92 protein-coding genes, 3 tRNA genes and 2 pseudogenes (1 of these 97 running past the window's edge) are annotated in these 115343 nt (G+C 67.6%); 50 read left to right on the top strand and 47 right to left on the bottom strand.

What is annotated here, in order from left to right; all coding sequences use genetic code 11:
• The 5 genes from FHX72_RS00470 to FHX72_RS00450 all read right to left on the bottom strand — a co-directional run.
• Positions 1 to 1487 carry the 5' portion of an SIR2 family protein gene (locus FHX72_RS00470; protein ID WP_183622396.1) on the bottom strand. The gene continues 52 nt to the left of window position 1, outside the view, so 1487 of the gene's 1539 nt are visible here — the first part of the coding sequence; the start codon lies at positions 1485 to 1487; the stop codon falls past the left edge of the window.
• A gap of 134 nt (positions 1488 to 1621) precedes the next feature.
• Complete coding sequence (gene mobF / locus FHX72_RS00465) at positions 1622 to 5188, bottom strand: MobF family relaxase (protein WP_183622394.1); 3567 nt, start codon at positions 5186 to 5188, stop codon at positions 1622 to 1624.
• A 241-nt stretch (positions 5189 to 5429) separates the two neighbouring features.
• Positions 5430 to 6416, bottom strand: coding sequence for a COX15/CtaA family protein (locus tag FHX72_RS00460; protein ID WP_183622393.1), 987 nt, complete (start codon positions 6414 to 6416; stop codon positions 5430 to 5432).
• Between the two features lie 35 nt (positions 6417 to 6451).
• The gene (locus FHX72_RS00455) at positions 6452 to 7231 is read right to left on the bottom strand and encodes a Bax inhibitor-1/YccA family membrane protein (RefSeq protein ID WP_183622391.1); all 780 of its coding nucleotides are present in this window, start codon (positions 7229 to 7231) and stop codon (positions 6452 to 6454) included.
• Positions 7194 to 7829, bottom strand: a complete 636-nt coding sequence (locus tag FHX72_RS00450; protein ID WP_183622390.1) for an NAD(P)-dependent oxidoreductase — start codon at positions 7827 to 7829, stop codon at positions 7194 to 7196. Before FHX72_RS00450 ends, FHX72_RS00455 begins: the two co-directional genes overlap by 38 nt.
• A gap of 101 nt (positions 7830 to 7930) precedes the next feature.
• On the opposite strand from FHX72_RS00450, the gene FHX72_RS00445 reads away from it, so the two are divergent.
• From FHX72_RS00445 to FHX72_RS00330, 24 genes and pseudogenes are all read left to right on the top strand, one after another.
• The gene (locus FHX72_RS00445; RefSeq protein WP_183622388.1) at positions 7931 to 8368 is read left to right on the top strand and encodes a MarR family winged helix-turn-helix transcriptional regulator; all 438 of its coding nucleotides are present in this window, start codon (positions 7931 to 7933) and stop codon (positions 8366 to 8368) included.
• Between the two features lie 77 nt (positions 8369 to 8445).
• Positions 8446 to 9354, top strand: coding sequence for a helix-turn-helix transcriptional regulator (locus FHX72_RS00440; protein WP_338109982.1), 909 nt, complete (start codon positions 8446 to 8448; stop codon positions 9352 to 9354).
• A gap of 232 nt (positions 9355 to 9586) precedes the next feature.
• Complete coding sequence (locus tag FHX72_RS00435; protein WP_183622386.1) at positions 9587 to 10555, top strand: bifunctional DNA primase/polymerase; 969 nt, start codon at positions 9587 to 9589, stop codon at positions 10553 to 10555.
• Positions 10555 to 11241: a DUF2637 domain-containing protein gene (locus FHX72_RS00430; RefSeq protein ID WP_183622384.1), complete on the top strand. Its 687-nt coding sequence runs from the start codon at positions 10555 to 10557 to the stop codon at positions 11239 to 11241. Before FHX72_RS00435 ends, FHX72_RS00430 begins: the two co-directional genes overlap by 1 nt.
• A complete protein-coding gene (locus FHX72_RS00425) occupies positions 11238 to 11699 on the top strand; it encodes a hypothetical protein (protein ID WP_183622382.1) in 462 nt (153 codons plus the stop codon). Before FHX72_RS00430 ends, FHX72_RS00425 begins: the two co-directional genes overlap by 4 nt.
• 91 nt (positions 11700 to 11790) lie before the next feature.
• Positions 11791 to 12639, top strand: a complete 849-nt coding sequence (locus FHX72_RS00420; RefSeq protein WP_183622380.1) for a hypothetical protein — start codon at positions 11791 to 11793, stop codon at positions 12637 to 12639.
• Positions 12636 to 13616: a ParB N-terminal domain-containing protein gene (locus tag FHX72_RS00415; RefSeq protein WP_183622378.1), complete on the top strand. Its 981-nt coding sequence runs from the start codon at positions 12636 to 12638 to the stop codon at positions 13614 to 13616. The genes FHX72_RS00420 and FHX72_RS00415 overlap by 4 nt, the downstream gene beginning before the upstream one ends.
• 36 nt (positions 13617 to 13652) lie before the next feature.
• Positions 13653 to 14378 (top strand): hypothetical protein, encoded by a 726-nt coding sequence (locus tag FHX72_RS00410; RefSeq protein ID WP_183622376.1) that lies wholly within the window; start codon positions 13653 to 13655, stop codon positions 14376 to 14378.
• 10 nt (positions 14379 to 14388) lie between these two features.
• On the top strand, positions 14389 to 16029 hold the full coding sequence (locus FHX72_RS00405; RefSeq protein WP_183622374.1) for a M23 family metallopeptidase: 1641 nt from the start codon (positions 14389 to 14391) through the stop codon (positions 16027 to 16029).
• A gap of 10 nt (positions 16030 to 16039) precedes the next feature.
• A complete protein-coding gene (locus FHX72_RS00400) occupies positions 16040 to 16306 on the top strand; it encodes a DUF6112 family protein (RefSeq protein WP_183622372.1) in 267 nt (88 codons plus the stop codon).
• Positions 16307 to 16415: 109 nt separating this feature from the next.
• Positions 16416 to 16685 (top strand): DUF6112 family protein, encoded by a 270-nt coding sequence (locus tag FHX72_RS00395; RefSeq protein WP_017883434.1) that lies wholly within the window; start codon positions 16416 to 16418, stop codon positions 16683 to 16685.
• Between the two features lie 40 nt (positions 16686 to 16725).
• Positions 16726 to 18087 (top strand): conjugal transfer protein TrbL, encoded by a 1362-nt coding sequence (locus FHX72_RS00390; protein WP_183622370.1) that lies wholly within the window; start codon positions 16726 to 16728, stop codon positions 18085 to 18087.
• 21 nt (positions 18088 to 18108) lie between these two features.
• Positions 18109 to 19563, top strand: coding sequence for an SCO6880 family protein (locus FHX72_RS00385; RefSeq protein WP_244963952.1), 1455 nt, complete (start codon positions 18109 to 18111; stop codon positions 19561 to 19563).
• Between the two features lie 52 nt (positions 19564 to 19615).
• The gene (locus FHX72_RS00380; protein WP_183622366.1) at positions 19616 to 20419 is read left to right on the top strand and encodes a hypothetical protein; all 804 of its coding nucleotides are present in this window, start codon (positions 19616 to 19618) and stop codon (positions 20417 to 20419) included.
• Complete coding sequence (locus FHX72_RS00375; RefSeq protein ID WP_183622364.1) at positions 20416 to 21918, top strand: TraC family protein; 1503 nt, start codon at positions 20416 to 20418, stop codon at positions 21916 to 21918. Before FHX72_RS00380 ends, FHX72_RS00375 begins: the two co-directional genes overlap by 4 nt.
• 34 nt (positions 21919 to 21952) lie before the next feature.
• Complete coding sequence (locus FHX72_RS00370; RefSeq protein WP_183622362.1) at positions 21953 to 22186, top strand: hypothetical protein; 234 nt, start codon at positions 21953 to 21955, stop codon at positions 22184 to 22186.
• Between the two features lie 88 nt (positions 22187 to 22274).
• On the top strand, positions 22275 to 22745 hold the full coding sequence (locus tag FHX72_RS00365; RefSeq protein WP_244963951.1) for a hypothetical protein: 471 nt from the start codon (positions 22275 to 22277) through the stop codon (positions 22743 to 22745).
• Complete coding sequence (locus FHX72_RS00360; protein ID WP_183622360.1) at positions 22742 to 24532, top strand: TraM recognition domain-containing protein; 1791 nt, start codon at positions 22742 to 22744, stop codon at positions 24530 to 24532. The genes FHX72_RS00365 and FHX72_RS00360 overlap by 4 nt, the downstream gene beginning before the upstream one ends.
• Positions 24533 to 24759: 227 nt before the next feature.
• Positions 24760 to 25308, top strand: coding sequence for a hypothetical protein (locus FHX72_RS00355; RefSeq protein WP_183622359.1), 549 nt, complete (start codon positions 24760 to 24762; stop codon positions 25306 to 25308).
• 59 nt (positions 25309 to 25367) lie between these two features.
• Entirely contained in the window at positions 25368 to 30377 is a 5010-nt protein-coding gene (locus FHX72_RS00350) for a helicase (protein WP_338110065.1), read from the top strand.
• 61 nt (positions 30378 to 30438) lie between these two features.
• A complete protein-coding gene (locus FHX72_RS00345; protein WP_183622356.1) occupies positions 30439 to 30897 on the top strand; it encodes a single-stranded DNA-binding protein in 459 nt (152 codons plus the stop codon).
• 13 nt (positions 30898 to 30910) lie between these two features.
• A complete protein-coding gene (locus FHX72_RS00340) occupies positions 30911 to 31510 on the top strand; it encodes a hypothetical protein (protein WP_183622354.1) in 600 nt (199 codons plus the stop codon).
• A gap of 206 nt (positions 31511 to 31716) precedes the next feature.
• Entirely contained in the window at positions 31717 to 32133 is a 417-nt protein-coding gene (locus FHX72_RS00335; RefSeq protein ID WP_183622352.1) for a sulfate permease, read from the top strand.
• Positions 32134 to 32258: 125 nt separating this feature from the next.
• Positions 32259 to 33305, top strand: a pseudogene (locus FHX72_RS00330) (recombinase family protein); the annotation flags it as partial.
• On the opposite strand, the gene FHX72_RS18655 reads toward FHX72_RS00330, so the two are convergent.
• The 16 genes from FHX72_RS18655 to ileS form a co-directional block, all read right to left on the bottom strand.
• A complete protein-coding gene (locus FHX72_RS18655) occupies positions 33225 to 33626 on the bottom strand; it encodes a hypothetical protein (protein ID WP_244963950.1) in 402 nt (133 codons plus the stop codon). The pseudogene FHX72_RS00330 and the gene FHX72_RS18655 sit on opposite strands and share 81 nt — an antisense overlap.
• Before the next feature lie 238 nt (positions 33627 to 33864).
• Positions 33865 to 33937, bottom strand: a tRNA-Ala gene (locus FHX72_RS00325).
• A 76-nt stretch (positions 33938 to 34013) separates the two neighbouring features.
• On the bottom strand, positions 34014 to 34799 hold the full coding sequence (locus FHX72_RS00320; protein WP_235812747.1) for a sulfite exporter TauE/SafE family protein: 786 nt from the start codon (positions 34797 to 34799) through the stop codon (positions 34014 to 34016).
• Between the two features lie 5 nt (positions 34800 to 34804).
• Positions 34805 to 35209 (bottom strand): ribosome silencing factor, encoded by a 405-nt coding sequence (rsfS, locus tag FHX72_RS00315; RefSeq protein WP_183622350.1) that lies wholly within the window; start codon positions 35207 to 35209, stop codon positions 34805 to 34807.
• A gap of 70 nt (positions 35210 to 35279) precedes the next feature.
• On the bottom strand, positions 35280 to 36134 hold the full coding sequence (locus tag FHX72_RS00310) for a hypothetical protein (RefSeq protein ID WP_183622342.1): 855 nt from the start codon (positions 36132 to 36134) through the stop codon (positions 35280 to 35282).
• Positions 36131 to 36760, bottom strand: a complete 630-nt coding sequence (nadD, locus tag FHX72_RS00305; RefSeq protein WP_068481298.1) for a nicotinate-nucleotide adenylyltransferase — start codon at positions 36758 to 36760, stop codon at positions 36131 to 36133. Before nadD ends, FHX72_RS00310 begins: the two co-directional genes overlap by 4 nt.
• Before the next feature lie 21 nt (positions 36761 to 36781).
• A complete protein-coding gene (locus FHX72_RS00300) occupies positions 36782 to 37036 on the bottom strand; it encodes a hypothetical protein (protein WP_156475762.1) in 255 nt (84 codons plus the stop codon).
• 28 nt (positions 37037 to 37064) lie between these two features.
• Positions 37065 to 38573, bottom strand: coding sequence for a GTPase ObgE (gene obgE / locus FHX72_RS00295; protein WP_068481305.1), 1509 nt, complete (start codon positions 38571 to 38573; stop codon positions 37065 to 37067).
• Positions 38574 to 38678: 105 nt separating this feature from the next.
• A complete protein-coding gene (gene rpmA, locus FHX72_RS00290) occupies positions 38679 to 38933 on the bottom strand; it encodes a 50S ribosomal protein L27 (RefSeq protein ID WP_068481308.1) in 255 nt (84 codons plus the stop codon).
• An 18-nt stretch (positions 38934 to 38951) separates the two neighbouring features.
• Complete coding sequence (rplU, locus tag FHX72_RS00285) at positions 38952 to 39260, bottom strand: 50S ribosomal protein L21 (RefSeq protein ID WP_068481311.1); 309 nt, start codon at positions 39258 to 39260, stop codon at positions 38952 to 38954.
• Between the two features lie 223 nt (positions 39261 to 39483).
• Positions 39484 to 42216, bottom strand: coding sequence for an Rne/Rng family ribonuclease (locus FHX72_RS00280; RefSeq protein ID WP_244963949.1), 2733 nt, complete (start codon positions 42214 to 42216; stop codon positions 39484 to 39486).
• Positions 42217 to 42563: 347 nt separating this feature from the next.
• Positions 42564 to 43829 carry a M20 metallopeptidase family protein gene (locus FHX72_RS00275; protein ID WP_183622340.1) on the bottom strand — a complete coding sequence of 422 codons (1266 nt, stop codon included), beginning with the start codon at positions 43827 to 43829 and terminating at the stop codon, positions 42564 to 42566.
• Positions 43830 to 43938: 109 nt separating this feature from the next.
• Entirely contained in the window at positions 43939 to 44361 is a 423-nt protein-coding gene (gene ndk / locus FHX72_RS00270) for a nucleoside-diphosphate kinase (RefSeq protein ID WP_068481316.1), read from the bottom strand.
• Positions 44362 to 44441: 80 nt separating this feature from the next.
• On the bottom strand, positions 44442 to 44891 hold the full coding sequence (locus tag FHX72_RS00265) for a DUF4233 domain-containing protein (protein ID WP_183622339.1): 450 nt from the start codon (positions 44889 to 44891) through the stop codon (positions 44442 to 44444).
• Positions 44888 to 46459, bottom strand: a complete 1572-nt coding sequence (locus tag FHX72_RS00260) for a bifunctional folylpolyglutamate synthase/dihydrofolate synthase (RefSeq protein WP_338109981.1) — start codon at positions 46457 to 46459, stop codon at positions 44888 to 44890. The genes FHX72_RS00265 and FHX72_RS00260 overlap by 4 nt, the downstream gene beginning before the upstream one ends.
• Positions 46456 to 49794, bottom strand: coding sequence for an isoleucine--tRNA ligase (gene ileS / locus FHX72_RS00255; protein ID WP_183622338.1), 3339 nt, complete (start codon positions 49792 to 49794; stop codon positions 46456 to 46458). Before ileS ends, FHX72_RS00260 begins: the two co-directional genes overlap by 4 nt.
• 393 nt (positions 49795 to 50187) lie before the next feature.
• Between ileS and FHX72_RS00250 the strand changes: the two genes are divergently transcribed.
• Positions 50188 to 50673 carry a hypothetical protein gene (locus FHX72_RS00250; protein ID WP_183622337.1) on the top strand — a complete coding sequence of 162 codons (486 nt, stop codon included), beginning with the start codon at positions 50188 to 50190 and terminating at the stop codon, positions 50671 to 50673.
• A gap of 27 nt (positions 50674 to 50700) precedes the next feature.
• Here FHX72_RS00250 and FHX72_RS00245 read toward each other — a convergent pair whose 3' ends face one another.
• Both FHX72_RS00245 and FHX72_RS00240 read right to left on the bottom strand, forming a co-directional pair.
• Positions 50701 to 52251: an HNH endonuclease signature motif containing protein gene (locus tag FHX72_RS00245; RefSeq protein WP_183622336.1), complete on the bottom strand. Its 1551-nt coding sequence runs from the start codon at positions 52249 to 52251 to the stop codon at positions 50701 to 50703.
• 251 nt (positions 52252 to 52502) lie between these two features.
• Complete coding sequence (locus tag FHX72_RS00240) at positions 52503 to 53162, bottom strand: helix-turn-helix domain-containing protein (protein WP_183622335.1); 660 nt, start codon at positions 53160 to 53162, stop codon at positions 52503 to 52505.
• A 49-nt stretch (positions 53163 to 53211) separates the two neighbouring features.
• Here FHX72_RS00240 and FHX72_RS00235 point away from each other — a divergent pair, with 49 nt between their 5' ends.
• Genes FHX72_RS00235 through nikE form a run of 4 tightly spaced genes read left to right on the top strand, consistent with a single transcriptional unit; the run spans position 53212 to position 58445 of the window.
• Positions 53212 to 54861, top strand: coding sequence for an ABC transporter substrate-binding protein (locus FHX72_RS00235; protein ID WP_183624053.1), 1650 nt, complete (start codon positions 53212 to 53214; stop codon positions 54859 to 54861).
• 37 nt (positions 54862 to 54898) lie between these two features.
• Positions 54899 to 55930, top strand: coding sequence for an ABC transporter permease (locus tag FHX72_RS00230; protein ID WP_338109980.1), 1032 nt, complete (start codon positions 54899 to 54901; stop codon positions 55928 to 55930).
• Positions 55927 to 56811, top strand: a complete 885-nt coding sequence (locus FHX72_RS00225) for an ABC transporter permease (protein ID WP_183622334.1) — start codon at positions 55927 to 55929, stop codon at positions 56809 to 56811. Before FHX72_RS00230 ends, FHX72_RS00225 begins: the two co-directional genes overlap by 4 nt.
• The gene (nikE, locus tag FHX72_RS00220; protein ID WP_338109978.1) at positions 56808 to 58445 is read left to right on the top strand and encodes a nickel ABC transporter ATP-binding protein NikE; all 1638 of its coding nucleotides are present in this window, start codon (positions 56808 to 56810) and stop codon (positions 58443 to 58445) included. The genes FHX72_RS00225 and nikE overlap by 4 nt, the downstream gene beginning before the upstream one ends.
• Before the next feature lie 64 nt (positions 58446 to 58509).
• On the opposite strand, the gene FHX72_RS00215 is transcribed toward nikE, so the two are convergent.
• From FHX72_RS00215 to FHX72_RS00200, 4 genes are all read right to left on the bottom strand, one after another.
• Complete coding sequence (locus tag FHX72_RS00215; RefSeq protein ID WP_183622332.1) at positions 58510 to 59349, bottom strand: DUF4097 family beta strand repeat-containing protein; 840 nt, start codon at positions 59347 to 59349, stop codon at positions 58510 to 58512.
• Positions 59346 to 60074: a LuxR C-terminal-related transcriptional regulator gene (locus FHX72_RS00210; protein ID WP_068481351.1), complete on the bottom strand. Its 729-nt coding sequence runs from the start codon at positions 60072 to 60074 to the stop codon at positions 59346 to 59348. The genes FHX72_RS00215 and FHX72_RS00210 overlap by 4 nt, the downstream gene beginning before the upstream one ends.
• Positions 60062 to 61291 (bottom strand): sensor histidine kinase, encoded by a 1230-nt coding sequence (locus FHX72_RS00205; RefSeq protein ID WP_183622330.1) that lies wholly within the window; start codon positions 61289 to 61291, stop codon positions 60062 to 60064. Before FHX72_RS00205 ends, FHX72_RS00210 begins: the two co-directional genes overlap by 13 nt.
• A 95-nt stretch (positions 61292 to 61386) precedes the next feature.
• A complete protein-coding gene (locus FHX72_RS00200) occupies positions 61387 to 62838 on the bottom strand; it encodes a helix-turn-helix transcriptional regulator (RefSeq protein ID WP_282858313.1) in 1452 nt (483 codons plus the stop codon).
• A gap of 231 nt (positions 62839 to 63069) precedes the next feature.
• Here FHX72_RS00200 and FHX72_RS00195 point away from each other — a divergent pair, with 231 nt between their 5' ends.
• The 5 genes from FHX72_RS00195 to FHX72_RS00175 all read left to right on the top strand — a co-directional run bounded on the left by FHX72_RS00195 (position 63070) and on the right by FHX72_RS00175 (position 70933).
• Positions 63070 to 64944 (top strand): phosphoenolpyruvate carboxykinase (GTP), encoded by a 1875-nt coding sequence (locus FHX72_RS00195; RefSeq protein ID WP_183622326.1) that lies wholly within the window; start codon positions 63070 to 63072, stop codon positions 64942 to 64944.
• 279 nt (positions 64945 to 65223) lie between these two features.
• On the top strand, positions 65224 to 67851 hold the full coding sequence (valS, locus tag FHX72_RS00190) for a valine--tRNA ligase (protein WP_183622324.1): 2628 nt from the start codon (positions 65224 to 65226) through the stop codon (positions 67849 to 67851).
• 67 nt (positions 67852 to 67918) lie between these two features.
• Positions 67919 to 68446, top strand: a complete 528-nt coding sequence (locus tag FHX72_RS00185; RefSeq protein ID WP_104286076.1) for a hypothetical protein — start codon at positions 67919 to 67921, stop codon at positions 68444 to 68446.
• A 2-nt stretch (positions 68447 to 68448) separates the two neighbouring features.
• The gene (locus FHX72_RS00180) at positions 68449 to 68784 is read left to right on the top strand and encodes a hypothetical protein (protein ID WP_183622322.1); all 336 of its coding nucleotides are present in this window, start codon (positions 68449 to 68451) and stop codon (positions 68782 to 68784) included.
• A 70-nt stretch (positions 68785 to 68854) separates the two neighbouring features.
• The gene (locus tag FHX72_RS00175; protein ID WP_183622320.1) at positions 68855 to 70933 is read left to right on the top strand and encodes a M3 family metallopeptidase; all 2079 of its coding nucleotides are present in this window, start codon (positions 68855 to 68857) and stop codon (positions 70931 to 70933) included.
• A gap of 344 nt (positions 70934 to 71277) precedes the next feature.
• Here the strand turns inward: FHX72_RS00175 and FHX72_RS00170 are convergent, their stop codons facing one another.
• Entirely contained in the window at positions 71278 to 72945 is a 1668-nt protein-coding gene (locus FHX72_RS00170) for an HtaA domain-containing protein (RefSeq protein WP_183622318.1), read from the bottom strand.
• Between the two features lie 260 nt (positions 72946 to 73205).
• On the opposite strand from FHX72_RS00170, the gene FHX72_RS00165 reads away from it, so the two are divergent.
• Positions 73206 to 77144 carry a Pls/PosA family non-ribosomal peptide synthetase gene (locus FHX72_RS00165; protein ID WP_183622316.1) on the top strand — a complete coding sequence of 1313 codons (3939 nt, stop codon included), beginning with the start codon at positions 73206 to 73208 and terminating at the stop codon, positions 77142 to 77144.
• Positions 77141 to 78508: a M1 family metallopeptidase gene (locus tag FHX72_RS00160; protein WP_183622314.1), complete on the top strand. Its 1368-nt coding sequence runs from the start codon at positions 77141 to 77143 to the stop codon at positions 78506 to 78508. Before FHX72_RS00165 ends, FHX72_RS00160 begins: the two co-directional genes overlap by 4 nt.
• Here the strand turns inward: FHX72_RS00160 and FHX72_RS00155 are convergent.
• The 6 genes from FHX72_RS00155 to FHX72_RS00130 form a co-directional block, all read right to left on the bottom strand.
• Positions 78505 to 79386: a 4'-phosphopantetheinyl transferase family protein gene (locus FHX72_RS00155; protein ID WP_183622312.1), complete on the bottom strand. Its 882-nt coding sequence runs from the start codon at positions 79384 to 79386 to the stop codon at positions 78505 to 78507. The two genes, FHX72_RS00160 and FHX72_RS00155, sit on opposite strands and share 4 nt — an antisense overlap.
• A gap of 186 nt (positions 79387 to 79572) precedes the next feature.
• Positions 79573 to 80850: an ATP-dependent Clp protease ATP-binding subunit ClpX gene (gene clpX / locus FHX72_RS00150; protein ID WP_068482792.1), complete on the bottom strand. Its 1278-nt coding sequence runs from the start codon at positions 80848 to 80850 to the stop codon at positions 79573 to 79575.
• Positions 80851 to 80975: 125 nt separating this feature from the next.
• Positions 80976 to 81647 carry an ATP-dependent Clp protease proteolytic subunit gene (locus tag FHX72_RS00145; protein WP_068482795.1) on the bottom strand — a complete coding sequence of 224 codons (672 nt, stop codon included), beginning with the start codon at positions 81645 to 81647 and terminating at the stop codon, positions 80976 to 80978.
• 14 nt (positions 81648 to 81661) lie between these two features.
• Entirely contained in the window at positions 81662 to 82276 is a 615-nt protein-coding gene (locus FHX72_RS00140) for an ATP-dependent Clp protease proteolytic subunit (protein ID WP_068482799.1), read from the bottom strand.
• A 160-nt stretch (positions 82277 to 82436) separates the two neighbouring features.
• Positions 82437 to 83816 (bottom strand): trigger factor, encoded by a 1380-nt coding sequence (tig, locus tag FHX72_RS00135; protein WP_068482802.1) that lies wholly within the window; start codon positions 83814 to 83816, stop codon positions 82437 to 82439.
• Between the two features lie 274 nt (positions 83817 to 84090).
• The gene (locus FHX72_RS00130; RefSeq protein WP_183622311.1) at positions 84091 to 84339 is read right to left on the bottom strand and encodes a hypothetical protein; all 249 of its coding nucleotides are present in this window, start codon (positions 84337 to 84339) and stop codon (positions 84091 to 84093) included.
• Here FHX72_RS00130 and FHX72_RS00125 point away from each other — a divergent pair.
• Positions 84323 to 84841, top strand: a complete 519-nt coding sequence (locus FHX72_RS00125) for a response regulator (RefSeq protein ID WP_183622309.1) — start codon at positions 84323 to 84325, stop codon at positions 84839 to 84841. The two genes, FHX72_RS00130 and FHX72_RS00125, sit on opposite strands and share 17 nt — an antisense overlap.
• A gap of 11 nt (positions 84842 to 84852) precedes the next feature.
• Here FHX72_RS00125 and FHX72_RS00120 read toward each other — a convergent pair whose 3' ends face one another.
• Positions 84853 to 86274, bottom strand: coding sequence for a sodium/calcium exchanger protein (locus FHX72_RS00120; RefSeq protein ID WP_183622307.1), 1422 nt, complete (start codon positions 86272 to 86274; stop codon positions 84853 to 84855).
• A gap of 117 nt (positions 86275 to 86391) precedes the next feature.
• Between FHX72_RS00120 and FHX72_RS00115 the strand changes: the two genes are divergently transcribed.
• The 3 genes from FHX72_RS00115 to FHX72_RS00105 all read left to right on the top strand — a co-directional run bounded on the left by FHX72_RS00115 (position 86392) and on the right by FHX72_RS00105 (position 90347).
• A complete protein-coding gene (locus FHX72_RS00115; protein ID WP_183622305.1) occupies positions 86392 to 87603 on the top strand; it encodes a M24 family metallopeptidase in 1212 nt (403 codons plus the stop codon).
• On the top strand, positions 87600 to 88844 hold the full coding sequence (locus tag FHX72_RS00110; RefSeq protein WP_183622303.1) for a M20 family metallopeptidase: 1245 nt from the start codon (positions 87600 to 87602) through the stop codon (positions 88842 to 88844). The genes FHX72_RS00115 and FHX72_RS00110 overlap by 4 nt, the downstream gene beginning before the upstream one ends.
• A 63-nt stretch (positions 88845 to 88907) precedes the next feature.
• A complete protein-coding gene (locus FHX72_RS00105; RefSeq protein WP_082775502.1) occupies positions 88908 to 90347 on the top strand; it encodes an MFS transporter in 1440 nt (479 codons plus the stop codon).
• Between the two features lie 75 nt (positions 90348 to 90422).
• On the opposite strand, the gene FHX72_RS00100 is transcribed toward FHX72_RS00105, so the two are convergent.
• Both FHX72_RS00100 and FHX72_RS00095 read right to left on the bottom strand, forming a co-directional pair.
• Entirely contained in the window at positions 90423 to 90908 is a 486-nt protein-coding gene (locus tag FHX72_RS00100; protein ID WP_183622301.1) for an SRPBCC family protein, read from the bottom strand.
• 16 nt (positions 90909 to 90924) lie between these two features.
• Positions 90925 to 91302, bottom strand: a complete 378-nt coding sequence (locus tag FHX72_RS00095; RefSeq protein ID WP_183622299.1) for an ArsR/SmtB family transcription factor — start codon at positions 91300 to 91302, stop codon at positions 90925 to 90927.
• A 90-nt stretch (positions 91303 to 91392) separates the two neighbouring features.
• Between FHX72_RS00095 and FHX72_RS00090 the strand changes: the two genes are divergently transcribed.
• The 3 genes from FHX72_RS00090 to FHX72_RS00080 are packed head-to-tail and all read left to right on the top strand — an operon-like array spanning position 91393 to position 97031.
• A complete protein-coding gene (locus FHX72_RS00090; protein ID WP_183622297.1) occupies positions 91393 to 92514 on the top strand; it encodes a winged helix DNA-binding domain-containing protein in 1122 nt (373 codons plus the stop codon).
• Positions 92515 to 92558: 44 nt separating this feature from the next.
• Positions 92559 to 95624: an SNF2-related protein gene (locus tag FHX72_RS18650; protein ID WP_183622295.1), complete on the top strand. Its 3066-nt coding sequence runs from the start codon at positions 92559 to 92561 to the stop codon at positions 95622 to 95624.
• Between the two features lie 24 nt (positions 95625 to 95648).
• Positions 95649 to 97031, top strand: a complete 1383-nt coding sequence (locus FHX72_RS00080) for a class I SAM-dependent methyltransferase (RefSeq protein ID WP_183622293.1) — start codon at positions 95649 to 95651, stop codon at positions 97029 to 97031.
• A 46-nt stretch (positions 97032 to 97077) separates the two neighbouring features.
• Here the strand turns inward: FHX72_RS00080 and FHX72_RS00075 are convergent.
• Positions 97078 to 97151: transfer RNA gene (locus tag FHX72_RS00075), tRNA-Gly, on the bottom strand.
• A 142-nt stretch (positions 97152 to 97293) separates the two neighbouring features.
• Here FHX72_RS00075 and FHX72_RS00070 point away from each other — a divergent pair.
• Together FHX72_RS00070 and FHX72_RS00065 are read left to right on the top strand one after the other, a co-directional pair.
• Positions 97294 to 97370, top strand: a tRNA-Pro gene (locus FHX72_RS00070).
• Between the two features lie 314 nt (positions 97371 to 97684).
• On the top strand, positions 97685 to 99235 hold the full coding sequence (locus tag FHX72_RS00065; RefSeq protein WP_183622291.1) for a Mur ligase family protein: 1551 nt from the start codon (positions 97685 to 97687) through the stop codon (positions 99233 to 99235).
• Positions 99236 to 99296: 61 nt separating this feature from the next.
• Here FHX72_RS00065 and FHX72_RS00060 read toward each other — a convergent pair whose 3' ends face one another.
• From FHX72_RS00060 to FHX72_RS18465, 4 genes and pseudogenes are all read right to left on the bottom strand, one after another.
• Positions 99297 to 100094 carry an ATP-binding cassette domain-containing protein gene (locus FHX72_RS00060; protein WP_183622289.1) on the bottom strand — a complete coding sequence of 266 codons (798 nt, stop codon included), beginning with the start codon at positions 100092 to 100094 and terminating at the stop codon, positions 99297 to 99299.
• Between the two features lie 85 nt (positions 100095 to 100179).
• Positions 100180 to 100341: an iron chelate uptake ABC transporter family permease subunit gene (locus FHX72_RS19535; protein ID WP_338110063.1), complete on the bottom strand. Its 162-nt coding sequence runs from the start codon at positions 100339 to 100341 to the stop codon at positions 100180 to 100182.
• Positions 100305 to 100823 (bottom strand): iron chelate uptake ABC transporter family permease subunit, encoded by a 519-nt coding sequence (locus tag FHX72_RS18470; protein WP_338109976.1) that lies wholly within the window; start codon positions 100821 to 100823, stop codon positions 100305 to 100307. The genes FHX72_RS19535 and FHX72_RS18470 overlap by 37 nt, the downstream gene beginning before the upstream one ends.
• Positions 100820 to 101116, bottom strand: a pseudogene (locus tag FHX72_RS18465) (iron chelate uptake ABC transporter family permease subunit); the annotation flags it as partial. The gene FHX72_RS18470 and the pseudogene FHX72_RS18465, both read right to left, overlap by 4 nt.
• A 26-nt stretch (positions 101117 to 101142) precedes the next feature.
• Between FHX72_RS18465 and FHX72_RS00050 the strand changes: the two are divergent.
• Positions 101143 to 101781, top strand: coding sequence for an ABC transporter substrate-binding protein (locus FHX72_RS00050; protein ID WP_183623898.1), 639 nt, complete (start codon positions 101143 to 101145; stop codon positions 101779 to 101781).
• Between the two features lie 53 nt (positions 101782 to 101834).
• Positions 101835 to 103628: a siderophore-interacting protein gene (locus tag FHX72_RS00045; protein WP_183622288.1), complete on the top strand. Its 1794-nt coding sequence runs from the start codon at positions 101835 to 101837 to the stop codon at positions 103626 to 103628.
• A gap of 6 nt (positions 103629 to 103634) precedes the next feature.
• Here the strand turns inward: FHX72_RS00045 and FHX72_RS00040 are convergent, their stop codons facing one another.
• Together FHX72_RS00040 and FHX72_RS00035 are read right to left on the bottom strand one after the other, a co-directional pair.
• On the bottom strand, positions 103635 to 105059 hold the full coding sequence (locus tag FHX72_RS00040) for a DUF2252 domain-containing protein (protein WP_183622286.1): 1425 nt from the start codon (positions 105057 to 105059) through the stop codon (positions 103635 to 103637).
• Between the two features lie 106 nt (positions 105060 to 105165).
• Entirely contained in the window at positions 105166 to 105615 is a 450-nt protein-coding gene (locus FHX72_RS00035) for a GNAT family N-acetyltransferase (protein ID WP_183622284.1), read from the bottom strand.
• Positions 105616 to 105726: 111 nt separating this feature from the next.
• Here FHX72_RS00035 and FHX72_RS00030 point away from each other — a divergent pair, with 111 nt between their 5' ends.
• Positions 105727 to 106389, top strand: a complete 663-nt coding sequence (locus FHX72_RS00030; protein ID WP_068492991.1) for a DUF6891 domain-containing protein — start codon at positions 105727 to 105729, stop codon at positions 106387 to 106389.
• A gap of 139 nt (positions 106390 to 106528) precedes the next feature.
• On the top strand, positions 106529 to 112102 hold the full coding sequence (locus FHX72_RS00025; RefSeq protein WP_183622283.1) for a proline-rich domain-containing protein: 5574 nt from the start codon (positions 106529 to 106531) through the stop codon (positions 112100 to 112102).
• Between the two features lie 46 nt (positions 112103 to 112148).
• On the opposite strand, the gene FHX72_RS00020 is transcribed toward FHX72_RS00025, so the two are convergent.
• From FHX72_RS00020 to FHX72_RS00010, 3 genes are read right to left on the bottom strand one after another with little or no spacing between them, the layout of a single operon-like run.
• Positions 112149 to 113111: an Fpg/Nei family DNA glycosylase gene (locus tag FHX72_RS00020; protein ID WP_068482869.1), complete on the bottom strand. Its 963-nt coding sequence runs from the start codon at positions 113109 to 113111 to the stop codon at positions 112149 to 112151.
• Complete coding sequence (locus tag FHX72_RS00015; RefSeq protein ID WP_068492983.1) at positions 113104 to 113649, bottom strand: ribose-5-phosphate isomerase; 546 nt, start codon at positions 113647 to 113649, stop codon at positions 113104 to 113106. The genes FHX72_RS00020 and FHX72_RS00015 overlap by 8 nt, the downstream gene beginning before the upstream one ends.
• Positions 113649 to 114257 carry a mycothiol-dependent nitroreductase Rv2466c family protein gene (locus FHX72_RS00010; RefSeq protein WP_068482875.1) on the bottom strand — a complete coding sequence of 203 codons (609 nt, stop codon included), beginning with the start codon at positions 114255 to 114257 and terminating at the stop codon, positions 113649 to 113651. Before FHX72_RS00010 ends, FHX72_RS00015 begins: the two co-directional genes overlap by 1 nt.
• 82 nt (positions 114258 to 114339) lie before the next feature.
• On the opposite strand from FHX72_RS00010, the gene FHX72_RS00005 reads away from it, so the two are divergent.
• On the top strand, positions 114340 to 115343 hold a 1004-nt coding region (locus FHX72_RS00005; protein ID WP_244963947.1), incomplete at its 3' end, for a M1 family metallopeptidase.

Raw genomic sequence — 115343 nt, 5'->3', positions numbered from 1 at the left:
GCCAACTTGGCGTACTGCGTGAGGTAGTAGGACTGCTGACGATAGCTTCGGTTGTTGTTCAGGTACTCTCGCAAGCCCTCACCGTCGCGGGTCTCGTCGAGCAACGACCAAGGGTGGCCAAGAATCCAGTCCTCTCCTTGACGGTCGAGCACGTCTTGAAAGGTCACACCGGGCGGGAGAGAGCGTTTTCCAAGGTTCTTGGTCTCTCGGGAGATATAGGAATGAATTTTGGATGGGACCTCAACCTGCGGCAACAAGTCCCCCGCCTCATCGAGGAATCCACCTTGCCGGAGATGCTTCCAGTAAGGCACGTACCAGTTGCTGGCGAAGGAACTCCCGAACGCCTCAGTGATCACCTGGTCACTAGGAAGCCCGCGGTCTGGCGAACCGAGCACATCATCAACGAGGTCCCAGCGAGATAGGCCAATGATCCCTTTGACTGTCATCTTGGCGCCAACACCGAACACCACGTCAAGTTGATCCGAGGTCGACTCAATGTCGGAAACCTGCACGAGTCGACCGTCAGGATCGTTGCTTTTTACCAGTTCGTAAATCTGATTCTTGAGCTGACGTAGAACACGAGCCGGAAGAGCCCTCTCCTTGATTCCTAGCGCTCGAAAGACGTCGATGAAGTCAGGGACGACGATCTCAAAGGCCTCGATTTGGCCACCTTCGATCTGCACGGTTCGAGAACGAACCTCTGGGGAAGCTTCCGAGTCCCAGTCGACGAAAAGAAGGCGCTCCTTAAGCTTGCTCGCGTTGGTGCCGCGCATCGCCTTCACCAGCGAACGAAGTATCTCCAGTACGTTGTTGTCACTCAGGCTGTAACCAAGGAAAACGATCGGGTGCTCGACGAAAAAGGTCATCAGCTTGGCGGCGAGGTACGCATCTCGCTCTTGGAAGTCGTCGTAGTCCTCCCCCGTCAGAACGAGTGAGCGCGGCTGTTGCGACGATCCGTGAATCATGTAGATCTCTGCGATACCTTGTGGGTCGGCAAACAGCAACTCATCTTGGCCAGTGAAGACGGTGTAGTCAGGGTAAACAACGGACATCAGCCTGTCGAAATTCGTCGTTATCACTCCCTCGACATTTGCACTCTGCAGGAGCGCGAACTCGGAAGCATACTCGGCCGTCGGCTTGAATCCTTCAATCGCTTCTTCGAAATACCTTGCTACTTCGATCTTTAAGGCTGATGAGGGATCAGTAACCTCAGTGCCATATCTGTCTCTCGAATCTGAGAATCGCTTATCAGACCACCACACAGAGTAAAACTCGTTGGCTAGCAGTGAGGCGGTCTTGGGAAGATCGCCTGAAGCGAGGCCACGGTAGTATTCATACGGGTGGCTAGTAAATGCAGCAAAGTGCCTGAGGAGACCTTCCCAATCGGGCAGGTCAGCGTACCGTCTTGAAATCCCCGAGCCGATAAACAGGTACGGCGCAGCCATCGTCTTCAGATGAGAGCTGAGGAAGTCGTACGCGGTACCCATGCTACATAGGGTATCCTCCGGCACCCTCCCGCGTTGTCGGTTCCGTGGTGCCCCGCCCCGTTCCGCCTGCCACAACGTCGTCGCCGAGTGATTCTCCGCGTGGCGTGTCGTTGCGCGCCTGGTGAGGCCGATGGTCAGAGTCCACGTCGTGGTGTGCTGCGGACGGTCGACTGGTTTGCTCTCTCATCATCGTGTTGAACACTCATCTTGATCTGCCGCAATGCGAGCTGTCCGACTCGGTACTCGGCCGCTTGGTCAGGGCTTCGGACGACATGCGGGTCGCCAAGCGGTGCCGGGCCGGTGATCTCGTAGCGGTCACGGTACAGCGCAACCGTGGCGGCGTGCGCCTCCCACCGCTCTCGCTCCTCGGGTCGTGGACTCGGCTGCCCGAGCCGCGCCACCCAAGCGGCTCTCGCTTCCTGGGCATCGTGCAGGAGTCGGCGCGCGGCGGTCTCGATGAGCGTCTGCCGCTCTGTGAGCGCGGTCCGCATGTCGTCTGCGATTGGCTCGGCAGGTGTCGGGATGAGTCCGGCGACTCGTGCCCTGCCTCGTTTACCTGGCCGGAGTTTCTGGGTGGCTTGGTCGAGCATGTCGGCCAGCTGCGCGGCGGGGTCGGCTTGTTCGTCGCCGGGCGTGAGCCTCGGTGCGAGAGCGGTGAGTGCCGCCGCTGCGAGATGGCCGGCTGCCTCGTGACGTGCGAGTGCGCTCTCCAACTGCTCGTAGTAGGGGCTGGTGAACAGGTCGTCGGCCACGTTCTCGGGGAACGGCGCGATGTCGAGTAGTGCGGCCCAGCGGTCGGTCTGTGCTTCGCGGGCGAGTACGTCGTACTCGGCCAGTAGCGTGGACAGGGAGGCGTGACGGTCTACCTCGAGCGTGAGGGTTTCGGTAGCCGAGAGGTCGGCGTCGGTTCGGGCGAGTACCTTGGCGAGCCGGTCGATCAGGGTCAGCGGCTCGGGTTGGTCGAGATGCCGCTCAACCTCGTGCGGGTCGGGCACGATCACGTAGGCGTGGTTGCGGTGCTTGCCGCGTGTCATCGCCACGTAGAACAACTCCCGTGACGAAGCTTCGGGGTCGACGAGAGCGTGCGCGGTGTCCACGCTGGCTCCTTGGGCGCGGTGGACAGTGGAGGCATAGCCGAGTTCGAGTTCCTCGCGCACGTACTTCGCAGGCAGCACGAGAGCCTTACCGTGGGGCTTGTCGCCGCGCCCCAACCGGCGCACGGCCAACGAGCCGTCGTCGTAGCGGTGCGTGACTTGCCAGCGGTCGCCGTTCTTGACCCATGTCCTGCCGGTGGTGAGGCGGCGGTCGTTGAGCCGGGTGACGACGAGATCACCGACGCCTGCGGTGGTGCCGTCGTGCAGACGCAGCCCGTCTGCCTCGACGCGCCCGGCTTCGATCAGATCGGCGCGGGCGCGCGCGTTGAGCTGGGCGACCATCTCTCCGGTGCCCGCGATCATCAACGTGCGCAGGCCCTCGTCGCGGTCGGTGCGCCATACCTCGTAGATCGCATCGAGCATCGTCTCTGCGTCGCCGTCGATCAGTCTGCCGCGCTCCTGGTACCCGTCGAGCGCGTCAGTGCTTCCGTGCCGCAGTCCTAGGCTGGCGGACTTCTCCCACTCGTTAGCGAAGCGGCGCACATCGGTGAGTTCGGGCACCTGATCGCGGTCGCGCACGAGCATCCCGAACGCCCCGCCCGTCTCCACCGCCGAGAGTTGCGCCCAATCCCCGATCAGGACGACCTTGGCTCCGACCTCAGCGGCGTGCTCGGTGATGCGATCGAGCGCGAGAGTTCCGGCGAGGGAGGACTCGTCCACGAGAATGAGCTGCCCGGCTTCGAGGTTCCAGCGTCCATGATGGTGTTCGTAGAGGAACTTCGCGGTGTTCTCCGCCCGCACGCCGAGCGAGTCGCCGAGCACTTCGGCGGCAGCCGCCGACGGCGCGAGGCCGATCACCGAGTCGCGGCCATGCGCCGCCGTCCACGCCCGGTGCAGGGCACGCAGAGCGGTGGTCTTGCCCGAACCTGCGGGGCCGACCAGCAGATCGAGAGTCAGCCCGGAACGGGCGATGCGGGTGATAGCGACGGCCTGGTCGGGGTCGAGCCGGACGCCCCTGATCTTGCGGGAAGTGTGGCGCGCGACGAGCCGTGCCGTCAGTGCTGGCCCGCCGGTCTGCTGGCTATGCGCGAGTAGGCGCTGCTCGGCGTCGAGAATGTCTTGGCTGGAGTACGCGATCTGATCGACAGGCTGGAACCTGTTGCCCTCGCCCTCGATGTAATGAGCAGGTATGGCGCGGTCGTAGTCCGGGGTGAGCCGGAGCGATTCGGCCTCGGCGTGCGCGACGATCTGGTCGAGCACGCGGATACGGTCGTCGATGGTTGCGAACCGGACGCCCATGATCTGCCGCATGGTCTCGGCGTGCAGGTTCCATCGCCCCCAGGTCGCGCGCCGGTTCGCTACCTCCATCAGCACCACGGTGGCGAGATCCTCGATCTGCTCCAGCCCCAGATCGTCTGCACGCAGCCGGGCTTCGGTCGCACCCCGGTCGAGCAGGTGCTGCGCCCAGGTGGTTGCGTCCTCGCCGAGCACGACCTCGGCACGCGCCCGCCAGTCGGCGGTCAGTTCGGCCAGCGAGTGCAGTACCTTCTCGGGCCGGGTCTCCAAGGTCGCCTGCTGCCGAAGAATCGCAATCGTCGCGGCAGAGGGTTGCCGCCCATGCTCGGCCACGTACTGCTCGATCAGCCGGTTCTTGACCTGCTCGATACCCTCCGCGCCGTCGCTACCCCCGGTAGTGCGGCGGGAGAACTCAGCGATCAGCGCCGCCGGTACGCCCTCGATCTCCCAGCCGGTGTTGCGGTCCTTGCCTCGGTCGACCGCCGTCCAGGTCACGCCGAGCAGCCGCGCGGTGTGGTCGGTGAGAAAGGCGTTGTACGACGCCGAGAGCGCGACCGTCGCCTTGTGCAGGCGGCGCGAGTCCAGCGACCTCCAACGCCCGTCCTCGCCCTGCACCTTGTTCGAGACCACAACGTGCGTGTGCAGCTGCGGGTCTGCTGCCCTGCTGTCGTAGTGGTCGAACGCTGTGGCGATCACGCCTACGATCGGCATCTGCGCAATACCTCCCGCACCGACGCGGGTTGCGGCGACGCGATCCTCCAGCAACGCGATCGTGTCGCGCATCGCTGCGTGATGTGCCCGCGCGATCAGCGCTTGCGTACCCGCATCGGCGACACCCCAGATCGCGCTGACCGACTTGGGCGGCGAGAACGTGAGATCGAACCCTGCAACGGCAGTACGGGGTTTCTTCGCAAGCTCTTCCTCACGGATGCGCTGCACAGTCTCTTCCCGTGCCTCCCCGCGCAAGCCGGGATCGAGGCGTGCAAGGCGGGCTGCAATCCGCTCGCGCGGAGGTTGCAGCGCGGGGAACTTCTTGCCGAGCTTCTCGCCGGTGATCGGGTGGACGCCCTCGCCCAGCAGTCGGGCCAGGTGTTCCTCGGTCACCGTGTCACCTTCGGCCAACGTCGGCGAGCGGCCGTCGTTGAGGCTCATCAGGCCAGTGCCGACCCAGGTGCCGGGCGGGCAGCCGGAGTCGGTGTAGTACTGGGTCAGCGGGCTGCTCATCTCCCGGTCGCCGTCACCGACGACGACCGATTTCAGCAGGTACTCGTAGCCCTTGCCGGACGACATGACCCGGATCGTCATCACCATGACGGCCCCTCCCCGAGACCGTCACGGGAGGGGCGATCTCGGAGGTCAGGTGCGCGCGCAGCCCGCGGCTCGCACTCTTAGTGCCAACCGTGTGGGTAAGTGGCAGGCTCTGGGACGGCCTCGACAAGACAAGCCAGAGCAGCCGGTAATGCAGTGCTCGGCCCGGCTGCTAGCCGGGTGCCATCTGACGCTACGCAGCATGCCGGTGTCGGGGTGAGTGACACCTTTCTCTCGGCAGCGTTCAGCCCACCGCTCCATTGACCGGATGACACATCGCTTGCTCGGAACCCGAGAGATGACTGGATCGGGTGTCGAAGTAGACGCGGATCGCGCCGATCCATACGAACGCAGAGCCGAGCAGATGCAGGACGACGGCCACCTCGGGCAGGGCTGTGACAACCTGGACGATCCCAACAAGCCCTTGCGCGAGAAACACCGCAAGGAACAGCGTGATCCGACGCAGCATCGTGGGGTTCGCGGCCGTGCAGACCTTGATCCATAGCGTCACGGCGGTACCGCCCACGAGGACGGCAATGATCCCGTGGAGGAAGGTAACTGCGGTCCAGTCAAACGGCATCCGCGCGACGTCGGACGAGTCGCCAGCGTGCGGCCCTGTGCCGGTGACCAGCGTCCCAGCGATCAACAGGACTGCCGTCGACACCAGCAACACGGCCCCGATGCGGTGCACGCTCGCGTCGGGGTTGTCCGTAGTCGGAGGGGCATCGAGCTGGCCGGCCTTGTGCCATGCGACGGTGGCAGCGGCCAGCAACAGGGTCGCGGCGAGGAAGTGCGCCGCGACGATGTAGGGGCTCAATCGGGCCAATACGGTGATACCGCCGACGAGGGCGTTGAGGAGGATGATCCAGAATTGTGCCCATGCCCACCGGGTCACCTGCGGCACCGGCTGTCGCTGAAGGCGAGCGACGACGATGAGCCAGCCGACAACAACGCACAGCAAGCCGGTCAGGAGTCGGTTGCCGAACTCGATGACACCGTGGATGCCCATCTCCGCGGTCGGCGCGAACCCCTCGCCCGTGCAACTCGGCCAAGTCGGACAGCCGAGCCCGGACCCAGTAACGCGGACGATCCCACCGGTCACGATGATGAGGACGCTCGCTGCCACTGCGACGAGCGCCGCCCAGCGCAGCGCAGGCCGGTTGAAACGGACGCGCTTCTCCAGCCAGGTGAACGGTGTGCGCGCCTTGCGCCGAGCATCAGAGGAACTCATGGGTGGGGCCTTTCGAGCTGACAGAAGCCGGATCACTAGTGGTTGCGGGAGCGTGAGAGCGCTTGAGACGTATCGATAGGGTGCCAGAAGATCAGACCCATGATGTCAAGCCCCGAACGCCAGGCACGAGTCGAGGGCGCTTTGTCTCGGGCAACCTCCTCGGTACGTTCGAGCGCTCTGGCGAGTGCGTATGCAATCGAGGGCACCACGAGTACCGCGAGGACTAGACCGACCGGGACACCGAGTACCGAGACCGATCCTTGCCCCCAGGCGGTCTGTTCGGGGATGAAGTCCATCCCCATGAGCGTGAGGTTGTGCACCGCGAACACCAGATACCCGGTCACCGCGAGCAATAGCACGCGCGGACCTTGCCTGAGTCGTCGGAAGCGCTTGCTTGCGGCCAAGGGCAGGAACGCGGCAACCACGGACAGCAGCGCGAACACGATCTGCAACACGATCCCCGGCAGCACACCCTCGAAGTAGGTCGCGATCCCGCCGAGAAATAAGCCTTCTGCGGCGACAGCGAAGACTGCAAGCGAAGGTCTGATGCTCGAACCACGACGAAGCAGTCCGATCACGCCAATGCCTACGCCGAGGCCGACTATCCACGGCAACACTCTGACATCGTGAGGGTCGCCAGTGGCACTCGCGGGAGCTGCCGTCCAAAGGATTCCTGCGATGGCCGCGATATGGAGAATCACGAACAGCAGCAGCGTCACCCACAGCGCACGAGCCACTGTTACCGGGTTCGATATCTCAGGAATCGGGGCGGTATTGCTAGTTCGCGACATAGACATACTGTCGACCGAGGTCATCGCGCTCGACGATATCCAGCAACGCCGTGGCCATATCGGGTGCAGTAATCGACCAGCCGCGTGGGAGCGCCCCGTCGGTGTCTAGGCGGTAGGGACCTTTCGCTGCCGCCAGTCGGATGCGTGGGGCTCGGATCGCTGTCCACTGCGCCTGGCTCTCCCAGAGCACGATATCCATGCGCCGCATATCGTCATAGGTCGCGCCGATGAACTTCTGCAGCAACGGCAGCACCACCCACAGCTTGAACAAGCTCTGATGCGCCCAGTGCTCGGCTACCTCTGACGAGATCACGACGATCCGTCGAACGCCGTGCTTGTCCATCGCGGCGATCAAGTTCTGAGTGCCATCGGAGTACAGCTTTGTGGGCTGCTTCGAAGCGCCGATCCCCACTGTGCTCACCACCGCATCCACTCCGTCAAGCAGTGGCTCGACTGAAGCTGCATCCAAAATGTCGCCCTGAGCTTTCGTGAGCAACGGGTGCTCGATGGTGAGCTTCGCTAGATTGCGGGCGATGGCGACCACTTCGTGCCCACGCGCAAGCGCCTGTTCCACTACATGTCCGCCGACCATTCCCGTGGCACCTGGTATCAGAATCTTCAACGCTGTCCCGCTCCCTCGTCCATCTAGTACACTTACGGGATGTTCCCGAGTAGATGTATTCCTGATTCGGGAACAGTATAGCAACCGAGGAGGAGCATAGGATGAAAGAGGACCTGGTGGGACAGGCTCGGGGGGCGTTACAGCGCCAGCTGGTACATGCGATCCTCGGGAACGAGCTGGTCGCCAGACAGCACGGACTGCGGGTCACGGACCTTCAGACTCTCCACCTGATGGTGCTACGCGATGACGTGCGGACGCCGCGTCAGATCAGTGACACCACGGGCATGCCAACCAGCACGGTCACGAAGCTGCTCGACCGGCTCGAACAGGCAGGGTATGTTCGTCGCGCCCCCGACCCGACGGATCGCCGTAAGACACGAATCGAACTTGTAGCGGAGACGATCGCCCCTCTTCGGACCTTGTATGGGAACACCGACGCGGAGTTTGATGCACTCAGCAGACAGTTCACCTCCGACGAGTTGTCAGTTGTCGTCCGCTACTTGGAAGCGGTCAGCGACTTCTATGTACTGCATCGTTGATCAACGCCCTACGGTCTCTTCGTTCGCTCGTCCTGAGCGGTCGATTGAGCCATTGTCGGCTTTGATGAGGCGTCTTGGTGAGCGGCGAGCAGAGGGGCTACGTTCCGCTTCTGGCGCGGACTCAAACCGTGCATCACCCGGTAGGGCCGGTGTCGTATGACTGCGTGAAAGTTGTCGTCGTCCGGGAAGGCTCCGCGTTTATCTTCAGCGAGTTCGGTCAGCAAGCCGTCAGACCCGGTGACGTGATCCTGCTTGGCACGAACGTGCTGGCAGGGTCGGCGCCTGAAGGCCAGGTCACGGTCACGACCGTCTATCTCGACACCGACTACGTCCTCGACCAGGTGCGCTGGCAGTACGCCGCGTTTCTCCAAGACCGGCTCGACGCCCAGAAGTTCGCCGACACCCTCTACACCGAGCCCGCACAGATCCTGCGTCTCGGCGAGGATCGAGCTGGGATGCTGATGCCGTGGCTGGACGAGCTTGTCGCGCTCAGCATCGATGGGAACTTCGTGGACCACTACCTGCGTATCCAAGCGCTGTGGTTCCAGATCGCCTACGTGATCGCTCCGTTCGTCAAGGTCTCACCAGTTCGCATTTCACCGTCGCAGCGCGCTCATATCCGACCCACACTGCCCAGGAATCGCCGCTTCACGCCGCTTCGAGCCGAGGTTCGTAGAGCGGCTGCTCTGCTGCGGGACCACCCGGCACGGCGTTGGACGCTGGAGAAGCTTGCCGCCGAGGTTCACATGTCGCCATCGCGGCTGTCCAGCGTGTTCGTGGAGGCATACGGCAAGACCCCACTGGCGTTCCTGACGATGATCCGCGCCGAGCACCTCGCCAAGCTCTTGCGGGAGACTGATCTGACTGTCACGGCTGCGATGCAGCGGGTTGGCTGGCACTCCCGCTCGCACGCAACTCGACTGTTCCGCGAGTACGTCGGCGTCACCCCCGGCCATTACCGCAGGATGGGCGTGCAAATCGTCTGAGCGCTGTGCCGGATCTGCCAATTCTGCGCCGCTTCTTTCAGATCATCTACCTCCAACCGTCTCAGGCATGAATCGGGCTGGTAGGCCGGTAAGGACTCGTCGGGTTCTTCGAGAAGCTTGATGGTCACTGTCTCGTCTCCTTGTCCGTCTCCTCTTCCTGACCCTCCCGACGTACCTCACGGTCGTACGGCTACTCGTTGATGAGTGGCCTCGGGCGGAAGGAGGTCAGACGATGGCTGAGGTACGCGACGCGGATGCGTCGCAGGATGTGATCGCACGCCGAGCCTCAGCGGTCGCTGTGATCTTCTCCCGGCTCGGCGAAGGCGTGCCGCTGCCTCTCGCCGCGCGCGAGCTGGCACGGCTCGGTGTGCCTGTGTTCCCGTGCGCGCCGGGCGGGAAGCGTCCGATTCCCGAGCGCGGTTTTCGCGAGGCAACCACCGACATCAGTCAGGTGGAGGCATGGTGGGGGCAGCGGCCTCGCGCGAACCTCGCTATCCCGACCGGTGCAGCTTCAGGTGTGGTCGTCGTCGATGTTGACGTGCACAAGGTCGACGGGTACGCCGCGCTCGAACGTGCGGCCCACTCGGGGCTGCTGCCGGAACCGTTGGCAGTGGTGACGACGCCGACTGGCGGCAAGCATCTGCACTTCCCCGCAGATACGGAGCATGAGCAGCGGTCGTGGCAGGTGGGCCGGGCGGGTATCGACTTTCGGGGCGACGGCGGCTACATCATCGTGCCTCCCTCGCAGCGCATGATCGACGGTCGCCGGATGCAGTACCGGGTCGAGAGTGTGACCGCGCGCCCAGTCGCGCGGCTGGACGCGCAGCGGCTACGCGACTTCCTCGATCCTCGCCCGAAGTACACCACTACGCCCGCGCCGCCGGGTGGCTGGCCGCTGGATGTTGCCCGGCTTGCCTCTCAGGTGGCGAACAGGCCCGGGGGCGAACGCAACCTCGGGCTGTTCAAAGCCGCGTGCCGCATGGCCGAGCACGGCCACTCGCCCCGCGAAGCGCTCGATGTGCTTGGCCTGGCTGCGAGCCAGTCTGGGCTGGGCGAGCGCGAGATCACCCGAACGGTCGGTTCGGCGTATCGCCACGTCAGTACCTACGGGCCGCGTCGTCGTGCCCCAGTACGCCAGACGGATGCGCTGCTTGTCCGTAGCGAGACGGTGGCGGCCTCGGCGAGTGGGCGGGGGCTGTGATGAGCGCACGACGACCTGCGTGGGGTTGGGCGGTGGTGACTGCTGCGACTGGCACGGTCTTGATCGGCATCGGTGCGTTCTGGCTCTCGTTCATGGCGCTGGCCGACCTCGCGGCCCGGTCGGGTATCGCTTCGGAGCAGGCGTGGATCTGGCCGCTGCTGGTCGACGGGCTGATCGTGGTCTCGACGATCGCGGTCGTCGCACTCGATGTTCGCCGGGGCGCGTGGTATCCGTGGGCGCTGCTGATCTGTGGGGCGCTGGTGTCGGTGGCTGCGAACGCGCTGCACGCGGTCGTTGCTGCTGATGCCAGCGTGCCCGCGATGCTCGCCGCGACGGTCGCGGCGGTGCCGCCGCTGGTGCTGCTTGCCAGCACGCACCTCACCGTCGTCCTCACACGCTCGACCACCACGCCGCCGGATGGCCCCGCTCAGGCACCGCGCGAGCTACCAGCCGTAGCCGAGGCAGACCCAGCATCAGCAGCCGAGACCGAAGCCGAACCGGATGCCGAGCCAGAGGCCGAGCTGGTGCTTGGTCGGCGTGAGCGTGCCGCGCGGCTTCGGGAGGCCGGCTGGTCGAACAAGGCGATCGCTGACGAGTTGCATGTGCATCCCTCGACCGTGGGCCGTTGGTTTACCCCGCCGGTCGAGGAACCGGAGACCACAACAGGAATGGAGACAACATCATGAGCATCGACCCGCGAGAGCAGGCGCGAGCGTACGAGGACGCGCGCGTCGAGGATGTGCCCGAACCGGAGATGCCGGAAGACCGCAGCGAGGTTCGGCAGGTGCCCGAGGCGGTCGCCGCTGCTGACGTGACCAAGCGCAAGGACGCCACGGTCAAGACCACCGGAGCTGACGAGATCACCGATGCAGCTGACGCGGCGGAGGTCGAGCAGAAGCTCGAGGAACACCGGGCGCGCGGCATCGAGTGGGTGCGGCCCACCGATCTGATCGCCCGCAATACGGCGTCACTGGCCGGGCGGGGCATCGACCTGGAGGTCGAGATGTCGCGCAAGGCCCGTGCACCGTTGGCGGACGGGCTGAGGAACCTCGGCGACCGGGCCAAGCAGCTGTCCCCGCTGTCGGCGTTCGAGCACGGTGTCCGGCACCACGCTCCGACGAGGGCTGCGGTCGGGAAGTCGTGAAGCGGTGATCAGCGATGACTCGACAACGAACGCCCGACCACCCCCTACGAAGAGGCCCACTGCGTGCACCTTGCCGCCAGGAGGTGCCATCATGACAACCCGCACGACCTTCCGTGAACCGGAAGACTTCACTCGCAGCGAGGGCTTGCGTGCCCTGCTGAACCGGCTGCACGAGAGCGGCCCCGGCGCGTGGCAATCCGATCCGGTCGCCGCTGACCTGATGGTCTACGCCGCCGATAAGTACGGAGCGCTGGCTCGCAAGCACGGCCTCGACCCCTGGGAGGCGGCATCAGCCGCGTTCGATGTGATGCGCACCAAGGCCGCGCGTACCGCGAACGACCCGTGGGGCGTGGTGACCCACGCGGTGCGCATCACCTGCATCGCTGAGGAACGCGGGCAGGGTCTGTTGTGTTCGGTGCATCAGGCCCGACGCCCGCACATCTCTGCGTTCCATGACGCGGAGAGGCTGTCGGATCGGGAGAACCCGCTTACGGACTATCACTCCGCATTCCACGTCACCGATCCCGAACCGACCGGCGCCGACGAACCGGCCAGTACGACGACGAGCTGCTCGGCAGGCTCGGCGGTGGAGGACGCGATCGCGCTGTTCACGCTGCTGGGCTGGCCCCCACACGTCGCCCGCGCCGGGGTCGAGCACATCTGCCAGGCTCTGGCCGGTGCGGGTAGCCGCCAGAGCGCCTATGAAGCGCTGCGCCGCGACAAGCACGCTCGCGCCCTGCTGGACGTGAACGGCACCGCCTGGACAGCGCTGTTGAAGGCGCTGCTCGGGCATCCCAGCCCGGCCTATGCCGCGACCACTGCTGGGCGCGGCATCCTGCTCAGGTTGCTGATTGGCGAGAGTCTGCGCGCGCTGCTGCGCGACGACGATCTCGTACTGATGATCTCCCTCGCGGCCCCCAAACATGGGGGTCGGTCATGAGCAGGCACACCGGGCACATCGAACTCGACCGCACCGTCGCCTCGATCATCGTCGGCAACCGGCACCGCACCGATCTGGGCGACCTGACCGAGCTGGCCGAGTCCATCGCCCGCGACGGACTCCTGCAACCGTTGACGGTCACCATCGACGGGGTGCTGGTGTGCGGCGCTCGGCGGCTGGCCGCGATCAAGCTGCTCGGCTGGCGCACGGTGAGCGTGTGGGTGCGCTCGGGCGTCTCGGGCAGGCTGGGACACCTGCTGGCCGAGCAAGACGACAACCTTCTGCACAAAGACCTCACCCCGAGCGAGAAGTCTGCGCTGTACAGCGAACTGAAGACCCTCATGGCCGAGGACGCCGCGCGCAGGCAGGCAGCAACAAGGTTCAGTGCGGAGAACCAGCCCGGAAACGACGGCGTGGGAAAGTTTCCCGCACCGTCCGAAGCTGCGGGCCGAGCCAGCGAGCAAGCCGCCGCAATGATCCCCGGCGGTGCGTCGTACAAGACGCTCGACAAGATCGACTACCTGCGGCAAGTCACCGACGACCCCAATCTGCCCGCGACAGTGCGCGCCGAGGCGGCAGCGGAGGTCGAACGCATCAACGCCGGTGCTCCGGTGCATCCCGGCTTCGAGCGCATTCGTGCCGCTGTCGCCGAAGTGACCAGCGAGGACGCCGATCTGGAGGCCGCGGCGCGTGAGGCCGTCGCCCGCGCTCAGGCGGCGCAAGCCAAGCCCGTGCCGGTCATCTCCGCGAGTGAGACCGAGCCTGCGCGGTGGCCGGTGCGCGCGTTCGTCGCCACCTGGACGGAGCTTGCCGACTGGTGGATGCACTACGACGCCGAGATGCTGGCCAGCGATCTCACCGACGAGCAGATCGGCTCGTTCCTGGCGACCGCTGATGGCACCAGTACGTTCGCCGACGAGCTACGCGCCGCCCGGCAGTCGCTGGACAACCCGCGTAGGCACCTACGAGCGCTCTGACCCTCATCGGGTGCGTGGGCGGCGCACCTGGGGGTTATGAAGACGACTCCCGATGATCCCGCCCGCACCCGCCGCCGATTGATCTCCCTCTTCTGCGCCGGGGTCGCGTTCCTCGTCCTGGCTGCGATCGGCGTCTACGGGCTGGTGACCGGCCCGAACGACACCGGTCCGTCACCTGATAGGCCACCGGTTCCGACTCGCTCCACTCCCGATCAGCCGACTCCGCGCCTGCCCCACATCGCCCCGTCGACCGACCCCGAAGAGTTCGCACGCTCGGCCGCGCATGCGCTATTCACCTGGGATGCCACCAGCGGGTTCCTACCGCTGGATCACACCGCCGTGCTGCTCGACGTGGGCGACCCGACCGGGAATGAGCAAGCGGGCCTGGCCTCCGACGTCACCTCCTACCTGCCGGACCGTGACGCCTGGGTCGATCTGCGCCAGTACAGCACGAGCCAGCACCTGGCCATCACCGACGCCTATGTACCTGAGCAGTGGGCCGGGGCAGTCGAGCAAGCCCGGCCCGGCCAGCTCCCGGTCGGGGCGACCGCCATCACGATCGAGGGCACCCGGCACCGCGAAGGAATCTGGAACGACGAACCGGTGACTTCTGAGCACCAGGTGGTGTTCACGATCTTCCTCGCCTGCCCACCCGACACCCCGCCGACGGGCAGCCAGAGCGAGACCGGCGCAGCCGATGCGGGTGAGGTGCCGTCCTGCTATCTGCTGCGCCTGTCGATGCTCGACCAGCCGCTGCGCTGACACGGAGGCCATGAAAATGAAGAAAGCAGTCATCGCTCTCGCCCTGCTGCTCCTGCTCGGCCCGTTCGTCGGTCTGCTAGCGATCGGCGTGCTGATGAATCCCGCCGCGAACGCCGCGTGCACCATCGACGGCACCGGCGTCACCATCGGGAACATCCCCGACTCGCTGACGGCCACCACCGCAAACGGCGAGACCATCACGCTCAACCGGCAACAGCTCACGCACGCGGCAACCATCATCGAGATCGGTTCTGGTATCGACGGGGTCGGGCGCGACGGTATCCAGATCGCACTCATGGCAGCACTGACCGAATCCACCCTGCGGATGCTGTCGAACACCTCCGCCTATCCCGAGAGCGCCGACTACCCGAACGACGGCGATGGCGGCGACCACGACAGCCTGGGCCTGTTCCAGATGCGCCCGCAGTCCGGGTGGGGCAGCGTCGCCGAACTCATGGACGCCACCTATCAAGCTCGGGCGTTCTACGGGGGACCGGACGGCCCGAACTACCCGAGTCCGCGTGGCCTGCTCGACATTCCCGGCTGGCAGCAGATGGGCAAGGGCGAGGCAGCTCAGGCGGTCGAAGTCAGTGCCTACCCCGACAGGTACAACAACTACGAGCCGGTCGCACTCACCATCCTGAGCACGCTCACGGGAGCGGGTGGACCGATCAACCCAGCACCGCTCCTCCCCACTGTCGTAGTGGCTGAGGTCGCGGAGTCATCGCGCGTGGTGTTCCCACTGCCGGAGGGCACCTGGGTTCCCACGTCACCGTTCGGATCGCGCATCCACCCAATCACCGGGGAGCAGAGCTTCCATACGGGTTCTGACTTCGCCGCGCCGGACGGTACCCCGATCCTCGCCGCCGCCTCTGGCACGGTCACCGTCGCCGAGTTTTCCGGCGGGTACGGCGGCCTGGTCGTGATCGAGCACCGTATCGGCGGGCGCACCGTGGCGACCGCGTACGCGCACAGCTGGAAGCACGGCATCCACGTCTCGCTGGGCGATCAAGTACGTGCCGGGCAGCACATCGCCGACGTCGGTTCCTCGGGCATGAGCACGGGGCCGCATCTGCATTTCGAGGTTCGTGACGGCGGCACCAACGGAGAGTTCATCGACCCTGCCGCATGGCTGAACCAGCACAACGCCGCCGACCTCCCTGAAGCCTCAGTCGGGTCTCCGACCGGATGTGAGAGCAGCACTGGCACTGTCGGTGACCCGGCACCGTTCGACAGCGATGACCCGAACCGGATGGTCGACGACCCGACCTCGACCGGGCAGATCGCCGCCCGGATGCTGCACCTGTACGAGCAGACCATCGCCTCGTTCCCCGACACCGGGTGGGGCTGCTACTCACCCCGGCCCGGCACCCAATCGGAGCATCCCTTGGGCCGTGCGTGTGATCTGACGTTCGGCAACGCGATCGGCCAGTACCCAACCGCTGAGCAGCTCGCCTACGGCTGGCAGGTCACCGAGTGGATGCAGACCCACGCCGAAGCGCTCGGCGTCGAGTACCTGATCTGGCAAGGCAAAATCTGGTCGCTCTCGCGCGATTCCGAGGGTTGGCGTCCATACAACGGCGGCGGGATGCACGACCCCGGCAATGTGACGGGTGGGCACTACGACCACCTCCACGTCACGGTGAAGTAGCGGGTGCGTCATGAACGTGTTTCCCGACTTCGACGGACTGGCAGGCATCGGCGATCTACGGGAGGTCGTCGGGGCGCTGCTGATGTTCGCTCTCGTGATCGCGGTGCTGATGCTGATCGTCTCGGCGATCATCTGGGCGGTCTCATCGAGCACCGGCAACTATGCCGCCGCCTCCAAGGGCCGCGTCGGGGTGCTGGTCTCCCTCGGCGGCGCAGTCCTGGCCGGGGCCGGTGTCGCGTGGATGAACTGGCTGATCGGCATCGGCCAACAACTCTGACCCCTACGGCTTCTGAGCGCCCGCCCTCTGGGGCGGGCGCTCTCGTACGTGTGGCGGCGGGGTGCACCTGACGGCAGAACCACCCAACGCTTCAAGAAGGAGAACTGCCGTGATCGACATCGACCCCAACTCCAGCGGCTTGCCGGGAATCGAACAGCTGCGCATCATCGTCGGCGCAGTCATGACCGTGGGCCTGATCCTCAGCGTTCTGGCGCTGATCGTCTCCGCGATCATCTGGGCCTACGGCTCCAACTCATCCAACCCGCATCTGGCCGGTCGCGGCAAGATCGGCGTTCTGATCTCATGCGGTGCAGCCGTCGTCTGTGGCGCGTCCGTCACGCTCATCAACTTCTTCTGGGGCGTCGGCCAAGCCGTCTGAACCCACCCATCAACAACTCCGAACTACAAGGAGGCTCGTGATGGGCGTGTGCGATATCCCCGTCATTTCCAGCGTCTGCGATGTCGCCGGTGAAGCTGCCGCGACGCTAATCTCGGCCCCGTTCGACTGGCTTGCCAGCGCGATGGGCGAAGCCGCCGCCTGGCTGTTCGAGGCCGTCTGGACTGTCTTCGACACCACCACGATGGTCGACGTCACCAGCGGCGAGTACGTGGGCGTCTACAACCTGATCTTCGGGATCGCCGTGTTCGTCATGCTGCTGTTCTTCTGCCTGCAACTGATCACCGGCATGATCCGCCGAGAACCCGCCGCCCTCTCCCGCGCCGCCCTCGGCTTGGCCAAGAGCGTGCTCGGGTCGTTCGTGGTCATCACGCTGGTGACGCTGCTGCTGGAGATCACCGACCAACTCGCAGTCGGGATCATCCAAGCCGCCGGGGAAACCACCGAGACGATGGGCGACAAGATCGCCATTCTCGTCGCCGGACTGACCGCACTGAACGTCGGCGCTCCCGGAGTCGGAGCGATCCTGACGATCTTCCTCGCATCCTTGGCCATCGCCGCCGCAGCGATCGTGTGGCTGTCCCTGCTCATCCGCAAGGCGCTGCTGCTGGTCGCGGTGGTCTTGGCCCCGTTCGCGTTCTCTGGTGCCTCCTGGGATGCCACGCGCGGGTGGATTTCCAAGTGGGCGATGTTCGTCATCGCGCTCGTGTTGTCCAAGCTGGTGCTCGTCGTGATTCTGCTGGTCGCGGTGACCCAGGTGTCGGCCCCCATCGACGCCGACCTGTCGAACATCGCCGACCCGCTGGCCGGGGTGGTGCTGATGGCGCTGGCCGGGTTCGCGCCGTACATGACCTACCGGTTCCTGTCGTTCATCGGCTTCGACCTTTACAACTCGATGGGCACCGAGCAGGAGGCCAAGAGCGCCCTCAACCGGCCCGTGCCGACGCCGGGCAAGCCGCAGGGCGGCGAGCCGAAGAAGGTGCTCGACGAAGGCAGCAAGAGCAGCGACAAGAAAGCCAGCGGCGGAAGCGGTGGTGCCGGTGGTGGCCCCAAGTCAAATCCCACGCCCCCGCCGTCCTCAGCGGGCAGCGCTGGCGCTGGTGGGTCCGCCGGGACCGCGGGTGCCGGGGGTGGTGCAGCGGCGGCAGGGCCGATCGCCGCAGGAGTAGTGGCCGGTGCCGCAGTGGTCAAGGCAGCCGCGACCGCCGGACCAAAAGCGGGCCAGGCGCTCGCCGGTCAAGCCGATCAAGCCGCGTCCGGTGCCGAGCAGTCGGGGCAGGCTCCGGTCACGCCCCACGCACCGCCTCCCTCCGGGCCGTTGCCGAAGACCCCGAACAGCTCCCCGCCACCACCGTCTCCCCAGCCCAAGCCGACGAAGGAATGACCTGCGATGCCGAACACTGAAATGGCCCACGAACGCGGCGGCGAGCTGGTGCCCGTGAAATTCTCCCGCCTCACCAGGCGCGGCATCTTGCTCGGCCTGTCGCTGTCTCAGCTGATCACCCTCGGTGTCGGCGGGGCGAGCCTGGTGGCCGCGTTCTACGGCGGCGGCGGTGTCCTGTTCCTCATCACCGCGCCGATTTGGATTATCGCTGCCGCGATCACTTGGATTCCGGTCGCGGGCCGCCCGCTGGTCGAGTGGCTGCCGGTGGCGTGCTGGTGGCTGTGGCGCACCACCGGCGGGCAACTGGCCTACCGGCGCAGGATCGTCACCCCACGCCCGGCGGGCACACTCGCGCTGCCAGGCGACATGGCCCGGTTGCGCGAGTACGTCGATCCCGAGACCGGGGCTGGGATGGTGCACGATCCCACCGCCGGCACTCTCACTGTCGTCACCGAGATCACCCATCCCGCGTTCGTGCTGCTCGACCCCGGTGAGCAAGAACGACGCGTGACCGCGTGGGGCAGGGTGCTGGCGACCGTGTGCCGTTCGGGGCGCATCGCCACCTTGCAAGTGCTGGAACGCACACTGCCGGACTCCGGGCAGGGTCTGGCCGAGTGGTGGGCCGCGCACGGCACCGCTGACGGCTCGTGGGCGGCGACGACCTATCAGGAACTCATCGAACGGGCCGGGCCTGCCGGGGAACGCCACGCAACCACCCTCAGTCTGAGCCTGGATATGCGTGCTGCCGCCCGTCAGATTCGCACCGCAGGCGGCGGCGTCAAGGGCGCAGCAAACGTGCTGCGACAGGAGATGGGCACGCTGTCGGCGGCGCTGCGCTCGGCAGACCTGACGAGCACGAGCTGGCTCAGCACCGGACAGATCGCAGTCATCCTGCGCTCGGCGTATGACCCAGCTATCGCCGCCACGCTGGAACGCCACGGTGACCTCGGGCACGACCTCGCCACTGCCGGGCCGGTCGCGGTTACCGAGTCGTGGGGGCATCTGCGCAGCGACTCGGCCTATCACTGCGTCGTCTGGATCTCGGAGTGGCCGCGCTCGATGGTGCATCCAGGGTTCCTCTCTCCCGTGCTGCTCAGTAGCGGCATCCATCGGGCGTTCTCGCTGATCTGCACCCCGCTGCGCACCGATCAGGCTGCCCGCGACATTCGCCGCAAGAAGACCGAGTACATCTCCGACGCAGCCCAGCGTGCCCGCATCGGGCAGATCGAAGACGCCTCGCAGACCGCCGAGTACCACGACGTGCTCCAGCAGGAGGCTGACCTGACCGCCGGGCACGGAGTGCTCCGCTACACCGGGCTGATCTCCGTGTCTGCCGACTCGCTCGAGGAACTGGAAGCGGCAGTCGCCGCGATCGAGCAAGCCGCCATTCAAGCCTCGTGCGAGACCCGCGTGCTGGTCGGCCAGCAGGCGCAGGCCTTCACCGCCGCCGCGCTACCGCTGTGCCGCAAGGTCTGAGCCGCCAAGCGCACCTCGAAACCATCACCACTGATCCACCTGGAGGCCCGACATGCCCACGTTCAACGACCCGACCGCCGACGCCGAGGAAGCCCGCCAAGCGCTGCGCGGTCTCGCACACGCCACCATCCGTATCGACGACCCCGACAACCTCTACGGCATCGTCGGGGAACTCCTCGGCGCGACCCGCTCCCTGGAGCAGTCGCTCATCCAACTCGGCGGAGCCAGCCTCACCCACCAAGGCCGCGCCGCCCACGATGACGGTGACCGTGATCTCGGGGCTGCCGACGCCTGGGCCGCTGCCGACGCACTCCAGCAGGCCGCAAGGCACGTCAGCGCCGCCGAGAGCGTCCTCGATCAGGCATCCGGGCACCTGGGCCGCATCGCCTGGCAACCCCCGCAGCGGCAATGGGTGACGGTCGTCTTCTTGCAGGGCGACGAGGCCGGGCAGGTGCTCGACCTCATCAACCGCGACGGCACCGACGCCGCAATCAAGCATCTGCGCGGCTACGACTACGGCGACGAGACCACCAGCGCCGCGCTCGCCAACGGGCACCACTACGACGAACCGCCCACCAATATGCACTCGCAACGAGTCGATGACGGCGACTACGCCCTGATCTACAATCACGCCCTCGGGCACACCGGGCTGTACCGCGCCCACACACCACCGCCCGACAGCAGCACGCCGGAGAGCGACGGTCCGCAGAACGTAGGGCCTGCGCAGGACGCGGCGACCGCCGAGGCCGCGCGGCGGGCGCTCGATGAGCGCCGCGACCGGGTGCGCGGCGACGGGTCATGGTTCACCCCTGACCGCATCGCGGACATCAAGCGCAACCGGGGGCTGGAGCGATGAACCGCAGCGATGGTGAGAAGCTGCATGCCTCGGTGCTGGTCGCCCCCGCGAAAGAACAGCGACGCTACCGCAAACAGCGACGCCAAGCCGCGAACCAGCTGCACCACGAGCAGCGGCAGCAGCGGATGGACGAGGCCAAGGCCCGTGCCGAAGCGGAGAAAGCCGAGCGCGCCGCACGCCAGTATCTGCCCGCAGCAGGTGAACCCGGCCCGTCGATGCTGCGCACACCGGGCCGTTTCCATCTGCCCCGGCATCAGGACACCTCCGCCACCCTGTCGGGTGCGTACCCGTTCGTCGCAGAGGGCGGGCTCGGGTCCAGCGGAGTATTCGTTGGCCAAGACCTCTACAGCGGCGGCTCGTTCGTGTACGACCCGTGGGTGCTGTATGCCAACGGCGTCATCACCGCACCCAACGTCGTCCTGGCCGGAATCGTCGGCTCAGGCAAGTCTTCACTCGCCAAGTCCTTGTACACCCGCAGCCTGCCGTTCGGCAGGCGCGTGTACGTGCCGGGCGATCCGAAAGGCGAACATACCGCTGTCGCGGAGGCCGTCGGCGGACGCGCGATCGCGCTCGGGCACGGCATGGCCAACAGACTCAACCCCTTGGACGAGGGCTATCGACCCTCCCACTTCACTGATGTCGAGTGGGAGAGCACCGTGGCCGCTCGTCGCCGCGACCTCATCGGCGCTTTGGCCGAGGTGGTGCTCACTCGCACGCTGACCCCGCTGGAACACACCGCGATCGACACCGCGCTGACCGCGACCGTGCGGGAGAATACGGTGCCGATTCTGCCGATGGTCGTCGACCGCATCCTCGCCCCCACCGACGACAATGACGGACGACTGGCCGAGGACGGCCGCATTGTCGGCCATGCTTTGCGGCGGCTGGTCGCAGGCGACCTAGCGGGGTTATTCGATGGTCCCTCGACGGTGCAGTTCGATCCGACGCTGCCGATGATGAGCCTCGATCTGTCGCGGGTGACGGAGAACAGCACGCTCATCAGCGCACTCATGACGTGCTGCTCGGCGTGGATGGAATCGGCGCTGCTCGACCCGGCAGGCGGGCAACGGTGGGTGATCTACGACGAGGCGTGGCGTCTGATGTCGCAGCCATCGTTGCTGAGACGAATGGACGCGCACTGGCGTCTCGCCAGGCACTACGGCATCGCCAACGCCCTCATCTTCCACAAGCTGACCGATCTGGAGAACGTCGGCGACTCCGGCAGCGCCATGCGCTCGCTCGCCAACAGCCTGCTAGCGAACGCCGAGACGCGCATCATCTACCGGCAAGAATCCGACCAATTGGGCGTCACCGCGAAGGCGCTCGGGCTGACGACCACCGAACGCAAACTGTTGCCCTCGCTCGGGGTCGGGCAGGGCTTGTGGCGCATCAAGGAACGCAGCTTCGTCGTGCAACAGCAGTTGCACCCTGCCGAGTTGGAACTGTTCGACACGAGCGCCAGGGCATCGGGCCTCACTCCCGGCGGAAACACACCGTGACCCACACGGGAAACAGGCGAAGCACCTGGTGGGCATGAAACACAACACATCATCTACTGCCACTCGCACAACACCCTACGAGATCGAGGGGCGCGCGTTCCTGCCCGGCGAGACTATCGGCGTCGCCATCCTGCTCCGCAACACCGAGGCCAACCGTTACGGCGAGGCTCAGGTGCTCATCAAGACTGCCGAACTTCCCAGCGGCTGTGAGGGCGTCGTGCTGTTCGGGTACGACTCCGGAACGCTTTACTACGAAGACCCCCGCTGACGCGGTAATGCCTGGCCGGGAGGCTGCGGGCGCACCTGACAGCATGAGAAAGCCACCTACCCACGTTCCTGTTCCCGCGCCGGTGTCGATGCCGGTAATCCGCCTGGCCGTGCACGACGACGGCACGATGAGCGCCAGCATCGACGGTGAACCGCTCGCCCCGCCGGTCGCCGAGGGAGTGTGGCGGCGCGGCTCGTTCGCGCAGATTGTCGATCAGGTCACCGCCGAGCGGATGATCCCGGCACGGGTCGAGGTCACCGAGGCCGATGGTTCGGTGTTCACCGACATCATCACCGCCACCGCCCGCAAGAACACCCCAGCCCCTGACCTGCCGGATCCCGAACCGGCGGATGCGCCCCGGCTGCGGGAAGTGACCGGGGAGGGCTTTGTACCCGGCGAGGACATTGCGGTGTGCCGCATCATCCGGCACACCGACGCCGCTGCGACCGGCACCGCCCGCGCGCTCATCGACCTGGACCACGACCACCTCAACCGTGGCGACGAAGTGGTGCTGGTGGGCCGAGTCTCGGGGACGCTCGTCGTGCGGAGCCTGTCATGAGCGCTCCGGCACCCGGCAGGCAGACCGGCTCATTCGGTGACGAGCTGACCAACGCCGCCATGATCGGCCTGATCGGGGTGTTCGCGCTCGCGCTCCTGCTGCGCGGGGCCGGGTCGGTGGCCGCGTTCCTCACCGGGACTGCTCAGCCGGCGGCTGGCCCCGCTGCTGGGGTCGGCGTGCTGTTCAACCCCGGCGACCCGGCAACCGCGCTCGAGGCCGAGGGCCTGAACGTCGTGGCTTACTGGATTGTCGCGGTCGTCCTGTTCGCGCTGCTGGCGGCGGCGATCACCTGGGGCTGGACGCTGCTGCGCCGTCAGTCGCGGAAGACCGCGACCGACCCGCACCGGCTCGTCGGCATCGCCACGAAACACGACGTCGCCGGGGCCGCCTCGACCAAGGCACTGCTGGGGAGGGCAGCGAACCTGCGCCCCTCACTGACACAGCCGGCACCTGCCGATGTGGGCTACCGGCTCGGCACCGCGCACGGGCGTGACGTGTGGGCCAGCGTCGAGGACTCGATTCTGCTGATCGGGCCACCGCGCTCGGGCAAGGGCCTGCACATCGTCATCCCGTCGATCTTGGACGCGCCCGGCGCGGTCGTGGTGACCTCGACCCGCCCGGACAACCTCACCGCGAGCCTGCGAGCGAGGCAGCGCATCGGCCCGACAGCGGTGTTTGACCCGCAGCATCTGGCCAAGGGCATCCCCGCCGGGCTGCGCTGGTCACCGATCAGGGGATGCGAAGACCCTCTGACGGCGATGATTCGCGCAACCGGCCTCGCCTCAGCGACCGGCCTGAGCTCCGGCGGCGTCGAGGGCGGCGGGTTCTGGGAGGGCAAGACACGCTCCGCCCTCCAAGCGCTCTTGCACGCAGCCGCGATCGACCACAGGCCGCCCGCCGAACTGTTCCGCTGGACGCTCGACCCGACCGCCGCCGCCGACGCGGTGGCGATCTTGACAAATAGCCCGCTCGCGGCGGGCGGATGGGCCGAGTCCTTGGAGGCGATGATCGATTCCGACCCGCGCACCCGCGATTCGATCTGGCAAGGCGTCTCCCTGTCACTCAGCGCGCTAGCTGACCCGCGCGTACTCGATGCGGTCACGCCCGGCGCGGGCGAGGACTTCGACCCGGAGAAGTTCATCTCCTCGCGCGGCACCCTCTACCTACTCGCCACCGGCGCAGGAGCCGGAGCCAGCGCCGCGCTCGTGGCGGCGTTCGTCGAAGACCTCGTAGAAGCCGCCCGACGGGTGGCGGCACGCTCACCCGGCGCGCGCCTCGACCCACCCCTGTTGCTGGCCTTGGATGAGATCGCCAACCTCAGCCCGCTGCCGAGCCTGCCGACTCTCATGGCCGAGGGCGGCGGCACGGGCATCACAACAATGCCGGTGCTCCAGAGCCTCGCGCAGGCACGTGACCGCTGGAGCGAGAACCAAGCCAACGCCATCTGGGATGCGGCGATCACCAAGATCATCCTCGGCGGCGCATCCAACAGCCGCGATCTGCAAGACCTCTCCGCGCTGATCGGCGAACGCGACGAGTTCACCGACAGCATGACCCTCGGCGATCACGGCACCCGCTCGAATCAACGCTCGATCCGGCGCGTGCCGATCATGCCGCCCGACCGCATCCGCACCCTCCCGTTCGGCACCGCCGTCACCATGCTGCGCTCGGCCCCGCCGATCATCACCGACCTACGCGCGTGGCCGAAACGACCCGACGGTAACCAGCTCAAGGCCGATCGCGCCGAGATCGAGGCGATGCTGGAACGAGGCAGCAATGGCACCTGAGCCGCACCTATCTCACCGACCGCTGACCTACGACCGACAGTTTCAGCCACGGGCAGCGACGACAACGGCCCGAGTGTGGTGGAGGTGATAGCTCATGGCCAGACGCAGGAGCCGCACAGCGCCGCCCGGTCAGCTGGAGTTCGACCTGTGGGGGCTAGCCGAGCACACCGCCGACAAGCAGATCAGCGAAGCAGCCGAGAACACGCTCGACGTGGAGGGAGCAGAACGTGAACAAGTACGGGGCACAGGCGATGCAGCACTGGAAGACCCACGCACCAGAACGGTACAAGCTGATCGAGAACCCGACCCAGTTCTTCACCGAACTGGGACTGGAGGCACAGGGCCAGATCACCGAACTGGCACGGCAGATCGAGACGAACCCGGCGTTGACGCTGGCGAAGATGGCCTCTTCGGAGCAGACTTACTTGCAGGACGTGGCACGCCGGATGACGGCGCTACGGATAGCGGAGGACGTCGTGATGCAGCAACTCGCCTGGCTCACCGACCCGAGCCTGCCGCTGGACGAGGCCCGTCAGGAGTGGAACCAGACCACGCCGAACGACGAGAACCTGATCATGTGGGCCGAGCGAATACAGGACGCCCCCGATCTGATGCCCTCGACGATCGACCTGGAGCAGAAAGCCAAAGACTGGGCCGTGCCACTCTGGTTCTTGGAGGGCATGGTCGAAGCGGGGATCCCGAGGCGGTATCTGGAAGAGCACCAGAGCCTGCTGGCAGAGGCAGCGACGATCCGCTTCCTGCGCGAAGTCCACTAACCCCCACTGCTGACGACACCGACCCGGAGCCACGGTCTGCCGCGCCGGTCTTGCGGTTCGTGCCCGCCACGCACGACGATCTGGCCCCCTCGGGCGCGAAAGCCCGCTTCCACGCGAACGTGGCCGCCATCGAAGCCGCGCGGCTGCTCGCGGCTCAGGAACGCCCGGCGACCGCCGACGAGCAGCAGACGCTTGCGCGCTGGTCGAGCTGGGGCGCGGTGCCCGAGGTTTTCGACGAATCCAAGCAGGACTGGAACACAGAGCGCGAGCAGCTGCGGAGCCTGCTCACCCCAGAAGAGTGGGATGCCGCCGCGCGCACGACGATCAACGCGCACTACACCGACCCGTTGATCGTGCGGCAGATGTGGCGGGCCATGACCATGCTCGGCTTCGACGGCGGCAGGGTGCTGGAGCCTGGTTCCGGGCTGGGCACGTTCCTTGGCATGGCCCCGGACACGGCGCACATGACCGGCGTCGAGCTTGACCCGGTGACCGCAACCATCAGTAGGGCGCTGTATTCGCACGCCGAGGTTCGCGGCGAGTCGTTCGCGGACACCCGTCTGCCCGAGGGATCGTTCGACGCGGTGATCGGGAACGTGCCGTTCTCGGATGTGACCTTGCACGACCCAGTGCACAACCCGACCCGACAGTCGATGCACAACCACTTCATCCTCAAATCCCTCCGGCTCGTCAGGCCGGGCGGGATGGTCGCCGTACTCACGTCGCAATACACGATGGACGCGCAGAACCCCGGCGCGCGCCGCGAGATGGCGATGCTCGCCGACCTCGTGGGCGCGATCCGGCTCCCCGCCGGAGCGCACCGGCGCACGGCGGGCACAGACGTGGTGACCGATCTGCTCATCCTGCGCCGCCGCGAGGAAGGCCAGCCGACCGCCGATGACGGCTTGTGGGAGACGGTCACCCCGATCAACATGGACGGGCAGACGGCCAAGATCAACGCCTACTTCGACACCCACCCCGAGCATGTCCTCGGCACTCTGGGGATCGGGCACGGCATGTACGGCCCGGCGCTCACCGTCGCCGGCGACCTCGACCGGCTGGAAGCAGACCTGGCTGACGTGCTCGATCAGGTCACGTTCAGTGCTCGCCGCACCGGGCTGACGTTCACCGCGCCTACGGCGGAGCACCAGGCGCGGCAGGCCGCCCGTGTGCCGTCGCCGCCGCAGTTGTGGGATGGCAGCATCGTCACCACCGACACCGGGTTCGGCACCGTCGCCGCCGGTGCCGTCGAACCGCTGGAGGTGCCGAAGTCGGCTGGCCTGGAGCTACGCGCCCTGCTGGGGCTGCGCGACGGCGCGCACCGGCTGCTCGAACTGGAGGCCGCAACCGTCGATGACACCGACGAGATCAACGCGGCACGCGAGGCTCTGCACCGCGACTACCGCAAGTACGTCGGCCGGTACGGGCCACTGAACCGCTACACGCTGCGCCGCACCGGACGCACCAACGATGCCGGGGAAGACACCTACGCCCGTAAGGTGCCGACCCCGATCCGGCTACTGAGAAGCGACCCGTTCGGGGCGCTCGTGCTCGCGCTGGAGCAGTTCGACGACACCGACCAGACCGCGACCCCAGCGGCGATCATGACGCGCCGGGTCGTCTCCCCGCGCACCGAGACCCAGGGCGTCGACACTCCCGCTGATGCGATCGCGGTGAGCCTGGATCGCACCGGTCGCATCGACTTGCCGCTGATCGCTGACATGCTCGGCATGGACGAGGCTGAGGCACGCGCCTCGCTGACCGGACTGGTGTTCACCGATCCGGTCACTGACGAACTCATCCACGCCCCGGCGTACCTCTCCGGTGATGTGCGAGTGAAACTGGAGCAGGCCACTACGCGCGCTGCCGACGATCCTGAGTTTCAGGCGAACGTGGACGCGCTGACCGAGGTCGTGCCCGAAGCGCTCGGTGTCCAGGAGATCAGCGCCCGCATGGGAGCGGTGTGGATCAGCGCCGAGGTGCACGCGCAGTTCCTGAACGAGCTGCTGCGCACCAGCGACGTGAATGTGGAAAACCCGCTGCCGGGCATGTGGGAAGTACGCGGAGGCCGCCAAGGGCTCATGTCCACCAGCGAGTGGGGCACCGAGCGTCGCCCCGCTCCCGATATCGCCCAGGCAATCATGGAACAGCGCACCCTACTCGTCTATGACGAGATCGAAGAGCTCGACGGCAAAAAGCGCCGCGTGCTCAACCCGCTGGAGACCACCGCCGCGCAGGAGAAAGCCGACGCCCTGCAAGAGCGGTTCTCCGAGTGGGTATTCGAAGACCCCGAACGCGCCCGCACCCTCGTGAACGAGTACAACCGGCGCTTCAATTCCATTGTGCTCAGGGATTACACGAACGCGGGCGAGTACCTGAGCCTGCCGGGGCTGGCGGAGAACTTCACCCCGCGCCCGCACCAGCGCTCAGCAGTCGCGCGCATGATCGCCGAACCCTCCGCCGGGCTGTTCCACGAGGTCGGAGCGGGCAAGACGGCGGAAATGATCATGGGCGTGATGGAGATGCGCCGCATGGGTCTCATCGACAAGCCGGTCCTGGTGATCCCGAACCACATGCTGGAACAGTTCAGCCGCGAGTGGCTGCAGATCTATCCACAGGCCCGGATTCTCGCCGCGTCCAGCAAAGACCTCACCGCCGACAAGCGTCGCCTGTTCGTCGCGCGGGCGTCGGCGAACGAGTGGGATGGCGTCCTGGTGACGCAGGGAGCGTTCGAGAAGATCCCGCTGCGCGCAGAGACCCAGCAGGCGTACATCCAAGCCCAGGTTGACGAGATGCGGGAAGTGCTGGCTGCGGCCACGGGTGAGAACGCGATGAGCGTCAAGCGCATCCAGCGCAAGCTGCTCCAGCTGGAGAACAAGGTCAAAGCCCGCATCGACACCAGTCGGGATGCCGGGGTGTGCTTCGAGGACACCGGCATCGACTACGTGGTCGTCGACGAGATGCACATGTACAAGAACCTCGCCACCGACTCCAACATCGCTGACGCCGCGATCGAGGGTTCCAACCGGGCCAGCGATCTGCACATGAAGCTCGAATATCTTCGCTCCCAAGGCAGAGAGCGAGTCGTCACCGGCGCGACCGCGACACCGATCTCGAACTCGGTCACGGAGGCGTTCGTGATGCAGAAGTACTTGCGCCCGGACTTGCTGGAGACTGCCGGGATCGGGGCGTTCGATGCGTGGGCGGCGACGTTCGGGCAGACGGTCACGCAGATGGAGATGGCCCCCACTGGCAACAACACGTTCCGCATGAAGACAAGGTTTTCGAAGTTCCAGAACGTGCCCGAGATGCTGAAACTCTGGTCGATCTTCGCCGATGTGAAGACCGCCGAGGATCTGCAACTGCCGATCCCCCACATCGCTGAACGCGACGACGGACGCCGGGCACCGGCAACGGTGGCGATTCAGCCCACGGTCGAGCTGGAGCAGTTCATCGAGACCCTCGGCACGCGCGCCGAGAAGGTCGCGGCCCGAGCGGTGTCGCCGAGCGAGGACAACATGCTCACCATCTCGACCGATGGGCGCAAGGCCGCGCTCGACATTCGCATGATCGCCCCGCGCGACATCTCGGGGCCGACCAAGGTCGATCTGGCCGCCGACAGCATCCATCGGGTCTGGGAACAGACGAAAGACAACACCTACCTCGACCCGATCACCGGGCAGGAATCGCCCGTGCGCGGAGCTTTGCAGCTGGTGTTCTCCGACATCGGCACCCCGAACCCGACCCGGTGGAACGCCTACGACGAACTCCGGGCACAACTGATCGCACGCGGGATGCCTCCTGAGTCGATCCGGTACATGCACGAGGCCAAGACCGACGTGGACAAAGCCCGGCTGTTCGCTGCGGCGCGCGCCGGGTACGTCGCGGTGCTGATGGGCTCGACCGAGAAGATGGGCGTCGGCACCAACGTCCAGAACCGTGCCGTCGCCTTGTATCACCTGGACTGCCCGTGGCGCCCGTCCGACATCGCCCAGCGCGAGGGCCGCATCCTGCGACAAGGCAACCAGAATCCCGAGATCGGCATTGTCCGCTTCGTCACCGAGCGATCGTTCGACTCATACATGTGGCAGGGCGTCGAACGCAAAGCCACATTCATCGCGCAGCTCATGCGTGGCAGCCTCGACTCCCGCGAAATCGAGGAGATCGACTCCTCCGCGCTCTCGGCCGCAGAAGCCAAAGCCATCTCCTCGGGGAACCCGCTGCTGCTGGAGCACTCCACCGTGCACACCGAAGTGCAACGGCTGCGTCGCTTGGAGCGCGCCTACCATCGCAACGAGTCGATGCTCGCCCATGCCCGCGACCGAGCCAGCGATCACGCACGTCGCGCTGCCTCCGATGTCGAAGCCCTCGAAGCGGTGCTGCCTCGCTTGACCGATACCTCGGGCGAGAAGTTCCGCATCGAGCTACGCGGTCACACCTACACTTCCCGTACCGACGCCGCCCACGCGCTCGCGTCCTGGGCGCACGACTCCGACCTGAAATGGGCACCCCGCTACGCCACCCGTGACTACGGTGCCATCGGCAAGATCAGCGGCTTCGACGTCACCGTCTCAACGAGCCCGGCGCTCGGAGCTGAACCGATGGTGACCGTCAGACTCGACGGAGTGCCCCGTAGTGGATTCACTATGACCCGCCAATCGTTCCTCGACGGCGGCGTCGGGCTCATCCAGCGCATCGAGAACCGCGCCTCCGGCATCCCCGCGCTCCTGGAGCAAGCCCGCGACGACCTGACCAGTGCTGAGCAAGAACGCGACGATGCCGAGCAACGCATCGGACAGCCCTTCCGCCACACAAGGGCCCTCGCAGACGCAGAGAACGACCTCTCCCGAATCGAGACCCGGCTGGCCGCGATGCAAGAAGACATCGACCACGCTGCACCGCCCGAACCCGCACCGCAGGGCTCTCCGAGCGGGCTGACGGTGGAGACGGTGCGAGCGCACCGGGCGGCGCTCGGTGTGCGAGCCGACCCGGCCCGGACCCCGAGCACCACCGGAGCGTTCGCCACCGCTGGTGGCGAATCGCGTGACCTTTCCCCACGTGGACTCTGAGCGCACCTTCCCGTCACACCAGCCGAAGAGAGGCGGTGCGACGCGAACAGGAGGATGCGTGATGGGGATCAAGAACGGCACGATCATGGTCGGTCACATCGCCGGTGACCCGCGACTGACCCACAGCGAGAAGACCGGCACGCCGAGGTTCTATGCGCGTGTGGGCGTCGACCACTGGCGACGCGAAGATGATGGCACCTTCACCAAGACCGACCGGACGTTCCACGACCTCGCGGTGCGCTACAAGGCCGCTGAAGCAGCGATGGAGCTGTTCAAGAAGGGCGACGACTTCATCGCCACCGGACGGTTCGAGAAGTTTACAGACCCCACCACCGGGGCCGAACGCGAAGAGTTCCGCGCCGACACCCTCGCCCCGAACCCGGTCAGCACACGTCTGAGCATCGAACGCGAACCGCGCCCCGGTCCGGGACGAGGCGCGCCCGGCGTTGACCGCAGCCAGGCATTCGAACGGCCCGAGCAGTCCTCGCAGGCCCGCGAGCCTGCGACGCTTGGCCGCTGAACCGGACCAGATCATGAGCGATTACACTCGCGCATCAGCCGAAGAGCCCGACGGCCGGCCAGACCCCGATCTCGACCCCGCATCGACGCCTGAGCCGCACGGTGACCTCGGACCGGTGCTGGAGGAACCGCCCGGCCCGATCAACTGGAACCTCCTGACCGCTGATGAGGCAGAGCATGCATGGTTGGAGCTGAACCAGTGGGTGAACTGGCTGCGCAGCACCTACGGGCTGCCCACCTCGGTGATTCCTCCGATGTGGCATCGGCACCCCGAGCTGCACTGGGAACTCTCCGCACTCCACACCCACTGGCTCAACGCCTTCGATCCACAGCAGAACGGTTCGGCCCCGATCGGCTGGCATCGCGACTTCGCAGATACCCGACAGCGACTGCGCGATTGGGTCGCCGCCAGCGGCACCCGACTCGACCGGGACAGGCCCACTCGCCAGACGATCTGGCCCGGCGAGGACGAAGCCGCACCCATCGAAGACACCCCCATCGAGAACCGTGACGAGGACTTCGTAGCCTTCGTCATCGCCGACGTCGAACGCCGCCGCCAGATCGAACACGACTTCTACGCCAGCCTCAACCCTGACACCGGCGAGATCACCTGAGCCTCCGAACAGCAGTGGGATCGAGCCACACAGCTCGACCCCACGCCCATGCCCTTCCCGAGCGTCAGCTGACCCGGTAGAATCGTGGGCACAGGCGACATCACATCAGCTAGGCCGTCACCCTCCGTGGAGACGGCATGACGAGCCGGGCACCCGCCCAGGTGAGTCCATCCCATCAAGGCGTCGCCGCTTGGGAGGACTCCGTCATGCTCCGACTGATCTGGAACACCAGCACCCGCATCCGCACGTTCATGCGGATCTGGATGCCCACCAACATTCTGCTCGACGCCCTGCGTACCAGGCGAGGGCTGCGCTGGGGCATCCCGGCCATGCTGCTCTCAGTCGGCTACTTCGCCGTCGCCTACTGGTGCACCACTCTCATCGCCGATGGTGGCCCGGGCTGGCTGCACCTGATCGTGCTGCTGTGCATCATCAATGCCTTCAAGTTCCTCGTCAACGGCCCCATCACAGCCGCCAGGCTCATCAGCGTCCGTCGCCGTGAACGCAAGCACGACCACCTGGGCCGACAGGCACGGAGCGCACCTGTAGGGCATGAGGCACTACCGGACAACGAACACGGGGAGACGTATCTCGGCCGAACCCCGGGTGCGCTCCACACCTGACCACGCCCGTCTGGTCGACCTCGTGCTGCACCTCGCCGACGAACTCCACGCCCACGAAATCGATGAACGCCAGCGCTGCATCGGCACGCTGAACATCAACGACGCATCACCATCTGCTCCGGCAGATGAGCAAGGAACAGATCACGATGACACTCCTCGCCCCACACCCTGAGACCGACTCCGCCCCCTTGTTCACGGCAGTCACCTACCAGCGGGTCTCAACCAAGGAACAAGCAGCCAAGGGCGGACGCGATGAGGGATTCTCGATCCCCGCCCAACGTGAGGCCAACGCCCGCAAAGCCGAGTCTCTCGGCGCGCGGGTCGTGGCGGAGTTCGTCGACGCCGGAGAATCCGCGCGCTCTGCTGACCGGCCCGACCTGCAACGGATGCTCGAGTACATCGCGACCCATCAGGTCAGCTACTGCATCGTGCACAAGGTCGACCGCCTCGCCCGCAACCGGGTAGATGACGTCGAGATCCACCGCCGCCTCGTCGAAGCCGGGGTGACGTTGGTTTCGGCGACGGAGAACATCGATGAGACGCCATCGGGGATGCTGCTGCACGGGATCATGTCGTCCATCGCGGAGTTCTACTCCAAGAACCTCGCCACCGAGGTCACCAAGGGTCTGAACCAGAAGTTCGAGACCGGCGGTACCCCTATGCGTGCCCCCATCGGCTACCTCAACGTCCGCAAACGTGACGAACAGGGCCGCGAGTACCGCACCGTGGAGATCGACCCCGAACGCGCACCGCTCATCCGGTGGGTGTTCGAGCAGTACGCCACCGGCGATCGCACCGTCGTCGACCTGCTCGCCGAGGTCACCGCCCGCGGCCTGACCACCGTGCCCACCCCCAAGCGCCCCTCCGGGCCAATGGCACGATCAGGATTCTTCAAGATCCTGCGCAACCCCTACTACATCGGCATCGTCCGCTACAAAGGCGCCGAACAGCCCGGCACCCACGAACCACTCATCGACCTCGACACCTGGCAGCACGTCCAACGACTCCTCGACTCCCGCAAGATCGCCTCAGAACGGCGACGCTCCCACGACCACTACCTCAAGGGCACCCTGTACTGCGGATCGTGCGGGTCACGGATGCAACTGGACTACCCGGCCAACAAGCAAGGCGTCCGCTACGGCTACTACGTTTGCTCCGGGCGGGCCTCCAAACGCAAGAACTGCACCCGCCGAGCAGTGCCCATCGGCGTCGCCGAGCAACTCGTCGCCGACTGCTACCAAGACATCGCGATCACCGAGGACGAGTACACCGCGCTGGCTGCCCAGGTCGAGGCCGCGTTCGATGAACGCCTCGCCTCCCGCTCCCAGGAGATGGCCGAGCTGACCGAGAACCGTCAGCGACTCCAGAACGAGAGCGACAAGCTCCTGGCCGCGCACTTCGCCGACGCCATCGACCTCGACACCTTGAAGCGCCACCAAGACCGCATCCGCACCGGGCTCGCCGACATCGACCGCCGCCTCGCCAGCGAACACGACCACCACACCGGAGCACGCAAACAACTCAGCACGGCCCTCGGCCTGCTGGTCGACTGCGCAACGCTCTACGCCCGCACCAACGACCAGGGCAAGCGGCTGGCAAACCAAGCGCTCACCCACGGCATCGACATCAGCGAAGACGAAAGGGCGACGATCCGACTCGCTGAGCCCTTCGCCGCCCTCACACCAGAACCCGCATCAACCGACGTCAGGAGTTCTAGTACGTCTTCAATTGTGGATCTGAGGGGATTCGAACCCCTGACCCCCTGCATGCCATGCAGGTGCGCTACCAGCTGCGCCACAGACCCGCACCCGTTTCCGGGAACTCGAAAATAATAGCTCAGAAGCTGAGGCGCACCAAATCGAGGCGCCGAGCGCGTGTCGCTACTGGGCGCTTCGGCGCGGCCACGCGTCGAAGCCCATGCGCACGGCGATGACAACGAGGAACGCTGCAAAGAGGATGTTGGCCAGCGACGGCGAGATTGCCGCGGCGCTCAACCCGCCGAGGGTCGTCGTGAGACACGCAGCCCCGCCAACCGCGAGGCCGGCCCCGACGTCAACGTTCTTCCGCCGGAGGTTGCTGATCGTGCCGGAGAGTGCAGTCGGGATCATCATGAGCAGCGAGCTGCCCTTCGCGAGGAGGTCGCTCGAGCCGAAGAGCACAACGAGCATCGGGACGACAACGACGCCACCGCCGATGCCGAGCAGCCCGGACAGGATGCCCGTGCAGACCCCAAGGATGACCAGGAGCACTCCCCCGAGCACGTCGATGTGCACGGCGGCATCCCGCGAGGGGACAACAAGGAAGAGCGAGACGATGACCACGCCGATGAAGGCGATGAACGACCACTGCAGCGTCCGCTTCGAGACCTTCTCAAGCAGCCAGGAGCCGATCGGCGCCCCGACGATCGCGCCGAGGGCCAGCAGCGCCGCAAGCAACAGATCGACATTGCCCGCGCTCGCGTACGTCAGGACTCCAACGATCGCGGAAGGCAGGATCGCCAGGAGGGACGTGCCGGCTGCCAGACGAGTGTCGAGCCGCACCAGGTACACAAGCGCGGGCACGATGAGGATGCCCCCGCCAACACCGAAGAGCCCGGACAGGAACCCCGCCAGCAAGCCGGTGAGGATGAGCCACGCCCATCCTCCCAGCGACCTGCGGGGCGTCACGCTGGTCAGTTCTCTTCTGCCTGCTCTGACTCGTCTGCTTCAGCATCCGCATCAGCGAGGTCGAGCTTGACGACGGGGGCGTCGTTCCACAGGCGCTCGAGGCCGTAGAACATGCGCTCTTCCTCGTGGAAGACGTGGACCACGATGTCGTTGAAGTCGAGGAGAACCCAGCGGCCCTCGCGGCGGCCCTCACGTCGAAGCGTGCACTGGCCGATGTCGCGCATTGCGTCTTCGATCTCGTCGGCGATGGAGAGCACCATGCGCTCGTTGCGGCCGGAGGCGAGCAGGAAGATATCCGTAAGTGGCATGTTGTTCGAGACGTCGAGGCCGACGATGTCGAAGCCGAGCCTCTTGTCGGCAGCCTGCGCTGCGATGTTTGCCAGTTCGATTGCTCGCGTACTCGCGGTCATTCGGTGCCTTTCGTTGAGAGCTCAGGAGAGCCCATCGTGGTGTCCGAGAGGCGATGCGCTCGCCAGCTGATCAGAACCAACCCTGAACAATACCCAGGATCACTGCGACAACGCCAGCCACAGCGACGGCGATCCCGCTGACGACGGCCCAGATGGACAGCCGCACCCCGTTCCCGCGGCGGGGAGCGAGCGGCATTCCGGGCTCCCTCACGGCACGGCTGGCGGCAACGGGGCTGTGCTCCTCAACGATCTTCACGCGCTGCTCTTCGATGTCGTCGTCGTCGACGTCGATCTCCGGAGAGTCGAGGCCGCTCGTGAGCGTGCCGAAGTTGGACAGCTCGCGCGAGACCTGCATCTTGCCGGTCACCATGAGGTCGCCGGCTCCGCTGAGCGCGCCCGTGATGCCGGGCGAGCTCATGTCTGGCATAACGATCATGCCCGTCGGAGTCTCGTCCGTTGAGTGGCTCGCCATTACGAGACGACGGAAGTAGTCGCCGCTTGTGCCGTCTTGCTGGGCTTCCTGCTCCGCCGCGGCCGGGCTGCGATTGAACGAGTCCCCCGGCAGCTCTGGCGCATCCGCGCGGTCGTTCTCCGGCTCCGGCTCCGGCACTGTCGCGGGAGAAAGGCCCGCGATCTGGAGGGGTGCCTCCAAGGCGACGCCTGAGGCAGGTACCGAAGAGACGGGTACTTCCGCTTCTGGTGCGTCGGCCGATCCAGGTTCGTCTGCCGATCCGGGTTCGTCTGCCGATTCAGGCTCGACTTCGACTTCGGCCGCTTCGACGGGCTCGCGCACGGCTTCCGTGGTCGTGGCCTCGGAGGTCACGGAGACGGTCGGCGTGAGCGTCGGCAGCGGCGTCTCCTCGCCCTTCTCGCGGCGCCGTTCGAGTTCGCGGAGCTCGCGACGAGTCAGTGGAGCGTCACTCATATCGCATCAATCTCTTCCGCCGTGTACAGCCGGTGCTTCGACATGTACTGCACAACACCATCCGGGACGAGGTACCAGACCGGCTTCTCTTCGTAGGCACGTTCCCTGATGTCGGTCGAGGAGATCGCCAGCGCTGGAATCTGGAGCGTCGCGACCTTGTCGGCAGGGATGCCATCGGTACGCATCTCGTGGCCCGGACGGGAGACGGCCACGAACTGAGCGAGCTCGAAGAGCTCGAGCGAGTTCTTCCATCCGAGGATCTGCGCGATGGCGTCCGCCCCCGTGATGAAGTACAGATCGGCGTCTGGCCGGAGGCGCTGCACGTCACGAAGCGTGTCGATCGTGTAGGTCGGACCGTCACGGTCGACGTCGACACGACTGACCTTGAACCGAGGGTTCGAGGCCGTCGCGATGACGGTCATGAGGTAACGGTGCTCGACCGGGGTGACGTGCGCCTTGTGCGACGGCTTTCCCGTCGGCACGAACAGCACCTCGTCGAGTTCGAAATGCGCGGCCGCCTCGCTGGCCGCCACAAGGTGGCCGTGGTGGATGGGGTCGAAGGTGCCACCCATCACGCCGACGCGACGGCGCGCAGCAACGGGGGAAGTCTCGACGGTGTGAGGCATAGGGTGACGCGGCTCTCCGCGCTAGTGCTTCGAGTGCTCCGAGCCGGCTTCGATGACGCCCGCGTGGTTGAACGGCTCGTACGGCACGACCTTCGAGTCGACCGGGTGGCTGTGCCACGTGTTCCGGAACGCGTACGTGACGATGATGAGCGACACAAATGCGACGAGCGTGACAACCCCGAACATGAACGGAGGCATCACGAGTTCGTTGACGACGTGGTGCCCCTCTTCAGCTAGCACGGCGTTGGCAAGCACGGCGGGAATCAGCTCGATCATGCCGTCCATCCTACCCATGTTCGCGGGCTCACTCGTCGACCTTCCACACGCCACCCTCGCGCTCGCGCTCCAGCTCGGCACGGGCCGCAGCCTTGCCGTCCATGCGCTCGTAGTAGCCCTCACGACGCTCACGCGTCGTGGTACGGCTGTTCTCCTCGAGACGGCTGTCGGTGCCTCGAGGGGAGACGGTCAGCTCTGCGGCGCTCGTGAGCGTCGGCTCCCAGTCGAAGACGATGCCCTGCGCGCCTGGCCCGATGATGACGGCGGAGCCGGCGACGGCACCGGCCTTGAAGAGGGACTCCTCGACGCCGATCTTGTTGAGGCGGTCAGCCAGGTAGCCGATGGCTTCGTCGTTGGCGAAGTCGGTCTGGGCGACCCAGCGCTGCGGCTTCTCGCCAAGAATTCGGTACGTGTTGCCGTGCGTTCCGCCTTCGACGCGGATCTCGAAGTCCTTCTCGTCGACGGGGCGCGGACGAAGCACGATGCGCGGCTTGATCGCCAGTTCGGCGAGCTTCGCCTCACGGTCGCGGTCGATGAGCTCGCCCAGTGCGAACGAGAGCTCCTTGAGGCCCTCGTGGCTGACGGTCGAGATCTCGAAGACGCGGTAGCCGCGCTCTTCGAGCTCAGGCCGCACGAAGTCGGCAAGCTCGCGCCCGTCTGGCAGGTCGATCTTGTTGAGCGCGATGAGCTGCGGTCGCTCGAGCAGGGGCGTCTGCCCCTCGGGCACCGGGTAGTTGCCGAGCTCCTCGAGGATGACGTCAAGGTCGCTGATCGGGTCGCGACCCGGGTCGAGCGTTCCGCAATCGAGCACGTGCAGGAGCGCCGAGCAACGCTCGACGTGCCTGAGGAAGTCCAGCCCGAGGCCCTTACCCTCGCTTGCGCCCTCGATCAGACCGGGCACGTCGGCGACCGTGTAGCGGTACTGAGCCGCCTGCACGACGCCGAGGTTGGGGTGGAGCGTGGTGAAGGGGTAGTCGGCGATCTTCGGCTTGGCCGCAGACATGGCCGCGATGAGGCTGGATTTGCCGGCCGACGGGTAGCCGACGAAGGCGACATCGGCGACGATCTTGAGCTCGAGCTGCACCTGCAGCTCCTCGCCAGGTGTTCCGAGCAAGGCGAAGCCGGGGGCCTTGCGCTTCGTGTTCGCGAGCGACGCGTTGCCGAGTCCCCCCTGCCCGCCTTCGGCTGCGACGTAGCGCATGCCGGGTTCCGAGAGGTCCGCGAGCTCGAGACCGTCCGAGTCGCGGACAACGGTGCCAACCGGCACGGGAAGATCAAGCGGCTGGCCGGTGTAGCCGTTTCGCCAGTCGCCCATCCCGAAGCCGCCCTTGTCGCTCGAGCGATGCGGCTTGTGGTGGTACGACAGCAGCGTCGTCTCCTGCGGGTCGGCGAAGAACGTGATGTTCCCACCGTTGCCGCCGTCACCGCCGTCCGGGCCGGCGAGTGGCTTGAACTTCTCGCGCTTGACAGAGACGCAGCCGTTGCCACCCTCTCCAGCGCGCAGATACAGCGTCACCTGGTCGACGAAGGTGGCCATGAGGAGCTCCTGTAGAACGATAAGTCGTGAAAATACGGATGAGGGGCGGACCGTGGCCCGCCCCTCATCCTGACACCGCCCTGGAATCAGGGACTGTGTTTGCTGTTATTCGCCAGCGACGATGTTGACCACCTTGCGGCGGCCCTTTGCACCGAATTCGACGATGCCTGCCGAGAGGGCAAACAGCGTGTCGTCGCCACCGCGGCCCACGAGGGCGCCTGGGTGGAAGTGCGTGCCGCGCTGACGGACGAGGATCTCGCCCGCGCTGACGGTCTGGCCCGCGAAACGCTTCACGCCGAGGCGCTGAGCGTTCGAGTCACGGCCGTTGCGAGTCGAGCTCGCTCCCTTTTTGTGTGCCATTGAAGTCTGCTCCTCGACTTACTTGATGTCGGTGATCTTGATGCGCGTGAGCTCCTGACGGTGGCCCTGACGCTTCTTGTAACCGGTCTTGTTCTTGTACTTCTGGATGACGATCTTGGGGCCACGGAGGTCGTTCAGCACCTCTGCGGTCACCGTGACCTTAGCGAGCTTCTCTGCGTCACTCGTGATGGTCTCACCGTCGACGAGCAGCACAGCTGGAAGCGTGACATTGCCCTTCTTGTCGGCAACAACACGGTTCGTGGTGAGCACAGTGCCCACCTCTACCTTCTCCTGCCGTCCACCGGCGCGCACAACTGCGAATACCACTTCAGTACCTTTTCTCCGAGCCCGACAAGGTCGGACGCTGTGTGTTCAAACTCTGGAAGCCCTGCTCGCTGCGGCGAGCTGACTCTGCCCTGCAACCGGGCGAGGGAATGCCAGCACGAATGCAAACGTGCAACAGCGAACCACTTTACCCGGCAGGGTCGGTGCGCGCAAGCGCACCCACCCGGTGGACGCTTTCGCGCCCGGCCGCCCTCCTCTGCCTGTACTACTCGGCCGAGAGCGGCGGCGTCGTGATGCGGCGGCGGCGCGGACGCCCCGAAGCACCCTTCGGCGGCTCAGCCGTGACCGGCTGGGCTGCCTTCGGCGCAGACGTCGTCGGCGCTTCCTGAAGCTTCTCAGGAGCGGCGACGGGTGTCGTCACCTCGACCGCGGCGGGTGCCTCGGTCGTTTCGGCCGCCGCCGACCGCTGCTCACCCTCAGGGGTGACCAGCGCATCCAGCAGCGAGTCGAGTTCACGAAGCGCAGCCGGGTCGGCCTCACGCTTGGTCTGTGCCGGCTCGGCACTCTTGGCCGAGTCGAAGTCGAAGAGGTTCTCACTCGCGCGAGCCCTGCGGTCATCGCCGTCCGACTGCTGAGCCTCGTTGCGGTCGCCGGCTACCTGCTCGCCGTTCGCCGTCTCAGCCGCCTGAGCGGAGGCCGGCGCCTGGGCGTCCGTCTTCGCTCGCCTACGTCCGCGACGCGAGCGACGCGCCTCGCCTTGCTGACCGCCCTGCGCCTGCTGGCCGGCCTGATCGTCGCCGCCGCGTTCCTCTGCGGCCGCCACCTGGGCACCTGCCTGCGGCTGCGCTGCAGGAGCGAGCTCCTCGGCATGCTCACCCGGCTTCTGGCCGTTGATGGTGGATGCGGCGATCTTCGAGAGCGCACCGCGTGCCTCGTCCGTGATGCCGTGGGTGGAGGCCGCGGCCGGTGGCGCGACGGCACGGGGGGCCTGCTGCTCGCGCTGCTGACCACCGCGCCCCTTGCGACCGTTCTTGCTATTGGCGTTGCTGTCCGGCGCTCCCCCACGGTGCTTGAGCACCGGGTCGTGGAACACGATGACGCCGCGGCCCGCGCACGACTCGCACGGCTCGCTGAACGTCTCGAGCAGACCGAGACCGAGCTTCTTGCGCGTCATCTGCACAAGACCGAGGCTCGTGACCTCCGCGACCTGATGCTTCGTGCGGTCGCGGCTGAGGCACTCGATGAGGCGACGCATGACGAGGTCACGGTTCGACTCGAGCACCATGTCGATGAAGTCGACGACGATGATGCCGCCGATGTCACGGAGACGCAGCTGCCTGACGACCTCTTCTGCAGCCTCGAGGTTGTTCTTCGTGACCGTCTCCTCGAGGTTGCCGCCTGAACCGACGAACTTCCCCGTGTTGACGTCGACAACCGTCATGGCTTCCGTGCGGTCGATGACCAGCGAACCGCCGGAAGGCAGCCAGACCTTGCGGTCGAGCGCCTTCTCGATGTGCTCGGTCGCGCGGTACTCGGCGAAGACGTCGCCGCCCTGGAATGCCTCGACGCGGTCGACGAGGTCGGGAGCGACCTGGCGAAGGTAGTTCGTGATGGTCTCGAGCTCTTCGCTGCCCTGGATCACGATCTTGTGGAAGTCCTCGTTGAAGACGTCGCGGATGATCTTGATGAGCAGGTCGGGCTCAGAGTGCAGGAGCGCGGGGGCTGGGCCCGCCTCGATGCGCGAGGAGATGTCGGCCCACTGCGCGGTGAGGCGGTTGACGTCGCGCTCGAGCTGGTCCTGGGTCGCACCCTCGGCCGCCGTGCGCACGATGACGCCGACGCCTGCCGGCAGGGTCTCCTTGAGGATCTTCTTGAGGCGCGCGCGCTCCGTGTCGGGCAGCTTGCGGGAGATGCCGTTCATCGAGTTGCCAGGCACGTAAACCAGGTAGCGGCCGGGAAGCGAGACCTGGCTCGTGAGACGAGCACCCTTGTGGCCGATCGGGTCCTTCGTGACCTGGACGAGCACGCGGTCGCCCGGCTTGAGGGCGTTCTCGATGCGACGCGACTTGCCACCGACCTCGGCGGCGGCCCAGTCGACCTCGCCCGAGTAGAGCACGGCGTTGCGGCCACGCCCGATGTCGATGAAGGCGGCTTCCATGCTTGGGAGCACGTTCTGCACACGTCCGAGGTAGACGTTGCCGATGAGCGACGACTCCTGCGAGCGTGCAACGTAGTGCTCGACAAGCACCTTGTCCTCGAGCACACCGATCTGCACGCGGTCGTCCTTGGCGCGGACGAGCATCACGCGGTCGACGGCCTCGCGGCGGGCGAGGAACTCGGATTCGGTGATGACCTGGCGACGGCGTCCGCTCTCGCGGCCCTCGCGGCGGCGCTGACGCTTCGCCTCGAGGCGGGTGGAGCCCTTGATCTTCTGCGGCTCGGTGATCAGTGCTGGCTCTTCTGCCGGCTGTTCTTCGCGAGGCTGACGGCGACGGGTCGTCGACTGCGTGCGCTCGGCGGGAGCCTGGCGGCGGTCGTCGCGGGTCGACTCGCGCGAGCGATCGCCACGGTCCGATCGATCGCTGCGGTCGCTGCGGTCAACGCGCTCGCCCCGGTCTGAGCGGTCTGAGCGGTCAGTGCGCTCCTGACGGTCGTAACGATCGGACCGCTCACCGCGCTCCTGGCGCTCGTACTGCTCGTCGTCCTGACGACGCGCACGCCCGCGGTCGTCGCGCGGCGCGCGCTCGACAACGGGCGGCAGGTCTGGCTGCAGGAAGAAGAGCGTCGTCGACGAGATGACGGCGGGGATGGGCGAAGAAGCTTCCTCCGCCTGCCCTTCGCTCTCCGCCTGCGCCGGCTGCTCTACGGGAGCCTGCTCTTCGGCGCCCACTTCGGCCGCGTTCGCGGACTCCTGGCGCTGATCTGTGTCGAACTGCTCCTGGCCGCTTGGCTCGGTGTCGTTGTCGGTGTTCTGGTCTGATTCGTTTGTGGTCACCATTTCTGGTGTGCTCCTACTCCGGCGTGGCGCAAAGCGTGCGCCCACCCCTCCGGGCGATGAGGATGTCAAGCATCCTCACCGAAAATGGTCTCCGCCCGTTCGGCGGAAATGTTCTACGTGGTGTGCCGCGGTTGCGGCGATCCTGCCTACGGCGCGTGCGACGGAGCGTTGCTCTGCTCGTGGCTCGTGCCTGAAAAACTTCGGGTGCCGTGGGACTCTGCCCGCTCGACCTGATTATTATCGCACGGCCCTCGCATCCGAGTCCTGATTCGGCTGTGGGTCGCCCGTCAGTGCTATCTGCCCGACCTCAGGGCTGCATTCCCGACCTCAGGGCTGCATTCCCGACCTCAGGAAAGGGCTCGTCTGTGGTGCGCGATGCCCAGGATGCGCTCGGCCGCCGCGCAGTACCCGGCGAGGAACGCATTGGCGACGAGTCCGACCGCGTCCTCCGTGGGGAGGAATCGCGGATGGTGCAGTGTCGGCGCATACGCACCATCCGGACCGGGGAGGCCTGCCGTCTCGACGCCGGCGAAGCACATGATCGATGGCACCTCGTCGCAGTAGTACGAGAAGTCGTCGCCGCCGAGCGAGCGCATTGGCTCGGCACCGTCGACACCGAGGCGCGCCAGCCAGTCGTCGGCGTCGGACGCAAGATGGGCATCGTTGATGAGCACCGGCATGTTCTGGTGCATGTGGACAACAGCCTCGGTGCCGTAGGCCTCCGCGGTGCGCACCGCGAGGTGCTGCACCGCCGCGAACAGCAGCTCGCGGTCTTTCGGCGCCGTGGTGCGCATCGAGGCGAGCAGCCGCGCACTCGAAGGCAGCACGTTCGCCGCGCCCTCGCCCGCGCTCAGCGTGCCGACGCTGATCACGGCCGGGTTCATCGGCGAGATCGTGCGACGGACAACTTCCGGCAGGCCAAGCGCGATCTGGGCGATCGCGGCGACAGGGTCTGCTGCCTGGTGCGGGTACGCACCGTGTCCGCCGCGCCCTTGGAGCGAGATCTCGATCTCGTCCGCGGCGGCGTTGATGTAGCCGCCCCCGATCGCGACGGCGCCGCGAGGCACCCCCGGGTGCACGTGCGCGCCGATGACGTGGTGCACGTCGAAGCGCTCGAGGCCACCCTCTTGGACGATCTGGTGAGCTCCGGACGGGTAGGTCTCTTCCCTGGGCTGGAGGATCGGGACGAGCCCGACGGGCAGTTCCAGGTGGTCGGCCGCACGGATGAAGGCGACAAGCGCCGCCTGATGCACGTCGTGCCCGCACGCGTGCATGGCCCCGTTCGCGGAGGCGAACGGCACCCCCGTGAGCTCGGTCAGCGGAAGTGCATCAAGCTCGGCCCTGACCCCCACGGCCCCACCGACGCTCGGACCGAGTCGCCCGATGCGCCCCGAGTCGGCGATGCGGTGCAGAGTGACCCGGTCGCCGAGCTCTGCCTCGAGACGAGCGGCCGTGTCGTTCTCGTTCCCGGAGAGCCTGGGGTCCGAATGCAACTCCTGGCGCAGACGGACGGCGGCCGGCAACTCGGCTCGCAACGCAGAGCGCCAAGCCGCCGCCAACTCGTCGAGCCGCTCACCGTGTGTCGTCGCAGCCGACGCTCTCCCAGCCTTCATCCCGTGCCTCGCCCCAAAACCCTCGTGTCAGACCTGATCTCTTGCGTCAGGCCTGAGTCCGCGTACCGCGAAGCCTACGACTCCGCGCCTCCCCCGCCGCTCGTGACGGTCAGGCCGCGAACCAAATACCGAGCTCGCGCTCGGCGGACTCCACCGAGTCTGAGCCGTGGACGATGTTGAGCAGCACGCCAGCATCCCAGTCGCGGCCGAGGTCGCCGCGGATGGTGCCCGGCGCTGCTGTTGTTGGGTCAGTGGTGCCTGCGAGAGAGCGGAAGCCCTCAATCACGCGGTGGCCGGCGACGCGGATCGCGACGGTCGGTCCCGACTGCATGAATTCGAGGAGCCCCTCGTAGAACGGCTTGCCCTCGTGCTCTGCGTAGTGCGCGGACAGGAGCGCGCGGTCGGCGTGGACGAGGCGGATGTCGACGAGCGAGTAGCCCTTCGTCTCGATGCGGCGGAGCACTTCGCCCGTCAGCCCGCGCTGGACGCCGTCCGGCTTGACGAGTACAAGCGTCTCTTCGATGGTTGCCATGATTCCTCCATTGGTCGTGGTGTTCGGCCCGTGAGGGCCAGGTCAGTGGTGCGAGCTCAGGTCAGTGATGCGAGCTCAGGTCAGCTGCTCGGCGAGTCTTCTCTGTCGATGGGCTGCCCATCGATGCCGATCTCCCCCGCCGCGAGGCGACGGTTGTACTCGGCGATGATCGGCGCGCGCTGTCTGTCGATCTGGCCGCCCTTCCACATGAAGTACGTCCAGGATGCGAGGAACAGCGCCCCGACGACGAACATACCGGGGTGGAGGAAACCGGCGGCGACCAGCAGCACCTGCACTGCCCAGCCGAGCCAGATCCCCCACTCATGACGAAGGAACCTGATCGTGATGAGAATGAGCGCGGCGAACGCAGCGCCGAGCACAAACGCGGGGACGGGATCGAGCACGCGCATCCCGAACACGAGAAGGGTCCCGAGGAAGACGACGAAGAGCTCGAAGCCAAGGAAGATGGAGCCGATGACCTCGCGGATGCTGCGCTGGCGCGGGACTCGGTTACGGGTCCGCGGATTCACGACTCCTGCGCCCAGCCTTCGTCGCGCGACAGCGTGAGGGCCGTGCCGATGAGTGTGACGGAGCCCGTGATGAGCACCGCCGCGTTCTTCCCCTCGTCTGCGCCTTCGGCCAGGAGGTCGAGGGCGATCTCGCGGGCGCGCTCGATCGCATCCTCTGCCCGCTCGAGCACCTCGGGCTCGCCGCCCGTGACATCGCGGACGATGTCGCCGAGGGTCTCGGCGTCGATAGCGCGCACCGAGTCGGACTGGGTGACGACGAAGCGCTCAGCGATGGGCTGCAGGGCGCGGACGATGCCGGCAGCGTCCTTGTCCTCCAGCACGCCGAGCACGACGACGACCCTGGAGAAGTCGAACGACTCCGTGACCGCGCGCGCAAGCGCATCAGCGCCGTGCGGGTTGTGGGCAGCGTCGATGAGCATGGGAGGCGTGACGCCGATGCGCTCGAGACGGCCTGGCGACTTCACCTCGCCGAACGCGGCCTCGACGAGCTCGTCGCGGAGGCTGCGGTTCGCTCCGAAGAACGCCTCGACGGCGGCGAGGGCAACCGCGGCGTTGTGGGCTTGGTACTCGCCGTCGAGCGGCAGCAGGAGGTCCTCGTACTTGCCGGCGATGCCGCGCACGGTGACGAGTCGTCCGCCGACCGCGAGTTGGTTGTCGACCACCCAGAAGCCCTTCGGCTCGGCGAACACCTGCGCCTCGGAGATCTCAGCCGCCCGCTCGATCTCGGCGAGCACCTCTGGGTGCTGCTCCGCCGTGACGACGCGCGCGGCGGGCTTGATGATGCCTGCCTTCGTGCGCGCGATCTCGTCGAGGGTTCGGCCGAGCCGCTGCGTGTGATCGAGCGCGATGGGCGTGAAGACGGCGACCTCCCCGTCGGCGACGTTCGTGGAGTCCCACTCGCCGCCCATCCCGACCTCGACGACCGCGACGTCGACCGGGGCGTCCGCGAAGCACGCATAGGCGAGTACCGTGAGGGCCTCGAAGAACGTGAGGCGGGGCTCTCCCGCGGCCTCGAGCTCAGCATCCACGATCGAGAGGAACGGGGTGATGTCCTCCCAGTTCGCGACGAGCCGCTCGTCGCTGATGGGGTTCCCGTCGACCGCGATGCGCTCGTTGAGCCGCTCGAGGTGGGGGCTCGTCAGAAGTCCCGTGCGCAGGCCATGGGCGCGCAGCACCGTCTCGATGATCCTCGCAGTTGAGCTCTTGCCGTTCGTGCCGGTGAGGTGGATGACGGGGTACGCGGTGTGCACGTCGCCGAGGAGCTCGACGGCGCGGCGCGTGGCGTGCAGGCGCGGCTCGGGCGCCGCCTCCCCCACGCGTTCCATGAGCTCGTCGAAGACTCGCTCACCCTCGCTGGCCCAGTCGGTGCCCTCGAGGAGCAGGCGCTCGTCTTCCTCGCGCTCCGTCAGGACTTCGTCCTCATCGTCGGAGACGGCCGGCATGAACGTCTCGGCGATGTCCTTCGGCTCGAGCTCGAAGTCACTCGACTCGCCAGAGTTCTCCGACTCGTCCGAGTATCCGAACTGGTCCTCCCAGTCACCGGAATCCTGCTGGTCGCGTTCGCTCACGCCACTACCTCCACGTCGATCTCAAGTGCACCATACGTGTCGGCGCTCGCCTCGACGTCAGCGGGGACAGCGAGTCCGCCGGTCACCCGGAACTCGACGGCGAGCGTCTCGCCCGCGATGAGCTCCCGGTGCGCTTCGATGGCTGCGACCGACGCGTCGTCGGCGCGCAGGGTCAGGCGGATGCGGTCGGAGACCTCGAGTCCGGCCTCCTTGCGCGCATCCTGCACGGCACGAACCACGTCGCGGGCGAGCCCCTCGGCGGCCAGCTCAGCGCTCACGTTCGTGTCGAGCACGAGGATGCCACCGCTAGGCAGCAGCGTGATGGCGCGGTCGTCGCTCTCGCCGGCGGTGACGAGCTTAACCTCGTATTCGCCGGCCTCGAGCTGCAGGCCACCGGCCGTGACGACGCCGTCAACCTCGCTCCAGTCGCCAGACTTCGACGCCTTGATCGCGAGCTGCACCTGCTTGCCGAGGCGCGGACCTGCCGCCCGGGCATTGACCTGCAGGACGCGGTCGATGCCGTACTTGGCTTCAGACTCATCGACGAGCTGCTCGAACTCGACCGACTTCACGTTGAGCTCGTCCCGCAGGATGCCGGCGAAGGGCTCGAGCGCCTCGGTGTTCGGCGCGACGACGGTCAGGCTCGCGAGCGGCAGGCGCACACGACGCCCGGCCTGCTTGCGCAGCGACAGCGCGGAGCTCGTGACGCGGCGGACCGCATCCATCGAGTCGACGAGCGCTTGGTCGCTCGGGAACAGCGAGGCATCCGGCCAATCGGTGAGGTGCACGCTGCGTCCACCGGTGAGCCCACGCCAGACCGTCTCGGAGATCAGCGGGGTGAGTGGCGCCGCGACGCGCGTGAGCGTCTCGAGCACCGTGTAGAGCGTGTCGAACGCCTCCGTGCTGGTCGCGTCGTCGGTCACGCCCCGCCAGAAGCGGTCACGGGAGCGACGCACGTACCAGTTCGTAAGCACGTCGCCGAAGTCGCGCAGGCGAGAAGCTGCGGTCGTCGAGTCGAGCGCCTCGAGGTCGGCCTGCACCTCGGAGACGAGCACGCCGAGCTTCGCGAGGATGTACTGGTCGAGGACGTCGTTCGAGTCGGTGCGGAACTTCGCCTCGTACGCCCTGGACTCGTCACCTGCCTCCGACGAGCCGAGGGCTGTGTTCGCGTAGGTCGTGAAGAAGTAGTAGGTGGACCAGAGCGGCAGCAGGAACTGCCGGACGCCCTCGCGGATCGTCTCCTCGGTCACAACGAGGTTGCCGCCGCGCAGCACGGGGCTCGCCATGAGGAACCAACGCATGGCGTCGGAGCCGTCGCGGTCGAACACCTCCTGCACGTCCGGGTAGTTGCGGAGGCTCTTCGACATCTTGCGACCGTCGTTGCCGAGCACGATGCCGTGGCTCACGACACGCTTGAAGGCGGGGCGGTGGAACAGGGCCGTCGAGAGCACGTGCATGACGTAGAACCAGCCGCGCGTCTGCCCGATGTACTCGACGATGAAGTCGGCAGGCGAGTGCGAGTCGAACCACTCGGCGTTCTCGAACGGGTAGTGCACCTGCGCGTATGGCATGGAGCCGGAGTCGAACCACACGTCGAGCACGTCCGGGATGCGCCGCATGGTGGATGCGCCGGTCGGGTCATCCGGGTTCGGCCTCGTGAGCTCGTCGATGTACGGGCGGTGCAGGTCGGTCGGTCGCACGCCGAAGTCGCGCTCGATCTCGTCGAGCGAGCCGTACACGTCGACGCGGGGGTAGTTGGGGTCGTCGCTCTTCCACACGGGGATGGGGCTGCCCCAGTAGCGGTTGCGGCTGATCGACCAGTCGCGGGCACCCTCGAGCCACTTGCCGAACTGCCCGTCCTTGACGTTGTCCGGCACCCAGTCGATCTGCTGGTTGAGCTCGACGAGCTCGTCGCGGAACTGGGTGACGCGCACGAACCAGCTCGAGACGGCCTTGTAGATGAGGGGCTTGCGGCAGCGCCAGCAGTGCGGGTACGAGTGCTCGTAGCTCGCCTGCTTGAAGAGGCGCCCGTCCGCCTTGAGGAGCTGCGTGAGCGGCTTGTTGGCGTCGAAGACCTGGAGGCCCGCGACGGGCTCGACGACGGCGAGGAACTTTCCGCCCTCGTCGACGGAGAGGATTGTCGGGATGCCTGCCGCGTCGCTCAGCACCTTGTCGTCTTCACCGTAGGCGGGAGCCTGGTGCACGATGCCGGTGCCGTCGCTGGTTGTGACGTAGTCGCCGAGCAGGAACTGCCACGCGTTCTGCGTGCCGTAGGTCTCGGTGTCCGCGTAGAAGTCCCAGAGCCGGCGGTAGCGGACGCCGGCGAGCTCGGCACCCTTGACGGTGCGCGTGCTCGCAGCCGTCGCCTCTTCGGCGTTCTCGTAGCCAAGTTCCTTGGCGTGCGCGGCGACTCGGGCCGTGGCAAGCAAGAAAGAGCCAGCGCCGGCCGCGGTCCCGTCGGCCGCGCCGAGCGGGCCAGCTGGTACAACCGCGTAATCGATCTCGGGACCGACCGCGAGGGCCAGGTTCGTGGGGAGCGTCCAGGGTGTGGTCGTCCACGCGAGCGCGTTCACCCCGGCGAGGCCAAGCGCATCCGCCTGCTCCCCCTCGAGGGGGAACGTGACCGTGACCGTCTGGTCCTGACGCATCTGGTAGACGTCGTCGTCCATGCGCAGCTCGTGGTTGGAGAGCGGCGTCTCGTCGTTCCAGCAGTACGGGAGCACGCGGAAGCCCTCGTAGGCGAGGCCGTCGTCGTAGAGCTTCTTGAAGGCCCACAGCACCGACTCCATGTAGGAGATGTCGAGCGTCTTGTAATCGTTCTCGAAGTCGACCCAGCGGGCCTGGCGGGTCACGTACTCCTGCCATTCGCGCGTGTACTTGAGCACGGATTCGCGGGCGGCGTCGTTGAAGGTGTCGATGCCCATGGCCTCGATCTCGGCCTTCGACTGGATGCCGAGCTGACGCATGGCCTCGAGCTCGGCGGGCAGGCCGTGCGTGTCCCAGCCGAAGCGGCGGTGCACCTGGCGGCCGCGCATCGTGAAGTACCGGGGGAAGACGTCCTTGGCGTAGCCGGTGAGGAGGTGCCCGTAGTGCGGGAGGCCGTTCGCGAAGGGAGGGCCGTCGTAGAACACCCACTCCTCAGCGCCTTCGCGCTGGTCGATGGACGCCTGGAAGGTGCCGTCTTCGCGCCAGAAGTCGAGGACACGCTCTTCGAGCCGCGGGAACGACGGGGAGGCCGCGACGCTGTCCCTGGTCGAGCTGGCGGGGGTCGAGCTGGCTGCGGTCGAGCCGGCGGGGTCGGCGGCTGGTCCGAACGAGGCCTTCGGGTAGCTCATGCGGTGGAACTCCTGGCAGTAAGTGGATGTGCTTGGTCTGCTTCAGGGACGCCGTGCGGCGCGGTACCACCCCGATTGCGCGCTCCCCCGGTCTGCCTTCCGGTGAAGGAAGGGGCTCCGGTGGCGCCCGCCACTCGTTCCGAGCTGTGACGGGCTCACCCGCCCGGGTCTACTTGGCGTGTGCTCCTCGAGAGGTTCGCGCGCCGTTCTTCCGGGGACTCCCCGCTGATGGGCGGATCAAAGTCGTGCTGCCAACATGGTACGCGCCCAGTCGACACCTGTGAAACGGGCGGGGCGTGCTCTGCTGCCAGGTCTGGTTCATGAGAAGGCTGTGTACTCTCGCTTCGCCGATGCTCGCCTCGCTGCGAGCACCTCAGAACGAACGGACCACCAATGCTTGCCTCCCGTCTTCCCAAGCTCACAGCGATCTGCGCGTTCGCCGCGATCGCCCTCACCGGGTGCTCGGCGCTCGGTGGCGGCGGGGCCGCAACTCCGTCTCCGACTGCTGCCGCGTCCGCGGAGAGCACAACGGCTGATGGCGGTGGCACGTGTGCTGACGTGCAGGCGGAGATCGACTCGATCAACACGAGCATCCAGAGCATGGGCGACCAGGTGCCCGGCGATATCCCGGGTGCCGTCGCGACGCTCGCGACCATCGGCGCGAGCCTCACGACGCTGCAGCAGAGCGTCACCGACCCCGACCTGAAGGCCCACGTCGACACGCTCGTCACCGAGGTGACGGAACTGCAGACTACGGCCGGGGAACTCGCGAACGGCGAGGGCGGGTTCGCCGCCGCCGCGAGCATCCTGACCCAGCTCGGCGAGGTCGAGTCGGCGCTGTCGTCGCTGACCGCGTACTGCGAGCTGCAGACGAGCTAGGAGCTCCAAGCGGCCGTTCGACCAGATTCAGCACCTCGACTTGACTTCTCGGTATCGCTTGCGGGTGAGGAGTCGGTACTGCCAGCCGGGGCGAAGGACTCGCCATCGGTTGCCGCGGTCCTTCACGAGTTCGAGTTCTTCGCTGTGGGCCATGTGATGGTGCAGGCTGCAGAGGAGGACGCCGTCGTCGGTGTTGGTGAGGCCGCCGTCGACCCACCTGCTGGTGTGGTGCGCTTCGCACATACCGACCGGTTTCCAGCAGCCAGGCGTGATGCACCCCTGGTCTCGGACCGCGAGAGCGCGGCGTTGGCCGCGGCTGTAGAGCCGCTGTCGGCGTCCAAGTTTCAGGATCTCCCCATTGCTGCCGACGATCGCCGTCTGCACAAACCCATCGCAGAGGGTCTTCGCGACGAGGCTTGGAGGCACTGCAGTGCCAGTGCGCTCAAGGTGCGCCACATCGGCAGGCCGGGTCGCGTCCCCGCTCGCGCCGGCCTGGGTGGTGACGATCACGACGGTGGGCGCTTCCCCGCCCGCGCGGGGCGCATGAGCGGACTCCGCGTAGCGAGCGAAGACCTCCCCTAGAGCGTCGACGCGCTGCTGCGGCAGAGTGCGCCGGTCCGTGATTCGCTCGTCCGGATGTGCGAGATCAACCTCGGCCGCGTCCAGGCCGCCAGCTTGCCCATCATCAGCGTCCAGACCACCCGCGCCCACCCCTTTAGAGTCGCCGCGATCATCGCCGGCGGTCGTCTCTTCGAGTCCTGGGGTGCGGGTCCGCTCGCATTCAACCGTGCGGCGGGGCGAGGTGAGGGTCTCGAGCGTCTTCACGAGCAGCTCGCCCTGCTCGGGTGTGGCAACAAAGCGACCCCGCACCGTGCCGTCCGCGGCCTGCCGAACCCACAGACCGCGCTTGCGCGCGATCGCCTCCGCGCGTGGTTCCGCCCCGTCCGGATCGAGGAACGCAACCCACGCGGACGCCTGCACGCGCAGCTCCTCCGGCGTCGCCGGCACCGCGGCTTCCAGGTCGGCGCCCGCAGAATCGATGCCATCGGAATCGGCTCTGACTAGAGTCACACCTTGCGCCGACGCAACAAGCTCCGTCTCCGCAGCGTCGACGTGCGCTGGTTCAGCGCGAACTGCGGCGGCCTTCAACCCCTTCACGATCATGAACGCCTGCGCAACCGAAACGCGCGCCGTGGCGAGCGCTCCGGCAACCGCTGGACGCGCGGGCAGCAGCGGTTCTCCTGTGAGCGACCGGCCCGACCGGGTCGCTTCGGCGAGCTCTACGAGCATTCGCGCGTCTCGCATCTCCACGCCAAGCAGATGCTGCAGCAGCTCTGCGAGCGAGGAGAACCCGGCCGCTCGCGCGAGCGCGTCCGGCGCCGACGACTCCTCGTCACGTCGTAGCGCTTCCCCGGCGACCTCCACGAGCGCCGCATCCAAAGCGCGCCGACGCCCCGCGAGCTCGCTGATCACAACCGGGATCTCCGCCGCAAGTAAGCCCGCGACTTGGCCGGGTGACGCGACCAGCGCATCCACCACCGCCGACTCGGCCATAACCCGCGATCGCGACTCGGCCATCTCCGTCAAGGAACCGGCACTCGCGGCGCGGGACGCAGTCGTACGATCTGCACCGAAATTCTGGACTTCAAGGACCACGATGACCTCCCCCCCGGGATCACCAACAGCCTACCTCTTGGCGCACACTATCTCAATAGCTAGACCAGGTATTTTCTACATTCTTAGAACATAGAAACTACCGTTTAATCGTACCGACTTACCTCTGATTGAGCAGCATAGGCAAGTGCAACGTGCGGAGCCGACCCACGCCGCTAGCCGCCGTAGGCACGCAGGATCGGCGCCGTCGCCTTGTCGACGAGCTCGGCCAGGCTTCCGCGGGTTGGGCCTGCCTCGATCCAGACACTGCCCGCCGCGACGACCGCAGCGACGATCGCACCGACACAGACCGACCGCTGGAGCGCATCCAACTCCGGCTCCGTACGCGCCAGGTAGCGAACCAACGCCGCCTGCTGCGCGAGCATGCGCTTCGAGCCCGTCGCGGCGAGGTCGTCCCCCGTGCCGGTCATCTCGCGGAGGGAAGCGGCCCACGGGATGTGCTCGGGCCGGACAGTCTCGGAGATCGCGAGAAGCACCCGGCGCAGCTCGGCGAGGCCGGCTCCCCCGGCTCCCACCTCGGCCCGTCCAGCCTGCTCGCTCAGCCCCGCGTCTGCGAGATCGGCGGCGGCCGCATCCAGTACCGACGGAATGCCGGCCAGGAGCGGGTCGAGGCCGACCCACAGCACGTCGGCCTTCGCGGTGAAGTAGTTGAAGAACGAGCTCCGGGCGACGCCAGCACGACGTGCGATGTCGCTCGCGCTCGTCTGCTCGTACCCCTGCTCGAGGAACAGCTCGAGGGCCGCCTCTTCGAGAGTCTCCCGACTCGAAGCCGACGGCCGGCCCCGGCGCGCGGCCCGCTCCTCGTTTTCAGTCATCTCCGACTCATTTCTGCATGGTGTCCATAAACACGGTTACACTCTGCGGGTGCCAGTATCAGTCACCCGCCGTTCGGCGAAGCCCGTTGCGCTCCTCGCCCTCTCCGCAGCCCTCATCGTGCCACTTGCCGCGTGTTCGAGCGAGGCCACGACCTCAGACGAGCCGCAAACCCTCAGGTACGCGTCCGGAGACGCCGAACCGACCTGCCTCGACCCGCACGTCGGAGGCAACTGGCCCCAGGCGATCCTGGCCAACCAGTTCCTGGAGTCGCTGTTCTCGAAGAACGACGCGGGCGAGATCGTGCCGTGGCTCGCGACAGGCGCAGAGTCGGCAGACGACCAGCTCAGCTGGACCATCGGACTCAAGGAGGGCGTGACCTTCACCGACGGCACGCCCTTCGACGCCGAAGCCGTCGTCGCCAACGTCGAGCACATCAAGAACCCCGATACCGCATCATCGACCGCGATCCTCGCCCTCGGCAAGGTCTCCGAGGCCGTTGCCGTCGACGAGCACACGGTGCGCCTCGACCTCAGCGAGCCAGACAGCGCGCTCCTCGAATCGCTCGCACAGACCTGGCTCGCCATCGAATCGCCCGCCGGCCTCGAGCGAGGCACCGACGAGAACTGCCTCGCCCCCATCGGCACTGGTGCCTTCAAGGTCGAGGCATGGGACAAGCAGTCGCAGGTCGTGCTGACCCGCAACGAGAACCACACCACGGCTCCGGAGGACGGCGTCACGACCGAGGGGCAGCCGGGCGCCGCCGTCGACACGATCGAGTGGAAGTTCATCCCTGACGCCGCCACGCGCCTCGCCGCGCTGCAGTCGGGCCAGGCCGACATCATCGACTCGGTGCAGCCGGATGCGCTCTCGCAGTTCCAGTCGAACGGCACCGAAGAGACCCTCATCGGGGCACGCCCCGGCGTGACGGCTCGCATCGAGCTCAACACGACCCGCGCGCCGTTCGACGACTCCAAGGTGCGTGAGGCCTTCGCCGCATCGGCCGACATCGATGCGGCGGTCGAGTCGCTCTACTTCGGCACCCTCGAGCGCTCCACCTCCGTGCTGTCGAGCGCCACGCCGTTCGCGACGTCGCACCCCGACGCGTTCGGGTTCGACGCGGCGCGCGCATCCGCCCTCCTCGACGAAGCCGGATGGACGCAGCGCGACGCCGACGGCGTGCGCACCAAGAACGGCGAGCGCCTCGAGGTCGCGTTCCCCGTCTCCACGAACCAGTCGATCCCCGCCGAGATCTCCGTGCTCGAGCAGATCAAGGCGACCAGCGCCGAGGTCGGCTTCGACGTGCAGCTCGAGCTGCTCGACCTCTCGACCTGGTACGAGCGCAGCGGCACGTGGGAGTTCGACGCGATCGTCGCGCCCTACTCGAAGAACTCCGCCGATGTGCTTCGCATCGTCTACTCGACTGACAGCATCACTCCAGCGCCGAGCGGCTACCACGCCAACAACACGGGCCTCTCGCTGCCCGCGCTCGACGAGGCCCTCGAGGCGGCGGTGAAGACGACCGACGAGGCAGAGCGCGAGCGGCTCTACGGCGAGGCGCAGCAGCTCATCATCGACAGCGGCACCGTCCTCCCGCTCTACGACCAGACGGTGCAGTTCGCGCACGGCGACAATGTGCACGGCTTCCGCCTGCAGCCGAACGTCAACGTGCCGTCACTCGTGAACGTGACCATCGAGTAGACGGACGGCAGAGCACCGCACGCGAGACAATCGACGAGTGACGACGGATGCGCGGGGTCGCGCGGCACGCCTGGTGCCGCTGATTCCGCGCATCCTTCTTCGTCTCGGCGGCGTCGTCTTCGTGCTGTGGGCGGTCATCACCGTCACGTTCTTCGCGGTGCGCGCCGTGCCCGGCGACCCCGTCCTCGCGATCCTCGGCGGCCCCGGCTCGAACGCAAGCGCCGAGGCGGTCGCGCAGGCACGCGCGGAGAACGGCCTCGACCAGCCGCTGTTCATCCAGTACCGGTCTCAGCTCTGGCGAACCGCGACGGGTGACCTCGGTTTCAGCTACGCGCAGCGCGAGAGCGTGGCTGGCCTCATCGGGGAACAGCTGCCAGGCACGCTCGCGCTCGCCGGCCTCTCGCTACTGCTCGCATGGGTCATCGCGCTCGCCGTGGCCTGGTGGTCGACCGGAGGCGGACGCCTCGCGTGGGGCATCGCCTCGACGCTCGAGGTCATCGCCGCCGCCGTGCCGCACTTCTGGCTCGCCGCCGTCCTCGTGCTGGTCTTCGCCGGCATGCTCGGGCTCCCCGTCGCCGTCTCGGGGCCCGGCTTCGGCGGGCTCATCCTCCCGAGTGTCACGCTGGCCCTCCCCCTCGCCGGGTACCTCGGCCAGGTCATGCGCGAGCAGATGCTCGACGCCCTCGAGTCGCCGTTTGTGCTCGCCGCTCGGGCACGCGGCGAGGGGCGGAGCGGCATCTTCTGGCGGCATGTGCTGCGCCACGCGGCCATCCCCGCCGTTGGGCTCAGCGGCTGGGCGCTCGGCTCGCTTGTCTCCGGAGCGGTGGTGGTCGAGACGATCTTCGCGCGACCGGGCCTCGGGCGGTCGCTGCTCGACGCCGTCGGGGCCCGGGACGTGCCGTACGTCATCGGCGTGCTCATCGTCGTCGCCGCTGCCTACATGCTCGTCACGGTCATCACCGACCTCGTCGAGCCGCTCATCGACCCACGCGCGCGCGACCGGGCGGGTGACTGGGCGGGGACGCCTGGCATCGCCGCGATGCCCGGGCGCAGCGGAGCAAGCGCATGAGCCTCGAAGCGGCGGCGGTCCGGGATGCGCGCTCAGGCTCGACGACGCGGCGCGGCGCCCGCACGCAGTCCGGCTCGCGGCACCGGCTCTCTCTCGTGCTCTGGCTCGGCGTGGCCGCGTTCTACGTCATCGCCGCGGCCCTCCCCTCAGTGCTCGCGCCCGGCGACCCGCTCGCCGTGAATCCGGCAGACGCCTTCTCGGCGCCGAGCCCCGCGCATCCGTTCGGCACTGACGAATCGGGGCGCGGCGTCTACACGCGGGTGGTGCACGGTGCCGCCTCGTCGCTCACGATCGGTGCGCTGGCGACTGCCATCGGGCTGTTGCTCGGCGCCGTCTTCGGGCTCGCGGCAGGCCTCGGCCCGAAGTGGCTCGATTTCGGCACGACGAGGATCGTCGAGGTGTTCTTCGCGTTCCCCGGCATTCTGCTCGCGCTCCTGCTGATCGTGCTCGCGGGCCCTGGCGTCGTCACGACGACCATCGCCGTCGGCCTCTCGACAGCGCCGGGGTACGCCCGGCTCATCCGCTCGCAAGTGCTTCGCGTGCGGGCGAGCGGCTACGTTGAGGCCGACCTCGTGCTCGGACGGTCGCGCTGGCACACGTTTGCGCGCACGCTCGTGCCGAACGTCGCGTGGCCGCTCTTCTCGCTCGCGACGCTTGGTCTCGGGCAGGCGATCGTCTGGGCCGCCGCCCTCAGCTACCTCGGGCTCGGCGAGCCGCCGCCCAGCCCAGAGTGGGGGTCGATGCTCTCGACCGGCCGTCTCTACCTGCCGACCGGCAGCTGGTGGCTCACGATCTTCCCTGGAACGGCCATCGTCGGCGCGGCCGTCACGGCGACGCTGCTCGGCCGCATCATGCAGCAACGCACGAGGCAGGCATCGTGATCACCACTACCAACACCGGCGCAGACCCGGATGCGCGGGGCGCGCCGCCCGTCGCGGAGGTCGAGGACCTGCGGGTCTCGTTCGGCGACTTCGAGGCCGTGCGCGGGGTCACCTTCGAGGTGCGGCGCGGCGAGTGCCTCGCGCTGGTCGGCGAATCGGGATCGGGGAAGTCCGTCACGGCCAGGTCGCTGCTCGGGCTGAGCGGCGAGGGCGCGCGAATCGAGGCCAACGCGCTGCGCCTCGACGGCACCGCGTTGCCGGCGAGGAGCGGCGACAGCGCCTGGCGAGCGATCCGCGGCGCACGCATCGGGCTCGTGCACCAGGATGCGCTTGTGGCGCTCGACCCCCTCCGCCCCGTGTGGCGCGAGGTTGAGGACGCAATCAGGTTGCACAGTGACCTCGGCCGCGAGGCTCGGCGTGCCCGAGTGCTCGAGTTGCTGGCCCGTGTCGGCCTCGAGGAGCCAGCGACGATCGCGCGGCGCCGCAGCGGGCAGCTCTCAGGCGGCCAGCGCCAGCGCGTGCTCATCGCGGCCGCGCTGGCGGGCGATCCCGAGCTCCTCATCGCCGACGAGCCGACGAGCTCGGTCGACCAGGCGGTGCAGGCGCAGCTCATCACGCTCTTCGAGACGCTCAAGGCCGACGGCACGACGATCCTGTTCATCACGCACGACCTCGGCGTCGTGCAGCGCCTCGCCGACCGGGTCGCCGTCATGAGCGAGGGCCTCATCGTCGAGACGGCATCAACTGAGCAGCTCTTCCGGCAGCCGGAACACCGCGTCACGCGCGAGCTGCTGGCCGCGCAGCCGAAGTCAAGCTCCGGCTCCGGCTCCCCCGACGCCGAGGCGCCGGCGGATGCGACTCCCCCGATCCTTGAGGTGCGTGGCGTCTCCAAGGCCTTCCGCAGCGTCGGGGCCCCGCCCGTCCGGGCAGTGCAGGAGGCATCGTTCCGACTCTCCCGCGGCGAAACGCTTGGCATCGTCGGAAGCTCGGGCTCCGGAAAATCGACCCTCGCGCGCATCGCGCTTGGCCTCGAGCGGCCCGACGCCGGGTCCGTCGTGTTCCTCGGTGAACCCTGGACCCCCGCGCCGGAGAGACTCCGCCGGAAGCGGCGGCCCAAGCTCGGCTACGTTCCGCAGGACGCGCTCTCGAGCTTCGATCCGCGCCGCACGACGGGCGAGATCCTCGCCGACGCGCTCACGGCGGGGCGCTCGACCTCGGCGCGCGCCAACCGCGCCGGCATCAGCGCGGCGCTGGAGCAGGTCGGCCTCGACGCATCGATCGCGGGGCTCCGGCCGCTGCACCTCAGCGGTGGGCAACGCCAGCGCGTGGCCATCGCCAGGGCCCTCGCACCGAAGCCCGAGGTGCTGCTGTGCGACGAACCGGTGTCATCGCTCGACGTGACCGTGCAGGCGCAGGTGCTCACGCTCATCCAGCGGCTCGTCGACGAGCTTGGCCTCGCCTGCCTCTTCATCTCGCACGACCTGGCCGTCGTAGCCCAGCTCTCCGACCGTGTCGCCGTCATGAGCCACGGCGAACTCGTCGAGACGGCGCCTGTCGCCGAGCTCTTCCGCGCGCCGAATCACCCGGCCAGCCGCGCCCTCCTCGAAGCCCATAAGAGCCTCGAGGTGCGCTGAGCTGACCGGGTGCATCCCGCGAGAAGGGATCTGCCGAGCTCCTCGACCGAGCTACTCAACCGGGCTACTCAACCGTCAGCAATCCCGAGCCGACCGACACCGAGAGCGTGCTCTTCGACGAATCTGACTGGCGGACATTGACGTTCGCGGCGCCCGACTCGTTGAGGTTCGACTCGACCTTGTACTCGCCGTCCGGGAGCGAGACGCTGCCGAAGCCAGACTCCAACGAGATGTTGATGCTCGTCGGCTGGGTGCCGCCGAAGACCGCGTTGAGCGCCCCGGAGCTGGTCGAGAGGACAAGCTCGCCGGCCACGTCGGCATCGATGTTGGACGCTCCGGACCCTGTCGTGGCAGTGAGGTTGGCGGCAGACCCGTCGAAGTTGCTGGCGCCGGAGTTCGTCTCGATGACGAGGTCGCCGAAGTCGCCCTCGATGCTCGCAGCACCAGAGGTGACGGTGATCTGGGCGTCCAGGTCTTCACCTTCGAGGGTCTTCGGGAGTGTCAGCGTGAGCTCCTGCTCGCCACCGAAGGGGCCGCCGCCCCGGCCGCCGCTCACCCGCTCGACGGAGAGCTCGCCGCCCTCGGTCTCGAGCTGCCACTCGCTCGCAGACCTGAAGCCGCGCGTCTCGACGCGCAGCTCGGCTTCCGAGACGTCGCCGAACTGAATCTCCATGCCGACAGATTCGGCGTCGACACGCAGCGACGAGACTCCGGAGACGGACTGAGTGATCGTCGTCTCGTCGCGCATGACGTCGCGGAGGTTGTTGAACACGGCGCTGGTCAGCGTCCCGGCGACGACAAGACCGCCGACGATGGCGACCGAGATCGTGATCCAGCCGAAGCGCTTCGGGCTGTCACCCTGAGCGTCCGGGCGCGTGTCCGGTTCGAGAATTGGAGTGGTCATCGGAGTTCTCCGTTCGTGGCGCGGGCCGCGTGGCCCTGTCCATCGAGGTGTGTCTGTGAGTGCTGACGGGGCGCGTGCCCTTGCCCGTCGAGGTGAGCGAGGACGGCCAGCACCCTGCGGTTGCCGCCATCGCCCTGGTCGAGCTCGAGCTTCTGGAAGACAGCCGAGATGTGCTTCTCGACGCTGCCAGCGCTCACGTGGAGCGCTTCTGCGATGGCGTGGTTCGAGCGGCCCTCGGCCATGAGGCCAAGCACCTCCGACTCACGGGGTGTGAGCCGCTCGAAGCGCGCATCCCTCGTCTTACGGGCGAGGAGCTGGGCGACGACCTCCGGGTCGAGCACCGTGCCACCCGCCGCGACACTGTCGACGCCGGCGAGGAACTGCTCGACGTCGGCGACCCGGTCCTTGAGCAGGTAGCCGAGGCCGCCGCGCGAGCTCGAGATGAGCTCTGACGCGTAGCGCTCCTCGACATACTGCGAGAGCACGAGCACGGCCAGGCCTGGGTCACTTGCCCTGAGCCGGAGCGCCGCGCGGATCCCCTCGTCGGTGAACCCCGGCGGGAGGCGAACGTCGAGGATCACGAGCTCGGGGTCGGTCTCGGCGACGAGTCGGTCGAGGCGCCCGTCGTCGGCGAGGATGCCGACCATGGTGTGACCGGCGTCCTCGAGCAGGCGGGCAATGCCCTCTCTCAGGAGCGCGGAGTCTTCGCAGATCAGGATGCGCATGGCACGCTCACCTCGATCGTCGTGGGTCCTTCTGGCGGGCTGGAGATCGTGATACCGCCGCCAGCGGCTTCGATGCGGTCGGTCACTCCGTCGAGTCCGCCGCCGGGGATGAGCCGTGCGCCGCCACGTCCGTCGTCCTGGATGCGCGCCCAGAGCATCGAGCCGCGCATGCGGGCCTGCACCGAGATCTCCGAGGCCCCCGAGTGCTTCGCCGCGTTGCCGAGCGACTCGGCGACCGCGAAGTATACGGCGGCCTCCGCGTCTTTCGAGCAGCGGCCGGGCAGCTGGGCGTCGAGCACCACGGGAATGTGGGATCGGGCGGCGAGTCCGGAGAGGGCGGCATCGAGGCCGCGGTCGGTGAGCACTGCGGGCTGGAAACCGCGGGCGAGCTGACGCAACTCGGTGACGGCCTCCTTCGTCGAGGCGTGTGCCTCGTCGATGAGCTCCGCCGCGCGGGTCGGGTCTGAGCCGAGCTTCTGCTTGGCCATGCCGAGCGTCATCCCGATCGACACGAGGCGGGGCTGCACGCTGTCGTGCAGATCCCGCTCGATGCGGTCGCGCTCCGTGGCAGCGCCACGCACGGCGACGGTACGGCGGCGGCCCGCGTCCCGAACCTCCTCCTCGAGCTGCTGCTCCCGGTCACGGGAGAGGAGGCTGACGGATGCGGCGCGCTGCACGTACGCGAACGCGACGATGAGCGCGATGGCGACCAGCAGCATCCCGATGCCGATGAGGACGCCGATGAACGGGGTGACCGCGAAGTCCATGCCCCACAGGCTGAGGTCCTCCCGGTTCTGGAGCGGGGAGAAGAGCGCGAACACACCGGAGACGCCCAGTTGGAGCGCACCGAGCGTCAGCGTGCCGAGCACGGCGACGATCACGAGGTGCAGCATCGCCTTCCAGTTGGCCCCGTCGGCGAACTGGACGAGCGGCGTGAGCACAAACCGCCACCCGTCCCGGCGACGAGAGCGGCGCATCCCGGAGTCGTCGAGCGGCCGGTTGTAGAGGGCCGCGACCCGGCGCCGCTCGAAGGCCGAGATACCCCGGAAAGCGAACGCGAGACCGGCGAGGAAGAAGACGCCGACGCCGAGCACAAAGAGGAGTCCGACGCCGAGGCCGAGCAGGCCGAAGAGGAGTGAGAGCAGGAGCGGCGCGATGACGCCGCCGGCGGCGAGGTGCAGCGAGGTCAGACTCAACTGCTTGACGTTGTTCTTCATGTCCACAACGCTATGGTCGCGCGCTTCCGGGCAACACGGAGCCTCCCTCACACCTGTGCGGGGGTTTTCCCCCAGAAAGCACGCCCGCGCCCCACCTAGGCGTCTGCGGTCGCCCTGTCGGCGTCGATGTCGTGGCGCTCGAGGAACTCGAACACTTCGCGCTGGTCGACGCCTGGGAAGTCTCCGGTGGGCAGCGGCGAGAAGACGTGCGCGTGCACCCGAGCGCTCGGCCAGGCCTTCGCCGACCAGCGCTCGCTGAGGTCAGCGCCCGGCGTGCGGCAGCAGGCGCCGTCCGGGCAGGTCGAGGATGCGCGCTGCTTCGTGTCGCGCCCACGGAACCAGCGTGCCTCGTCGAACGGCACCCCGATCGTGATGGAGAACTCGCCAGCATCCGCGTGGCCTGTCTGCGTCGAGCACCAGAACGTGCCGGCCGGGGTGTCCGTGTACTGGTACGTCTCGGTCGTGCGGTTCGTGCGGGCCAGGGAGCTCACCGCCGAGAACTTACGGCACACGAACTGTCCCTCAACTGACCCCGTGACGTCCTGCGGAAGCGGGAGCCCGTCATTCTCGTAGGCCTTCGAGATCGAGCCCTTGTCGTCGACGCGCAGGAAGTGCAGTTTGATGTCGAGGTGGGAGGTGAGCAGGTTCGTCATCCGAAGGGCTGCGGCCTCGTGGGTCACGCCAAACGCGTCACGGAAGTCCTCGACGGCCATGTCGCGGCGTTCCTTCGCGTCACGGAGGAACGCGACCGACCGCGCCTCCGGCATGAGGCAGGCCGCCGCGAAGTAGTTGATCTCCAGACGCTGGCGCAGGAAGTCCGCGTAGTCCTCCGGGCGACGGTGACCGAGCACCCGGTGCGCCATGGCCTGCAGCGCCATCGCCCGCAGCCCGTGCCCGCCAGGGATGGAGGCAGGCGGCAGGTAGATGCGGCCGTTCTCGAGGTCGGTGATGGAGCGGGTCGAGCGGGGTAGGTCGTTGACGTAGATGAGCTGGAACCCGAGGTGGTCCGCCATCTTGCCAACCGAGTGGTGCATGAGTGCGCCACGGGTGTGGTCGACGCGGCTGAGCAGCTCGTCGGCGAGCTTGTCGAGGTCTGGCATGTAGTTGTCGTGGGCGCGCATCGCGAGGCGAAGCTCGGTGTTGGCACGGCGTGCTTCCTCCGGGGTCGCGCTCGCCTCGGTCTGGCGCCGCACGATCTCGCTGTGCATGCCGGCAAGGGCGCGGAGCACCTCGTCGGAGAGCGACTTGGTGGAGGGGATGCGGGGCAGTCCGAGTTCCCGGTAGACGGTTGAGGTCTGGGCTCGCTCGACCTCGATCTCGAGGCGGGAGCGGTCGTCAGGGGGCGTGTTGGCGAGCATGTCGCTGAGCTCGACGTCGAATGCGTCGGCGAGTTGCTGCAGCACGGAGAGCTTTGGTTCGCGCTTGCCGTTCTCGATGAGCGACAGCTGGCTCGCGAGGAGGCCCGTCTTCTCGCCGAGGGCTTCCAGTGTGAGCGAGCGTTCCTTGCGGAAGAAGCGGATGCGCCGCCCGAGCAGGAGGGAGTCCACTGCGCCACCTTTCCCTCTGGATGCTGACGATTTTTGCGCAGCGGGGAAAGGACCGAGTCCGCTCATGGGTGCCTCCGGGCATCTGAATTGCTGATGCGTGAAATTTTGCCATTTTTCTCGGCCAATCTCCATCCTTTGGTGCGTCGGGCGGGTCAACACTGGGTGTACGACGCCATGTACGCATGTGAGCCGGAGATAGCTGGCATGCAGAACCGTGAAAGCAGCATCGAAATGACTCGACACGCACAACCTCACCTCGACGTCCCGCAGCGGGCGGCGAACCCAGAAGTTAACGACTGGGTTCGCGAGATCGCCGCACTCACGAAGCCGAGCCGCATCGTGTGGTGTGACGGCTCGCAGGCGGAGATCGACGCACTCACCGCCGAGATGGTCGAAGCAGGCACACTCATCAAGCTCAACGAAGAGCTTCGCCCCGGTTCCTACCTCGCCCGCTCCGACGCCGGCGATGTCGCCCGTGTCGAGAGCCGCACCTACATCTGCTCGGAGAACGAGGAAGACGCAGGCCCGACGAACAACTGGCGTGCACCCGCCGAGATGAAGGCCGAGCTCAGTGGCCTCTTCGACGGCTCCATGCGCGGACGCCCCATGTACGTCGTTCCGTTCGCGATGGGGCCGCTCGGCGGCGCGATCACGCAGTACGGCGTCGAGATCACCGACTCCCCCTACGTCGTGCTTTCGATGGCGCTCATGACCCGCTCCGGCGACGGCGCCCTCGAGCACCTCACGCCAGGCCGCGACTGGGTGAAGGCCCTGCACAGCGTCGGCTTCCCACTTGAGTTCGAGGACGGCACGAGCCGTCCGGACGTCGCCTGGCCGCACAACGAGTCGAAGTACATCACCCACTTCCCTGAGACGCGCGAGATCATCTCGTTCGGCTCCGGCTACGGCGGCAACGCGCTCCTCGGCAAGAAGTGCTTTGCGCTGCGCATCGCCTCGGCGATGGGCCACGACGAGGGCTGGATGGCCGAGCACATGCTCCTCATCCAGGTCACGAGCCCCGAGGGCAAGACGTACACGCTCACGGGCGCGTTCCCGTCGGCGACCGGCAAGACGAACTTCGCGATGATGAAGCCCAAGCTCGACGGCTGGAAGGTCGAGACGCTCGGCGACGACATCGTGTGGATGCGCAAGGCCGCAGACGGGCGCCTCAACGCCATCAACCCGGAGTTCGGCTTCTTCGGAGTCGCACCGGGCACGGGCTACGACACCAACCCCGTCGCGATGGAGACCATTAAGACGAACACCATCTTCACGAACGTCGCGCTGACGGACGACGGAGACGTGTGGTGGGAGGGCATGACCGACGAGACGCCTGCACACCTCATCGACTGGCAGGGCAACGACTGGACCCCGGAATCCGGGACCAAGGCTGCGCATCCCAACGCCCGCTTCACCGTGCGCGCCTCGCAGTGCCCGACCCTGTCCCCCGCCTGGGAGGCGCCGGACGGCGTGCCTGTCGACGCCATCCTGTTCGGAGGCCGCCGCGCGAGCAACGTTCCGCTGGTCTTCGAGTCCAAGGATTGGAAGCACGGCTGCTTCCTCGGCGCGACGCTCGCGAGCGAGCAGACCGCCGCGGCTGAAGGACCCGTCGGCATCCTGCGCCGCGACCCGTTTGCCATGCAGCCGTTCGCCGGTTACCACATGGCCGACTACTGGGGCCACTGGCTGAACATCGGTGCCGACCTCGGCGACAAGGCCCCACGCATCTTCCAGGTCAACTGGTTCCGCAAGGACCAGGACGGCAAGTTCCTCTGGCCCGGCTTCGGCGAGAACGTGCGCGCCGTGAAGTGGATCGTGGACCGGCTCGAGAACCGCGCAGAGGCGCTCGAGAGCCCCATTGGCCAGCTGCCCGTGACGAGCGACATCGACATCTCGGGCCTCGAGGGCTTCGACCCGGCGGCGCTCGAGGAGATCTTCACGGTCGACCCAGCATCGTGGCTCGTCGAGGTGGGCGTGACGCGCGAGTACTTCGACAGCATCGGCGAGAAGGTGCCAGCGGCCCTCTACACCGAGCTCGACGCCGTCCACGGTGCACTGGATGCGGCTGCCACATCCACTCAGACCAAGGCCCCCATCGGGGCCTGACAGACGGCGGCGGGAGGGACTCCGACCACTCGCCGCAAGATGTGCCCCTCCGCGCGCGCGTGGCGCGGAGGGGCGCACAACTCCCAGCTGTTGGAAAGCTGGCGGCTCGAGCCCCTGTGCCCGCAGCTGAGCCCCTCGAGGATGCGCCCTTGAGGGGCTTTTCCGCACCCTCGCAGGCGACCCGCCCGGCAACCCGCGTCACCCCGGAAGCGGCTACCCTAGATGGGTTCACAACAGGCACCCCAGACTCGGTGCCGCCAACATCGACACGGAGTGTGCATGTCCAGCTCGCCCTCAGTTCCCTCTTCTTCCTCGACTCAGGGCATCCCAGACAAGCCCGTCCTCGAAGGCCTCGAAGTCAAGTGGGGTGAGCGCTGGGAGAACTCCGGCACCTACCGCTTCGACCGCGACGGCGCGACGCGTGGCGACATCTACTCGATCGACACGCCTCCCCCAACGGCTTCCGGCTCGCTCCATGTCGGCCACGTCTTCTCCTACACGCATACCGACGTCGTCGCGCGCTTCCAGCGCATGAGCGGCAAGCGCGTCTTCTACCCGATGGGCTGGGACGACAACGGCCTCCCCACCGAGCGTCGCGTGCAGAACTACTACGGCGTGCGCTGCGACCCGTCGCTGCCCTACGTCGCCGACTTCACGCCCCCGCACGAGGGTGGCGACGGCAAGAGCATCAAGGCCGCCGACCAGCTGCCCATCTCGCGCCGCAACTTCATCGAGCTGTGCGAGCAGCTCACGATCGAAGACGAGAAGGCCTTCGAGGAGCTCTGGCGCCAGCTCGGGCTGTCCGTCGACTGGACACAGAGCTACCGCACCATCGACGACTCCTCGCGCCGCAAGAGCCAGCTCGGATTCCTCCGCAACCTCGAGCGTGGCGAGGCGTACCAGGACCAGGCCCCGACACTGTGGGACATCACGTTCCGCACGGCCGTGGCCCAGGCTGAGCTCGAGGATCGCGAGCAGCCAGGCGCGTACCACCGCATCGGCTTCGCTCGCGAGGGCGGCGAGCCCATCTACATCGAGACGACCCGCCCCGAGCTGCTCCCCGCCTGCGTGGCGCTGGTCGCGCATCCGGACGACGAGCGCTACCAGCCGCTCTTCGGCACCACGGTCACGACGCCGCTGTTCGGCGTCGAGGTGCCCGTGCTCGCGCATCCGCTCGCCCAGAAGGACAAGGGAAGCGGCATCGCGATGATCTGCACGTTCGGCGACGTCACCGACGTCGTCTGGTGGCGTGAGCTGAAGCTCCCGAACCGCACCGTGCTCGGCAAGGACGGCCGCCTCATCGCCGAGGCCCCAGAGGCCATCACGAGCGAGGCCGGCAAGACCGCCTACGCGGAGCTCGCCGGCAAGACCGTGTTCAGCGCCAAGAAGGCAGTCGTCGAGCTGCTGCAGGCATCCGGCGACCTCGTCGGCGACCCAAAGCCCATCCAGCACCCCGTCAAGTTCTTCGAGAAGGGCGACCGCCCGCTCGAGATCGTCTCGACCCGCCAGTGGTACGTGAAGAACGGCGCGACCGACCCCCAGCTGAAGGCGCGCCTCATCGAGCTCGGCCGCGAGATCGCGTTCTGGCCAGACTTCATGCGCGTGCGCTACGAGAACTGGGTCGAGGGCCTCTCGGGCGACTGGCTCATCTCGCGCCAGCGCTTCTTCGGCGTTCCGATCCCCGTCTGGTACCCCATCGACGCCAACGGCGAGGTGCAGTTCGAGTCGCCCATCACCCCGGATGCGTCGCAGCTGCCGGTCGACCCGTCGTCCGACGTGCCGAACGGCTACACCGAGGCGCAGCGTGGCGAAGCTGGAGGCTTCCTCGGCGAGGTCGACGTCATGGACACCTGGATGACCTCCTCCCTCACGCCGCAGCTCGCAGGCGGCTGGGAGTCGGACGAGGAGCTCTTCGGGCTCGTCTTCCCGTACGACCTCCGCCCGCAGGGCCAGGACATCATCCGCACCTGGCTCTTCTCGACTGTGCTCCGCGCGCAGCTCGAGCACGGAGTCGCACCCTGGTCGAACGCCACGATCTCCGGCTTCATCGTCGACCCCGACCGCAAGAAGATGTCGAAGTCGAAGGGCAACGTCGTCACGCCAGCCGACATGCTCGAGGCGCACGGCTCCGACGCAGTTCGCTACTGGGCGGCGTCCAGCCGCCTCGGCACCGACGCGGCGTTCGACCCGAAGAACCCGACACAGATCAAGATCGGCCGCCGCCTCGCGATCAAGGTGCTCAACGCCTCGAAGCTGGTCCTCGGCTACGGCGACCACGTCGGCGAGGTCACCGAGCCCCTCGACCGCTCGATGCTCGCTGAGCTGAACCGCGTCGTCCGCGAGGCCACCAAGGCGTTCTCCGAGTACAACCACGCGCGCGCGCTCGAGGTCACAGAGACGTTCTTCTGGACGTTCTGTGACGACTACCTCGAGCTCGTCAAGGAGCGCGCGTACGGCGCTGGAGACGATGCGGCCGCCCAGGCCTCCGCCGTCACCGCGATGCGCTCTGCGATCGACGTGCTCCTGCGCCTGTTCGCCCCGTTCATCCCGTTCGCGACCGCCGAATCATGGTCGTGGTGGCACGACTCCGAGCTGCACACGGCAGCCTGGCCGACCGCCGCTGACCTCGCAGCCGCCGGCGACGCGGATGGCTCGCTGCTTGCGCTCACGAGCACCGCGCTCACAAGCATCCGCGGCGCGAAGACCGCAGCGAAGGCTTCCCAGAAGACGCCGGTCGCGAGCGCCGTCATCGCGGCTCCCGAGGAATCGGTGGCCTTGCTTCGCCTCGCTTCCGCGGATCTCCGCCACGTCGGCCGCATCGAGCAGCTCGATTTCGCGGTCGCCGAGACGCTCGAGGTGCGGGATATCGAACTGCTCGTTGCCCCGCAGACCGAGGCGTCGTCGTAGGCTGGGGGTTCCCCCAAGTCTGAAGTGCAGCAGCGACGTCAGTGACAGAAGAGGAGTCAGGGCCGGCATGACAGTTCCTGAGAAAGCCAAGCCCCGCAAGCGCACGCGGGACCGTGCCGCGGCGCGCCCCAGCATCGAGGTCAGGGCCATGGGCCCGACGGACTACTTCGTCTGGCAGCCGCTGTTCGCACAGCACGTGGATGCGCTCGGCGAGAGCTCGAACGACGGCCGCGCGCTCGGCGTCTGGCGTCACGTGGCGAGCAAGACGGGCAACCTCGAGGGCATGATCGCGTTTGTCGAGGGCGAGCCGCGCGGGTATGTGCTGTTCCGCGAACGGCTCGACATCCGCGGCGCTCGCACGGTGCTGAACATCGAGGCTAAATACTCGGGGGCCGACTCGAACCGGGCCGCCGTCAACGAGGAGCTCCTCGGCGCCGTGTTCGCGGCGGCCGCGAAGCGCGGCTTCGATGCCATCTCGTGGCTCGTCGACGCCGAAGACGAGGTCGGCCTGCAGCAATCGGCCCGCATGGGCAGCCGCAGCGACGAGGTGCGCTTCGAGATCACGGTCGACTCGCGCCAGCAGAGCGAGGGCTAGGCATGCAGATCGGCGAGCGGTGGCGGGCGGGTTCCGTCCCGCCCCGCTCGCTTGAGAAGTACCCGGCGTTCGTCGAGGCCTGCTCTGCGCAGGAGCGGCTCCTCGTGCCCTCTCTCGGCGACCTCTCAAAGCTGTGGTGGACCCTGACCTGGCTCGAGGGGCGTCCCGTTGCCGAACTCGAGCAGGGCCCGCGCGTGGCGTTGCGCGCTGACGGCTCGGTGCACGTGAGCGGGGCCGATGAGCCAGCCGGTGCAGGTGTGGGTGTCGCGGACGGCGACGAGCACGACGTCTTCGACGAGGACGAGGACCTCTTCCCGGAGCCAGCGCCCCGCGCGTAGCGGCACCTTTCGCTCTGCGCGGAAGGTGGATGCGCGTGCCGCGTCGGTGGTCGCGCCTAGGGTTGAACGCATGACCCAGACCGTGCAGCTCGATGCCGAGAACCCGTTCGCAACCCCCAGCGCGCTCCCCTATCAGTTGCCGCCGTTCGGAGAGGTGCGTGAGGAGCATTTCCTCCCCGCGTTCGAGGCCGGTATGGCAGAACAGCTTGCTGAGGTCGACGCGATCGTCGCGAACCCGGAGCCCGCGACCTTCTCGAACACGGTCGAGGCTCTCGAGCGCTCGGGTCAGCTCCTCGAGCGAACTGTCGCGGTCTTCTTCACGCTGAGCTCGGGCGACGCGACCCCCGGCATCGACAAGATTGAAGCGGAGATCGGGCCTCGCCTGACCGCCCACGAAGATTCCATCACGCTGAATCGTCAGCTGTTCGCGCGCATCCAGTCGGTGTTCGACGGCCGTGAGCAGGCCGGGCTCACCGACGAACAGCGGTTCCTCGTCGAGAAGCTGCATCGCAACTCGAGCCTTGCGGGTGCCGGCCTCGACGACGCGTCTTCGGCTCGCCTCCGTGAGCTGAACGGGCGCCTCTCGGAGCTCGAGGTCCAGTTCGACCAGAAGCTGCAGGCCGACAGCAACGCGCTCGCGTTGGTTGTCGACTCCGCCGAGGAGCTTGCTGGCCTCGACGAGGGCGCCATCGCTTCCGCATCCGCTGCCGCTGAGGCCCGCGGCCTGAGCGGCAAGTACTTGATCTCGCTGGTGCTCTTCACGGGGCACCCGCTGCTGTCGACGCTCACGAACCGCGAGACGCGTCGCAAGCTGTTCGAGGCCTCATCGGCGCGCGGCAGCCGCGGTGGCGACCACGACACCCGGGCTACTGCGCTCGAGATGGTGCGAGTCCGCGCCGAGCGCGCCCAACTGCTCGGCTTCGAGAACCACGCTGAGGCGGCTGCGGCCAAGTCGACGGCGGGAAGCGCAGCCGCGATTCGCGCGCGCCTTGAGCAGCTCTCGACCCCGGCTGCAGCCAACGCGCGCCGTGAGCAGGAGGTGCTGCAGGCGACGATCGACGCCGAGCAGGCTGCGATTGGCGAGCCGAGCTTCGCGCTCGAGCCGTGGGACTGGGCGTTCTACACCGAGAAGGTCCGCGCTCGTGACTACGCGGTTGACACCTCGCAGATGCGTCCGTTCTTCGAGGCGAAAGCCGTGCTCGAGAACGGCGTCTTCTACGCCGCGAACCGCCTCTTCGGGGTCACGTTCACGGGACGCCCCGAGCTGCGCGGCCACCACGCAGACGCTGTTGTGTACGAGGTGAGCAACGAGGACGGCACCGAGGTCGGCCTGTTCTCGCTTGACCTGTACACGCGCGACTCGAAGCGCGGCGGGGCGTGGATGAATTCGGTCATCCAGCAGAACCGTCTGCTCGGCGAGCCGACGGTGGTGCTCAACACGCTCAACGTCCCGAAGCCCGCCGAGGGCTCACCAACTTTGCTCACGTTCGACGAGGTGGAGACGCTGTTCCACGAGTTCGGGCACGCGCTGCACGGGCTCTTCGCCCTTGTCGGATACCCGAGCCTTGGCGGCACGAACGTTCCGCGTGACTTCGTGGAGTTCCCAAGCCAGGTCAACGAGATGTGGATGCTGTGGCCCGAGGTGCTGCGCAACTACGCGAGGCACCACGAGACCGGCGAGCAGCTGTCGGAGGAGCTTGTCGAGCGTCTCCTCGATTCGGCGTCGTTCAACGAGGGCTTCGGCACGAGCGAGTACCTCGCGGCATCGGTCATCGATCTCGAGTGGCATTCGCTGTCACCAGAAGCAGCCGCCGAGGTCACCGATGTAGAGGCGTTCGAGCAGGAGGTGCTGCGCCGCTATGGACTCGACCTTCCCGCCGTGCCACCCCGCTACACGCTCCCCTACTTCCAGCACATCTTCGCCGGCGGCTACAGCGCCGGCTACTACGGCTACATCTGGAGCGAGGTGCTCGACGCGGCAACGGTCGACTGGTTCGCGGAGCAGGCCGACCTGCGCGAAGCGGGTGAACAGTTCCGCCGGAAGATCCTCGAACCAGGCGGCTCCCGGGACGCATTAGGCCTGGTCAGCGACCTACTCGGTGGACCAGCGCCGATCGAGCCGCTGCTGAAACGACGCGGACTGCAGTAGCTGAAATGGAGGGGCTTCGGCCCCTCCATTTTGCTGTCCGAACAAGACTCTTCGGAGGTCGCGGCACGCTACGTCGAAAAGTCGCCCCAGCTCGTCATGGAACTGAACCCGGGGCGTTTTCGCATGGTGGTGGTTTCCATTGGAGCCGACGAGCAGCCCCGATGTCGACCACACGCATCGCCTCACGCATCGGGAAAGCTGAACTGCCTCCGTCGCTGACCTGAACGCCGAGCTGTTGGCCGCGCGGGCAACTTCGACCAGACGGCGGATTGTCCCGACTTATCGGGCTTCCGACCGGACAAAAATCGCCGGGCTCGCCGCCGCGATCGCAGCCTAACCGCTCACTAAATCCAGCTCTCCCCCGAGCTCAGCGGGGCTCCGTGCGTGCCGCCGCGGACTCGTCGAAGTGAGCGAATCACCGAATGCCATCTGACCATGGCAGATTCGATCGAGTCCCTGACCAGGGAAGTACAGCTCGCAGCTGAAGCCTTCGCGCCACTCGGTTGGGCGTTCTTCGGCCACTGGCCCCGCAAAGAGTCTGAGCGCATCCGAAAGCTCCTTGAAAAGGGCGAATCCGCGCGGGTAGTCGATGAGCAGATCACCGAGGTCTGGAACGGCGACCTAGACGCTATGGTGAGGGTCGCGGAGTACGCGCCCTGCTTCGTGGTGGTGGGGACCGTCAGCGTGAGGTCAGCACCAAGGGTTGCGCTTGCGGCGGCGTTCGACGTCGCGAGCTGCTGCGCCGTGTTGAGGCCGGTCGCGGCAGCACCCTTTGTCACGCTCGGGCTCGTACCCTCAGCGAGCTTGGGAGCCCAGCCGAGGTTGGCGGCCGAGATTGTGTCGGTGCCGTTGCTGAAGTCGGTGGACTGTCCGGAGACCGTCCAGCCGTACGACGCCGTGCCACCAGCACGCGTGTCGATCACGGCGACGTCGCTGATCGAGCCGTTGGCGACGAAGCTGTCGCCGGTCTGCACAGCGGTGCCGAGGTTGGCGCCGTTCGGGTCAGCCCAAGCCCACGAGAACGAACCGGTCTCTGGATCGATCGGCTCCTCGAACTCGGGGATGACCACGTCGACGTTGCCGTCGGGCGTGCCGGGAACCTCAGGAGTGACGATCTCCGCGTAGGTCGCGGAGAAGCCCTTCGCGATTTTCTTCGGGTCAGCTGCGCCGCCCGAGGAGTACCAGTAGGAGGACTGGCCGGTCTTGTTGTTGAAGTCGACCAGCGACTGCGGGAACGAGCCCCAGCTCGCGGCCGATCGGTTCTGCGGCGTGCCCGCCGTCGTAACCTCGACGCCTGCGTAGTCGGGGGTGACCGAGACGCCGGTTGCCGTGATGTCGACACCGTCGAGCGTGGCGAGGTCGATCTGCTCTGGAGCGATCGGCACCCACTGCGTCATGTCCTCCATCGAGGTTCCGTAGCCGGAGGCCGTGCCCTTGAGCGTTCCGACGCCGTTGACGACGTTCAGCACTGGGTCGGAGACCGTCCAGTACGTCAGACCATCGTAGAAGACGATCGTGAAGTCACCCTCCCACGAGATGGTGCCGGTGTCGGTCGCGGGGTTGACCGTTCCCGTGCCAGCCGCGAAGTTGACGCGGTTGTTGCTCGTCGAGCCGGCGCTCGGCGAGACGTTGCCGCCCGCCGGCGTCTGGCATTTCGTACCCCAGGTGGGAGCGATCTGCTCGCCAGCAGCGTTCAGCTTCGTGATGGTCACGTTGCCTTCCGATGCCTTGTAGAAGCCGTCCGCCTCGGTCCAGAGACGCGAGGAGCCGCTGTCTCCCGCCGCTCCCGCGACGAGGAAGTTGCAGCCGCCGAAGTAGGCGCCGCCACCGGTCTCGTCGTTGAGCTGCCACGAGAACGAGACGTTCTCGACGTTTGCGTCGCCTTCAGCGGCCGACGCCGGTGCTGCGCCCAGGCCGAGGCCCGCCGCGATGAGGCCAGCGGCGGCGAGTGTCGCGCCACCGCGAGCCAGCGCGGACGACCGGCCGGCCTTCCGTTCTTGCACTGCTGTCATGAGTTCTCCTGAGTAGAAGCCACGGCTCGCCGACACGCGCGCAGATGCGCGGCGAGTGCCGTGTACCGAAAGCCTCACGTTGGGGGCGCCACCCGGTGGAACGGGTTAGGTAACGCTAAGTAAGGCTAGGGTTACCTTACGGGAGAAAGTCAGGTTCGACAACGACTCCTCGAAATCCAGTGGGTGAAATACGGACGCGTCCCCGCGGCGCGAAGACGATCGGCAACCACCGCGTTACCTTCGGCCGGTAGCGTTGCTGCGTGCAATCCCCTCTGGACCGATCCGCGGCAGCCCCCACGCCCCGCACGCTCATCGACGTGCTCTCGGCGACGGCCACCGCGCATCCCGACGCCATCGCGATCGACGACGGCGACGCCCCGCTCAGCTACCAGGACCTGACGGCCTACGTCGCGCAGACGGCCAAGCTGCTGCAGGATGCGGGGGTACGGAGGGGCGACAAGGTCGGCGTGCGACTCGTCTCCGGCACGCGAGAGCTGTACATCGCGATCCTCTCGATCATCGCCGCCGGCGCCGCCTACGTGCCCGTCGACGTCGATGACCCAGACGAGCGGGCCGTGCTTGTCTTCGGTGAGGCCAAGGTGCGCGGCACCATCCAGGGCGACGGCGAGTTCGTGCTCGCGGCCGACGGCGACCAGCAGGCGGGCGAACCCGTCAGCCTCTTCGACGGCGGGGCCCCGCATCCCGAGAGCAGCAGCCTCGCCGAACTCGACGGACCACACCTGGACGACGATACCTGGGTGATCTTCACATCGGGATCAACTGGAGTACCGAAGGGCGTCGCGGTCTCGCACCGATCGGCCGCGGCGTTCGTCGACGCGGAGGCGAAGCTCTTTCTCCAGCAGGACCCGATCGGGCCCGGAGACCGCGTGCTCGCCGGCCTCTCCGTCGCCTTCGACGCCTCCTGCGAGGAGATGTGGCTCGCCTGGCGGTACGGCGCGTGCCTCGTGCCGGCCCCGCGATCGCTGGTCCGCTCCGGAGAAGATCTCGGCCCGTGGCTGCTCAGACACCAGATCTCCGTCGTCTCCACGGTGCCGACCCTCGCCGCGCTCTGGCCGAGCGAGACCATCGAGCAGGTCAGGCTCCTCATCTTCGGCGGCGAAGCCTGCCCGCTCGAGCTCACGCAGCGCCTCGTCGGCGAAGGCCGCGAGGTATGGAACACGTACGGACCGACCGAGGCGACCGTCGTCGCCTGCGCTGCTCTGCTCGACGGTACCCCGCCCATCCGCATCGGCCTGCCGCTCGACGGCTGGGAGCTCGCGGTGGTCGACGCCGAGGGCAAGCGCGTCGCCGAGGGCGAGTCCGGCGAGCTCATCATCGGCGGCGTGGGCCTCGCCCGCTACCTCGACCCTGCCAAGGACGCCGAGAAATACGCCCCCATGGAGAGCCTTGGCTGGGAACGCGCCTACCGCTCGGGCGACCTCGTCAAGTACGAGGCAGAGGGACTCGTGTTCCTCGGGCGCGCCGACGACCAGGTCAAGATCGGCGGCCGACGCATCGAGCTCGGCGAAGTCGAGGCGGCGCTGCAGGCCGTGACCGGCGTGACCGGGTCGGCCGTCGCGGTCCGCAAGACCTCGGCCGGCGTCTCCATCCTCGTCGGCTACATCGTGACGGGGCCAGGCTACGAACGCCAGCTCGCGCGAGCCGAGCTCGGCGAGCAGCTCCCGAAGGCGCTCGTGCCGCTCCTCGCCGAGGTCGAGTCCCTGCCGACCCGCACCTCAGGCAAGGTGGACAAGAACGCCCTCCCCTGGCCGCTACCGGGAGCCGACGAAGTCTCCGGAGACCTCGACGGCCACGTCGCCTGGCTCGCCGAGCAGTGGCAGGCCGTCCTCGGACTGCCCATCGGCAGCGAGGACGCTGACTTCTTCGACCTCGGCGGAGGCTCGCTCTCGGCCGCCCAGCTCGTCACGCGAGTCCGCTCCAGGGTGCCCGAGTTCACCGTCGCCGACGTCTACGACCACCCCCGCCTCGGCGCAATGACCGAGTCGATCACCGAAGCGCTCGACGACGAGGACGAACTACCGACCTCCTTCAGCACGCCAGGGCCCACGCCGCTGTCGGCGCGCATCCTGCAGCTCGTCGCCGGTCTCCCCCTGCACATCCTGGCCGGCGCACGCTGGGTCACCTACCTGCTCACGGCGAGCGCGCTACTGCAGCTCCTCCCCGGCTTCGACGTACTCCCGGATGCGCCGGCCTGGCTCATCATCGTCATGCTCGTCGTCTTCGTGACCCCATTCGGCAAGATGGCGATCTCGGTCGCCGCCGCGCGCATCCTCCTCTTCCGCCTGAAGCCCGGCGACTACCGGCGGGGCGGATCCACGCACATGCGCCTCTGGCTCGCCGAGCAGGTAGCCACCCAGATCGACGCCGTCGGCCTCGCGGGAGCGCCCTGGGTCGTCTACTACGCTCGCGCACTCGGCGCGAAGGTCGGCAACAACGTCGACCTGCACTCGCTCCCTCCCGTGACCGGCATGCTGCAGCTCGGCGACGGCGCCGCCATCGAGCCGGAAGTCGACCTCACGGGGTACTGGATCGACGGCGCGCTCGTCCGCATCGGCGGCATCCGCATCGGCGCCGGCGCAACCGTCGGCGCGCGCAGCACGCTCGCGCCCGGCACGAAGATCGGCCAGGGCGCAGAGATCGCGCCAGGGTCCGCGGTCTTCGGCCGGGTTCGCTCCGGCAAGAGCTGGGCGGGCTCGCCCGCCGTTCGGGTCGGCAAGGTGCGCGCCAGCGATTGGCCGGCCGAGCGCCCGCCGGAACCCTTCGGCTGGGCCGCCGTCTACGCCGTCGCCTCCGTCGCGCTCGCGCTCCTCCCGCTGTTCTCCTTCGGCGTGGGTGGAGTTGTCGTCGCAGCCGGGATGCGCGGTGCCGACTCACTCGGAGATGCTGCACTCGCCGCGTTCGCCTGGCTCGCCCCCGCAGTGCTCGCCACCGGAGTGACCTTCGCGGGGCTCGTGGTCGTCTTCGTCCGGCTCCTCTCGATCGGGCTCACCGAGGGCACGCACCCCGTGCGCTCGCGGGTCGCCTGGCAGGCCTGGTGCATCGAGCGTCTCCTCGACGCGGCCCGCACCATGCTCTTCCCCTTCTACGCGAGCCTCTTCACGCCCGTCTGGCTGCGCATGCTCGGCGCCAAGGTCGGCCGCGACGTCGAAGCCTCGACCGTGCTACTCCTCCCCTCGATGACCCAGATCGACGACGGCGCGTTCCTCGCCGACGACACGATGGTCGCCTCCTACGAACTGCACAACGGGTGGATGCGCATCGAGCGCGCCCGCATCGGCGCGCGAGCGTTCCTCGGCAACTCGGGCATGGCCGCCGCCGGCCACTCGGTCCCCCGCGACGGCCTCGTCGCCGTGCTCTCCGCCGCGCCCGCCAAGGCGAAGCCCGGCTCGTCCTGGCTCGGCTCCCCGCCCGTCCGCCTCCGCCGCGTCACGGTCGACGGCGACGAATCCCGCACCTACAACCCGCCGCAGGCGCTCCGAGTCGCGCGAGCCCTCTGGGAGCTGTGCCGCATCGTCCCCGTCATCGTGACCTGCGGCCTCGGGCTCGGCGTGCTCTTCGGGCTCGCCACCATCGAGACGACCGTCGGCGTCGGCTGGAGCATCGTCCTGTCCGGGTTCGTGCTGCTCGCGGCAGCAGCAGCATCCGCTGCCGTCTCGACCCTCGCCAAGTGGGTCATCGTGGGGCGCATCCGCGTCTCCGAGCAGCCACTGTGGTCGAGCTTCGTGTGGCGCACCGAGGTCGCCGACACATTCGTCGAGATGGTCGCGGCCCCCTGGTTCGCCCGAGGCGCCGCCGGAACGCCGGCTCTCGCGATGTGGCTCCGCTCGCTCGGCGCGAAGATCGGCAAGGGCGTCTGGTGCGATTCGTACTGGCTGCCGGAAGCCGATCTGGTCACACTCGGCGACGGAGCCACCGTCAACCGGGGCTGCGTTGTCCAGACTCACCTATTCCATGATCGAATAATGAGCATGGACACCGTCACCCTCGAAGCAGGCGCAACGCTCGGACCGCACAGCGTGATCCTCCCGGCCGCCACGATCGGCGCTCACGCCACCGTGGGGCCAGCGTCCCTGGTCATGCGCGGTGAGTCGGTTCCCGTCGGCAGCCGCTGGAGCGGCAACCCCATCGGCCCATGGCGTGCCGTCAAGCTGCGCGCCTACCAGTCGAAGGTTTCATGATCCGCGCGGCGGCACCAGAGCCACTGCCCGGCAACCCCTACACCCCGCAGAGCGGGGACGTCAGCATCAGGGTCGAACGCTACGAGCTGGCGCTCAAGTACCGGATGCAGAACAACCGACTCTCCGGCACCGCGACCCTCAGCATCCGCACGGCCGTGCCGCTCACCGCGTTCTCGCTCGACCTCGTCGGCCTCCGCGTGAGCAAAGTCACTGTTCGCGGTGACAAGCAGGCACGCTTCAAGCAGAGCGACCGCAAGCTCAAGGTCACTCTCTCGAAGCGAGTCGAAGTCGGGGACGAAATCGCACTCGAGGTCGTCTACGAGGGCGCGCCACGTCCCCGACGCTCCCGATGGGGCGTCATCGGCTGGGAGGAACTCGAAGACGGCATCATCGTCGCCTCGCAGCCAACGGGCGCCCCGACCTGGTTCCCCTGCAACGACCACCCCGGCGACAAGGCGAGCTACCGCATCCAGGTCTCAGTCAACAGCAACTACGACGTCGTCGCGACAGGCTCCCTCACCTCGAAGCGAGCCTCTGGCGGGCTGACCACGTGGGTCTACGAGGAGGCGGCGCCGACCGCCAGCTACCTCGTGACCCTCCAGATCGGGCGGTACCAGCGCGAGGACGTGCAGCTCGCCGGAGTCGCCGGCCACTTGCACTACCCGCACTCGCTCGCCCGCCGGGTCGGCACCGACCTCGCCGACCTCGCGAAGATGATGGGCACCTTCGAGCTGACGTTCGGCCCGTACCCCTTCGACACCTACGCCGTGATCGTGACCGCCGACGACCTCGAGATTCCCCTCGAAGCCCAGGGCATGGCCATCTTCGGCGCCAACCAGATCGACGGGGCGCGCGGACAGGAGCGGCTCGTCGCGCACGAGCTCGCGCACCAGTGGTTCGGCAATAGCGTCGGCGTGGCCGGCTGGCAGCACATCTGGCTCAACGAGGGCTTCGCCTGCTACGCCGAATGGATCTGGTCCGAGGCAAGCGGCGCCGAGAGCGCCGACGAGCTCGCCAGGCACTACTGGCGCTCGCTCTCTAGACTGCCGCAGGATCTCCTGCTCGGCGACCCCGGCGCCGCCGATATGTTCGACGACCGTGTGTACAAGCGCGGTGCGCTCACCCTGCACGCGCTGCGCCTCACGATCGGCGACTCCGCCTTCTTCGAGATCCTGACGAGCTGGACGCAGAAGAAGCGATCCTCCGTGGCGTCGACCGCGGAGTTCCTCGAGCATGCCGCGGCAGTCGTTCCGGCGGCTCCCCTCCATGAGCTCTTCGACGCGTGGCTGTACCAGCTTGCGCTCCCGGAGCTCCCGGCAGGTGCACCGGCGAGGGTGTCCCGGCTTCCTCGCCAGAGGCTCTAGCCGATCATCCTCAGAGCGACCGCCACGAGGAATCGGTCGTCGATGACAGTCCGGTGGATGCGGTAGGCCGCGTCATCGTCGCCGACACGCGCCAGAGCATCTCCATCGAACTCCACCTCGGCTGGGTCGACCCGGAGCCCCCGACCGTCGGCCTTGAGGACCGCCTCGACGACCGTCCAACGCTCGAGGTCCCCGGCCGGTCCGCACTCGACGTCGGACTCGACGCGGGGGCTGGGGCTTTCGCTGTTGAGTGCCGGCTTTTCGCTGTCGAGTCCCAGCGCTTCGGCGTCGATGCCGAGCGCCAAGCAGCCATCCGCGCTCGCGAGCGCGACGAAGACCGTCGGGCCGGCGTACGCGATGCTGACCAGCACAGGTACGCCCGGGAGGCTCGGCTTGCCGTGCCCACTCGAACCGCAGCGCGAGCACACGACCTCGAGCGCCACCGCCTGCATTAGGTTTCCGCCGCCCTCGGACACCTGCCCCCGCTCCCGCGCCCACTCTCGCGTCTGCTCCGGTGCCTGCTCCCACCCTTTCGTTTCGGGATGGTTTTCGCGCTTCGGGATGGGTTGCAACCCATCCCGAAGCGCGAAACCCATCCCGAGATTTGAAGGAGGCAGATCGGAACCGGGAACGTGGCGCTCTGGAACGAGAGTTGAAGGGGGGAGATCGAGACGCGGAGCGAGGCTCGCGAGTCCCGCGTGAACGAGCAGCCGACCCGCGAGGAAGGCGTCCGCTCGGGCATCGCTCATCCCACGGAGTCGTTCGCGGTCACCGGTGGAGAGCACTTCGAGCGCCAGCCGTCGCTCGCGTCCGCTCAACTCTTCGGAGTTGGCACTCAGGACGAGCGCATCGTCGATGCGCAGCTCGGTGACCTTCACGCGCGGCGCCTCCCTGGCTGGACGCGCGAGGCATGCGCTCTTAATGTCGTGCGGCGCATCTGTTCCCCACCGCCCTGCTGCCCAGCTCCCAGCGTGCGACTGCTGAACGGCGGAAGCCCCGCGTGAGCACACGCGGGGCTTCCGAACTCGTTCGACAACGTCGAGCTCTGGTCGAACTCGGGCGAGCTACGCCGACTTCTCGGCGCGCAGCTCCGGCCGCGGGATGATCGTCGGCGCGGCGTTCTTGAGCACCACGTCGCGAGTGATCTCGACGCGGCTCGCGTCGTCGAGCGACGGCACCTCGAACATGACGGGCCCGAGCGTCTCCTCGAGGATGGCGCGAAGACCACGAGCACCCGTCTGGCGCAGCACGGCGAGGTCGGCGATCTCCTCGAGCGCACCTTCGTCGAAGACAAGCTCAACACCGTCGAGCTCGAACATCTTCTGGTACTGCTTCACGAGCGCGTTGCGCGGCTGCGTGAGGATGTCGATGAGCGCGCCACGGTCGAGCGGCGAGACCGTCGTGATGACGGGAAGGCGGCCGATGAACTCCGGGATGAGACCGAACTTGTGCAGGTCTTCCGGCAGGACCTCGCTGTAGAGGTCGAGGTCGTCGTTCTTCGAGTGGATGGGGGCGCCGAAGCCGATGCCTTTCTTGCCCGAACGCGACGAGATGATCTCCTCGAGCCCCGCGAAGGCGCCCGCCACGATGAAGAGCACGTTCGTCGTGTCGATCTGGATGAACTCCTGCTGCGGGTGCTTGCGGCCACCCTGCGGCGGGACCGAGGCAACCGTGCCCTCGAGGATCTTCAGCAGCGCCTGCTGCACACCCTCGCCGGAGACGTCGCGCGTGATGGACGGGTTCTCTGCCTTGCGCGCGATCTTGTCGATCTCGTCGATGTAGATGATGCCCGTCTCAGCGCGCTTCACGTCGAAGTCGGCGGCCTGGAGGAGCTTCAGCAGGATGTTCTCGACGTCTTCACCGACGTAGCCCGCTTCCGTCAGCGCCGTCGCGTCGGCGACAGCAAACGGAACGTTGAGCCGCTTCGCGAGTGACTGGGCGAGGTAGGTCTTGCCGCATCCGGTTGGGCCGATGAGCATGATGTTGCTCTTCGAGATCTCGACCTCATCGACCCGGTCTTCTGCCGAGGTGATCTGGCCAAGCGCACGAACTCGCTTGTAGTGGTTGTAGACCGCGACGGCGAGCGCCTTCTTCGCGGGCTCCTGCCCGATGACGTACTCCTCGAGGAAGGCGAAGATCTCGCGCGGCTTCGGGAGCTCGAAGTCCTTGACCTCGCTGGTCTCGGAGTCGGCCATTCGCTCTTCGATGATCTCGTTGCACAGCTCGACGCATTCGTCGCAGATGTAGACACCAGGACCAGCGATGAGCTGCTTGACCTGCTTCTGGCTCTTGGCGCAGAACGAGCATTTCAGCAACTCGCTGCTTTCACCGATACGTGCCATGAGGACCTCCTTCGCGGTCTGCCAAGACTAACCCGAACCACCGACATTGCCCGGATGGCCGCGCCAGGGTGACTCCCCCAGCGCGGCCATCTCGGTACTTCGTGTCGCAGTCCGGTCGATTCGAACTAGTCGATGATGACCGGCTCGGCGCCCTTGCGGCTCGTGAGCACCTGGTCGATGAGGCCGTACTCGAGGGCCTCGTTGGCCGACAGGATCTTGTCGCGCTCGATGTCGCGGTTGACTTTGTCGAGCGACGTGCCGGAGTGACGCGAGAGCGCCTCCTCGAGCCACGTGCGCATCCGCAGTACTTCCTGCGCCTGGATCTCGATGTCAGACGCCTGCCCCTGGCCGGCACCGCCGGTCGAGGGCTGGTGGATGAGGACACGAGCGTTCGGCAGAGCCAGACGCTTGCCCGGCTGTCCGGCCGCGAGCAGCACGGCGGCAGCGGAAGCTGCCTGGCCGAGGCACACCGTGGAGACCTCTGGACGGATGTACTGCATCGTGTCGTAGATCGCCGTCATGGCCGTGAACGAGCCGCCTGGCGAGTTGATGTACAGCGTGATGTCGCGGTCGGGGTCCTGGCTCTCGAGCACGAGGAGCTGGGCCATGATGTCGTCAGCCGAAGCGTCGTCCACCTGCACGCCGAGGAAGATAATGCGGTCCTCGAAGAGCTTCGCGTACGGGTCCTGGCGCTTGTAGCCGTAGGCCGTGCGCTCCTCGAACGTCGGCAGAATGTACCGCGACGAGGGGCTCTGCACGCCTGCTGGCGAGCCGCCGGTCAGAAATGGGGTGTTCATATGCTCTGGCTTCCTTACTCTGCCGACTCGGACTTGGTCTCGGCGTCGCGCTTCGTGCCGCCGCCGCCCGTGACCTCGGTTGCCGACGAACGGATGTGGTCGACGAAGCCGTAGGCGAGCGCCTCATCGGCGTTGAACCAGCGGTCGCGGTCGCCGTCCTCGTTGATCTGGTCGAGGCTCTTGCCAGTGCGCTGCGCCGTGATCGACGCGAGGCGTGCCTTCATGTCGAGGATCAGCTGCGCCTGGGTCTGGATGTCGCTCGCCGTGCCACCGAAGCCGCCGTGCGGCTGGTGCAGCAGGACTCGCGCGTTCGGCGTGATGTATCGCTTGCCAGGCGCCCCTGCGGTCAGCAGCAGCTGACCCATCGAGGCCGCCATGCCGATACCCACGGTGACGATGTCGTTCGGCACGAACTCCATCGTGTCGAAGATCGCCATACCTGCGGTGATCGATCCACCTGGCGAGTTGATGTAGAGGTAGATGTCACGCTCTGGGTCCTCTGCAGCAAGCAGCAGGATCTTCGCGCAGATCTCGTTCGCGTTCTCGTCGCGCACCTCGGACCCGAGCCAGATGATGCGGTCTTTCAAAAGCCTGTCGAAGACGCTGTTCGGCAGTTGAATATCAGCCACGGTCGCTCCATTTCCCTAACGGTCGTCACCGAATCTAGTAGAGCTGCGAGGCCAGCGTTGGCCTGTTCGCCCACGGCACACGGTGCCGCGCATCCGTCGCCGCATGCACGAAGCGCCGCCGGCGTGATGCCGGCGGCGCTTCGCGAACTGGAACGAGAAGCTACTTGGCTTCTTCTTCCTTGGCCTCGTCTGCAGCGACCTCTTCGGTCTCGACGGCGTCGGCCGTCTCGGCATCGGCCGCTGCTGCCTTGTCCTTGGCGCGCTGGACGGCAACCGTGAACTCGGAGATGTCGACGGCGTCGCCGTTGGTGTCAACGACCTCAGCCTTGTCGAGGACGAAGAGGATCGCCTTCGAGCGTGCGACCTCGCCGATCATGCCCGGGAGCTGGTTGTTCTCCTGCAGCACACCGATAAACTCCTGCGGAGCCATGCCGTACTGAGCTGCCGACTGGATGAGGAACTGCGTGAGCTCGTCCTGCTCGACCTCGACGCCCTCGGCCTTGATGACCTCGTCGAGGAGCACCTGCTGGCGGAAGGACTTCTCAGCGTTGGCGCGAACCTCGACACCGTGCTCGTCGTCGGGCTGGAGGCCCTCCTGCTCGAGGTGGCGCGTGACCTCATCGTTGATGAGGGTCTCGGGGAGCGGGATCTCGACGAGCTCAAGGAGCTGCTCGACGATCTTCTCGCGTGCCGCGTCCACCTGAGCGAACGTCTTCTTGCTCTTGGCCTGCGTCTCGAGGTCAGCGCGGAGCTCCTCGATCGTGTCGAACTCGCTTGCGATCTGCGCGAACTCGTCGTCGATCTCGGGCAGCTCGCGGTCCTTGACCGACTGCACGGTCACGGTGATCTCGGCTTCCTTGCCCTCGTGCTCGCCACCGAGCAGCGTGGAACGGAAGGTCGTCTCCTCGCCAGCGGTGAGCGTGAGGAGCGCCTCGTCGGTGCCCTCGAGGAGCTGGCCGGAACCGAGCTCGTACGAGATGCCCTCTGCCTCGTCGACCTTGTCGCCGTCGACCGTCGCGATGAGGTCGAGCGTCACGAAGTCGCCGTCCTCGATCGGGCGGTCAGCCGTTACGAGCGTGCCGAAGCGCTTGCGGAGCTCTTCGAGCTCGGCGTCGACGTCAGCCGCGTCTACGGCTGCTGCCTCGACCTCGACCTTGATGCCGTCGTACGAGGGGAGCTCGATCGAGGGACGCGAGTCGACCTCGACCTCGACGACGAGGTCGCCAGCGAAGTCCGCGACGTTGGGCGTCTCGATGACGTCTGCCTTCGGGCGGCCGAGCGGCTGCACGTCGGACTCGGCGACGGCCTGGTTGAAGAACACGTCGAGGCCATCGGAGATCGCCTGGTCGAGGACGGCGGCGCGACCGACACGCTGGTCGATGATCGGCGTCGGAACCTTGCCGCGGCGGAAGCCGGGGACCTGGATCTGCTCTGCGATGGTGCGGTAGGCCGCGTCGACGTATGGCTTGAGTTCAGCCGGTTCTACGTTGATCGTCAGCTTGACGCGGGTCGGGTTGATCTGTTCGACCGAGGTCTTCACGTGGGGCATCTCCTGAGATACGTGGGGTGACTGCGCGGATTCGCGCGTGGAGCGGGGTGCGACTGCACGCCGCGCACCACCCAGATGGGCGTATCGCCGCACTGATGCGGCTGCGAACAGCCTACGGCACCCACAAACGACAGCACTCTACCGGCAATCAGGATTCTTGTGCGCGCCCGCCCGGGGAGGGGGATGCCTGCGCATGCCGACGGGCGGGTGTGCGCGCCCACGCGCATCCATCCGCCCGTCGCGGCGCATCCCCCACTTCGACCGGCTACCCGGCGTCTTCTCGCGCGCCAGCCTGGACGGCGACGGCTTCTGTCTTGGCCTTGAGGACCTGCTTCTCGCGTGTGCGGGTGCGCAGGTGCTGGACGGCGCTGATGACGATCGCCCCGACCATCAGCACGTAGATCGCGATCGTGATCGGCGGGTCGATCAGGATGCCCAGGTCGCCTTCGCTGACGGCGAGCGCACGACGCAGCTCCGTCTCTGCGAGCGGTCCGAGGATGGCCGCGATCATCATCTCCTCCGCCAACGATCGGCTCTCGGTCGCGCAGCTGGCTACGGCCAGCATCTCCGACTACCTCGTGAAGCCCTTCTCCCGGGCGAACTTCGAGGCCAGGCTCGCCAACTACCGAGACACGCGAGTGGCGTCCCCGAAGAAGCCAGCGGACAGCACACCGACGTCGCCGCTTCGGCAGCAGGACATCGACGGGATGCTGGCCCGCCGCGGCACTGGCGCACCATCGCAGCCGCGCGACCGCCCAGGAACGCAGTCGATTCAGGTACCACCGGGGCGGGGCAGGCCGCTCCCGAAGGGCCTCTCGGAGCCGACGATCAAGCTCGTCGCCTCGCAGCTGGGGGCGGAGTGGCTGTCGACCCTCGACGTCGCCGAGGTGTGCGGCCTCTCTCGCGTCACCGCCCGCCGCTACCTCGACCACCTCTGCGCTCGTGGGCTCGCTGACGTCGAGTCTGTCTACGGCAAGCGCGGGCGCCCCGAGCTGCGCTACCGCCGTTCGGCCTGACCAGGCTCGGCTCAGGTAGTCGGAGTCGGCGCTGTTCCGTCGAAGCGGATGCTCCACGCCGTCTCGTCGTACAGCTCGATCCGGATGATCGTCGGGCCCGCTTGGAACGGGCGCGTGAGTGACGTGACCTCGTTCGAGCTCTCGTACCAGCTGTCCGCACCGAACGTGTCGATCCCGATGCTCTGGTCAGGCTCGAACGCGAAGGTCGCGTCGCCGCCGTTGCCCGTGTAGAGGACTACCTCCGAGCCGGAACCCGTGTACTCGCTGTCGAACGACGGGAGGGTGTCGAGGGAGACGAGCATCACCGTCCAATCCCCCTCCGCCTCGATGTCGATGGCCCGGAACTCGTCGTCCGTCCACTCGTTGACGATGGCGAGGCCCGAGTAGTCGTCGTAGGCGGAGAGGGACGAGCCGCCCATCTGCTCGCCTTCCACGTCGACGTCGTAGATGCGCAGCCGTTCACCCTCGAACTCGACCTGCAGCAGGCCGATGTCGTCCGAGCCCCCTGGCAGGACCACGTCGAACCTCGCGTTGCCGCTCCCCGAGACGCTGGCCGTCGCGTTGAGGTCGAGCGTTCCGGTGCCGCCGGACAGCTCTGTGACGGCGCCGCGGATCGAACCGCCGGTCGAGCCGATCAGCTGAATGACCAGCGCCACGACCGTCATGACCAGCGTGATGATTCCGACTGCCCGCCGCCCGCCGCCGGCACGCATGAGGGCAATGCTCGAGATGAGCGAGACGACGATGACAACCCAGGCGATGAAGGAGATGCCGGAGATGGCGAACGTGATCGCGAGGATCGCGGCGATGAAGCCGAACCAGCCGCCGCCGCCCTTCTTCGGCGCCTTGGTGTCCGGCTTGGCCGTGGACGGGGTGCCGCCCGTCGGTGTCTGGAGCGGGTTCGGCGGGGTCCGGGCTGCGTCCCCTCCTCGCCCTGCACCGCCCCCGGGGCGGCCTCCGCCGACTGCGCCCTGCACATCGCGCACGCGCTTTCCGAGGAGAGCGTTACTGTCCGTCGCGACGCGGGTCAGCAGCTCCTGGCGGTCGAGGTCGGCGTCGAAGGGCTGGGTGAGTTCCTCGCCCGGACCGGCCCCAGGGAGCACAAAGCCGGGTGACTGCGAAGCCGCGTCGCGGTTGACCAGTGCGTCGAGCTCCTCCAGCGTGCGCCGCGGGTCTGGCAGTCCGGTCGGGGTGTCGCTGTCCTGCCACGTGCCGGGTGCGTCGTATGGGTCCTCTGCCGCCTCCTGGGCCTTGCGCTCGGCCTCGCGCTGCTCGTCCGCAAGCCGTTGCGCGTCTCCCCTGCTGTCCTGGGCCGCCCACTTCGACACGAAGTCCGGAGCCCGATAGCCGGTCGGCGCCTGGTAGTCCCGCTGCGAGTAGTCGACGGCGCCGTCGTCCTTCTCGGAGTCTTCTGGTGTCGAGTTGTCTGGCACGTGAGCTCCCTGGGCGATGAACGGGGTGGTGATCGCGCATCCATTGAACTACATGCAGTCGGGCCACCCTCCGAGCGAGTAGATTCTCGGGACCGCCGCAAGAGAGGGAGAAACCACATGTCGCAGCTCGGAGACGTCGGCCAGGAGAAGGCCGGCTTCAGCCGCAGAGAGTTCGACGTCAGGCTCGCGAACACGAGGGTGCGGATGCAGGACGCCGGCCTCGACGCGCTCCTGGTCACCGACCCGGCCAACCTCTACTACCTGACGGGCTACAACGCCTGGTCGTTCTACATGCCGCAGTTCCTCTACGTGCCGGCCGAGGGCGACCTCCTCCTTGTCATGCGGGCGATGGACGCGCACGGCACGCACCACACGACCTGGTTGCCGAGCGAACAGGTCGCCGGCTACCCGGAGAGCCTCGTGCACCGGGCGGAGGTGCACCCCATGGACTGGGCCGCGACGGAACTGCGTGAGCGTGGCCAGGCGGATCGGCGGATGGTCGTCGGCTATGAGGCGGAGGCGCACTTCTTCTCGGTCCGCTCGTTCCTGACGCTGCAGCGGCGGCTCCCGGAATGGGACCTCGTGGACAGCCGCGAGCTCGTCAACTGGGTGCGCCTCGTGAAGTCGGAGGCGGAGCTGTCGCTCATGCGAGCGGCGGCCGCCGTGAGCTCACACGCCATGGCCGTCGGCATCGAGGCGCTGCGCGGCGGCAGGCGGCAGAGCGACGTCGCCGCCGAGATCCAGGCCGCCCAGGCCGCTGGTATAGGAGACGCCGAGGGCGACTACCCCTCCATCGTGCCGATGATGCTGGCCGGTGAGGGGGCTGACACGCCTCACCTCACGTGGTCGAGCGCGCAGATCGTCGCCGGAGAGGCCGTCTCCCTCGAGCTCGCGGGCGCCCACCGCCGCTACCACGCGCCGCTCGCCCGCACCGTGAGCCTCGGCCAGCCGAGCGCCGAGCTGCAGCGAGTCGCCGCGACCACCCTCGACGGCTTCGAGGCCGCGCTCGACCTCCTCCGCCCGGGCCAGACCCCCGACGCCGCGGTCGCGGCGTGGGATGCGGTGCTCGCGAAGCAGGGTCTCAGCAAGGCCTCACGCCTCGGCTACTCGATCGGCATCGGCTACCCGCCCGACTGGGGAGAGCACACCGTGAGCATCCGCTCGGGCGAGGAGACGGTGCTGGCCCCCAACATGACCTTCCACCTCATTGCTGGCATGTGGATGACGGGGTTCGGCTTCGAGGTCTCCGAGTCGATCCGTATCACCGAGGCCGGCGTCGAGGTCCTGACGAGCGCGCCGCGCGAGCTCATCGTGAAGGGCGATGCATGAGCGGGCTGAGCGCCGTCGAGGTCGAAGTGCTGGATCGGCTCGACCTCGAGCGCATCGTCGCCGACACGGCCGAGCTCATCCGCGCCCGGGGTGAGAACCCGGGCGAGACGGAAGCGGCGACCGTCGAGGTCCTCGCATCTCTGTGCGAGAGGGCCGGGGCCCAGGTCACGCTGACCGAGGTGGCGCCGGGGCGGCACAACCTCCTGGCGCAGCTCGGGTCGGGAGACGGCCCCGCGCTCCTCTTCCTCGGCCACAGCGACGTCGTCCCGGCCGGCGCCGGCTGGCTCGGCGCCCCGTTCGAGCCGCGCCTGGTCAACGGGATGCTCATCGGGCGCGGCGCGGTCGACATGAAGGGCGGCCTCGCCGCGGTTGTCGCCGCGATGTCGGCCGTTCACGCCGAGCGACCGGAGATTCGGCTCGCCCTGCTCTGCACGGTCGACGAGGAGGACACCGCGACGGGCGCGCTCCGCTACATCGCCGACGCGCCGACCGCGCGCGAGCTGCGCGCCGAAGGCGACCCCGCGCCGTACTCGGCCTGCATCGTCGCGGAGCCGACGGGCCTCGACACCGTGGTCGCCTGCCGCGGCGCGACCAACTTGATCATCACGCTCCGCGGGGCGGCGGCACACGCCGGCAACCCGGCGGACGGCGCAAACGCGATCACCGCGGCAGCCATTGCCGTGCAGGCAATCGAGGACGACGCGAGGCGCATCGCCCAACTCTCCGCTGCTGTCCCCGGACTCATCGGCACCGGAAGCTGGAACGTCGGCATGATCGCAGGAGGCCACGGCACTTCGATCGTCGCCGAAGAGTGCACGCTCTACGTGGACCGCCGGGTGCTGCCCGACGAAGAACCGGAAGAGATCCTCGACGAGGTGCTCGCTCGCATCCGCTCGGCCATCGCCGGGAGCGAGATGCTCAACGGCGACCGCGTCACCGTCACCGGCCACCTCGACATGGCCATGCCCGGATTCCTTACCCCGCCGGACTCGGCAGTGCCCGCCGCCGCCGTGCGCGCCGTCGAAGACGCGGGCGGCACCTCGAACATCGGCGGGTGGAGCGCAGCGTGCGAGGGCGGCTTCATCGCACGCCACCACGAAGTGCCCGTCGTGATCCTCGGTCCCGGCGATATCAAGACGCAGGCGCACCAGCCGGAGGAGCGCGTCCAGGTCGCCGACCTCCTGCTCGCCGCGCGCGCATACGCGTTGATAGCGCTTAGACTCCAGGAGGTATCCCGGTAATACCCAGGTGCGCGCGTTGCACTGGGCCATTACCCGTGTGGAACTTTCAGCAAGGAGCGCCCAATGTCCTCTGATCAGTCCAGCAATGGTGGAACAGCTGCCACTCTGCCGCCGCTGACCCGCGAGATCGACCTCACGCCCATCCAACGCAAGACCGCACGGAAGTCGGTCGCCGGTTCCGCGATCGGCAACGCGATCGAGTGGTTCGACTACGGCATCTACGGCTACCTCGCGATCTACATCTCGGAGCTGTTCTTCACGTTCGATAAGAACTCTGACAGCGCGCTGCCCCTCATCTTCACGTTCGCGACCTTCGCCGTCTCCTTCCTTGTCCGCCCCCTCGGGGGCGTCGTCCTCGGGCCGCTGGGAGACCGCATCGGACGTCAGAAGGTGCTGGTCTTCACGATCATCATGATCAGCCTCTCGACGGCCGCGATCGGATTGCTGCCCTCGTTCGACTCGATCGGCTTCGCTGCCCCGCTCCTGCTCATCCTGCTCCGCATGCTGCAGGGCTTCTCTGCGGGCGGCGAGTATGCGGGCGCCGCCATCTTCATGTCGGAGCACGCACCGGACGACAAGCGCGGGTTCTTCGGCTCGTTCCTCGAGTTCGGCACGCTCGCGGGCGCGAGTGCCGCCGCGATCCTGTGCACGACGCTCGCCTTCATCGTGGGCGACGACGGGATGCTCGAGGGCTGGTGGCGCCTGCCCTTCCTCCTCACGCTCCCGCTCGGCCTTGTCGCCCTGTGGATGCGCCGCCACCTCAGCGAGTCGGAGACGTTTGTCGACGACGTCAAGGAGCCGGGCGAGAAGCAGTCCGCGATGGGCGCCCTCGTCTCGCTCCTCAAGAACTACCCGCTGCAGGTGCTCAAGCTGTTCGGCTTCGTGATCCTCATCAACGTCGCCTTCTACCTCGTGCTGACCTACATGCCGACGTACCTGTCGACGACCCTCGACCAGAGCACCGCCGAGTCGACCTTCTCTCTCGTGATCATCCAGCTCCTGATGATGGCCGTCATCCTGCCGTTCGGCGCACTGTCCGACCGCATCGGCCGAAAACCGCAGCTCATCGCCGCAAGTATCGGCTTCACGGTGTTCTCGGTGCCCGCGGTGATGCTCATCCAGACCGGCTCGCTCATCGCGCAGATCGCGGGCCTCGGCATCCTGGGCCTGTTCCTCGTGATGATCATCTCGACGATCTCCTCGACGCTGCCTGCTCTGTTCCCGACTGCGGTCCGCTACTCGGGCTTCGCGATCGGCTACAACATCTCGACGGCGATCTTCGGCGGCACCGCGGCGTCCGCCAACACCTGGCTGATCGACCAGACCGGCAACGTGCTCATCCCGGGCTTCTACCTGGCCGGTGCCGGCCTCATCGGGCTCATTTCGGTACTGACCTTCAAGGAGACCGCCGGGCGCTCGCTGCGCGGCAACGTCATCCCGGGCAGCGACGACTCCAAGCGCATCGCGGCCGGCGAGCACCTCGTCGGCAAGATCAACAAGTAGAGCAAGACGACGCCAGACGGCGCCCAGCGCAACGCTCCGCCGTTGCCCTGGGCGCCGCTGTGTGGCCGAGTGGAATCAGCTGGCGAGGACGCCGTCGATCTGGCCCATTGCCTCGGTCATGCCCTCATCCATGCCCATCTCCATGACGCTGTCGAAATCAGCTGGTGATGAGACGACAGACACGGTGGTCATGCGGGTGAGCGCGCCGGCGGCCTCGATCGTGACGGTGCAACGAGTGACGGGCAGCTCGAGGTTGCGCGATCCGTCGTCGTGCGCGAAGCCGTTGTCGAACGACAGCGTGTGATGCGGTTCGATGCTGATGAACTCCCACCACTCCCCCGCAGTACTGCCGTCGGGGCCGGTCATGTGGGAGGACACGTTGCCTCCCGGCGCGAACTCGAACGAGTCGACCGTCGAGGGCCAGGTTGGCGGGCCCCACCAGCGTTCGAGCTGACGAGGGTCCTCCCACAGCTGCCAGACACGCTCGGGCGTGGCCGCGTGCTCCGTGACGACGGTCAGCGTGAGCTGTTCCGCGTCCTTCTGCGTTGAGATGACGGGCATGACATCTTCCTTTCGATCACTGCTCGCCAGCGTCGGCGCGCTTGGTTGGTGTTCCGGTCTGGTCGTCCTCGGCGAGCAGGTCGTCGATGCGCGCGGTGCGTTCTCGCCAGAGCCGCTCGTAGGACTCGAGGAGCCGTGTCGCGGCCCCAATCGTGCTGCGCTCGGCCTGCACCAGCTGCTCTCTCCCCTGCTTCCGCTTCCGCGTAAGCCCCGCGCGAGTGAGCACGGCGACGTGCTTCTGCACGGCCGCGAAGCTCATGGCGTAGGCCTCGGCGAGGCTCGTCACCGACTGCTCCTCGCGGAGCACCCGCGTGAGGATGTCTCGCCTCGTCGCATCCGCCAGGGCCTGGAAGAGGCGGCTGACGTCGTCCTCACTAAGCTGTCGTGTAACCATTTGGTTGTACGTTACGCCTCGCGGCGGCACCCCACAAGGGGGCCGCCTGTGCGCTTCCCGAACACCACCTGCATCCGCGAGACTGGACCGGTGACTGCTGATCTCTCGCGCGCCGAGCTGCTCGGGCTGCGCCAGCGCGCGCTCGGCCTCACCGGCGACCGCCGAGGCGTCGCTGAGACCGCCGACCGACTCCTGGCCTTGCAGGGACAAGACCTGCCCGGCGCGCTCTGGTCGCTCGGGCTGCGCTCCGGCGCACCGATCGCCGACGTCAGGGCCAGCTTCGACCGAGGCGAGCTCGTGCGCTGCTGGCCCCTGCGCGGCACGCTCCACGTTGTACCCGCGCGCGACCTCGCCTGGGTCCAGCAGCTGACCGCCGACCGCACCCGGGCATCCATGCGCAAGCGGCACCAGGATCTGGGGATCGACGCACACGCCGAGCAAGCCGCTCGAGCGTCCCTGCAGAACGAGATGGATGCACGCGGCGAGTCCAGGCACCTCACTCGCGCCGAGCTCTTCGCGGCCTGGGAACGCGACGGCATCGCGACGGGAGGGCAGCGAGGCGCCCACCTGCTGTGGCTGCTCTCGCTCGACGCGACCCTCGTCTACGGACCATTCTCTGGCACCGAGCAGCAGCTGGTCATCGGCACCGAATGGATCACGAACTCGGCGACCATGGACCACGATGCCGCCGTGCGGGAACTCGTCGGGCGCTACCTGCGCGGGCACGGCCCCGCCACGCTCGCCGATATCCAGTACTGGTGCAAGCTCCCGCTCGCCGAGCTCAGAGCCGCGATCGACGAGCTCGGCGATTCGCTCGCGCACGTGCAGGTCGAGGGCTCGAGCTACCTCGCGGACGCTGAGACGCTCGAACGTCAGGAATTGCGGAAGAGCGCCGCGACGCTCCTCCTGCCGGGCTTCGACGAGTGGATTCTCGGGTACCAGGACCGCTCGGCGAGCGTGCATCCGGATCACGCCGACCTCATCGTGCCAGGCGGCAACGGGATGTTCCGGGCGACGGTCGTCCGTCACGGGAGGTGCGTGGGGCTCTGGTCGAAGACGAGCACCGCGAAGCGCACGCGCGTGGTCGCGAGCCCCATCTCCGGAGCATTCTCGGCGACCGCCGAGCGCGAGATACGCGCGCAGGCTGACCGTTACGCCGCCTTCCTCGGCCTCGAGGGCACGCTCACCATCGGCGAGCAGCTCCTGGCGTAAGCCTCGAGAGCGCGATTGGGGGTGGTGGTTCGTAGACTGCACCGGTGACCCATCCCAGCGAGAGCCAAGCGCCAGCGTCCTGGCGGAGCGCGCTCGGACGACTCCTGGAAGAGCCGAGCCGGGCAGAGGCTCCGACCACTCACGAGCGGGTTGTGCCGCTTGCCCTCCAGTTCGAAGTGCGGGAGCTCATCCCCCGCACCATGTACCGCTGGAACGGCCCGACCTCCCGACGCGCGTTCTCGGGCGAAGAGGGTGCCGGGGTTGGGCTCGACGAGCTGCGCCTCGGGGTGAGGCCCGTCATGCAGGGCGTCCGAGGCAAGTGGGTCAAGGGCGATCTGACGTGGGCAAAGCTGCAGCACCTGCGCGGGCGCCGGGACATCGACCCGCGGCACCAGGCCTGGTTCGCTCAGTTCTTCGCGCTGCACCGCGCCGCACGACCACCGGAACCAGGTCAGGACAGCGAGTGGGTGTTCCTCGACGAAGCACCGAGCCCCGTGATGTGGACGATGCTCGAGGAAGCAGCCGCGCTCGACATCGCGTTCGTCGGAACCGGCAAGCGCGCGAGCATCACGCTCGAGGCGACGTCCAGCCTCTCGCTCGATGCGCGCAGGACCGAGGCCGGGCTGGTGGTCGCCCCGCTGCTGGTGCTCGGCGAAGCGGCGGCCACCTTTGACACGGCGCGGCCGGTCGGCGACCACGGCGTCTATGTCTTCGACGCCGACGAGCCCGACTGCATCCGTCTGGCTCCGAGCGACACGCGACTCTCAGGGCCGCAGCTGGATCTCCTCAGGCCTGGCAGTGCCCGCAGGGCGCAGTTCACGGTGCCGAACGACGACGCCGCGGAGTTCGAGGTGGCCCACCTACCGGAGCTCGCAGCGCGCCTGCGACTCGGCAGTGCGGACGCGTCGGTGCTCATCCCGGCACCGACGCCTCCCGAGCTTGTCCTCACCACGACCTTCGGCCCGCGGCACAGCCTCGAGCTGCGGTGGAAATGGGCGAACCCGCGATCTCTCGCCGCGTTGCCCGCGATCGCCTCGGTGCTCGACGAGGGCGTCCTCCCGCGTGACTGGATGCCAGACGACGTTGACGCCCCGGGCTCACTGCCCGTGCGGGTCACGCTCACGCAGATCGACGCGGCCCGCTTCGCCGCCGAGACCCTCCCGCACCTCGAGCGGCTGCCCGGCCTCCGCGTCGAGACCGTCGGCACACCACCCGCCTACCGAGAGCTGCGCGGGGCACCAAACCTCACGGTCACCACCGTGCCGACCGAGCGCCACGACTGGTTCGACCTCGGCGTCACCGTCACGGTGGACGGCAAGGTCATCCCCTTCACGAAGCTCTTCAGGGCACTCGCTCTCGGCAGGCCGCGACTGCTGCTCATCGACGGCAGCTACCTCTCCCTCAAGCACCCGGCGTTCGAACCGCTGCGCGAGCTCATCAGCGAAGCCCAGGGCCTCAACGAGTGGGAACCGAACCGACTGCAGATCAGCCGGCGGCACGCGAGCCTCTGGTCAGATTTCGAAGATCTCGCCGACGAGGCCAAGCCGGCCGTCGAGTGGCGCGAGCTGCTCAGGGAGCTGCGAGAAGACGCACCATCACCCGTGGACCCCCCTCGCGGGCTCACTGCATCCCTGCGCACGTACCAGCAGGAGGGGCTCAACTGGCTCGCGTTCCTGTGGCGGAACAAGCTCGGCGGCATCCTCGCCGACGACATGGGACTCGGCAAGACACTTCAGACGCTGGCCCTCGCCCAGCACGCACGCGAGCAGGCTCCGCACGGCGAGAGCCCCGCGCCGCTCCTGGTTGTCGCGCCCACCTCGGTGGTCGCGAACTGGGCCTCAGAGGCAGCCAAGTTCGCCCCAGAGCTGACGACGCGCGTCGTCGAAGCGACGCAAGGCACATCCGGGCGCCGCATCGCCGACATCGCCGCTGGCGCGAGCATCGTCGTCACGAGCTACGCGCTCTTCCGCCTTGACTTCGACGCCTACCGCGCTGTGGCGGAGGAAACCGGATGGTCGGGGCTCGTGCTCGACGAAGCACAGTTCGTGAAGAACGCGAACTCACTCGTGAGCGAGTGCGCGCGCGAGCTTGAGGTGCCGTTCAAGCTGGCGATCACCGGAACCCCGCTCGAGAACTCCCTCACCGAGCTGCACTCGCTCCTCGCGATCACGGCACCCGGCCTGTTCCCCTCGGCTCGGCGCTTCGGCGAGGAGTATGTGCGCACCATCGAGGGGAAGCGACAGGGAGTGAGCGAGGGCGTCGGCGCGGGACTGAGCGAGCCCGCGAGCGCCGAGGTGAGAGCCAAGCGACTCGCTCGCCTCAGGGCTCGCATCCGCCCCTTCCTGCTCCGTCGCACCAAGCAGCGCGTCGCCCCCGAACTGCCGGAGAAGCAGGAGCAGACGCTCTTCATCGAGTTGAGCGAGGAGCACCGCCAGCTCTACGACCTCTACCTGCAGCGCGAGCGCCAAAAGCTCTTCGGGCTGCTCGAGGACCTCGACAAGAACCGCTTCACCGTGTTCCGCTCGCTGACGCTGCTGCGACTGCTGGCTCTCGACCCCGCGCTCATCCAGGCGGGCCTCGACGGCATGGCACCCGGAAGCGTGCCCTCGAGCAAACTGGATGCGCTGCTCGAGCACCTGACCGACGTCGCCGCCGAGGGGCACAGGGCGCTCGTCTTCAGCCAGTTCACCTCGTACCTCAAACTCGTCGCCGCTCGACTCGAAGCCGAGGGCATCCCGTTCGTGTACCTCGACGGGACGACGACGAAGCGCGCCGAGGTCATCGCGTCGTTCAAGGAGGGCACGGCGCCCGTCTTCCTCATCAGCCTCAAGGCCGGCGGGTTCGGGCTAAACCTCACCGAGGCGGACTACGTCTTCCTGCTCGACCCGTGGTGGAACCCCGCGAGCGAGGAGCAGGCCATCGACCGGACACACCGCATCGGGCAGGAGCGACGCGTCATGGTCTACCGGATGATCGCCGAGGGCACGATCGAGGAGAAGGTCATGGCGCTCAAGGAGCGCAAGGCGAAGCTCTTCGACGCCGTCATCGACGACGACGAGCTCTTCAGCACCGAGCTCTCGGCCGACGATATCCGCGGACTGCTGCTGTAATGCCTCGCCGCTAGGGTGAAGCTCATGCCGACACCCGACACTGCCGTCGCCGTGCTCACGAGCGCCCTCTCCGAACTGACCTCGGCGCTGTCGCCCGCTCCGAGTCACGAGGGCGCCATCACTGCGGTGGCCCCGGAGAGCCTGCAGCACAAGCTCAACGGCGGCACCGAGGCTCGCATCGGGGCGCACTACGCCGACGTCGTCGTGCAGGAGCGTGCACTGCCCGCAGACGCCCGAGTGCTCGACCTCGGCTGCGGTTTCGGGAGGGTCGCCCTCGATCTCGCGTCGCGACTCACCGACGACCAGGCGTACTTCGGCCTCGACCCCAACGCCGAGGCCATCGCCTGGGCGAGGGAGAACATCGCGAGCCGCCGAGCGAACTTCACCTTCGACCTGATCGACGTCGTCAGCCAGCCATACAATCCCGACGGTGAACTCGTCGGAGCCCGCTACGCGTTCCCGTTCGACGACCACAGTCTCGACCGCGTCTTCATGATCTCCGTGCTGACCCACGTCGACCTCGCGACGGTGCGCAACTACCTGGAGGAGGCCGCGCGCACGCTCAAGCCGGACACGGGGCGCCTCGTCGCGACGTTCTTCCTCCTCGACCCTGAGGTCGAGAAGCTGGTCGCCGCCGGCCGCTCGGCGTACCTACTCCCCTGGCAGCTCGGCGAGAGCCGGGTCGAGAATCGTGAGAATCCCGAGCTTGTGATCGCGCACCCCCGCGAGCGGGTCGAGGATATCCTCCGCGACGCGGGCTTCGCTAACTTCGAGGTACGTCAGGGCCACTGGAGCGGACGCCCTTCGACGTCGCTGCTCGACTATCAGGATGTGCTCGTCGCGGACTTCGGCACGGTCACACCAGCACCGCCCCGAGCAGAGGTTCCGACTGCGACTGCGGAGCACGAGTCCCTCGCGGAGCTCCTCCATGAGCACGGCGTAGCGGCCGGCCACATTGCCTCCTACCTCGTCTGGGCGCTCAGCACGGCGGTCAACGCGCTCCGCTGGCAGGAACAGGGCCATGGCGTGCTTCTGGAGGACGAAGCCGGCGGCGAGGTCGCCGTGACGACGCTCGAGCGGGTTCGCGGCCTCGACTTCGCGACGTGCATCCCCTCGACCACGCCCTTCGGCGCGTACTTCCCCATCGGCGAGACGGCGCTCCTGACCGCAATCCGGGAGACCAGCCCAGAGCCCACGGCCGCGCAACTGGTCGAATTGCTCGGCGAGGTTGCCCACTTCGCCCTAGCCGTCGACCGAGCGCTCCTCGAGGGGCGCGCGTTCCAGAGCCAGCCAGGCGGCGGGCAGCGTCCGGCGCCAATCCCGGCACCGCCGACAGCAGCCCCTGCCCCACCGCGCACCGCCCGCAGCCGCGTCGAGGCGTTCCTCACGCGGTTCCGCCGCAGCTGACAAGAAAGCCCAGCCTGACCTTTGCGGGCCTGACCGGGCTTTTCCTTGGAGGGGCTGACGAGAATCGAACTCGCATCATCTGTTTGGAAGACAGAGGCTTTACCACTAAGCTACAGCCCCGAATCGGGACGAAGAGAATGCTACCCCATCTCGGCCAGGTCCGTGAACCTGCGCCTCAGTCCGCGCGTCGAAACTCCGGATGTGGTCTGAGTGACCTCGCGCATCCGGTAGCATTACCTGCGGTTCGCCGAGCGATCGGCACCGGGGTGTAGCTCAGCTTGGTAGAGCGCCCGCTTTGGGAGCGGGAAGTCGCAGGTTCGAATCCTGTCACCCCGACCAGCGATCTGACACAGCGCAGGTCCAACCGAAGGCCCCCTCTCGAGGGGGCCTTTCGCGTTCCCTCATGCGAGACACATAGACGGCTCACATGTTCGCCAGGTTGTTCACATAGAAGCCGTCGTTATCTTCTTGTTATCTGCACGCTGGCGTGACTGAGGTTCGTCGCCCCAGCGCCGGCCGAGGCGTTGCAGTGAAGACTATCCGCGGCGCCCGAGCGCACTCCGAGAGGAACACCATTGCAGTCAGACCTGGCACGCCCCAACAGTCCTCACGCTGTTCCTCTCACTGCCGTCGCCGATGCGACCGGAGGCACGATGCCCCCTACAGGCGCACAGATCCAGGTGACCGGCGTCTCCAGCGACTCGCGGCGCATCCGCCCGGGTGATCTCTACGTTGCGATCCCCGGCGCCCACCTGCACGGGGCAGACTTCCTCCCCGCCGCCGTCCGAGCCGGCGCTGTCGCCGTGCTATCCGACGCCGCAGGTGCAGCACGAGCGGCCGAGCACGAGCTCCCGGCCATCGTTGTCGACAACCCCAGAGATGTCATGAGCAGTGCCGCCTCGGCGGTCTTCGGCACCGAATCGGCAACGCCGACGCTCTTCGCCGTGACCGGCACCAACGGCAAGACCACCACCAGCTACCTGTTGCACGCCCTGTTCCTCTCCCTTGGCCTCAAGGCGGGGCTGTCGGGAACCGTCGAGCGCATCGTGGGCGACGCGAGGCTCGAGACGCGACTCTCGGGCCGCCTCACGACGCCCGAGTCCGACTACTTGCACGGACTCATCGCTCGCATGACCGAGGACGGCGTCCAGGCCGCGGCCATCGAGGTCTCCTCGCATGGGCTCGACGGCGGACGCGTCGACGGGCTGCCCTTCGAGAGCGCCATCTTCACGAACCTCTCGCAGGACCACCTCGACGTCTACGGCACGCTCGAGAACTACTTCGCGTCGAAGCTCACTCTCTTCACGCCAAAACATGCGAAGCGCGGCGTCATCGCAATCGAGGACGAGTGGGGTCGCCGCGCCGCCCGCGAGGCGCTGATCCCCGTAGTCACCGTGGCCAGGGACACGGCGGACAGGGCCGATGACGCCGACTGGGTGCTGCACATCGACGCCGAAGGCCTCGAACGCACCGACTTCACGCTGCGGGGGCCAGACGGCGAAGAGCTCCGCTCCAGAATCGGCCTCCCAGGCGCGTTCACCGCGCTCGATTTGTCGCTCGCGATCGTCTCGGTCATCGGCGCCGGTCTGGCATCGCTCGACCAGATTCGCGTAGCGCTCGACGCCAGCGATGGACTGCACCCGGTGGTCCCGGGCCGCCTCGACCTCGTCTCCGGCGAGTCCGAGCTGCGCGTGTACGTCGACTACGGCCACACGGCCGCATCCTTCCGCGCCGTGCTCCACGCACTTCGCCCCTTCACACCGGGGAGGCTCTTCATGATCTTCGGCGCCGATGGAGACCGCGACAAGGGCAAGCGACCTGAGATGGCGCGGGCTGCGAGCGAGGAATCGGACGTCGTCATCGTGACCGACTACAACCCTCGTACCGAGGACCCAGACGGCATCCGCCGCACCCTCGTCGACACCATCCGCACCGAGTTCCCGGAGCGCGAACTTTACGAGATCGCCGACTCGGCGACCGGCATCGAGCACGCCGTCGCGATGGCCAAGCCGGGCGACCTCATCTTCGTCGGCGGGCACGGGCATCGCGCCGACGTCGAGGTCGACGGGCGCATCGTTCCGTACTCCGCCCGCGACGCCGCCGCAACCGCGCTGCGCGCACACGGCTGGCTCGCGCCGCAGCCACCGTCGGCGTTCGGTTCGGCGGATGCGGTCAGCTCTGCACAGGAGCGGCGCGCTTCATAGCCTGACTCCAAGGAGCGGCTCGACCTCGAGATTCCCTGCCCAGGCCCAGACCTGCCTGGGCCTACCTAACGTCCGCGGGGGCGGGTCGCCTCCTCGGCAAGACCACGGGCGTGCCGGTGTCAGGATCTAGGATGACCCGGCAGGGCAGATCGAAGACGCGCCCCACCAGCTCCTCCGTGACGACTTCGCTCGGGCTCCCCTCCGCGACGATCCTTCCGTCCCGCATCGCGATCAGGTGCGAGGCGTACCTGGCGGCGAGGTTGATCTCGTGGAGCACGGCGACAACAGTCTTGCCCTCGCCGCGCAGCCGCTCGATCAGGTCGAGCAGCTCCACCTGATGTGCAATGTCGAGGAAGGTCGTCGGCTCGTCCAAGAGCAGCATGGGTGTCTCCTGCGCGAGCACCATCGACACCCAGACGCGCTGCCGTTGCCCTCCGGAGAGTTCGTCGAGGAGGCGGCCCCTGAGGTCAGTGACGCCGGTCGCCGCCATGGCCTCCGCGACGACCCGTTCATCTTCGCGTGACCAGCGAGAGAGCAGCGATTGATGCGGGAAGCGTCCGCGCGACACGAGGTCCTGCACGGTGATGCCGTCGGGAGCGAGCGACGACTGCGGCAGGAGGCCCAGCCTCCTGGCGAGCTCCTTCGATGGGAGCTCGTGGATGGCCTTGCCGTCGAGGGGCACCTGCCCCGCGCTCGCCGGGATGAGCCTCGCGAGGGCTTTGAGGAGCGTCGACTTACCGCAGGCGTTCGGCCCGACGATCACCGTGAAGGAACCTTCGGGTATCGACACGTCGACGCCTTCGATCACCACCCGGTCGCCGGAGCCGACCACAAGTCCAGCACCAGTGAGCTTCGTCACGCCGCCACCGCCTTCCGTCCGTGTCCTTGTTCGTCTGTCGGTCCGTCTGCCCGCCTGCCCGCCTGCCCGCCTGCCCGGTAAGTCTTCACCTGGTCTTGGTCTCCCTTGCGAGGAGCCAGACGAGATAGAGGCCGCCGATGCTCACCGTGACCGCGCCGACTGGGAGCGAGACGCCGGGGAGCGCGTGCTGCGCGATGAGGTCGGCGATGCTCAGGAGCGCGGCGCCGACAAGGGCCGAGGTGACCAGATCGATGGATGCGCCCGCGCTGGTGAGGCGCCGCGCGAGTTGCGGCGCCGCCCCCAGACCGCGGCCTGCATGGCGAAGGCGACGTCGGCCTTCACGATGATCCACGTGTTGAGCGACCCGAGCATGGCGCTCAGGGCGATGCCGATGATGATGAGACGGAAGCCCTGGACTCCGCGCTTGTGCTCGAGGAGGTAAACGAGGAACGCCGTGATGAGACCGCCGACGACGGCCCCACTCGCGATGAGGAGAAAGCCGCTGCCGCCCGCCAGCATGACGACGAGCACCCCGGTGTATGAGCCCATGTTGAAGCCGATGACGTCTGGGCTTCCGAGGGCGTTACGGGTCAGAGACTGGAAGATGGCGCCGTTGAGTCCGAGTGCCGCCCCGAAGAGCGCTGCGAGGAGCGCCCGTGGCAGACGCCAGTCGACGACAACGAGGCGGACCTGCTCGGTGCCTGCGATCGGCTCTGCCGCGCGCGTCACAGCGCGCTGCCCCTCGTGCGCCGAACCAGGAAGATCAGGACCGGTGCGCCGAGGAAGGCGGCGATGATGCCGACCTGCAGCTCCCCTGGGTACACAACGAGTCGCCCGATCATGTCGGAGAGCAGCAGGAGGACGGGCGCAAGCACCAGCGAGAACGGCAGGATCCACCGCTGATCTGGGCCTGTGAGCCAGCGGACGGCGTGCGGCACCATGAGTCCGATGAAGGCGATTGGCCCAGCTGCCGCCGTCGCGGCCCCGCACAGCAACGTCACGGCCACGATCGTCAGGACCCGCATAGGACGGCTTCGACTTCGAGGCGATCCTCGAGCAGGATCCCGACCTCATCATCGCCGGCGGACAGGGCTTCTCATCGATGCAGGCGGTCGAGAGCTACGACCGATTGACGGAGATCGCGCCGACCGTCATCGTCTCGAACGCGCTCCTGACCTGGCAGGACCAGCTCGGCTTCATCGCCGACGACGTGCTCGGCCAGACCGAGAAGGAGCAGGAGCTCCTCACGGCATACGACACCAAGGTGGCCGAGGTCGCCGAGGCGATCACGGTCCCAGCGACGCCCGTCAACTACCTCGTCCTCACGGCCGACGGCACACCGTACTCACTCCCGGAATCCTCCGCGCTGCCCCAGACGCTCGCGGCGGTCGGCTTCGAGCCTGCCCCCGTTATCGCCGACAACCCCGACTTCGAGGTCTACGGCACCGGCGACTCGTTCGAGCTCTCGACCGAGCAGGTGAGCCAGGTCTTCACCGCCCCGATGATCTTCGCGTTCAGCTTCGTCGATGGAGGCGCCGACCCCGCAACGCTTGCTGGCGACCCCGTCTACGCCGGCCTCCCCGCCTTCCAGAGCGGCCAGGTCCACGACCTCCCCTACTGGGCCTACCGCGCTGACTACATCCGCACGATGGACCTGCTCGACAACATCCAGCAGCAGTTCGCCTAGGCCCACGGCAGTACCTCGAGACACCTCCACCGCACGCCCCAACGAGAAGGCCCATGCCGCAGCGCAACTTCGTCACCCATCCCCTTGTCCTCCGCGAGCTCACCGTGAGTCGAGTTGTCGACGTGACGCCGCGAATGCGTCGCGTCACGCTCACCGGCCCGCAGCTCCAGGAGTTCACGAACTCCGGCTTCGACCTGCCGGAGTTCGTGAGCACGGGGTTCGATGATCATGTCAAACTGGTCTTCGCCGACGGGGGCCCGATCGCCGAGGCGCTGCCCATCCAGCGCGCGCACTCGATCGACTGGACCGACAGCGGGGTCACGCTCACGCGCGACTACACTCCCCGCCGCTTCGATGCGGCGCTGGGCGAACTCGAGCTCGACTTCGTCCGGCACGGCGATGGCCCGGCGGCAACCTGGGCTGAGGCCGCAGCTGTGGGTGACTCCCTCCACATCGTGGGCCCTAAGTCGTCGCTTGTGCTGCCGTCCGACGTCGAGTGGATGCTGCTCGCCGGTGATGAGACCGCGCTCCCGGCCATCGGTCGCTACCTCGACGAACGACCTGGCGACGTCCCGGCGATCGTCATCGTGGAGGTGCAGGACGAGCACGCCATCCAGCAGCTCAGCATCCGCGACGGCGACGAACTGCGCTGGGTCGTCGCCTCGTCGGGCGCGGAGAGCGCCCTCGTGGGCGCCGTCATGGCACGCGAACTCCCCGCGGGCACCGGGTACGTGTGGGTCGCGGGCGAGAGCCGCTCTCTACTCCCGCTCCGGCGCTGGTGCGCCCGCGACCGCGGCATTCCGAAGACCCACGTCAACATCACCGGGTACTGGCACGCGACCGAGCAGGCGGCCCAGGCTGTCCCGGTACTCGAGACGGCAGATGCGGCACGGCAGCATCCGCTCGAACTCGACGAGCTCCTCTCTCCTGTCCCATGGTTCGCCGCGCGGGCCGCGCTCTCGACGGGTCTCTTGGATGCCGTCGCGAGCACCCCACGTCCGATCGCGGCCCTCGCGGGCGACCTCGCGCTCGACGAGGGCGGCGTCCGGGCCCTGGTGCAGGCCCTCGCCGCGTTCGATGCGGTGCGGGTCTCCACGGGCCTCGTGGCCCTCGGGCCAGCCGGCGACGTGATCCTGGAAGACGAGCACCTCCGCGAGAGCCTCGACGACGCTGTCGAGGCCGAGCTCCTGCTGTCGCTCGCACACCTGGCGGACTCCCTGCGAACGGGAAGGCCGCCGTACCTGACCGCCAACGGTGCGACGCTCCGTAGGCGCTCCGCCGACAGTTTCGCTCGACTGCAGGAGAAAGTCGAGGCGGCAATCGGCTTCGACTTCGTCGCCAGAGGAGTCACGGGCCTGCAGACGCTGAGGGAAGCTCATGCGGTCGCCGTGACGGGGCCGGGAAGCGTCGCCTTCTCGAACGCGCTTGCCGGTGCGACACGGGTCACCGTTGTCGGCTCGCTCCTCGAGTTGGACGCGGCGCGCAAGTCACAGCCCGGCAGCGAGTTCGAGGCCGCCGAGAGCTTCGGCGCTACTGACGCGGACGTCGTTGCCTCGGCGCTTGCCCTCGCGCAGCGCACCGACGAGGAAGCGGTCGCGTTCCTCACTCGGTTGGCCGAGCGGGCGGGTGCCGCCGTCATCATCGAGCTGTTCCAACCCGAGAGCTCGGCGCCATCGGCCCACGCGGCCGAGCACGCGCTCCTCGCCTACGCCGCCACGGGGACCCCGCCACGGAGCCTGCAGGACCTCGAGTCGCTTGCCAGGAGAGCTGGCTGGCGACTCGTCCGCGCGACGCCGCTCGGATGGGACCACGAGGCGCTCGAGCTGCAGCGCCCGCCCGCGAGCTGAGGCCGACTACCGGTCGGAGACGGCCTCGAAGTCGCCGCGGTCGCGGGCCGCGAGCAGCTCGGCGTAGTCGAGCCCCGACTGCTCCGCGTAGCCGATGGCCCACTCCGCCATCGCGTCGTCAAACGAGCCGCTCTTGCCGAGGTACCCCGCGATCATCGGCGCGATGGGGCTCTGCGCGTGGGCTCTCGCCAGCAGGGTTCCGCAGGCCTCCACGTACTTCGTGAACTCGGAAGAGTTGAGCTGTTCAAGCTCGACCGAGCCCTTCATGTCGCGGAACTGGCGCACGTAATAGTCGCGCAGCACGCCGTCCTCCCCCTCGAACCGCAGATAACCGAGGAAGGGGTCGGAGACCGCCTGCAGGATGCGTTGGCAGCTGACGACCCGGTAGCCCTCGCCGAGCTCGTCGTACTCCTCGCGTGATCGAGCCTGCAGGAGGCGCCTCGGATCGACGTCCCCGTAGGTCTCGAGCACCGATGCCGGCGCTTCCTTGACCTGTAGGACAAGCGCCTCGCCCGCCGGACCCGTCAGGATCAGGATGAAGCATCGCGTGCCGACGCTGCCGACCCCCACTGCCCGCCGAGCGACGTCCGTGAGCGTGAAGTTGCCGAGCAGGAAGGCCACGTCGGTGCTCACCGTGGCGCGGTACTGCTCGAACAGCTCCTCGACGCGCGACTCCGCCTCGGGTGAGACGTGCATCATGACGGGTGGGTTCTCGACGATGAGCCTCGTCCCGTCCGCGGCACGCTCGGTGAGCTTGTCGACGAACTTCTGCGAGGTGCGCTTCCTCGCGCTTTTCGTCGCCTTCGCGAGGACCTCCTGCGCCTCGGTCCGGAACGACGGATGTGCCACATCCGTGTCGAGTCGCAGGTAGTAGCGGTCGAGGGCCGAGTGGCCAACCATCTCTCGCATGCCCTCCCGGTAGGCGGCCGCGGCCCGCCGGGCTGCCTTGCGCGTCTTCTCCTCGGTCAGCCCGAGGTCACGAGCGCCGACGACGACGCTCGCCACGAGCCGTTTGAGGTCCCACTCCCACGGCGCCGATGCCGCCTCGTCGAAGTCGTTGAGGTCGAACACGAGCGTGCGCTGGGGCGACCCGAACAGCCCGAAGTTGCTGAGGTGCGCGTCGCCACACGCGACAACCTGGATGCCCGTGCTGACCCCCTGCGCGAGGTCGTGAGCCATGATCGCGGCGGTCCCGCAGTAGAACGTGAAGGGGCTCGCGAGCATCCGCCCCATGCGCAGCGACACAAGGTCGGGCAGCCTTGCCGCGTTCTGCTCTGCCAGGATCGCCCCAGGCTCGCGCTCCCCCGCGACGAAGATCGCGTGTTCGACGTGCGGCTGCGTCTTGCGGAGCGCCTTGCCGGCAGCGTAGAGCTCGTCGCGGGTTGGCCGAGGCGCGCGATCGCGCTGCAGGCGGCTGAGGTGTGTCGGCATCGGGGAAGGCCTTCCTCGTCAGGGTGTCGGGCTCGAGCCCGATCCGGGCCAGTCTCTCGTGAATGGGTGAACGCCGGTAGCCGGAACTGGCGAGCGCGTCCGACGGTTACGACACGATGTCGTACGTCACCCAGGGAGTCTGCTTCGCAACGGCGTCGTAGAGCCGCCGCGCGGTCGTGTTGTCCTCGGCGGTGATCCAGCGCACGACGCTCAGTCCTGATTCGCGCGCGTAGTCGCCGAGATGCATGAGGAGCGCCTTGCCTGCCCCACCTCCGCGCACGGTTGGCGACGTGAAGAGGTCGTCGAGGTAGAGTCCCGTCGTCGCGGACAGGGGCCTCGCGAAACGACGCACGTGCGCGATCCCGCCCAGGCGCCCTTCTTCGTCGACCGCGACGAAGCCGTGCGTCTCGTGGGCCTCATCACCCAACCACGACCAGACGACGTCCAGTTTCGACTCGTCGGCGGGGACCCTGTAGAACTCCCGATAGCCGCGATACAGCTCACGCCAGGCCGGCTCGTCCAGCGAAGTCACGGGGCGCACGTTCCAGTCAGTCATGCAGTCAGTCTCCACCCGCCGCGGCCGCGCATGGAAGTCGGCCGCATATGAAGGCGACCCTGAACAGCTCGCGGTTGGACGTACCAGTCGCAGAGACGTAGAGTCTCCGCCGTGGATCTGTTCAAGTACCTCCGCCCAGCCTCGACCACACCCCAGGCCGAGCACCAACCGCACGGCGTTCACAACCCGCGGGAGACCCTCCGCGCCAAGACCGTCGAACTCATCAGGCCCGGCTTCGTCTCCCTCGACGAGGCCCTCGAAACGGCAGGCTCGTTCGCCGAGGACGAGGCGCTGCCCGTTCGTGCTGACGAGATCGAGCGCATCGTGACCGCAACCTGGGACGACCTCGCCGACTGTCAGCGCGACTGGTCAAGCGAGGGCGACTACGAGAAGCTCCGCGCTGCCTTCGCTGACCTTGAGCGGGCTGGCGTCGTCGCCCGCATGAACTTCGCCTGCTGCCAGGACTGCGGGCACGCCGAGATCGAAGCCGAGAAGACCGCAGACGGGCAGACCGGCTACGTCTTCTTCCACCAGCAGGACGCAGAGCGCCTGTCCGGGGACGACGCGCAGCTCTTCCTGGCGTTTGGCCTCTTCACCACGCACGGCGCGAGCACTCCCGAGGAACGTGCCCTGGCGGCTCGCCAGCTCGGCCTCCTCATCGCAACGACGATGCGCAGCAACGGGCTCGCCGTCGACTGGGACGAGCAGGCGTCGAGCCGAATCGCGATCTCAATCAGCAACTGGCGAAAGCGGCTCCCGCTCGTCAGCGCCTGAGTTCGGCATTCAACGCTCGATAGCTCCAACGCCTGGCCCCGATCGCGGGGCAGTCCTCCCCAACTCCTGTCTGAAAACCGGCATCTCGGCGGCACGCTCGCTAGGCTGACGGCCAGACAACCCCAGGGGGATACGCAGAGTGACTGACGCAGGAGCGGGCAGACAAGCCCAAAGGCCACGGTTCCCGAAGACGCTGGGCGATCTCACCGACCCGAGCAAATGCCCGTCGTGCTTCGAGACCTACGGGGCGCCAGGAAGCTCATGCGCGCACTGCGGCTTCACTCGCGACCAGGCCGTCATCGGCCATCTCCTCGAGCTTGGAGCGCAGGCCAGGGACCCGTTGCTCGCCCGAGGTGAGTTCATCGTCGCCACCAACGAACTGGCGCGCGCCAAGGCCGCCGACGTGCGCCGCGCCGAGCAGGCACGGGCCGAGGAGAACCGCCGCCAGCACGCGCTTCAGGAGCACAAGCAGGGCAGCGACGCCGTGCTCGCCGCCGACCACGCGAAGCTCCTCGGCGGCGCCGTAGGCCATCTGGGAGCCGACGTCGCTTCCGGCTCAGCGCAGGCCTCGGCCCCAGCGCAAGTCCAGGGCCCGAGCCAGAGCCAGGGCCAGGGCCAGGGCCACCTTGCCCCTCGGCAGCACCCGCACGCGAGTGCTCAGCCATCCCAGAGTGCGCAGCCCGCGCATCCGCTCGCCCCCGCGCAGTCGCCGGTCGACCGCTGGGCCGCCCAGCACGCCGGGCAACGGCAGGGTCCGCCCGCGCAGCACCTGCCTCGCGCTCAGCCCTCTCAACCAGAGCGGCCACGGCGCTCGAGCGTGCAGCTGTTGCTGCTTGTACTCGGCATCGGGCTCCTCAGCATCGCCGCGATCGTCTTCCTCACCTTCGCGTGGGTCGTCTTCGGCGTCGAAGTCAAGGCGGCCATCACCGCCGGGGTGACCCTCGCGGTCATCGCAACCGCGAGCCTCCTGAAGCGCCGCCGGCTTTCGGCCACGGCCGAGGGCATCGCCGCACTCGGCATCGTGCTCGTGATCCTCGATGTGTGGGCCGTCCAAGCCACCGGTCTGTTCGGCGCTGATTCGGTTCCAGGGACCCTCTACTGGGGTGTTGGACTGCTCGTCGCGACCGCGGCCTTCGAGGCATGGCATCGCCTCGCCAGCCTTCGAGCCCCCGGCATCGCCGCAAGCCTCACGTTGCTCCCGGCAATCGCGCTCACCGTCGCCGGAGTGACCTCCGCGATCCTGAGCCCCGTCCAACGCCTCGTCCTTGCGCTTGTGCTCGCCGGGGCGGCGTCCGGACTGCACGTCCTGCTGCGAGTCAAACAGCCAGCGCAGCTCGCCCCTGGGGCGACGCCGAGTGCTGCGAACTCGTTCAGCGACGCCACGCCGCGATCGCTCGAGCGATGGATCCTCGCCGTGACCGGCGTCGTCGCGCTGACCGGGGGCGTGCTCGCGGGCGTGGCTGCCGCGACGGGCGACGAATCGTGGCTCGGCTACGTGGTCCTCTTCGCTCTCGCCGCGGCATCTGCGGCGCTCCTCGCCTGGCTCGTCAGCCGAGAGCGCGGCGCGCTCGGCGGCCGCAGCCTGCTCATCTCGCTCGGGGTGCTCACTGCCCTCGCGCTTGGTGCCGTGCCGCTCGGTTTCGTCGGGCCGATCCGCCTCGCGCTCTCGCTTGCCCTCATCCCGATCGCGCTCGCCGCCGCCCAGGTGCTCAGGGCGCGGCTCGCCGCATCTCAGCAGCCAGAGGCCACAGCCCTCCAGCTCGCAGTCACGGCATTGACGTGGACGACTCTCGCCGCCGCCATAGTCCCGGTCATCTCGCTTGCCGTCAACGTCCTTCACGTCGACTACCTTCTTGCGCTGGTGGGCGCCGACCAGGCCGGGATGGCGGAGGCCTTCGCTGGTGCGGAAAACGGCACCTGGTGGGCCATAGCAAGCGCCGCGGTGGGCCTCGCGGGTGCGACCGGCATCCTGCAGCTCGTCCCCGGGCGGATGCAGCAGCTCACGCCCGCGCTCACGGCAGCCGGATCCTTCCTCGCGCTGTGCGCCGCTGGCAGCGTCCCCGGCCCGCTCGGCGTCACGATCGCGAACCTGACGATCGGCGCCGGGGCGGTTATCGTCGCGATCCTGCTCGCAAAGCGCTCCGCCGCTGACAGCACGGAGAGCGCACAGCCCAAGGCTGCGTTGCGCGTCGTCCTGCAAAGCACTGCCGCAGTCGCCATCCTCGCCGTGGTCGGCTCTGGGCTCGCGCTGCCACCGCTTGAGATCGCCGCGCTGGTGGCCGCCGCAGCCCTCACCTTCTGCCTCCGCTTCTCCACGAGGACGCCGGCTGCGGCGCTTCGGCCGGTGCTCACCGCACTTACGGCAGTGCAGCTGCTCGCCGTGCCGCTGCTCGTCGCCTTCGTGCGCGACGCATGGGGCTCGTCGAGCGCATCCGGCACCAACCTCGCCATCACCTGCGCGTATCTCGGCATCGTCATGCTCCTCACCGCGACGCTGCTGCTCCCGAGGCCGTGGCTCGCTGCTGCGGAACGCACGTTGCTCGCCTACTCCGCTGCGATCCCCGCGCTCGTGGCATCGTTTGCCCTCCTCGCACTCGTTCGGTCGACGGCCAACCGCAGCGACGCTGACGCCCTCCTCACCGACGCCGTGTGGCCACTCGGCGCGCTCTGGTTCGCGAGTGCCGCCTTCGGTGCCCTGCTCTGCGTTGCGATCGTCGTCGTCGCCCTGCGCCGACCACGGGAGCCGGATGTACCTGCGGTCGCGCCGCTCCTGGCCGTGCTCGCCCCGTCGCTCTGGGCGACGCTCGCGGCAGTGGTCACCTCGTTCGTGACGACCCAATACCTCCCGGCCGTCGCGGCGTCGCTCGGTGTCGCCGCAGGCGCCCTGACGGCAGGCGGAATGCTCGCCGCACGGCTCCGTGGCGCACCGGCCGCACGCGCTCTCCCTGCCGAGCTGGCTGCCGCTGCGGTCGCGGTCGTCTCGCTTGCAAGCACCCCGATCTTCACGAGCGCGTTCGGCCAGCCGGCGGGAGCCCAGTACTTCACGGCGACGATCGCGGTTTCCGCGCTCGTGCCGATCCTGCTCGCGCTCTCTCCCTCTGGCCTGTTCCAGGCGCGAGGCAGAGCGTTCCTGGCGTGGATCGGTGTCGGCCTGCTCACCCTCGCCTGGTACGTGTTCGCGATCGCGACCCCTGGTATCCGCACTTCGGAGGCCTTCCATCTCCCCGCCGGGGCTCCGCTTGTTGTGGCCGGACTGCTGCTCTGGTGGTTCGGCAGGGCGCGCAAGGCCGGCGAACCGGCACGCGCGTCCGCCTCCGTGCTCGCGGCCGGCCTCGCAGTTTCGCTTGTTGTCCCCGCCATCACCTCGGCCGACACTCCCGCGAGCACGCTGCTGTACTTCATCGTCGGCACAGCCCTCGCACTCGCGGTCGCCGTGACGGCGACCCTGGTGCGCGTTCCCGTCCACGCGCGTCCGCTGCTTGTCTCGTTGAGCTCATCGGCGGGAGGGGTTGCCGTGCTCGCAGCGCTCGCGCACGTCGCGGCCAACCTGACGGGCGACGTCAATCGAAGCGGGATCTTCACCGGCCTGCTCACGAGCGTGGAGGCATTGCTCTGGCTCACTGCATGCGTGCTGCTCGTCGGCGCGGTGACCTGGCTGCTGCTCCGCCCCGTCTGGGCAGACGACGAGGCCAGGGCACGTCGCAAGCTGCTCGTCGCGCTCCTGACGGCGCTCGGCGCCGCCGTTGCCACCGGCGTCCTCCTCATGACGCGGTTCGAGAGTGGTCTTCTCCTGCTGGGGCTCGCACTGCTGGCCTCAGTCGTCGCCGCCGGACTCCCCGCCAGACTCGTCAGCCCGACTGGGCGCGCAGGCATCGCCCTCGTGGGATTCCTGGCCCTCGCATCGCAGAGCCTCTCCCTCGCGATCTGGACCCCGACCGCGCCCACCAACATCTGGGTCGCGCAGCAGACGGGCACAACACTGTTGCTGGTCGGGATCGTCCTTGCAGCCATCGTCCTGGTCGCCCGCCTGAGTGTCGAAGCGGGGCTCCTGACGAGACTCCCCAGCTACGCGTCCGGGCTACTGGCGGCGTGGATGCTGGTGCACCACGTTCAGCTCATCGACCTCGAGAGCACGAACCCGATTCAACTCGTCGCGACCGCCGGCGTCATCGGCGCCCTCACCGCCATGCTCGGCGTGCTCCTGGCCCCGCACGGGATACGTCGGGGCGACGGAGTTGCGCTCCGCGCGCTTGGGCTCGGCACGGCGCTCCTCGGAACCCTGCTCGCGCCGGCCGCCGCCTCGGCCGCGCCCGGCGAAGGGTTCGAAAGCTGGACCCCGTTCCCCCTCGCGGTCGCCCTCTTCGCCGCGACGTCCATCGTCTCCAGTGGGCAACTCGGCGCGCGGTCTCCCTACGCCGTGCTGCGCTACTTCGGCGTCCCCGTCCTCGCACTCGCTTGGGTGTGGGAGGTCCTCGCGAACTGGGACGGAGCATCCATCTTCGTCGCCTTCGGAGGCGCCTTCCTCGTGCTCTTCGCGGCGGGAGTCGCGACTGCGAGATTCGACCGACAAGGGAGCGAGCCACGGGCATCCAGCGTCGAGAGCCTGCTCTGGCTTGCCGCCGCCCCAGGTATCTGGCTCAGCGCGGGAGCCATCGCCGCCGTCGCCCAGCCGCTCGACCCCGCGGAGTCACGCGTCCTCGCGCTGTCGGTGCCCGAATTCGCGCTTGCACTCCTCACCCTCGCGCTCGTCGTCGTCTGCGCCGTGGTGCCCGTCGCCGGGTGGCTGCGCGCATCGGTGAATGCCCTCGGAGTCGGTGCGTCGATCTCGGCGGCCGTGCTCGGACCAGCGCTTGTCCTCGCGGTCCAGGGGCCGCTGACTCCGATCGCGCTCCCGGTCTGGGGTGTCCTCCCGGCGTGCCTCGTGCTGCTCTTCGCGAGCGCACTCTGGCGCCGCCAGCACCAGCTCGAGAACCCGCGGCTCGCGTCCCTCGCGTCCACGGTGCTCGTGCCACTGGCCGTCGCCGCACTCGTGGTGTCCTCACTCCCGAGCATCCTGCGCAGCGAAGTCTCCAACACCCAGGCGCTCGCGCTCACCTGGGTCGTCGCGCTCTGTGCGCTTTCGCTCACCGCTCTCCTCAGGCCGGAGCTCCTGCCGACGCTGTCGGGGGCCAATCGGGTGCCAGGCGGCCCGCAGTCGCTGCGCGTCCCCGTTCTCGCGCTCTCCGCCGTGGCCCTCGTCGCCTTCACCGGCGTCGTACAGAGCGAGGGCCCTGTCCGCTGGCTTGAACTCGCGACGGTGCCACTCGCCGCAACCCTCCTCGCAGGCGGGGCGCACTTCCTCGCGATCCGGCCGACGCTCCGCAGCTGGCCGGCGCTGGCCCCCGGGCTGGCTCTGCTCTTGGTCCCGAGCTACCTCGCCCAGTTTGCAGACTCCGAACCGTGGCGCCTCATCGCGCTTGGCCTCATCGCCGTCGCGGTGACGATCTGGGGTGCGGTCGGCCGCCTGCAGGCGCCGCTTGTCCTGGGCGCGATCATCACCGTGCTCCACGCCGTCACCGCATTCCGGCAGCAGCTCGCCGTCGTCGCGGGAGTTGTGCCCTGGTGGGTGTGGCTCGCGCTGGCCGGCACAGTACTCGTGGTCATCGCCACCACGTACGAGGCGCGGCTTCGCGACGCCAAGCGCGCCGCAGCATCCATCCGCTCGCTGCGGTGACGCTACCGGCTGTCAGCTCTTCGCGTGCGGGCGCAACGCCTGCAGGTCAGAGCTGGCAGCCGGGGCACCAGTAGAGCTTGCGCGCCTGCATCTCCTCCAGCGCGATCGGCGTGCCGCATACGCGACACGGCTCCCCCGCTCGGCCGTACACCCAGTGCCGGTCCTCGCGGTTCTCGAGGGCCGCCGCCTTCGCCTTGCCGCGGAGCCCGTCGATCGTCATCATCTGGCCGACCTCGACACCGATCTTGAGGAGCTTCGTCCAGTCACGCCACAGCTCCCTGAGCTGCTCATCCGTGAGCTGCGACGTCGGCGTGTGCGGGTTGATGCCCGCCCGGTAGAGCATCTCCGCCCGGTACACGTTGCCGATCCCGCTGACGATCTGCTGGTCCATGAGCACGATGCCGATCGGCGTGCGCTTCCCGCGAGCTCGCTCGAGGAACCGCGCCTCGGCCTTCGCGCCACGGTCGACGAGCGGGTCAGGGCCGAGCTTCTCGATGCGGGCAGCGACCTCGTCGCCCGTCATGAGCTCACACGCCGTCGGTCCGCGCAGATCTGCGCACGTCTCCGCCGTGAGAAGGCGAAGCCGCACGGCGCCGACAGGCTCAGGCGGCCACTGCGAGAGCTCCTGCTCGCGCTCCGCCTCCGCCATCTTCAATCGTGTGCGCCGCGGGGCGCCGATGCTCGACAGGGAAGTCTCGCCGCGCGAGTCCTCGATCGTCACGCCGGGACGCTTGCGCGAGTACTCCCCCGTCTGCCCGAGCGTCGTCGAGACCTGGCCAGAGAAGTCCCACGCCCCGTAGATTCCGAGGTGCACACGCAGCCAGACGCCGCCGTCGAAGCGCGAGAACATGTGCTTGCCGACGGCGAACGTCTCGACCATCTCACGACCGTCGATCTCCCCGGCTCCCTCAGCGAAACGGCCTTGGGGCGAGGAAGCGGCCACGACTCGCCCGGCAAAGTTCGCGGTGAACTGGCGGGCGATGCGGTGAACGGAATGACCCTCAGGCATTCCCCGCCGGTGTCTCCGACTCCACCATCGGGGGTACGACGGTACCAACCGCGCCGAGCATCGACTTGCCGGCGATCTTGCCCGTCTGCTCGTACTCTGCCAGCTGCGAGATGCGACGCAGGTGACGTTCTTCGCCAGGGAACGGCTCGGCGATGAAGATGTCGATGAAGCGCAGCACGTCGACGATCTCGTGCTGCCTCGCGCCGATCGAGATCACATTGGCGTTGTTGTGCTCGCGGGCGAGCTGCGCCGTGGCGTCGCTCCATGCCAGCGCGGCGCGCACCCCTGTGACCTTGTTGGCGGCGATCTGCTCGCCGTTGCCAGAGCCACCGAAGACCACGCCAAGCGACTTGGAGCCATTCGCCCAATCGTTGGCGACGGCCTGAGCGGCGTTGATGCAGAACGAGGGGTAGTCGTCGAGCGCGTCGTACTCGGCGGGCCCGTGGTCGACGACCTCGTGGCCCTGGTCGCGCAGGTGCTCCTGCAGCTGCTGCGAGAACTCGAGGCCGGCGTGATCCGTGGCGACGTGAATGCGCATCAGTCGAACACCGGTCCACGCGTGCGGCTGCGCTTGAGCTCGAAGAAGCCGTCGACCGATGCGGCCATGACAACACCGTCGAACAGGCGAAGCGCCTCCTCGCCCTTCGGTGCCGGGGAGATGACGGGGCCGAAGAACGCGACGCCGTCGATGGCGATGATGGGGGTACCAACCTCGTCGCCGACACGCTCCATGCCGGAGAGGTGGCTCGCGCGGTACCGCTCGTCGAACTCGCCTGCATCGGCGCGCTCGACGATGGACTCGGGAATCTCGAGCTCCGCGATGGCCTCCTGCAGCACCGCGTCGCGGTCCTTGCGTCCGCCCGGGTGGATTCGCGTGCCGAGCGCGTCGTAGAGCGCCTTGACCTTCTCGTTGCCGAGGTCCTGCTCGACACCGGAGACGACACGGCCGAGGCGGGACGTTCCCTGCAGCATGTCGCGGTACGACTGCGGGATGTCCTTCTCCTCGTTCAAGAGCTCGAGGCTCATGATGTGCCAGGTGACATCGAGGTCACGCTGACGGGCGACCTCGTCGATCCACCGCGAGGTCATCCAAGCGAATGGGCAGATCGGGTCGAACCAGAAATCTACTTTGATCGGTGCGGGCATACGCATAAGCCTACTCGGCAGGACTAGGCTGGCCGCGCCGCAAGCCCGGAACCCCCGGGCACCTGACACCAAAGGAGCTGGAATGCCCGGAGAGAACCTGACTCGCGCTGAGTCGGTCGAGCGTCGAGGAGTAGTGCTTGGTGTCGAGCACTACGACGTCGCCCTCGACCTCACGACGGGTCCTGAGACGTTCCGTTCGATCACGACGGTGACGTTCTCGGCGGTTCCGGGTGCGTCCACCTTCATCGACGCCATCACCCGCCAGGTGCACAGCGTTGTGCTCAACGGCGAGGCGCTCGACGTCGCGGCGGTCAACGACGGGGTGCGCATCCAGCTGCCGAACCTGGCCGAGCACAACACGCTGACCATCGACGCCGATGCCATCTACATGCACACGGGCGAGGGACTGCACCGCTTCGTCGACCCTGCCGACGGCGAGGTCTACCTCTACTCGCAGTTCGAGGTGCCGGATTCCCGCCGCATGTTCTCGGTGTTCGAGCAGCCCGACCTGAAGGCGAACTTCTCCTTCCACGTCACGGCCCCCGCCTCCTGGCAGGTCATCTCCAACGAGCCGTCACAGGCCCCTCAGCCCATCGACGATGAGCGCGCCGTCTGGCACTTCGCGACCACGCCGCGCATCTCGAGCTACATCACGGCGCTCGTCGCGGGTCCGTACACGGTCGTGCGCGACGAGCTCACCTCCATCGACGGACGCACCATCCCACTCGCCGTGTACTGCCGTGCATCCCTCGCGCCGAACCTCGACGCCGACAACATCTTCCGCACCACGAAGCAGGGCTTCGAGTACTACGAGAAGGCGTTCGGGGTTCCGTACCCGTTCACGAAGTACGACCAGCTCTTCGTCCCCGAGTTCAACGCGGGCGCCATGGAGAACGCGGGATGCGTCACGTTCACCGAGACCTACGTGTTCCGCTCGAAGGTCGCGGATGCGGTGCGCGAGCGCCGCGTCGTCACGATCCTCCACGAGCTCGCCCACATGTGGTTCGGCGACCTCGTCACCATGAAGTGGTGGAACGACCTGTGGCTCAACGAGTCGTTCGCCGAGTTCATCTCGACGCTCGCGAC

The sequence above is a fragment of the Pseudoclavibacter helvolus genome, from assembly GCF_014191305.1.
Classification (GTDB): Bacteria; Actinomycetota; Actinomycetes; order Actinomycetales; family Microbacteriaceae; genus Pseudoclavibacter; species Pseudoclavibacter helvolus.
This window is presented reverse-complemented; position numbering and strand designations above follow the sequence as displayed.

Excerpts from the sequence above, each read along its gene's own strand:
- mobF (WP_183622394.1), bottom strand. The coding sequence starts at position 5,188 with ATGGTGATGACGATCCGGGTCATGTCGTCCGGCAAGGGCTACGAGTAC.
- FHX72_RS00460 (WP_183622393.1), bottom strand. The coding sequence starts at position 6,416 with ATGAGTTCCTCTGATGCTCGGCGCAAGGCGCGCACACCGTTCACCTGG.
- FHX72_RS00455 (WP_183622391.1), bottom strand. The coding sequence starts at position 7,231 with ATGACCTCGGTCGACAGTATGTCTATGTCGCGAACTAGCAATACCGCC.
- FHX72_RS00445 (WP_183622388.1), top strand. The coding sequence starts at position 7,931 with ATGAAAGAGGACCTGGTGGGACAGGCTCGGGGGGCGTTACAGCGCCAG.
- FHX72_RS00435 (WP_183622386.1), top strand. The coding sequence starts at position 9,587 with ATGGCTGAGGTACGCGACGCGGATGCGTCGCAGGATGTGATCGCACGC.
- FHX72_RS00430 (WP_183622384.1), top strand. The coding sequence starts at position 10,555 with ATGAGCGCACGACGACCTGCGTGGGGTTGGGCGGTGGTGACTGCTGCG.
- FHX72_RS00425 (WP_183622382.1), top strand. The coding sequence starts at position 11,238 with ATGAGCATCGACCCGCGAGAGCAGGCGCGAGCGTACGAGGACGCGCGC.
- FHX72_RS00420 (WP_183622380.1), top strand. The coding sequence starts at position 11,791 with ATGACAACCCGCACGACCTTCCGTGAACCGGAAGACTTCACTCGCAGC.
- FHX72_RS00415 (WP_183622378.1), top strand. The coding sequence starts at position 12,636 with ATGAGCAGGCACACCGGGCACATCGAACTCGACCGCACCGTCGCCTCG.
- FHX72_RS00410 (WP_183622376.1), top strand. The coding sequence starts at position 13,653 with ATGAAGACGACTCCCGATGATCCCGCCCGCACCCGCCGCCGATTGATC.
- FHX72_RS00405 (WP_183622374.1), top strand. The coding sequence starts at position 14,389 with ATGAAAATGAAGAAAGCAGTCATCGCTCTCGCCCTGCTGCTCCTGCTC.
- FHX72_RS00400 (WP_183622372.1), top strand. The coding sequence starts at position 16,040 with ATGAACGTGTTTCCCGACTTCGACGGACTGGCAGGCATCGGCGATCTA.
- FHX72_RS00390 (WP_183622370.1), top strand. The coding sequence starts at position 16,726 with ATGGGCGTGTGCGATATCCCCGTCATTTCCAGCGTCTGCGATGTCGCC.
- FHX72_RS00385 (WP_244963952.1), top strand. The coding sequence starts at position 18,109 with ATGGCCCACGAACGCGGCGGCGAGCTGGTGCCCGTGAAATTCTCCCGC.
- FHX72_RS00380 (WP_183622366.1), top strand. The coding sequence starts at position 19,616 with ATGCCCACGTTCAACGACCCGACCGCCGACGCCGAGGAAGCCCGCCAA.
- FHX72_RS00375 (WP_183622364.1), top strand. The coding sequence starts at position 20,416 with ATGAACCGCAGCGATGGTGAGAAGCTGCATGCCTCGGTGCTGGTCGCC.
- FHX72_RS00370 (WP_183622362.1), top strand. The coding sequence starts at position 21,953 with ATGAAACACAACACATCATCTACTGCCACTCGCACAACACCCTACGAG.
- FHX72_RS00365 (WP_244963951.1), top strand. The coding sequence starts at position 22,275 with ATGCCGGTAATCCGCCTGGCCGTGCACGACGACGGCACGATGAGCGCC.
- FHX72_RS00360 (WP_183622360.1), top strand. The coding sequence starts at position 22,742 with ATGAGCGCTCCGGCACCCGGCAGGCAGACCGGCTCATTCGGTGACGAG.
- FHX72_RS00345 (WP_183622356.1), top strand. The coding sequence starts at position 30,439 with ATGGGGATCAAGAACGGCACGATCATGGTCGGTCACATCGCCGGTGAC.
- FHX72_RS00340 (WP_183622354.1), top strand. The coding sequence starts at position 30,911 with ATGAGCGATTACACTCGCGCATCAGCCGAAGAGCCCGACGGCCGGCCA.
- FHX72_RS00335 (WP_183622352.1), top strand. The coding sequence starts at position 31,717 with ATGCTCCGACTGATCTGGAACACCAGCACCCGCATCCGCACGTTCATG.
- rsfS (WP_183622350.1), bottom strand. The coding sequence starts at position 35,209 with ATGACCGCGAGTACGCGAGCAATCGAACTGGCAAACATCGCAGCGCAG.
- FHX72_RS00310 (WP_183622342.1), bottom strand. The coding sequence starts at position 36,134 with ATGAGTGACGCTCCACTGACTCGTCGCGAGCTCCGCGAACTCGAACGG.
- nadD (WP_068481298.1), bottom strand. The coding sequence starts at position 36,760 with ATGCCTCACACCGTCGAGACTTCCCCCGTTGCTGCGCGCCGTCGCGTC.
- FHX72_RS00300 (WP_156475762.1), bottom strand. The coding sequence starts at position 37,036 with ATGATCGAGCTGATTCCCGCCGTGCTTGCCAACGCCGTGCTAGCTGAA.
- obgE (WP_068481305.1), bottom strand. The coding sequence starts at position 38,573 with ATGGCCACCTTCGTCGACCAGGTGACGCTGTATCTGCGCGCTGGAGAG.
- rpmA (WP_068481308.1), bottom strand. The coding sequence starts at position 38,933 with ATGGCACACAAAAAGGGAGCGAGCTCGACTCGCAACGGCCGTGACTCG.
- FHX72_RS00280 (WP_244963949.1), bottom strand. The coding sequence starts at position 42,216 with ATGGTGACCACAAACGAATCAGACCAGAACACCGACAACGACACCGAG.
- FHX72_RS00275 (WP_183622340.1), bottom strand. The coding sequence starts at position 43,829 with ATGAAGGCTGGGAGAGCGTCGGCTGCGACGACACACGGTGAGCGGCTC.
- ndk (WP_068481316.1), bottom strand. The coding sequence starts at position 44,361 with ATGGCAACCATCGAAGAGACGCTTGTACTCGTCAAGCCGGACGGCGTC.
- ileS (WP_183622338.1), bottom strand. The coding sequence starts at position 49,794 with ATGAGCTACCCGAAGGCCTCGTTCGGACCAGCCGCCGACCCCGCCGGC.
- FHX72_RS00250 (WP_183622337.1), top strand. The coding sequence starts at position 50,188 with ATGCTTGCCTCCCGTCTTCCCAAGCTCACAGCGATCTGCGCGTTCGCC.
- FHX72_RS00245 (WP_183622336.1), bottom strand. The coding sequence starts at position 52,251 with ATGGCCGAGTCGCGATCGCGGGTTATGGCCGAGTCGGCGGTGGTGGAT.
- FHX72_RS00240 (WP_183622335.1), bottom strand. The coding sequence starts at position 53,162 with ATGACTGAAAACGAGGAGCGGGCCGCGCGCCGGGGCCGGCCGTCGGCT.
- FHX72_RS00225 (WP_183622334.1), top strand. The coding sequence starts at position 55,927 with ATGAGCCTCGAAGCGGCGGCGGTCCGGGATGCGCGCTCAGGCTCGACG.
- FHX72_RS00215 (WP_183622332.1), bottom strand. The coding sequence starts at position 59,349 with ATGACCACTCCAATTCTCGAACCGGACACGCGCCCGGACGCTCAGGGT.
- FHX72_RS00210 (WP_068481351.1), bottom strand. The coding sequence starts at position 60,074 with ATGCGCATCCTGATCTGCGAAGACTCCGCGCTCCTGAGAGAGGGCATT.
- FHX72_RS00205 (WP_183622330.1), bottom strand. The coding sequence starts at position 61,291 with ATGAAGAACAACGTCAAGCAGTTGAGTCTGACCTCGCTGCACCTCGCC.
- FHX72_RS00195 (WP_183622326.1), top strand. The coding sequence starts at position 63,070 with ATGACTCGACACGCACAACCTCACCTCGACGTCCCGCAGCGGGCGGCG.
- valS (WP_183622324.1), top strand. The coding sequence starts at position 65,224 with ATGTCCAGCTCGCCCTCAGTTCCCTCTTCTTCCTCGACTCAGGGCATC.
- FHX72_RS00185 (WP_104286076.1), top strand. The coding sequence starts at position 67,919 with ATGACAGTTCCTGAGAAAGCCAAGCCCCGCAAGCGCACGCGGGACCGT.
- FHX72_RS00180 (WP_183622322.1), top strand. The coding sequence starts at position 68,449 with ATGCAGATCGGCGAGCGGTGGCGGGCGGGTTCCGTCCCGCCCCGCTCG.
- FHX72_RS00175 (WP_183622320.1), top strand. The coding sequence starts at position 68,855 with ATGACCCAGACCGTGCAGCTCGATGCCGAGAACCCGTTCGCAACCCCC.
- FHX72_RS00170 (WP_183622318.1), bottom strand. The coding sequence starts at position 72,945 with ATGACAGCAGTGCAAGAACGGAAGGCCGGCCGGTCGTCCGCGCTGGCT.
- FHX72_RS00160 (WP_183622314.1), top strand. The coding sequence starts at position 77,141 with ATGATCCGCGCGGCGGCACCAGAGCCACTGCCCGGCAACCCCTACACC.
- clpX (WP_068482792.1), bottom strand. The coding sequence starts at position 80,850 with ATGGCACGTATCGGTGAAAGCAGCGAGTTGCTGAAATGCTCGTTCTGC.
- FHX72_RS00145 (WP_068482795.1), bottom strand. The coding sequence starts at position 81,647 with ATGAACACCCCATTTCTGACCGGCGGCTCGCCAGCAGGCGTGCAGAGC.
- FHX72_RS00125 (WP_183622309.1), top strand. The coding sequence starts at position 84,323 with ATGGCCGCGATCATCATCTCCTCCGCCAACGATCGGCTCTCGGTCGCG.
- FHX72_RS00130 (WP_183622311.1), bottom strand. The coding sequence starts at position 84,339 with ATGATGATCGCGGCCATCCTCGGACCGCTCGCAGAGACGGAGCTGCGT.
- FHX72_RS00115 (WP_183622305.1), top strand. The coding sequence starts at position 86,392 with ATGTCGCAGCTCGGAGACGTCGGCCAGGAGAAGGCCGGCTTCAGCCGC.
- FHX72_RS00110 (WP_183622303.1), top strand. The coding sequence starts at position 87,600 with ATGAGCGGGCTGAGCGCCGTCGAGGTCGAAGTGCTGGATCGGCTCGAC.
- FHX72_RS00105 (WP_082775502.1), top strand. The coding sequence starts at position 88,908 with ATGTCCTCTGATCAGTCCAGCAATGGTGGAACAGCTGCCACTCTGCCG.
- FHX72_RS00100 (WP_183622301.1), bottom strand. The coding sequence starts at position 90,908 with ATGCCCGTCATCTCAACGCAGAAGGACGCGGAACAGCTCACGCTGACC.
- FHX72_RS00095 (WP_183622299.1), bottom strand. The coding sequence starts at position 91,302 with ATGGTTACACGACAGCTTAGTGAGGACGACGTCAGCCGCCTCTTCCAG.
- FHX72_RS00080 (WP_183622293.1), top strand. The coding sequence starts at position 95,649 with ATGCCGACACCCGACACTGCCGTCGCCGTGCTCACGAGCGCCCTCTCC.
- FHX72_RS00065 (WP_183622291.1), top strand. The coding sequence starts at position 97,685 with ATGCCCCCTACAGGCGCACAGATCCAGGTGACCGGCGTCTCCAGCGAC.
- FHX72_RS00045 (WP_183622288.1), top strand. The coding sequence starts at position 101,835 with ATGCCGCAGCGCAACTTCGTCACCCATCCCCTTGTCCTCCGCGAGCTC.
- FHX72_RS00040 (WP_183622286.1), bottom strand. The coding sequence starts at position 105,059 with ATGCCGACACACCTCAGCCGCCTGCAGCGCGATCGCGCGCCTCGGCCA.
- FHX72_RS00035 (WP_183622284.1), bottom strand. The coding sequence starts at position 105,615 with ATGACTGACTGGAACGTGCGCCCCGTGACTTCGCTGGACGAGCCGGCC.
- FHX72_RS00020 (WP_068482869.1), bottom strand. The coding sequence starts at position 113,111 with ATGCCTGAGGGTCATTCCGTTCACCGCATCGCCCGCCAGTTCACCGCG.
- FHX72_RS00015 (WP_068492983.1), bottom strand. The coding sequence starts at position 113,649 with ATGCGCATTCACGTCGCCACGGATCACGCCGGCCTCGAGTTCTCGCAG.
- FHX72_RS00010 (WP_068482875.1), bottom strand. The coding sequence starts at position 114,257 with ATGCCCGCACCGATCAAAGTAGATTTCTGGTTCGACCCGATCTGCCCA.